Source organism: Nitrospira sp. CR1.1, assembly GCA_014055465.1.
Classification (GTDB): domain Bacteria; phylum Nitrospirota; class Nitrospiria; order Nitrospirales; family Nitrospiraceae; genus Nitrospira_A.
This window is the reverse complement of record WIAF01000001.1, coordinates 510995-623358: the sequence shown is the minus strand read 5'-3', so window position 1 is coordinate 623358 and position 112364 is coordinate 510995. Positions and strand designations below refer to the sequence as shown.

The 112364-nt window shown below is 58.9% G+C and carries 116 protein-coding genes, 1 tRNA gene and 2 pseudogenes (2 of these 119 running past the window's edge); 55 read left to right on the top strand and 64 right to left on the bottom strand.

Annotated features, from left to right (window positions below; all coding sequences use genetic code 11):
- The 6 genes in view from GDA65_03065 to GDA65_03040 are tightly spaced (at most 55 nt apart) and all read right to left on the bottom strand, a layout consistent with a single transcriptional unit that may run on beyond the window.
- A protein-coding gene (locus GDA65_03065) for a DNA polymerase IV (protein MBA5861679.1) crosses the window boundary here: on the bottom strand, positions 1 to 755 show its 5' portion. Its footprint begins 439 nt before the window's first position; 755 of the gene's 1194 nt are visible here — the first part of the coding sequence; its start codon is at positions 753 to 755; its stop codon lies off the left edge, out of view.
- A 14-nt stretch (positions 756 to 769) separates the two neighbouring features.
- Complete coding sequence (locus GDA65_03060; protein ID MBA5861678.1) at positions 770 to 1378, bottom strand: hypothetical protein; 609 nt, start codon at positions 1376 to 1378, stop codon at positions 770 to 772.
- A 47-nt stretch (positions 1379 to 1425) separates the two neighbouring features.
- Entirely contained in the window at positions 1426 to 2424 is a 999-nt protein-coding gene (locus GDA65_03055; GenBank protein ID MBA5861677.1) for a hypothetical protein, read from the bottom strand.
- Positions 2408 to 2986 (bottom strand): SIS domain-containing protein, encoded by a 579-nt coding sequence (locus GDA65_03050; GenBank protein MBA5861676.1) that lies wholly within the window; start codon positions 2984 to 2986, stop codon positions 2408 to 2410. Before GDA65_03050 ends, GDA65_03055 begins: the two co-directional genes overlap by 17 nt.
- A gap of 55 nt (positions 2987 to 3041) precedes the next feature.
- Positions 3042 to 3986 (bottom strand): paraslipin, encoded by a 945-nt coding sequence (locus GDA65_03045; GenBank protein MBA5861675.1) that lies wholly within the window; start codon positions 3984 to 3986, stop codon positions 3042 to 3044.
- Positions 3987 to 3998: 12 nt separating this feature from the next.
- Positions 3999 to 4433, bottom strand: a complete 435-nt coding sequence (locus GDA65_03040; GenBank protein MBA5861674.1) for an NfeD family protein — start codon at positions 4431 to 4433, stop codon at positions 3999 to 4001.
- 100 nt (positions 4434 to 4533) lie between these two features.
- On the opposite strand from GDA65_03040, the gene GDA65_03035 reads away from it, so the two are divergent.
- The 3 genes from GDA65_03035 (at position 4534) to GDA65_03025 (ending at position 6745) form a co-directional block, all read left to right on the top strand.
- Positions 4534 to 5835, top strand: a complete 1302-nt coding sequence (locus GDA65_03035) for a TIGR02710 family CRISPR-associated protein (protein MBA5861673.1) — start codon at positions 4534 to 4536, stop codon at positions 5833 to 5835.
- Between the two features lie 21 nt (positions 5836 to 5856).
- Entirely contained in the window at positions 5857 to 6258 is a 402-nt protein-coding gene (locus tag GDA65_03030) for a YbgC/FadM family acyl-CoA thioesterase (protein MBA5861672.1), read from the top strand.
- Positions 6259 to 6385: 127 nt separating this feature from the next.
- On the top strand, positions 6386 to 6745 hold the full coding sequence (locus tag GDA65_03025; GenBank protein ID MBA5861671.1) for a hypothetical protein: 360 nt from the start codon (positions 6386 to 6388) through the stop codon (positions 6743 to 6745).
- Between the two features lie 38 nt (positions 6746 to 6783).
- Here GDA65_03025 and GDA65_03020 read toward each other — a convergent pair whose 3' ends face one another.
- The 7 genes from GDA65_03020 to GDA65_02990 form a co-directional block, all read right to left on the bottom strand.
- Positions 6784 to 8073: a glycosyltransferase gene (locus tag GDA65_03020; GenBank protein MBA5861670.1), complete on the bottom strand. Its 1290-nt coding sequence runs from the start codon at positions 8071 to 8073 to the stop codon at positions 6784 to 6786.
- A 277-nt stretch (positions 8074 to 8350) separates the two neighbouring features.
- Positions 8351 to 9091, bottom strand: coding sequence for an acetylglucosamine-6-sulfatase (locus GDA65_03015; protein MBA5861669.1), 741 nt, complete (start codon positions 9089 to 9091; stop codon positions 8351 to 8353).
- A gap of 231 nt (positions 9092 to 9322) precedes the next feature.
- Positions 9323 to 9856: a hypothetical protein gene (locus tag GDA65_03010; protein MBA5861668.1), complete on the bottom strand. Its 534-nt coding sequence runs from the start codon at positions 9854 to 9856 to the stop codon at positions 9323 to 9325.
- A 218-nt stretch (positions 9857 to 10074) separates the two neighbouring features.
- Positions 10075 to 10725, bottom strand: a complete 651-nt coding sequence (locus GDA65_03005) for an META domain-containing protein (GenBank protein MBA5861667.1) — start codon at positions 10723 to 10725, stop codon at positions 10075 to 10077.
- Between the two features lie 277 nt (positions 10726 to 11002).
- Positions 11003 to 11416 (bottom strand): DUF1398 domain-containing protein, encoded by a 414-nt coding sequence (locus tag GDA65_03000; protein MBA5861666.1) that lies wholly within the window; start codon positions 11414 to 11416, stop codon positions 11003 to 11005.
- 56 nt (positions 11417 to 11472) lie between these two features.
- Complete coding sequence (locus GDA65_02995; protein MBA5861665.1) at positions 11473 to 12048, bottom strand: dihydrofolate reductase; 576 nt, start codon at positions 12046 to 12048, stop codon at positions 11473 to 11475.
- Between the two features lie 174 nt (positions 12049 to 12222).
- Positions 12223 to 12852 (bottom strand): hypothetical protein, encoded by a 630-nt coding sequence (locus tag GDA65_02990; protein MBA5861664.1) that lies wholly within the window; start codon positions 12850 to 12852, stop codon positions 12223 to 12225.
- A gap of 215 nt (positions 12853 to 13067) precedes the next feature.
- On the opposite strand from GDA65_02990, the gene GDA65_02985 reads away from it, so the two are divergent.
- Positions 13068 to 13301, top strand: coding sequence for a hypothetical protein (locus GDA65_02985; GenBank protein MBA5861663.1), 234 nt, complete (start codon positions 13068 to 13070; stop codon positions 13299 to 13301).
- A 306-nt stretch (positions 13302 to 13607) separates the two neighbouring features.
- On the opposite strand, the gene hemL is transcribed toward GDA65_02985, so the two are convergent.
- Positions 13608 to 14891 (bottom strand): glutamate-1-semialdehyde 2,1-aminomutase, encoded by a 1284-nt coding sequence (gene hemL / locus GDA65_02980; protein ID MBA5861662.1) that lies wholly within the window; start codon positions 14889 to 14891, stop codon positions 13608 to 13610.
- A gap of 686 nt (positions 14892 to 15577) precedes the next feature.
- Here hemL and GDA65_02975 point away from each other — a divergent pair.
- Complete coding sequence (locus GDA65_02975) at positions 15578 to 15820, top strand: hypothetical protein (protein MBA5861661.1); 243 nt, start codon at positions 15578 to 15580, stop codon at positions 15818 to 15820.
- Between the two features lie 10 nt (positions 15821 to 15830).
- Here the strand turns inward: GDA65_02975 and GDA65_02970 are convergent, their stop codons facing one another.
- From GDA65_02970 to GDA65_02955, 4 genes are all read right to left on the bottom strand, one after another.
- Positions 15831 to 16238 (bottom strand): DUF937 domain-containing protein, encoded by a 408-nt coding sequence (locus GDA65_02970; protein MBA5861660.1) that lies wholly within the window; start codon positions 16236 to 16238, stop codon positions 15831 to 15833.
- 36 nt (positions 16239 to 16274) lie between these two features.
- Positions 16275 to 16811, bottom strand: coding sequence for a hypothetical protein (locus GDA65_02965; GenBank protein ID MBA5861659.1), 537 nt, complete (start codon positions 16809 to 16811; stop codon positions 16275 to 16277).
- 6 nt (positions 16812 to 16817) lie between these two features.
- Positions 16818 to 17279, bottom strand: a complete 462-nt coding sequence (locus tag GDA65_02960; protein ID MBA5861658.1) for a hypothetical protein — start codon at positions 17277 to 17279, stop codon at positions 16818 to 16820.
- Between the two features lie 100 nt (positions 17280 to 17379).
- Positions 17380 to 19719 carry a hypothetical protein gene (locus GDA65_02955; GenBank protein ID MBA5861657.1) on the bottom strand — a complete coding sequence of 780 codons (2340 nt, stop codon included), beginning with the start codon at positions 19717 to 19719 and terminating at the stop codon, positions 17380 to 17382.
- 209 nt (positions 19720 to 19928) lie between these two features.
- On the opposite strand from GDA65_02955, the gene pyk reads away from it, so the two are divergent.
- From pyk to GDA65_02880, 15 genes are all read left to right on the top strand, one after another.
- Entirely contained in the window at positions 19929 to 21380 is a 1452-nt protein-coding gene (pyk, locus tag GDA65_02950) for a pyruvate kinase (GenBank protein ID MBA5861656.1), read from the top strand.
- A 273-nt stretch (positions 21381 to 21653) separates the two neighbouring features.
- On the top strand, positions 21654 to 22592 hold the full coding sequence (locus GDA65_02945) for an HAD-IA family hydrolase (protein MBA5861655.1): 939 nt from the start codon (positions 21654 to 21656) through the stop codon (positions 22590 to 22592).
- Positions 22589 to 24160 carry an insulinase family protein gene (locus tag GDA65_02940; GenBank protein MBA5861654.1) on the top strand — a complete coding sequence of 524 codons (1572 nt, stop codon included), beginning with the start codon at positions 22589 to 22591 and terminating at the stop codon, positions 24158 to 24160. The genes GDA65_02945 and GDA65_02940 overlap by 4 nt, the downstream gene beginning before the upstream one ends.
- Positions 24157 to 25644 carry an insulinase family protein gene (locus tag GDA65_02935; protein MBA5861653.1) on the top strand — a complete coding sequence of 496 codons (1488 nt, stop codon included), beginning with the start codon at positions 24157 to 24159 and terminating at the stop codon, positions 25642 to 25644. The genes GDA65_02940 and GDA65_02935 overlap by 4 nt, the downstream gene beginning before the upstream one ends.
- A 184-nt stretch (positions 25645 to 25828) precedes the next feature.
- On the top strand, positions 25829 to 26665 hold the full coding sequence (locus GDA65_02930; protein ID MBA5861652.1) for an MBL fold metallo-hydrolase: 837 nt from the start codon (positions 25829 to 25831) through the stop codon (positions 26663 to 26665).
- A 15-nt stretch (positions 26666 to 26680) separates the two neighbouring features.
- Positions 26681 to 27637: a site-2 protease family protein gene (locus GDA65_02925; GenBank protein MBA5861651.1), complete on the top strand. Its 957-nt coding sequence runs from the start codon at positions 26681 to 26683 to the stop codon at positions 27635 to 27637.
- Positions 27638 to 27718: 81 nt separating this feature from the next.
- Positions 27719 to 28363, top strand: a complete 645-nt coding sequence (locus GDA65_02920; protein ID MBA5861650.1) for a zinc ribbon domain-containing protein — start codon at positions 27719 to 27721, stop codon at positions 28361 to 28363.
- A gap of 62 nt (positions 28364 to 28425) precedes the next feature.
- Entirely contained in the window at positions 28426 to 28908 is a 483-nt protein-coding gene (locus GDA65_02915) for a DUF1566 domain-containing protein (GenBank protein MBA5861649.1), read from the top strand.
- Positions 28909 to 29160: 252 nt separating this feature from the next.
- Positions 29161 to 31188, top strand: a complete 2028-nt coding sequence (hyfB, locus tag GDA65_02910; protein ID MBA5861648.1) for a hydrogenase 4 subunit B — start codon at positions 29161 to 29163, stop codon at positions 31186 to 31188.
- Positions 31189 to 31252: 64 nt separating this feature from the next.
- Positions 31253 to 32209: a formate hydrogenlyase gene (locus GDA65_02905; protein ID MBA5861647.1), complete on the top strand. Its 957-nt coding sequence runs from the start codon at positions 31253 to 31255 to the stop codon at positions 32207 to 32209.
- A gap of 4 nt (positions 32210 to 32213) precedes the next feature.
- Positions 32214 to 32879, top strand: a complete 666-nt coding sequence (locus GDA65_02900) for a hydrogenase (GenBank protein ID MBA5861646.1) — start codon at positions 32214 to 32216, stop codon at positions 32877 to 32879.
- A gap of 37 nt (positions 32880 to 32916) precedes the next feature.
- The gene (locus GDA65_02895) at positions 32917 to 34449 is read left to right on the top strand and encodes a hydrogenase 4 subunit F (GenBank protein ID MBA5861645.1); all 1533 of its coding nucleotides are present in this window, start codon (positions 32917 to 32919) and stop codon (positions 34447 to 34449) included.
- Positions 34450 to 34453: 4 nt separating this feature from the next.
- Positions 34454 to 36046 (top strand): hydrogenase large subunit, encoded by a 1593-nt coding sequence (locus GDA65_02890; GenBank protein MBA5861644.1) that lies wholly within the window; start codon positions 34454 to 34456, stop codon positions 36044 to 36046.
- Positions 36047 to 36102: 56 nt separating this feature from the next.
- Positions 36103 to 36624, top strand: coding sequence for an NADH-quinone oxidoreductase subunit NuoB (nuoB, locus tag GDA65_02885; protein ID MBA5861643.1), 522 nt, complete (start codon positions 36103 to 36105; stop codon positions 36622 to 36624).
- A 211-nt stretch (positions 36625 to 36835) separates the two neighbouring features.
- Complete coding sequence (locus tag GDA65_02880; GenBank protein MBA5861642.1) at positions 36836 to 38350, top strand: outer membrane beta-barrel protein; 1515 nt, start codon at positions 36836 to 36838, stop codon at positions 38348 to 38350.
- Between the two features lie 77 nt (positions 38351 to 38427).
- On the opposite strand, the gene GDA65_02875 is transcribed toward GDA65_02880, so the two are convergent.
- The 3 genes from GDA65_02875 to GDA65_02865 are packed head-to-tail and all read right to left on the bottom strand — an operon-like array spanning position 38428 to position 40606.
- Positions 38428 to 39159 (bottom strand): hypothetical protein, encoded by a 732-nt coding sequence (locus GDA65_02875; GenBank protein MBA5861641.1) that lies wholly within the window; start codon positions 39157 to 39159, stop codon positions 38428 to 38430.
- A 13-nt stretch (positions 39160 to 39172) separates the two neighbouring features.
- Positions 39173 to 40123 (bottom strand): NAD-binding protein, encoded by a 951-nt coding sequence (locus tag GDA65_02870; GenBank protein MBA5861640.1) that lies wholly within the window; start codon positions 40121 to 40123, stop codon positions 39173 to 39175.
- A gap of 3 nt (positions 40124 to 40126) precedes the next feature.
- Entirely contained in the window at positions 40127 to 40606 is a 480-nt protein-coding gene (locus tag GDA65_02865; protein ID MBA5861639.1) for a hypothetical protein, read from the bottom strand.
- Positions 40607 to 40773: 167 nt separating this feature from the next.
- Here GDA65_02865 and GDA65_02860 point away from each other — a divergent pair, with 167 nt between their 5' ends.
- Positions 40774 to 42138, top strand: a complete 1365-nt coding sequence (locus GDA65_02860; protein MBA5861638.1) for a M20/M25/M40 family metallo-hydrolase — start codon at positions 40774 to 40776, stop codon at positions 42136 to 42138.
- Positions 42139 to 42361: 223 nt separating this feature from the next.
- On the opposite strand, the gene GDA65_02855 is transcribed toward GDA65_02860, so the two are convergent.
- The 8 genes from GDA65_02855 to der form a co-directional block, all read right to left on the bottom strand.
- Positions 42362 to 43408: an alcohol dehydrogenase catalytic domain-containing protein gene (locus GDA65_02855; protein ID MBA5861637.1), complete on the bottom strand. Its 1047-nt coding sequence runs from the start codon at positions 43406 to 43408 to the stop codon at positions 42362 to 42364.
- Between the two features lie 49 nt (positions 43409 to 43457).
- A complete protein-coding gene (locus tag GDA65_02850; protein ID MBA5861636.1) occupies positions 43458 to 43913 on the bottom strand; it encodes a PEGA domain-containing protein in 456 nt (151 codons plus the stop codon).
- 132 nt (positions 43914 to 44045) lie between these two features.
- Entirely contained in the window at positions 44046 to 45755 is a 1710-nt protein-coding gene (locus tag GDA65_02845) for a hypothetical protein (GenBank protein ID MBA5861635.1), read from the bottom strand.
- A gap of 88 nt (positions 45756 to 45843) precedes the next feature.
- Complete coding sequence (locus tag GDA65_02840) at positions 45844 to 46329, bottom strand: c-type cytochrome (protein ID MBA5861634.1); 486 nt, start codon at positions 46327 to 46329, stop codon at positions 45844 to 45846.
- Positions 46330 to 46335: 6 nt separating this feature from the next.
- Positions 46336 to 46635, bottom strand: a complete 300-nt coding sequence (locus GDA65_02835) for a hypothetical protein (GenBank protein MBA5861633.1) — start codon at positions 46633 to 46635, stop codon at positions 46336 to 46338.
- 29 nt (positions 46636 to 46664) lie between these two features.
- Positions 46665 to 47297 carry a sigma-70 family RNA polymerase sigma factor gene (locus tag GDA65_02830; protein ID MBA5861632.1) on the bottom strand — a complete coding sequence of 211 codons (633 nt, stop codon included), beginning with the start codon at positions 47295 to 47297 and terminating at the stop codon, positions 46665 to 46667.
- A gap of 79 nt (positions 47298 to 47376) precedes the next feature.
- On the bottom strand, positions 47377 to 48402 hold the full coding sequence (locus GDA65_02825) for a hypothetical protein (GenBank protein ID MBA5861631.1): 1026 nt from the start codon (positions 48400 to 48402) through the stop codon (positions 47377 to 47379).
- A gap of 263 nt (positions 48403 to 48665) precedes the next feature.
- Positions 48666 to 50060, bottom strand: a complete 1395-nt coding sequence (gene der, locus GDA65_02820; protein ID MBA5861630.1) for a ribosome biogenesis GTPase Der — start codon at positions 50058 to 50060, stop codon at positions 48666 to 48668.
- Between the two features lie 57 nt (positions 50061 to 50117).
- Here der and GDA65_02815 point away from each other — a divergent pair, with 57 nt between their 5' ends.
- Entirely contained in the window at positions 50118 to 50807 is a 690-nt protein-coding gene (locus GDA65_02815; protein ID MBA5861629.1) for an HAD hydrolase-like protein, read from the top strand.
- Positions 50808 to 50853: 46 nt separating this feature from the next.
- Here GDA65_02815 and GDA65_02810 read toward each other — a convergent pair whose 3' ends face one another.
- Together GDA65_02810 and GDA65_02805 are read right to left on the bottom strand one after the other, a co-directional pair.
- A complete protein-coding gene (locus GDA65_02810) occupies positions 50854 to 54792 on the bottom strand; it encodes a PAS domain S-box protein (GenBank protein ID MBA5861628.1) in 3939 nt (1312 codons plus the stop codon).
- An 87-nt stretch (positions 54793 to 54879) separates the two neighbouring features.
- On the bottom strand, positions 54880 to 55635 hold the full coding sequence (locus GDA65_02805) for a methyltransferase domain-containing protein (protein MBA5861627.1): 756 nt from the start codon (positions 55633 to 55635) through the stop codon (positions 54880 to 54882).
- Positions 55636 to 55745: 110 nt separating this feature from the next.
- On the opposite strand from GDA65_02805, the gene GDA65_02800 reads away from it, so the two are divergent.
- The 3 genes from GDA65_02800 to holA are packed head-to-tail and all read left to right on the top strand — an operon-like array spanning position 55746 to position 59944.
- Positions 55746 to 58181: a leucine--tRNA ligase gene (locus GDA65_02800; GenBank protein MBA5861626.1), complete on the top strand. Its 2436-nt coding sequence runs from the start codon at positions 55746 to 55748 to the stop codon at positions 58179 to 58181.
- A gap of 4 nt (positions 58182 to 58185) precedes the next feature.
- Entirely contained in the window at positions 58186 to 58821 is a 636-nt protein-coding gene (locus GDA65_02795) for a hypothetical protein (protein MBA5861625.1), read from the top strand.
- Positions 58796 to 59944 carry a DNA polymerase III subunit delta gene (gene holA / locus GDA65_02790; protein ID MBA5861624.1) on the top strand — a complete coding sequence of 383 codons (1149 nt, stop codon included), beginning with the start codon at positions 58796 to 58798 and terminating at the stop codon, positions 59942 to 59944. The genes GDA65_02795 and holA overlap by 26 nt, the downstream gene beginning before the upstream one ends.
- On the opposite strand, the gene rpsT is transcribed toward holA, so the two are convergent.
- Complete coding sequence (gene rpsT / locus GDA65_02785; protein ID MBA5861623.1) at positions 59928 to 60203, bottom strand: 30S ribosomal protein S20; 276 nt, start codon at positions 60201 to 60203, stop codon at positions 59928 to 59930. The two genes, holA and rpsT, sit on opposite strands and share 17 nt — an antisense overlap.
- A 112-nt stretch (positions 60204 to 60315) precedes the next feature.
- Here rpsT and pyrF point away from each other — a divergent pair, with 112 nt between their 5' ends.
- Together pyrF and GDA65_02775 are read left to right on the top strand one after the other, a co-directional pair.
- The gene (gene pyrF, locus GDA65_02780) at positions 60316 to 61035 is read left to right on the top strand and encodes an orotidine-5'-phosphate decarboxylase (GenBank protein ID MBA5861622.1); all 720 of its coding nucleotides are present in this window, start codon (positions 60316 to 60318) and stop codon (positions 61033 to 61035) included.
- Positions 61036 to 61160: 125 nt separating this feature from the next.
- Positions 61161 to 61237 (top strand) — tRNA-His (locus GDA65_02775).
- Positions 61238 to 61398: 161 nt separating this feature from the next.
- On the opposite strand, the pseudogene GDA65_02770 reads toward GDA65_02775, so the two are convergent.
- From GDA65_02770 to GDA65_02720, 11 genes and pseudogenes are all read right to left on the bottom strand, one after another.
- Positions 61399 to 62112 (bottom strand): annotated as a pseudogene (locus GDA65_02770) (tyrosine-type recombinase/integrase).
- 6 nt (positions 62113 to 62118) lie between these two features.
- A pseudogene (locus tag GDA65_02765) lies at positions 62119 to 62454 on the bottom strand (hypothetical protein).
- 102 nt (positions 62455 to 62556) lie between these two features.
- On the bottom strand, positions 62557 to 62892 hold the full coding sequence (locus GDA65_02760; GenBank protein ID MBA5861621.1) for a hypothetical protein: 336 nt from the start codon (positions 62890 to 62892) through the stop codon (positions 62557 to 62559).
- 3 nt (positions 62893 to 62895) lie between these two features.
- Positions 62896 to 64218, bottom strand: a complete 1323-nt coding sequence (gene dnaB, locus GDA65_02755; protein MBA5861620.1) for a replicative DNA helicase — start codon at positions 64216 to 64218, stop codon at positions 62896 to 62898.
- Positions 64212 to 65162, bottom strand: coding sequence for a hypothetical protein (locus GDA65_02750; GenBank protein ID MBA5861619.1), 951 nt, complete (start codon positions 65160 to 65162; stop codon positions 64212 to 64214). Before GDA65_02750 ends, dnaB begins: the two co-directional genes overlap by 7 nt.
- An 18-nt stretch (positions 65163 to 65180) precedes the next feature.
- Positions 65181 to 65525 (bottom strand): hypothetical protein, encoded by a 345-nt coding sequence (locus tag GDA65_02745; protein ID MBA5861618.1) that lies wholly within the window; start codon positions 65523 to 65525, stop codon positions 65181 to 65183.
- A gap of 71 nt (positions 65526 to 65596) precedes the next feature.
- A complete protein-coding gene (locus tag GDA65_02740; GenBank protein ID MBA5861617.1) occupies positions 65597 to 65800 on the bottom strand; it encodes a MerR family DNA-binding transcriptional regulator in 204 nt (67 codons plus the stop codon).
- 131 nt (positions 65801 to 65931) lie between these two features.
- On the bottom strand, positions 65932 to 66528 hold the full coding sequence (locus GDA65_02735; protein MBA5861616.1) for a hypothetical protein: 597 nt from the start codon (positions 66526 to 66528) through the stop codon (positions 65932 to 65934).
- Between the two features lie 261 nt (positions 66529 to 66789).
- Positions 66790 to 67503: a recombinase family protein gene (locus GDA65_02730; GenBank protein ID MBA5861615.1), complete on the bottom strand. Its 714-nt coding sequence runs from the start codon at positions 67501 to 67503 to the stop codon at positions 66790 to 66792.
- 880 nt (positions 67504 to 68383) lie between these two features.
- On the bottom strand, positions 68384 to 68719 hold the full coding sequence (locus GDA65_02725; protein ID MBA5861614.1) for a hypothetical protein: 336 nt from the start codon (positions 68717 to 68719) through the stop codon (positions 68384 to 68386).
- Positions 68720 to 68741: 22 nt separating this feature from the next.
- Positions 68742 to 69359 carry a hypothetical protein gene (locus GDA65_02720; GenBank protein ID MBA5861613.1) on the bottom strand — a complete coding sequence of 206 codons (618 nt, stop codon included), beginning with the start codon at positions 69357 to 69359 and terminating at the stop codon, positions 68742 to 68744.
- A 325-nt stretch (positions 69360 to 69684) separates the two neighbouring features.
- Here GDA65_02720 and GDA65_02715 point away from each other — a divergent pair, with 325 nt between their 5' ends.
- Together GDA65_02715 and GDA65_02710 are read left to right on the top strand one after the other, a co-directional pair.
- Positions 69685 to 69900 carry a hypothetical protein gene (locus GDA65_02715; protein ID MBA5861612.1) on the top strand — a complete coding sequence of 72 codons (216 nt, stop codon included), beginning with the start codon at positions 69685 to 69687 and terminating at the stop codon, positions 69898 to 69900.
- A gap of 43 nt (positions 69901 to 69943) precedes the next feature.
- Complete coding sequence (locus tag GDA65_02710) at positions 69944 to 70336, top strand: hypothetical protein (GenBank protein MBA5861611.1); 393 nt, start codon at positions 69944 to 69946, stop codon at positions 70334 to 70336.
- Between the two features lie 107 nt (positions 70337 to 70443).
- On the opposite strand, the gene GDA65_02705 is transcribed toward GDA65_02710, so the two are convergent.
- From GDA65_02705 to GDA65_02685, 5 genes are all read right to left on the bottom strand, one after another.
- Positions 70444 to 70938: a DUF91 domain-containing protein gene (locus tag GDA65_02705; GenBank protein MBA5861610.1), complete on the bottom strand. Its 495-nt coding sequence runs from the start codon at positions 70936 to 70938 to the stop codon at positions 70444 to 70446.
- A 1132-nt stretch (positions 70939 to 72070) separates the two neighbouring features.
- Positions 72071 to 72265 (bottom strand): hypothetical protein, encoded by a 195-nt coding sequence (locus GDA65_02700; protein ID MBA5861609.1) that lies wholly within the window; start codon positions 72263 to 72265, stop codon positions 72071 to 72073.
- Positions 72266 to 72504: 239 nt separating this feature from the next.
- The gene (locus GDA65_02695; GenBank protein MBA5861608.1) at positions 72505 to 72852 is read right to left on the bottom strand and encodes a hypothetical protein; all 348 of its coding nucleotides are present in this window, start codon (positions 72850 to 72852) and stop codon (positions 72505 to 72507) included.
- Complete coding sequence (locus GDA65_02690; GenBank protein ID MBA5861607.1) at positions 72849 to 73037, bottom strand: hypothetical protein; 189 nt, start codon at positions 73035 to 73037, stop codon at positions 72849 to 72851. Before GDA65_02690 ends, GDA65_02695 begins: the two co-directional genes overlap by 4 nt.
- Before the next feature lie 257 nt (positions 73038 to 73294).
- A complete protein-coding gene (locus GDA65_02685) occupies positions 73295 to 74938 on the bottom strand; it encodes a hypothetical protein (protein MBA5861606.1) in 1644 nt (547 codons plus the stop codon).
- A gap of 300 nt (positions 74939 to 75238) precedes the next feature.
- Here GDA65_02685 and GDA65_02680 point away from each other — a divergent pair, with 300 nt between their 5' ends.
- From GDA65_02680 to GDA65_02655, 6 genes are all read left to right on the top strand, one after another.
- Entirely contained in the window at positions 75239 to 75613 is a 375-nt protein-coding gene (locus GDA65_02680) for a hypothetical protein (protein ID MBA5861605.1), read from the top strand.
- A 155-nt stretch (positions 75614 to 75768) separates the two neighbouring features.
- Positions 75769 to 76113 carry a hypothetical protein gene (locus tag GDA65_02675; protein ID MBA5861604.1) on the top strand — a complete coding sequence of 115 codons (345 nt, stop codon included), beginning with the start codon at positions 75769 to 75771 and terminating at the stop codon, positions 76111 to 76113.
- Between the two features lie 187 nt (positions 76114 to 76300).
- Entirely contained in the window at positions 76301 to 76669 is a 369-nt protein-coding gene (locus GDA65_02670; protein ID MBA5861603.1) for a hypothetical protein, read from the top strand.
- A 284-nt stretch (positions 76670 to 76953) separates the two neighbouring features.
- Complete coding sequence (locus GDA65_02665; GenBank protein MBA5861602.1) at positions 76954 to 78255, top strand: glycosyltransferase; 1302 nt, start codon at positions 76954 to 76956, stop codon at positions 78253 to 78255.
- A gap of 57 nt (positions 78256 to 78312) precedes the next feature.
- Positions 78313 to 79020 carry a hypothetical protein gene (locus GDA65_02660; protein ID MBA5861601.1) on the top strand — a complete coding sequence of 236 codons (708 nt, stop codon included), beginning with the start codon at positions 78313 to 78315 and terminating at the stop codon, positions 79018 to 79020.
- A gap of 42 nt (positions 79021 to 79062) precedes the next feature.
- Positions 79063 to 79284 (top strand): hypothetical protein, encoded by a 222-nt coding sequence (locus tag GDA65_02655; GenBank protein MBA5861600.1) that lies wholly within the window; start codon positions 79063 to 79065, stop codon positions 79282 to 79284.
- Between the two features lie 54 nt (positions 79285 to 79338).
- On the opposite strand, the gene GDA65_02650 is transcribed toward GDA65_02655, so the two are convergent.
- Positions 79339 to 80163, bottom strand: a complete 825-nt coding sequence (locus GDA65_02650) for an HAD hydrolase family protein (protein MBA5861599.1) — start codon at positions 80161 to 80163, stop codon at positions 79339 to 79341.
- Positions 80164 to 84990: 4827 nt separating this feature from the next.
- The gene (locus GDA65_02645) at positions 84991 to 85173 is read right to left on the bottom strand and encodes a hypothetical protein (GenBank protein ID MBA5861598.1); all 183 of its coding nucleotides are present in this window, start codon (positions 85171 to 85173) and stop codon (positions 84991 to 84993) included.
- 373 nt (positions 85174 to 85546) lie between these two features.
- On the opposite strand from GDA65_02645, the gene GDA65_02640 reads away from it, so the two are divergent.
- From GDA65_02640 to GDA65_02625, 4 genes are read left to right on the top strand one after another with little or no spacing between them, the layout of a single operon-like run.
- The gene (locus GDA65_02640; GenBank protein ID MBA5861597.1) at positions 85547 to 86098 is read left to right on the top strand and encodes an RNA polymerase sigma factor; all 552 of its coding nucleotides are present in this window, start codon (positions 85547 to 85549) and stop codon (positions 86096 to 86098) included.
- Positions 86095 to 86451 carry a hypothetical protein gene (locus tag GDA65_02635; GenBank protein ID MBA5861596.1) on the top strand — a complete coding sequence of 119 codons (357 nt, stop codon included), beginning with the start codon at positions 86095 to 86097 and terminating at the stop codon, positions 86449 to 86451. The genes GDA65_02640 and GDA65_02635 overlap by 4 nt, the downstream gene beginning before the upstream one ends.
- Positions 86429 to 86746 carry a hypothetical protein gene (locus GDA65_02630; GenBank protein MBA5861595.1) on the top strand — a complete coding sequence of 106 codons (318 nt, stop codon included), beginning with the start codon at positions 86429 to 86431 and terminating at the stop codon, positions 86744 to 86746. Before GDA65_02635 ends, GDA65_02630 begins: the two co-directional genes overlap by 23 nt.
- Positions 86743 to 87264 carry a DUF3106 domain-containing protein gene (locus GDA65_02625; GenBank protein ID MBA5861594.1) on the top strand — a complete coding sequence of 174 codons (522 nt, stop codon included), beginning with the start codon at positions 86743 to 86745 and terminating at the stop codon, positions 87262 to 87264. The genes GDA65_02630 and GDA65_02625 overlap by 4 nt, the downstream gene beginning before the upstream one ends.
- A 44-nt stretch (positions 87265 to 87308) precedes the next feature.
- On the opposite strand, the gene GDA65_02620 is transcribed toward GDA65_02625, so the two are convergent.
- From GDA65_02620 to GDA65_02580, 9 genes are all read right to left on the bottom strand, one after another.
- The gene (locus GDA65_02620; GenBank protein MBA5861593.1) at positions 87309 to 87905 is read right to left on the bottom strand and encodes a hypothetical protein; all 597 of its coding nucleotides are present in this window, start codon (positions 87903 to 87905) and stop codon (positions 87309 to 87311) included.
- On the bottom strand, positions 87902 to 89542 hold the full coding sequence (locus tag GDA65_02615; protein MBA5861592.1) for an MCE family protein: 1641 nt from the start codon (positions 89540 to 89542) through the stop codon (positions 87902 to 87904). Before GDA65_02615 ends, GDA65_02620 begins: the two co-directional genes overlap by 4 nt.
- The gene (locus GDA65_02610) at positions 89535 to 90164 is read right to left on the bottom strand and encodes a paraquat-inducible membrane protein A (GenBank protein ID MBA5861591.1); all 630 of its coding nucleotides are present in this window, start codon (positions 90162 to 90164) and stop codon (positions 89535 to 89537) included. Before GDA65_02610 ends, GDA65_02615 begins: the two co-directional genes overlap by 8 nt.
- Before the next feature lie 5 nt (positions 90165 to 90169).
- On the bottom strand, positions 90170 to 90937 hold the full coding sequence (locus tag GDA65_02605; GenBank protein MBA5861590.1) for a paraquat-inducible protein A: 768 nt from the start codon (positions 90935 to 90937) through the stop codon (positions 90170 to 90172).
- Between the two features lie 638 nt (positions 90938 to 91575).
- Positions 91576 to 91809, bottom strand: coding sequence for a hypothetical protein (locus tag GDA65_02600; protein ID MBA5861589.1), 234 nt, complete (start codon positions 91807 to 91809; stop codon positions 91576 to 91578).
- Positions 91809 to 91997, bottom strand: coding sequence for a hypothetical protein (locus GDA65_02595; GenBank protein ID MBA5861588.1), 189 nt, complete (start codon positions 91995 to 91997; stop codon positions 91809 to 91811). The genes GDA65_02600 and GDA65_02595 overlap by 1 nt, the downstream gene beginning before the upstream one ends.
- Positions 91998 to 92352: 355 nt before the next feature.
- The gene (locus GDA65_02590; GenBank protein ID MBA5861587.1) at positions 92353 to 93627 is read right to left on the bottom strand and encodes a diguanylate cyclase; all 1275 of its coding nucleotides are present in this window, start codon (positions 93625 to 93627) and stop codon (positions 92353 to 92355) included.
- Positions 93351 to 94187, bottom strand: a complete 837-nt coding sequence (locus GDA65_02585; protein MBA5861586.1) for an HDOD domain-containing protein — start codon at positions 94185 to 94187, stop codon at positions 93351 to 93353. The genes GDA65_02590 and GDA65_02585 overlap by 277 nt, the downstream gene beginning before the upstream one ends.
- Positions 94184 to 94519 (bottom strand): hypothetical protein, encoded by a 336-nt coding sequence (locus tag GDA65_02580; protein ID MBA5861585.1) that lies wholly within the window; start codon positions 94517 to 94519, stop codon positions 94184 to 94186. The genes GDA65_02585 and GDA65_02580 overlap by 4 nt, the downstream gene beginning before the upstream one ends.
- Before the next feature lie 214 nt (positions 94520 to 94733).
- Between GDA65_02580 and GDA65_02575 the strand changes: the two genes are divergently transcribed.
- The 9 genes from GDA65_02575 to GDA65_02535 all read left to right on the top strand — a co-directional run bounded on the left by GDA65_02575 (position 94734) and on the right by GDA65_02535 (position 103327).
- Positions 94734 to 95417 carry a TIGR00266 family protein gene (locus GDA65_02575; GenBank protein MBA5861584.1) on the top strand — a complete coding sequence of 228 codons (684 nt, stop codon included), beginning with the start codon at positions 94734 to 94736 and terminating at the stop codon, positions 95415 to 95417.
- A gap of 137 nt (positions 95418 to 95554) precedes the next feature.
- Positions 95555 to 96688 carry a M48 family metalloprotease gene (locus tag GDA65_02570; GenBank protein ID MBA5861583.1) on the top strand — a complete coding sequence of 378 codons (1134 nt, stop codon included), beginning with the start codon at positions 95555 to 95557 and terminating at the stop codon, positions 96686 to 96688.
- Positions 96689 to 96701: 13 nt separating this feature from the next.
- On the top strand, positions 96702 to 97187 hold the full coding sequence (locus tag GDA65_02565) for a YfcE family phosphodiesterase (GenBank protein ID MBA5861582.1): 486 nt from the start codon (positions 96702 to 96704) through the stop codon (positions 97185 to 97187).
- A 118-nt stretch (positions 97188 to 97305) separates the two neighbouring features.
- A complete protein-coding gene (locus GDA65_02560) occupies positions 97306 to 97815 on the top strand; it encodes a DUF3015 domain-containing protein (GenBank protein MBA5861581.1) in 510 nt (169 codons plus the stop codon).
- Between the two features lie 61 nt (positions 97816 to 97876).
- Positions 97877 to 99778 (top strand): DUF4105 domain-containing protein, encoded by a 1902-nt coding sequence (locus GDA65_02555; GenBank protein ID MBA5861580.1) that lies wholly within the window; start codon positions 97877 to 97879, stop codon positions 99776 to 99778.
- Positions 99779 to 100381: 603 nt separating this feature from the next.
- A complete protein-coding gene (locus tag GDA65_02550) occupies positions 100382 to 100621 on the top strand; it encodes a hypothetical protein (GenBank protein ID MBA5861579.1) in 240 nt (79 codons plus the stop codon).
- A 96-nt stretch (positions 100622 to 100717) separates the two neighbouring features.
- The gene (locus GDA65_02545) at positions 100718 to 101350 is read left to right on the top strand and encodes an outer membrane beta-barrel protein (GenBank protein ID MBA5861578.1); all 633 of its coding nucleotides are present in this window, start codon (positions 100718 to 100720) and stop codon (positions 101348 to 101350) included.
- 6 nt (positions 101351 to 101356) lie between these two features.
- Positions 101357 to 102118 carry an alpha/beta fold hydrolase gene (locus GDA65_02540; GenBank protein MBA5861577.1) on the top strand — a complete coding sequence of 254 codons (762 nt, stop codon included), beginning with the start codon at positions 101357 to 101359 and terminating at the stop codon, positions 102116 to 102118.
- A 63-nt stretch (positions 102119 to 102181) separates the two neighbouring features.
- Positions 102182 to 103327 carry a hypothetical protein gene (locus tag GDA65_02535; protein MBA5861576.1) on the top strand — a complete coding sequence of 382 codons (1146 nt, stop codon included), beginning with the start codon at positions 102182 to 102184 and terminating at the stop codon, positions 103325 to 103327.
- A gap of 3 nt (positions 103328 to 103330) precedes the next feature.
- Here GDA65_02535 and GDA65_02530 read toward each other — a convergent pair whose 3' ends face one another.
- Positions 103331 to 104521 carry a glycine C-acetyltransferase gene (locus GDA65_02530; GenBank protein ID MBA5861575.1) on the bottom strand — a complete coding sequence of 397 codons (1191 nt, stop codon included), beginning with the start codon at positions 104519 to 104521 and terminating at the stop codon, positions 103331 to 103333.
- Between the two features lie 79 nt (positions 104522 to 104600).
- On the bottom strand, positions 104601 to 105635 hold the full coding sequence (locus GDA65_02525) for an L-threonine 3-dehydrogenase (GenBank protein ID MBA5861574.1): 1035 nt from the start codon (positions 105633 to 105635) through the stop codon (positions 104601 to 104603).
- A 139-nt stretch (positions 105636 to 105774) separates the two neighbouring features.
- On the opposite strand from GDA65_02525, the gene GDA65_02520 reads away from it, so the two are divergent.
- The 6 genes from GDA65_02520 to GDA65_02495 all read left to right on the top strand — a co-directional run bounded on the left by GDA65_02520 (position 105775) and on the right by GDA65_02495 (position 109840).
- Positions 105775 to 106800: a TonB family protein gene (locus GDA65_02520; protein ID MBA5861573.1), complete on the top strand. Its 1026-nt coding sequence runs from the start codon at positions 105775 to 105777 to the stop codon at positions 106798 to 106800.
- 2 nt (positions 106801 to 106802) lie between these two features.
- Complete coding sequence (locus tag GDA65_02515) at positions 106803 to 107414, top strand: polyisoprenoid-binding protein (protein ID MBA5861572.1); 612 nt, start codon at positions 106803 to 106805, stop codon at positions 107412 to 107414.
- 240 nt (positions 107415 to 107654) lie between these two features.
- Positions 107655 to 108356: a hypothetical protein gene (locus tag GDA65_02510; protein ID MBA5861571.1), complete on the top strand. Its 702-nt coding sequence runs from the start codon at positions 107655 to 107657 to the stop codon at positions 108354 to 108356.
- Between the two features lie 81 nt (positions 108357 to 108437).
- The gene (locus tag GDA65_02505) at positions 108438 to 109298 is read left to right on the top strand and encodes an SUMF1/EgtB/PvdO family nonheme iron enzyme (protein MBA5861570.1); all 861 of its coding nucleotides are present in this window, start codon (positions 108438 to 108440) and stop codon (positions 109296 to 109298) included.
- A 60-nt stretch (positions 109299 to 109358) separates the two neighbouring features.
- Positions 109359 to 109619, top strand: coding sequence for an addiction module toxin, HicA family (locus tag GDA65_02500; GenBank protein ID MBA5861569.1), 261 nt, complete (start codon positions 109359 to 109361; stop codon positions 109617 to 109619).
- Positions 109616 to 109840, top strand: coding sequence for a type II toxin-antitoxin system HicB family antitoxin (locus GDA65_02495; protein MBA5861568.1), 225 nt, complete (start codon positions 109616 to 109618; stop codon positions 109838 to 109840). Before GDA65_02500 ends, GDA65_02495 begins: the two co-directional genes overlap by 4 nt.
- 201 nt (positions 109841 to 110041) lie before the next feature.
- Here GDA65_02495 and GDA65_02490 read toward each other — a convergent pair whose 3' ends face one another.
- The 3 genes from GDA65_02490 to GDA65_02480 form a co-directional block, all read right to left on the bottom strand.
- Positions 110042 to 110410, bottom strand: coding sequence for a VOC family protein (locus GDA65_02490; protein ID MBA5861567.1), 369 nt, complete (start codon positions 110408 to 110410; stop codon positions 110042 to 110044).
- Between the two features lie 93 nt (positions 110411 to 110503).
- Positions 110504 to 111367: a uroporphyrinogen-III synthase gene (locus GDA65_02485; GenBank protein MBA5861566.1), complete on the bottom strand. Its 864-nt coding sequence runs from the start codon at positions 111365 to 111367 to the stop codon at positions 110504 to 110506.
- A 39-nt stretch (positions 111368 to 111406) separates the two neighbouring features.
- Positions 111407 to 112246: an SUMF1/EgtB/PvdO family nonheme iron enzyme gene (locus tag GDA65_02480; protein ID MBA5861565.1), complete on the bottom strand. Its 840-nt coding sequence runs from the start codon at positions 112244 to 112246 to the stop codon at positions 111407 to 111409.
- A gap of 116 nt (positions 112247 to 112362) precedes the next feature.
- Between GDA65_02480 and GDA65_02475 the strand changes: the two genes are divergently transcribed.
- Positions 112363 to 112364 carry a 2-nt sliver of a VOC family protein gene (locus GDA65_02475; GenBank protein MBA5861564.1) on the top strand. It continues 487 nt past the right edge of the window, so just 2 of its 489 coding nucleotides fall inside the window; the start codon is cut by the window's right edge — 2 of its three bases fall inside, at positions 112363 to 112364; its stop codon lies off the right edge, out of view.

Sequence of the window (112364 nt, the reverse complement as noted above, 5' to 3'; positions counted from 1 at the left end):
GTTTCGTGGCTCACACTCTTCGTCTCGCGGTCGGCCACCACGGGATCGGAATCAACGCCGCGGGCCAGCGATTGAAATGCGGCGAGGCGGGTGCCCAGTAAGCGCAGAAGCGCTGATTCGAAACGAGGAATGAGCAAATCGCCGATCGTGCGTACGCTCAGGCGTTCGATGGCTTCGGTCGATTTCGGTCCCATGCCCGGCAACGAGCGAACAGGCAGTGGTTTGAGAAAAGCCGCTTCTGACCCTGGTTCGATCACGGCCAACCCGTCAGGCTTGTGCACATCGGCGGCGATTTTGGCGACGGTTTTTCCGGAGGCCAGGGCAATCGTGCAGGTGAGGCCGGTCGCGTGGAGGATGTCGGCTTTTAAGGCCTGGCCTAATGCGCGGGGATCGGGATAACGGGTTTGTAGTCTCGTCGTGTCCGCATAAAATTCATCGATGCTCGTCCATTCGGTTTCAGGGAAGAACCGGTTCGTGACTTCTTGAAGTTGGTGATGGAGACGCGTGTAGAGCGGCCGATCAGGCGGTACGAGGACCAGCTGCGGGCAGAGGCGCAGGGCCTGAATGGTCGGCATGGCGGATCGCACGCCGAATCGCCGGACCGCATAACTGGCGGCGGCGATGATGCCGCGCGGGGCAGGCCCGCCGACCGCGACCGGTTTTCCCGCCAATGACGGATCGGCCAGCATGGCGGCTGAGGCAAACATGGCGTCGATGTCGCCGAAGAGAATTTGCCGAGGCCAACGGGCAGACATGACGACTCGCTTGATCAAAACGGAAGGATGAACTGCCGGCCCACGCACCTCATCGGGATCGGTTCCGGTTGTGGCTCATCGTGCACCACCGAGAACTCGCGGAGTGGTCCCCGGCAGGCTCCGCAGAGATGCCGTCGTGGTTGAATGGTCCGGCGCTGGCGCCGGTAGATGGAGCCGCATTGTTGGCAGCGCCAGGCATACTTCGCCAATGCTGCCACCTCTTTGCCCAACGAATGATAGATCGTGATGCCGAGGCCGTCCTGATTCATGCGGCGCATCATGCGACGAAAGTCCTGACCATGGTTCGGGCGACGCTTGAGGATATCGTACTGCCATTGATGGATCATTTCGTGCCCGAGGGTGGTCACCGTTTCGCGATCATGGCCAGGGTTCTCGGCTGGGAGGAGAACCGACGACAGCCTGATGCATCGTCGTCGCGTGTGGTCGACGGTGCTCTGGGAGTGCGAATGCCTCGGGCCGATCCGGCAGACAAACATGCCGGCAGAGGAAGTCAGTCGCCGGCTCCATTCGATGCGAATCGGCGGCAAGGCATCCTGAAAATACCGTCGATTGAGGTCAGCCCAGATGGTCAGCAACGGTTCGGCAGAGAGCGCCATGGACATCACAGGATGATTCGATGCCGTGAGAGGATAGAACTCACCGCTTTAGTTCAGCGGCCGGACAGTTCTTCAATGACCGCGGCGGCCAACAGCGGCACCATGATCTCGTGATGACCGGTGAGGGCGTAGCCTTTGCCGCCTTTTTGAGTCGGGCGGCGCACGACGTTGGTCATGGGACGATAGTGCGTGAGGAAATCCATATTAACTGTCGTGATATTCGTCAACGAGTGGCCGAGATTCCGTCCCAGCGAGACGGCTTTCAAAAACACTTCCGGCAAAATGACGGCGGATCCGAGGTTCAGGTAGACCCCGCCTTCCATGCCGGAGACCACAGCGGCCAAGCGGCGAAAATCGAGCAGTGATCCTGCGCCGATCGCTGCGCCGTCCGCGGAAGGGTGCATGTGGATGATATCAGTGCCGACGGCGACGTGGACGGTGACGGGAAGTCCCAATCTGGCTCCGGTGGCCAGCAAGCTGGTGGCGCGGTTCGGAAACTGTTGCTTGTGACGATTGATGTACAGGCCCAGCGATTCGCCCAGGCCTAGGCCTTCCTTCATGCCCAGCGTGATGGCTTCGTTGAGCATGCGGCCGGTTTCTTCCGCCATGCCGAATCGCCCGGAATCGATCTCCGCGTCCACTTCCTCTGACGTGTGGCCCATGAACGCCAATTCGAAGTCGTGGATGATCACGGCTCCATTCATGGCGAGGGCGGTCACGATGCCGCGCTCCATGAGGTCTACGAGCAGCGGGCCCAATCCCACCTTCACGACATGGGCGCCCATGCCCACAATGACCGGCCGGCCGCGACGATGCGCCTTCGCAATGGCCTGCGCCACCTCCCGCAGCGTTTTGACCGCCAGGATATCGGGGAGCGAGTCGAGAAAGCGCTTGAACGAGCGGCCGTTCGTCCAGACCCTGGCAAAGTTGGAAACCTGCACCTTGCTGTGCCGGCGCTGGAGCGGATAGGTCTTCAAGCGAGACGCATCGATCGGCTTGATGATCGCCCGGGGCGTCGATGGTGTCGCGGGACGCTTAGGCCGGGTTGGCAAGAACGTGATCCTCAATGAGTTCGCAGAGCACGTGGCCCAGCGTGATGTGACTTTCTTGAATGCGAGCCGTCAGTGTCGAAGGCACGACGAAGCCGTAGTCGGCCATACCGGCCAGCTTGCCGCCTGAGCCGCCTGTCCAGGCGACCGTCGTGAGGCCTGCGGCCTTGGCCGCTTCGACGCCCTTCAGTACATTGGGGGAGTTGCCGCTGGTGCTGATGGCAATCGCCACGTCTCCCGCCTGCCCGTGCGCGCGCACCTGGCGGGCAAAGAGTTCCTCGAAGCCGTAGTCGTTGGCGATGCAGGTAATGGCGGCGATGTCCGTGGCGAGAGCGATAGCCGGGAACGGGGCGCGTTCGCGCTTATAACGGCCGACGAATTCGGCGGCAATGTGCGCGGCATCCGTCGCGCTGCCGCCGTTGCCGAAGAGCAAGACTTTATGTCCGGTTTGAAAGGCGCGGCCGATGAGTCGGGCGACCTGCACGATTTTGTCGGCATGGTCCCGCGCAAAGCGCCGCTTGACCTCGGCGCTCTCGTCGAACGCCTTGATGGCGAAGTCTTTCATCGTGCGGAATTGTAGGGAAGCCCAAAGCCACTGTCAAACGACCCCCCAATGGCGGTTACTTTGCGGGCGAAGACCGTTTGGTGATCATATTCATCGCCAGTGTCAGCATCGAGCCGACATCCGACACGTTGGCCGGAAGCACGAGCGTATTGCTGGTTTTGGCCAGTTCCCCGAATTTGGTGATGTACTGTTCGGCGACTCGCAATTGCACGGCTTCGTATCCGCCGGGAACTTGCGTAGACTCGGCGACTTTGCGCAGGCCCTCGGCGGTCGCGCCGGCGATGGCCATGATGGCGGCCGCCGCACCTTCGGCTTCGTTGATCTGTTGCTGCTTCTTTGCTTCAGACGCTTTGATGACCTGTTGTTTCTCGCCTTCCGCCTGATTGATGGCGGCGTCGCGCTCGCCTTCGGAGGTCAGAATCACGGCACGTTTCTCCCGCTCGGCGCGCATCTGTTTTTCCATCGCGGCCAGGACATCTTTCGGCGGGGTGATGTTCTTGATCTCGTACCGTAAAACTTTCACGCCCCAGGGCTCCGTAGCCTTATCGAGTTCATTGACGACCTGGCTGTTGATGTTCGTGCGTTCTTCAAACGTGCGGTCGAGTTCGATTTTCCCGATCTCGCTGCGGAGCGCGGTCTGGGCGAGCTGGGTGATGGCAAAGCGGTAGTCGCTGATGCCGTAGGAGGCGCGTTGCGGGTCCAGCACCTTCGAATAGAGAATGCCGTCCACGCCGACCTGCACATTGTCGCGGGTGATACAGATCTGTTCGGGGATATCGATGGCCGTTTCTTTCAGTGAGTGTTTGTATTGGACGCTGTCGAGGAACGGCCAGAGGATATGAAACCCCGCGCCGAGTGTGCGTGAATACCGGCCGAGGCGTTCGACCACATAGGCGCTCTGTTGCGGCACCACGCGCGCCGTTTTGGAGATGACCAGTAACACGAGGCCCGCAAGGAATATGACGACCCAGAGTCCGCCTGGCATGCCGCTATCCTCCATAATGGGGTGACCTCATTCGGGTTTGATCCACAGGGTGATGCCGTCGACGTGATGGACGAGGCCGCGTTGGCCCTTGGTGAGTGGCTTGTTGCCCAGGTTATGCGCATTCCAGGTGCTCCCCCGGCATTCCGCTTTGCCCCGGCCGTCGGGAGGAATGTCTTCCAGTACGATGGCCGTTTCACCGCCCATCGTATCGACCGGCGAGATCCCGCCTCGGTCGGTGGCCATGAGTCGGCGGAGTGGGGGGCGTAATACCAGCAGAGAGCCGATCGAAAGACCTGAGAAGAAAAGCCAGGACATCCACGCGCTTTGGATGACGTCCAAACCGACCAGTGCGCCGACCAACAGCGCCCCAATGCCGAAAAACAACATATAGAATCCGCCGGGCGTGACCATTTCACCGCCGAGCAGAAGTATTCCCAGAAAGGCCCAGAGCCACCAGCTCATCGCATCTCCTCAGCCTGCACTGCGCGGAATTGCAGAGGAATGAATTCTGGTGAAAGTCTATGCGTCTTTGCGTAGAGCGTCAAGAACTGCCGGGAAACGCGTGTTCATTGAAGCGGCCGGACTGCAGTGGTATAGTCCGCCGACTATGCCTGCCGATACTCCCGTCAAAGCGCTCATCCTGGCCTTCACCGATGCGCCGCCGCTCGCGGCCTATGTCATCAACCGCTTGCAGCCGGAACTGCTCTGTTTTTTTGTGCCGGAGTCGGCGAAGACCCAGGTCGAAGAAGCCGTGCAGCCACTTGTGCAGCAAATGCCGAAGCGCTGGGATTGGGTTGTCACGCCAGATTCGGCCGACATCATGGCCTGCCATCAGGCGTTATCGCGGACTGTTCATGACCTTCTCCGCACCTGGGCGGTCCAGGTGGGTGAAGTGGTGGTCGATTTGACCGGGGCAACTCCCGCCATGGCCGCGGCGCTGGCGACGGTGAGCCAACCCTGGACTTCGAGAATGATCAGCCTGGTTGATGCGGCAGGGCTTGAGGAGAGCGAAGAGATCATCATTGACGGTCTCACCAAACGCTGGGTCCAGGGCAATCCCTGGGATGAATCGGCTGTCGTCGTTCGTCGTGAGGCCAGTGAGGCGTTTAATCATGGATCATTCAGAGCGGCCGCCACGTTATTCCATACGCTGGAAGCTCGAGTGAGCGGGGGCCAGAAGCCGCTCTATCGTGCATTGGGTGAGCTGGCGCTGGGCTACGGCCTCTGGGAGCAGTTTCACTATCGGCAGGCCTGGGACAAGCTGAAGACCTCCCTGAAGGCGCTCGACATGGCGTCGATCTGGGGCGGGCCGCCGGGGCTGAAAGCGCTCCTGCCCTTGATCAAGGCCAATAGCGGTTTTTTGGAGAAGGTGGTACTCGACCCCGCTGAGGTCAAAGAAGGTGTCGTGCTCGATCTGCTGGCGCATGCGCATCGCCGCGCCCATGTGGATCACGATCCGGAACGGGCCATGGTCGCCCTCGTGCGCGCGCTGGAAGCCTGCGCCCAGCGGCAGTTGTTCAAGCAGTACAAGATAAAAACCTGGGACGTGCGGCCTGAACAGCTCCCTGAAGCCTTACGGGAAACCTGCCGCACCTGTTATCTGGACGATGTTGACGGCAAGTATAAGCTGCCGTTGCAGAGCCAGTGGCGTACATTGGCCGGCCTTGGCGATCAGATGGGGCAGGCCTTTCTCCGCGACTGGCCCAAGATGAAACCCCTCCTTGATGCCGCCAATCATGCCGTGTTGGGTCACGGGTTCGAGGCGGTCAAAGGCGAGCGGGTGCAGCAGCTATCCGAGATGGTGATGAAACTCACCGGCGTGAGCGAGTCCTCGCTGCCAAAGTTTCCGACACTGAATCTCTAAGCCCGCTCGGCCGAGCACTGCATGGACATCCGCATCTACTATGAGGACACCGACTGCGGCGGGGTGGTCTATTACGCCAACTACCTCAAATATTTCGAGCGGGCGAGGACGCAGTATCTCGAAGAGCGGGGGCTGTCGGTCGCAGGCCTGCGCGATCAGGGGACGCAGTTCATGGTCGTGCATGCGGAGCTGGACTATCGGTCGCCTGCCCGGTATGGTGACACCTTGACGATCGATACGAACCTCGCGGCGGTGGGCCGGGCTTCTCTCACCTTTGCCCATATCCTGAGAGAACAGACGAGCGGGCGCGTGGTGGTTGAAGGCTCGGCCAAGCTGGTGACGGTGGACGACCAGTTGAAGGTGAAACGGCTCGACAAACTCACCCTCGCTGCGTTACAAGGACCTCCACACACGAGGAGCTAATGGATAAACTCGGCACATGGCTGGCGGTAACGGGCGTGGCGATCGGGTTCGTTGTCCTCGCCTGGCTGCTCTTCTCTGATAATCCTTCCGATAAGAAAAAGAAGAAACCCTAGCCTCTGGTTGTTCAGTGACGAGATATGTTCCCATCCTCTTCATCCTTCTGTGGCTACCTACTGCCAGTGCCTGCAAGACCGGTTCAGATCCTGGTGTAGCGGGAATCTATCAAACCTGGGACGATGTGATTTCACGCTGGATCGGCAAGCACAAGGAAGATCTGTATCTAGAGCTCGGTCCACCGAATCTGCATCCGAAGGAAGCAGAAGACGGAAATGTCGAAATGGTTTGGGACATGACAATCGACCGTATGCCAGGACAGGCCGATGAGTACAACACACTGCCGTTGTACGGAGGCGTGGATTGCCGGCTGATCTTTCTCGCAGACAAAGAAGGGATTGTGATCAGCGGCCGGCGAAACGGATGCGAATAATGCTGAACAAGCGTGAGACGGTGCAGAGTGTGGAGGCCTTAATTGTGAAGAGGAACTGCGGGAGAATCGGCCGACGCTGATTGCCGGAGCCTACGGAACAGCCGCGCCATACGTCCGGGCTCTGCCAGGGCGCTGGGATCGTGCAACAGCACGCTGGCCGCGACGACCCAGGCCCTTCTGGGAGAACCTGGCTTCAGTGCGATTGCGGCGGCCGACAACAGATCTCCCAGAAGTCGACGATTCTTTGTCAAAGACCCCGCTTTTTCGGCAGATGTCGTCTGTTCAATCTCCTGCCAGAATGTCTTAACGGCCAACTCCGGGCTATTTGAAGACGCCGCGAGTTCCCCGGCCACTCGCTCTAACCACTGCATGACCACAGGCTCGCTCATGAGCCATGGGGCCGCGTTCAGGGCCGTGAGCAGGTGCTGCCGCGTCGAGGCAACTCCACTGTTCCACCACCGTTGTCCTGCGATAGTGGCGCAGACAGCGGCCCGCGCTTTTTTCCGAATTCGATCTGCTTCCGCTGTCGCGGGTAGACGGTTCAAGGCACTTTCGATGATTCGTGGAAGCCGCTGCTCATTAGTGCCGTTGACAATATTGCTGTACCACTTGCCTTTCTGCGAGAAACGACCGCGCGCGACCGGCCCTCCGGTGAGAAACGTCCAAGGTGTCAACGCCGCCAGACGGAGCGCCATATCGTAATGCTCCATGGTGCGGTGTTGCTCATTGAACCATCCCGCGGCTTCAAACAACTCGCGCCGGACAAGCCAGGTGGGAGGATGGAGGAAATCGTCCGTGCGGATGAGGAACTGTTCAAAAACCTGACCCGAAGGGGCCCACTCAGGCCAGAGAAGGAGCGGAACGTCGCTTCCTGTTACGACGCTTTGTCCATACACCACCCCCACGTCTGGATTCGCTTCGAGGACTGGCACCTGCACCAGGAGTTTGTGGGTCAGGAACTCATCGTCATCGTCGAGTAATGCGACATACTTTCCCGTTGCTTGCTTGATCCCGACGTTTCGCGCACCGGCTGCTCCACGATTCTGGGATAGCCGGATATATTGCACGCTGGGGAATGCTGTAGCGATAGGGCGCAGATCCTCCGACGAACAATCGTCCACGATGATGATTTCCAGATCGAACAGGTCCCCGGTCTGCTCTTGCGCGAGCGCGGAAGCAATGGCCTTTTTGAGCAATGGAGCGCGGTTATAAGTCGGGATGACAATGCTGACGAGCGGACGGATAGGGGACGCATCACGTGAGGGGTAGGCAACAGCTTGTGTGATCGTCACGATGGGCTCCTGAGTGAGAGTCTGTCCCCACAACATGTGAAAACAGTCTCTCCAAGGAGTAAGACGTTTCAGCTTCCCAAAATGACACTCGATGGTCCGGGCGATTCCTTATGATTCGATGGGAGATCATCATTGATCAAACGTAGACTCACACCATGGAGGAGGGCATCGAATCACCGTCATGGTTTCGGCTACATCGATGAACTTTCCCGCGCCGGGTCCGTCTTAGTTCTTCTAATTACCCCTCCTTTCGCGTTGGCACATCGCAGCCGCTGCAGTATCCAGCCTATACAGAGTGCCGCGGTGCACGTCCTCATTCATTCATCAGGCGCTTGACTATATCCTCCATCCCCTCGGCCCATACGCGGTAGCCGCGTTCGTTGGGGTGCAGCGCGTCGGGCATAATCTCTCCGGGCAAGCGCCCGCTGTCATCGAGAAAGTGTCCGTTCAGGTCGAGAAAGAATACCTGACGCTGGTCGGCCAAAGCCGGGAGTCGCTCGTTGACGGCATTGTTCACACGACGAAGACGGTCATCGGGCGAGAGGCCTCGTGGAAACAGGGCCAGCAGCAGGATTTTTGTTTCCGGTAAACGGGTGCGCAATGTCCTGAGAATAGCTTGGATCCCGGCAGCGGTCTCTTCCGGGGGATCTTCGCGCCCGGTCGCGTTATTCGTTCCGATCATCACGACCACCAGCTTGGGAGTGATGCCGTCCAGTTCTCCATTCTGGAGCCGCCACAGCACATTGTCTGTCTGGTCGCCGTTGTAGCCAAGATTGGCGGCATGGCGATGTCGATAGAAGACGTTCCACACCGGGCGCCCATCCTTCTCCCACCCCTGCGTGATGGAATCACCGATGAACACCAGATCGACATGGCCCTGCCGCATGCGAGCCACGGCTTGTTCATGCCGTTCCATCCACCAGGCCTCTGGTTGAGGGGCGGGAATGGCGGCGCGGATCTGTTCGGCGGAAGCCGAGGTTGGTTCGAGGAATGCCTGCAGAGCATTGAGCAGCAATGCAAATAAAAAAGCGATGGAGACTATGTTGCGGTGCATGAAGATCCTCACGAAATACGGGGGCAATGTTTACCGCAGTAGACGGAGGAGATCAACCGTGCAGGGTCGAGCTGTTCGATTCCGGAGAGGGGATGGTGAAGAAGGCTTTCTTATGGACATAGCTCGCCAGAAAGGCGTCGGCAATGCCTTTGCGGATGGATGTGTAATTCATCTACTCACAGGTCTGCAGAAATTCTGCAGCTATCGGCGCGCCGCGTCCGAAACGCCGGATCATTGGGCGGCATTACCTGCCAGACGCCTGCCCGAGAATGTGAACAGCATTTTGAGGATGAATCCGGCCAGGCTTACGTAAAGGCCGCTGGTGAGCCACAGTTTGATGATGGTTGCACAGCCGGAAAGCTGGATCCACAAGCCCTGCACATATTGCTCGTTCGACGACACGTAGTGGCGGAGCTGCGCCAGTTGGATGAGGTGTTCCAGCCAGTCAGCGATCGTGATGACCATGAGCGGCGCCACAATCCAAGCCGGATGGAATGGCTGGCCGAGGGCCATCCAGATCCACCACAGGGTCGCTGTCAGCGCGCAGCCGTAAAGAAATGGAAAGAGCGAGTATTGTGTTGGGGCATCCCCCCCACAGCCAAACCAGCCCCGAGTGAGCGGCTTGGGAACGTCCTGCCTCTCGTCGGCGAGCTGATGTATGGCAGCGGCGCGACTACTCGCGTCTGACAATGCCTCGTCGCCCCGAAGCTGTACGGCAATCGGGAACCCAGGAGCGAGTACTGCGCTGAAAGTCTTGTCAGTCATAATAGACATTCCCGGTTCACCCTATTGTTGAGCAAGAGCGGTGCCTAAAGATCTGCAGGAAAAATAGGAAAGCAGAGGCCGATTTCGAAAGCGTGGACGAACGAGAGCGGTCTGAACTGTTGCCGGTGCTGTCAGTGTCGTATCAGAAGCGATACGTGGTCGTATCAAAAGGGATACGCCATCGAAGGGCTTGATGCGCGAGATCAGAGAGGGATCTGCTATTCCAAGGGGCGCCGGTAAAACTCCAATGGCTGAGCGATGGCACTTTCAAACGACAGGCTTTCCCCATCGAGTCGATACCGCGTCGAGGCCTCAAAGGCGCGAATGAACGCCGCCTCGAATTCCATGCGCCGGGGTACGCAAGCCATGCGGGTGCTGATGCCGTGCGATACCGAGACCTCGCCAGTCTTGGGGCCGAACGTTATGACGGCAGCATAGCGATTACATCCAGCCTGACCCGACACTTTCCCATCTCTGAAGGCGAGGATCACCGGTTCTCCATCGTCTCCGTAGGGAACGGCATGGTCGCCCCAGTGGGCGAGTTCCCAACGATTGCGTTCAGCCACTTGTTTCATGGCGTCCGGCGAAGGGGTCGAGACGCATGCCGTGAGCAGAGTGGAAAGCATAATGGCAAGTACTGCGAACCAGTGCATTCGAAGCCTCATGCGCGACAAGTCGTCTGTTGCGTGTATGTTGTACGTGCTGGGTGGCTGATCGTCAATCCTGGGCGGACAAGCAGATGGGACGGGCACAATGCTGATGGTTCTAACCATGATTTCCGCAGGCTTTATCTCCGCGTCTTCATTATGATCTGTCTCACACTTTTGACCGCCTGCACCCGTCTTCCACTGCTTCAGCTTCGGTCGCATAACAGCGCTCGGCTTTAGTTCGCTGGTACCAGCGCTGTCCGGGCATGTGGTAGATGCAGCGTTCGCCGCGACGGGTTGTGAAGTTGCCTTTGAGCGGATGCTCGGTGGGGCACTCGCCGGTCTCTGACGGCTCGACGCCGCTGCGATGGGAGACGGGAGGTCGTTTCTCGGTCGCCTTCGTGTCAGTAACTCCTGGGAGTAGTGCGATCAGAATTAGGCTGGCTAGCAGAGGTCTCATAAAGTCAATATGGCGCTCGTTAGAGCGGTGGCCTCTTGATCACTGCGACGCCTCATTGGGCCGAGAGCCGGGAAACCATTCGGTGTGTTGATCCCCTTGGCGGCCGAAATAGGTCACGCGCTTGCCCCGAAGGAACGCAAAGTAGCCCTGCACCCCCGCCTTGACGGCGCGCTCACAAAAGGCGCGAAATTTTTGACCATGCTGCTGACTGTCGAGAATCGCCGCTTTAAGTGCGGCTGTATCGAAATGCTCTGAAATCGACGGCAGGCCTTCGAAGACAAGGGGTGCGGTCACCACTGTCCCCGAGCCAGTGTAGAAGGAAAAGGAGCTGAGGGCATAGTCCACATGATAGTACTCGACACCGTTCGCGATCAGTTTACCGACGATCTCAGGAAAGGACATCGATCCATTCATGGTCGCCTTCGCCAATTCCGCAATATCCTTCGCGTTCATGTCTGTCTCCCCGTACAAGTCACGAGCGTGATGACTGCACTCCGCCGGAGGAACGACTAGGGCGGACCTGCCGGCTTCTCTTTCGGCACATCGTATCGCAATTCCGCGAAGCCGGGGCCGATTTTGTACACGGATATCAATCGAAGCGGCGGATTCGTGACGCGGCGTGGAAAGAGTGGTTTACCGGCCCCCAGGGTGACGGAACCGATTTGCACGATCACCTCGTCCAGCAAACTAGCGTCGTAAAACTGTCCGGCGAGATTTCCGCCTCCGACGATCCAGATGTTCTTCGATCCAGCTGCCTGCCGCATCTCAGTGTGAATAGTTCGAACATCTCCTCGAACCAGGCGAATGTCGGCAGTCGGAATCAAGGGAAGCGGGCGGGTGGAGAATACCCAGGTAGGTTGAGAATAGGGCCAGGGGGCGCCAGTCTGTTGGTCGGCAATCTTGTCAGTATGGCGAAGCATCCATTCGTACGTCGCCGACCCCATGGCCAAGGCTCCGACGTCCGCAATGAATGAGGGATAACTCGTCTCGTTCACGTCGCCCAGTGGAAAGAGCCAGTCGAGTGAGTCGTTTTCGGTGGCGATGAACCCGTCGAGGCTGGTGGCGGTGTAGTACTGGGTCTTCATCGGAAAGGATGTGTGGGGCGGATCGGTGCGTGCGCGACTGTCACGAAGCGTTGCGTCAAACCGTTTCGCTGCCGGAACCGTCACAGAATGCTGCCAGCCATATGACTATGAATCGGGGGGATATTTCTACAACGATCTTTCTGGCTGAAGAGGGAATGTAACCACGGCTCCTCGTTACCCCTTCCTCCCAAACCCTTCCGTGGTCATCACGTCCGCGACGTTTTGCCCATTCACGAAGACATCCGCCAGTGTGCGGCCGTAGACGTCGTGGCCGTGAGGAACGATGTTGATGGTGCCCGTCTGCATCAGTTGCTCCAGACGCAGGGCAGCTTCTCGCCCTCCCGGTTCGGACAATTCCGGCGCATTGTAGCCGCGAATGCGGATGCGATCGGTGCCATATCGAAGGGTGTCGCCATCGACCGTACGTACTTGCCAGCCTTCCACGGTCCGCTCGAATCCTCCCATCGACAAGGCATGCCGCGGAAGCGATCTCAATCCTCGACTAAACGAATGTGATTTCTTTGCGAACGGATTTTTGTGTGGGCGAAGGCCTCGTTCATGACGTCCGCGTCGAGAGCGTTGGGTCTGATGCTGAGGAAGCGACGAGCGTTGATCCTGTTTCAGGTCCCAACAGCCGGTGCAGTTGAACGGGCTTGGATCGTTCCTGATCGCAGGGGTGTAGGTATGCAGGGTAGACCGGCGTTCTTCCTCGACAGCGAGTGCCGTGGAGGTGGATGAGGCCATCAGCAACAGGAGGGCCAACCGGCTCAAAAAACGGGAGTCGGGCACGATGTGGTGCAGCATGCTGAGAGTCCTCCGTGGTTCTGGAGAGAAGCACAGCAGGCTCCATGCCACGAGTAACCGGCGGCGGTCTTGCGGTTGACAAGCCGAAAAACCGCATGCTCAAATGCCCGTCGTGTAGCGTATTTCGTGAAGTGTGGTTCACCGAAGGATTCTCCCGGCTGGCCATTCCCCCACGAGCTACGAGCGCCGAATGACGATTCACGGAGGTCTAACTCATGGATATGTTTGGAAAAGTTGGTCTGGTCGAGGTGCCGATCCTGATCGCGCCGGATCAGAAGGCGTGGATGGATCGCATGATCAAGGAAGGCAAGATTGCCATTCCACCCGGCGGAACCTTGGAAAAAGGTTCGTTGTATTCAATGTTTGTTCGTATGCTCCTACACAATGCGATGGAAGAGCAGAAGCGGCAGGAAGCGTTGGAGATGGACGACGAGGACGACGACGAATAGCTCAGGGTGCTGAAAACGGTCCCCAGCATCGTTCTCGCATCGTTCGGACCCTCAACGTATCGCCCATGGGACAAGACCTATTCTTATAGGTTCGGGGTGGGCGGGTAAGATGGCCGCCTCGGGGCCTCGTTCGCTGCGGCCTTGCTGGGAAACCGTTTTGAGCATCCTGAAGTCACGTGGTGAATTCGATAGGGATGAACCACGATCTGTATCTGAATGGATGCATTTCGTATCGGTTTCGATACGAAATGCATCCGGAGACGACTCTTGACGGAAGACGGGCGGTGCCCGAAGGTTCACGGCAGGTCAGAGGTTTTTGAACGCAGCTTGAGCGGCATTGAGGGTGCGTTCAATGTCCTTCGGCGTGTGGGCCAGGGACATGAAGGCAGCTTCAAACTGTGAGGGGGCGAGGTAAACCCCCGCATCCAGCATGTGGTGAAAGAACTTCGCATACACTTTCGTATCGGATTTCTTGGCTGTTGCCCAATCCACCACCGGTCCTTCAGTAAAGAACGCACACAGCATAGAGGCGACCCGGGTCTGGGTGAGCGGAATTCCGGCTTTGCTCGCGATCTTCCCCAGTCCGTCGGACAACGCGACCGACCGCTGTTCAAGTTGGTCATAGGTCCCCGGTTTTTTCAACCTCTTCAGTGTCTCGATGCCTGCCGTGACCGCCAAGGGATTTCCTGATAAGGTCCCTGCCTGATACACCGGCCCGGATGGGGCGATCATCTTCATGATGTCCTTCGTGCCGCCGTAAGCTCCTACGGGCAGCCCTCCGCCGATGATCTTGCCCAGAATCGTCAGGTCAGGCTTGATCCCGTAGAGTGTTTGGGCGCCGCCGTATTGGACCCTGAATCCCGAGATCACTTCGTCGAAAATCAGCAGCATGCCATGGGCATCGGTCAGCTTGCGCAGGCCTTCCAGGAATTCCGGCGAAGGAGGGATGACGCCCATGTTGCCGGCGATCGGCTCGACGATAACGCAAGCCAGCTGCCGGTGGTGTTTCTTGATCAGCTTCTCCACGGTGACCAGGTCGTTATACGGCGCGGTCAACGTATGTTTCGTGAAATCTTCCGGGACGCCAGGACAGTCTGGAATGCCCAATGTGGTCAAGCCCGAACCGGCTTTCGCCAACAGGTAGTCACTGTGGCCGTGGTAACAGCCTTCGAATTTCAGGATGCCGTCGCGTTTGGTATAGGCGCGGGCGACACGGAGGGCGCTCATCACCGCTTCGGTTCCTGAACTTACCAGTCTGACCTGCTCCATCGTGGGCAAGGCCTCGCGAATCATCGTGGCGAGTTGAATTTCCAATTCGGTCGGCGCGCCATAACTAGTGCCGTTTGCGGCGGCCTGTTGAATGGCTTTTGTCACGGTGGCCGGCGCATGGCCGAGAATCATAGGGCCCCACGAGAGCACATAGTCGAGATAGCTGTTCCCGTCGACATCATAGAGGCGCGCGCCTTTGGCGCGGGCGATGAAACGGGGTTGTCCGCCTACCGAGCGAAAGGCTCGCACCGGACTGTTGACGCCCCCGGGAATGATCCGCTGTGCCTCTGCGAAGAGTTGTTCAGAACGTTGTGTTTTCATGGGCTTCTTTCATCGAGGGGTGAATGGGGGCGCCAACCTATCATGAGAAATTCAAAACGGTCAATTGAAGGGGTGCTCTTTCATTGTCAGGTGGATGATTCGATACAACCTCGTATCTGAATCGATACACCAGCCTGAGTTCTGAATCGATTCAACCAGATTTTCTCTAAAAAATCATGACTTTTCGTCCTATGGACTTGGTGGCGCAAGTCTTGCTGAACACCGGGTGTCACTGCGTAGGAGACTATGATGAAAGTGATCTGCTCCTGGTGTGAAAGCGAAGGGCGACCGGCTGTGGTGCGAGAAAAAGCTCCTTTAGCCGATGGACGTGAAACCCACGGCATTTGTTCCAGTCACCTTCAGCAAATGGGAATTGGGCGGGAGCCACTGGTCCCTTGTTATGAAGAGGGATCGCGCCCACGTTCTGAGCCCATGGTGGTCCGTAGAAGACCCGAAGTCGCTCCTGCTTGTTGTAAGTGATCGACGCGGGACTTTGGTCATCGGGAGAGACAAAAAATGTCATTCGTCGCCAGAATACCACACGGTTGTTAGCCACAATGTTCGGATTCTTCCGGTTCAACTCCCCTAACCCTCTGAAAAATTGATAAACCGTTTGCGCTTGTCTCCTGGTGCGGCTTTTGCGCCCCCAGGGCTGTGAGTCGGACGGTAACGAAGGAGCGACCCCAGTGAGAGTGCTGTGCGCCTGGTGCGTGCGAGATGGGAAGCCGGCGTTTCTCCGTGAGAAGTTGCCGCTTGAAGACCTCAGTGAGACGCATGGGTTGTGCGCGGATCACTTCACGTCGCTGAGCGCGAGCGTCAAACAGGTGGTGACGCCGAAAGTCTGGCTGCTGTCACGCGCGAACGACTTGTCCTGGGGACTGACGCGGTGGCTCCAGCGACAGATGGGTCGGTTTCTTTCCCTCTGCTAGCGCCTCGGACCTACCCGAGTTTTCCTCTTAACAGATTTAATCCCTGTTCGATCAAATGTGAGTCCGGCATCTTGCCGTCCGGTGTCAGCTTATCGATCAGGCCTGGCAGCAGACTTGCCAATTGGCCCCCGGCTGCCTCCGTGCTGAGGCCTGCCTGCGACGCCAATTGCTTAAGCAGGTCGCCACCCAATCCCTGTTGGATCTGCTGCGGCGAGATCGGCAAATTCTTGCCCGTGCTGACCCAGGAATCGACGATGTCGCCCAGTCCGTTCTTTTGAAACGCCTGAACGAGTCCGCTGAGCCCGCCGACGGAACTGTTCTGTGCGAGGAGTCCGAGCAGGGCCTGCATCAGGGGGTTCTTATCGCCGCCCCCCATCATGCCGGCTGCCGCCTGTCCGAGTTGATCGAGAAGTCCCATCGTAACCTCCTGACGTAAATGGATTGAGTCGACTGTCTAGCGCGCGGGTTTTTTTGCGCCCTTGGCCGGACCGGATTTCGAGGGTTTGCGCTCCATGGCCAACGGCGGTGCGAACCAATTATGACGGGTACGTTTATGTCGTTCCTGGACCGCCAATACAGCGTGAAACGGCCGGCCGTCTCCCGTCGCATCGTCGGACTCTTTGAGGCTCCAGGCTTCACCGGCTTCGCTCAGGATTTCCACGAAGGTTTCAAAGTCATCTTCTTCGTCGGGTTTTGTCAGCACCTGGTCTGCATCTGTGACCAAGACGAGGTACCCTTTGGCCGGCAGCCAGTCGAGGTCGGCGAGACATTCTTCCAGGGCATCCCAGTTGTGGCCGAAATAGTCCGGAAACGAAAAGACCCGGCTGAATTCATCCAACAGCCCGGCCTTGGTTTTACATTTTTTCCCGGAGATGGTTTTCGTCACAAAGTGGGCGGGGACCGACAGAAGTTGATCCAGCGCCTCTCCCTCGGCATGCACCAGGAGATGGGCCCATGGTTTCTTGATCGATTGAAGCGCGGTAATCGACATGTATCCTCAATTCATCGGAACAAATGAACGATAGTGATCGGCGGTGTAATAGGCCTTGCCGTTGGCCTGATTGATGACGATCCGTTCGGTTCCGCGGTTTCTCCCCGGCGCCTTCGGGTGCACGTCATACTCACGATAGCGACCTCGCGGGAGCACCCGTTCACGATTGAGAAAGTTACGTCCCCCGACATACCCCGGCAAGGGTTCTCCATGCCGCGCTTCAATGGCTTGAAGGGTTTTCCGTGCAGCCGGAGGGATCGTGTCGGCGCCTTTGCGGTGGTTCGTCCCGGGAGCGGCGCGAACGGATCCGTCCTGTGCAGGCGGCGTGTGATGGGGCGTTGGAGTGAGGAGCGGAGCCGGTGTATCGAGAAGGGCCTGGCCCGGTTCAGCCGTGAAGGCGATGCCCGGGTGAAGGAGCAGGGTCGCGCAAAGCCAAAAGACAAGACGTGTGAAGCGTGAAACAGACATGGTGATTCACAACCCCTGGCAACAACAGGAAAGACCCTAACACGTCACATAGGAGCGGTCAACGTGGCCGACCTCCGGCCGGGCCGGCATGCCGTTGAGGTCACACACGTTCGTGTTGCAGCTCCGCGACGTGCATGCGGGTAAATAACTCCCAGTCAAATGGCTTGGGCGACACGGCATGCAGCGGAATCGTTTCGATCCGGTTCGAGTCATGATAGGCCACCATGCAGCCGACGATGGTGTCCGGTTGTTCGACGAGACGGCGAACCGTTTCGTAGGCGAGATGTTGCGCGATCATCTTATCTTCCGGGGTGGGGGGAGCGCCTCTGAGCGTATGGCCGAGAATCGTGGCCTTCGTGGCCGAGGCCAGCGAGTACTGGCCGGTCGATTCTCGACGGGGCGGCCATGTGGCAATGGTCTGCGCGACATAATCGACCAGCCCGTGAACACCGCCTTCCCGGTGATGCCGGTGAGGGGTCCGCTCCGCGACGACAAAGATATGGCTCTTATTCGGCACGCCTAATGTGCGTTGTAATGTCCCAAGGACAATGTCATCGATATAGGCATCAGGATCAGGATGCTCGTTGACCAGGATCCCTTCCGCCCTGGCTTGGTAGGCGCAGGCCAGGGCCAGGTGGCCGGAGCCGGCGCCCATGACTTCGACGAAAAAGATGCTGCCCATGGCGGCGCTGGTTGCTTTCAGTGATTCGATGGACTGATTGGCGAGAGCGATCGCTGAGTGAAATCCCAGCGACGTGGTGCCGGCGATGTTGTTATCGATGGTGCCAGGAATGCCGACCACTTGCACGCCGTAGGTTTCGTGGATCGCCCGCGCGCCACGCAGGCTGCCGTCTCCTCCTAGGACGACAAGCGCCGAGTCTTCGAGATAGGGAGCGAGGGAGCGCATCGCAGCCCGTTGCACCTGCTCGTCTTTGAAATCCTCGAACCGGCTGCTCCCGATGGGGCTGCTCGCATGGCTGCTCATCCCGCGCGTATCTTCCTCGCTGACGGCATCGATCCAATTGTTGGCCAGGCCGAGAAATCCATGCCGGACAAAAAAGACATCCAGGCCGAAACGGTTACCGGTGACGCGCAACTCCTTCAAGGCCGCCCCGCCGCCGCCAAAATCTCCGCCTGACACCAAGGCAATCAGTCGTTTAATGCGTCCGGGCTTGAGTGTCACGCGCTGACTGCGCTCCCGTTCAACCGTGACCCAGGCTTCGCGCGCGACCCGGTCGCTTTCGATCAAGCCCACGGCGGTGGAATAGCCGGAGAGTTTGCCATTCTCCAGCGTGAGGAGCACGACGTTGTCCTGCCCTTCCTTGTATTCGCCGAATTCAGAAAAGGCTTCGCGGAAGGGACGCGGATCGAGGTAAATCCTGAGGGCGCGTAGCGTGGAGCTGTGGGTGTAAAGACAGAGGACTTCGCCGGGATGGGAACGGCCCAGCCGGTGGAGGCCGTCGATGACATCGACATAGAGGTCGAAAAATGAATGCCCCCCGGGATAGCTGTAGAACGGATGCTTGATCAGCCGTTTGGCGGTCTTCGCATCCACCCCGAACGCCTGCGCCGCCGCATCCAGCTCCGCTTGTTTCTCCATGCCGGTGACCCAGCCGAAGTCCTGCGATTCCAACGTGGGTTCAATGTGGGGATGCACCGCATCCGCCCGGTCGGGGAGCAAGGCCTTGGTGATGCGCCGGCAGAGTTGCTCCGTGTTCGGGCTGTGACTGATGAGGTGAAGGAAGGTGCGCGGATCGAGATAATTGCGCAATTGCAGATACCCCAATTGCTGGCCGACAACCCCGACCATGCGAGCCAATGCGGCGCCCACGGCCTCCGCCCTGGGCACGCCCCGTTCGGTATCCAGCACATTCGCCAGTCGCCGGCCGACACGATGGGTCTTGCTCTCGACCTCGGAGACGCCGTGCCGCATGGTGAGAAACAGCGTGCGGTCGCCGAGGTCGCGGGGAAGCAGCCAGAAACGATCATCCCCCAAATCCAGCACGATCCGGCCTTCGGCCAGCTGCGGGGTCAATTGCGTCCGTGGCACGATGGCCACCGGACGGCGGTGCGCAGGTTTTTGAGTGGCGCCGATCGGGGCCCGGTACAAGGGTGCGAGTTCCCCGCGGGCCAGCAGGAGGTTCCACGCAGCGAAGAACACCAATGGATCGTTTCCGCACGCGGTACTGATCAGCTCCTGCCGCGCCGCGCGATAGGCCTCGGCGCTCGGCAGGCCGGATTGCGTCTGTCGAATACACGTCCTGATCCGTTCTGTCGCCGCCTGCGCGAGCGGCAGCCGGTCGGAAGATGACGGGGGCGGAGGGGGTAGCTGGTACCTGCCGCTCGATGAACGTTGCGCGAGGGCTGTTCCGTAGGCCAGCAAGCCTTCCATCGTGACAAAGTCCAACTGTTCCGTTGACTGCTTGTCCGATGCGCTCATGCATGGCCTCGCGGTGTAGGGTTCGTCAAAAAAATTTCAGGCGTTCGGCATCGCTGTTCCGGTGAACGTATAGAGATGTTCTTTTGCGGCATGCGGGAGGGTTTGTTAGAATAACCCGATGCCGACCGAACGCCGGATAGTTTGAGCCTCGCCGTTGACGTACAAGATGGTGTGCCGGGCCGATCTTGTCAAGACTGAAGAACAGCAGCATGCGAAAAGCGAAAATCGTTTGCACCATCGGGCCTGCGAGCGATGGCGCGGGCGTGCTCGGGCAGCTCATCCAGAGCGGCATGAATGCGGCGCGGTTAAACTTTTCTCACGGCACCCACGCGTCCCACGGACAGGCGATCAAGGTCATTCGCGAGGCGGCCGACCGTCAGGGTGTGGCGGTTGCGATCATCCAGGACCTGCAGGGGCCGCGCATTCGCGTTGGAGAGATTGACGGAATATTGGAACTGCGTGCCGGGCAACGAGTGCGGTTGCGGACGGTGACCTTGCGATCCGGCGGGCAGATCGGCGCAAGGGCCGTGCTGCCTGCCGATCCGGCGCACGAGATTCCGGTGACGTACCAGGCCCTGACCAGGGACATTCGGCCAGGGGCCAAAATACTCATCGATGACGGCCTCGTCGAATTGACGGCTGATCGCATCATCGATGGGGCAGTAGAGTGTACTGTGGTGGCTGGCGGGCGTGTGACGTCTCATAAGGGCATGAATCTGCCGGGGACAGTCGTCAGTGCGCCTACGTTGACCGACAAGGACCGGGAGGACTTGCGATTCGGTGTTGCGCAGGGGGTGGATTATATCGCGCTGTCATTTGTGCGCGGCGCGGAAGATATCCTTGCCGCCAAACAGCTGATCGCCGAGTGCGGCGGGGACGTGCCGGTTATTGCCAAAATTGAGCGGCAGGAAGCGGTGACGGGGTTGGATGCCATCCTGCAGCATGCGGACGGCGTGATGGTCGCGCGTGGGGATTTGGGCGTGGAATTGGGGCCGGAAGCTGTGCCGGTGTTACAGAAGCGCATTATCGCCGCTGCGAATCGCCATCGTCGGTTGGTGATCACGGCCACACAAATGTTGGAATCGATGACGCAGCATGTGCGCCCGACCAGGGCGGAAGCGTCGGATGTGGCCAATGCCGTGTTCGATGGCACCGATGCCGTGATGTTATCCGCGGAAACGGCCATCGGGCAGTATCCGGTCGAAGTCGTGCAGGTGATGGACCGCATTGTCCGGGCGGCGGAAGTCGAAACGGGGCCGGGATTCGTCCGCAGGGCGTCGCCGGACAATCGGCGTCTCACGTTTGAAGAGGCGATTTGTTTGTCCGCATCCTCGGCCGCGACCGCAACCGGCGCGACGGCTATTGTGGCCTTCAGCGAGCGCGGAACAACGGCCCGGCTGGTCTCGAAACACCGTCCGGCTGCGGTGATCATCGGTTTGACACCGTTTGAGCCGATCCGTCGGCAGATGGCCCTCTATTGGGGCGTGCTGTCGCACACCATGGCGCAGATCCCGACGACCGACGAGCGGGTCAACGAGGCCGAGCGACGGCTGAAGACGGAAGGTCTCGTCACGGCAGGGCAACGCCTTGTCATTCTCTCCGGGACAAGAATCGGGCAGCCGGGCGGGACGAATCTCATGAAACTGCACGAGGTATGTTAGCGGGATGCTATCTCTGCGCGCGGCGATCATCGGAGTGTTGACGGGAGTCGTCTGGCTGTCAGCCTGGGCCACGCCAGGACAGGCGCAAAGCAACGCCGTGTCGCATTCACCGGCCAAAGTGGTGGAGAAATATTTTGCGCTCGATAACAAGGGCGTGCGGCTCGATGCGAGTGCTTTCGAATCGGTGGCCGGATATGTCGACTGGAAGGAAGAGCCGGCCTGGGGCAAGGTCATCGTCATCAACGGCTTCACGGTGCCGGATGATTTTCGCCAATGGGAGATTGTGAACCGGCTGGAGGTGGTGGTGCCGGTAGAGTTTCGCGTGCTGGGCGTCATGTACCTGGATACCGCCGGGTTTATGCCGGAGCCCGGTACAGAGCAGGCGCGTGTCCGGCTCAAGGTGATGAACGGGCGGTGGAAAATTGTGGAGCCGATCCTGCCGCCCCACGTCGGTCAGAAACGCATGTTGAATGTGGTCCGGCAGGCCATGCTGGAAGAAAAAGACGGAACGCGGCAGGCGTCGCTGGCGGCCTTGCAGGCAGAATTGCGAAAGGCAAAAGAATGACGAAACAATCTGAGATCGATTTGCTCATCTTCGACCTGGACGGCACGCTCATTGAATCGAAGTGGGATATCGCCGACAGTGTCAATTTGACGTTGCGCGATCTGGGTGTGCCGGAGCGGCCGCAGGAGGAAATTTTCGGGTTCGTCGGCGACGGTGTGAAGAAACTGTTACGGCTGGCCGTCGGGGAAGATAACCAGGATCTGTTCGACGAAGCGTTGCGCGTCTTTCGCGCGCACTATCTGCAACATTGCCTAGATCGCACCTCGTTTTATCCGGGAATTGACCAGATCTTGACGCATTTTTCCGCCAAGCCCAAAGCCGTGGCAACGAACAAAGCGATCGAATATACCAATGTCATTTTAAAAGGGCTCGGCCAGCACCACTTCGCCTATGTGGTCGGTGGCGACAACGGGTTCGGCCTGAAGCCGGAGCCGGGCATGCTGCTGCATGTGATGGAACAACTCGGCGTGAAGAAGGATCGCACGGTGCTCATCGGCGACAGCACCAATGACATCAACGGCGGGCACAATGCGGGCATTCGGGTCTGTGCGGTGGGATATGGCATGGGCAATCGTCAGAAGATGGCGGCCTGCCAACCGGATTGGTTTATTGAACGACCGGAGGAATTGATGGAGCTCTTCATATGATCAGCATCGAACGGGCGCGCACAATCGGTATGGTGGTCTTCACCGGCATGCTTACGGCGGCGGCGTCCGCGTATGCGGAATCCCCGAGCCTGGCCGACCGGGTCATCGAACACAAACTGGCGAACGGGATGACGGTATTGATGGTCGAACGGCATCAAGCGCCGATCGTCAGCATCAACATGACGTTCGGGGTCGGCGGCGTCAATGAACAGGTGGGGCTGACCGGCCTGGCGCATTTGTACGAACACATGGCGTTTAAAGGCACGCGGACCATAGGCACGCGGGATCCCCAGCGGGAACAGGCGGTGCTGGACGAGTTGACCATGGTGGGGGATGAGCTTGACCGCCGCGAGCGCGACGAAGCCGCCCGCGCGCAAATGGACGGGAAGCCGCCTGTGGTGTCGCAGGAGGTACAACAGCTGCAACGGCGGTTCAAAGAATTGCAGGAGAAAGCGGGCGAGTACGTCGTGGGCAACGAGATGGCGCTGTTGTATCAACGTCACGGCGGGGTCGGCCTCAATGCCTCGACCGGCAAAGACATCACACGATATGTGATCAGCCTTCCGGCCAACCGGTTGCCGCTGTGGGCGGCGTTGGAATCCGACCGGATGGCGCATCCTGTGTTGCGTGAATTCTATAAGGAGCGGGGCGTGGTCATGGAGGAGCGGCGGCTCCGGACCGACGACAGCCCGACCGGCCTGCTGTACGAGACCTTTACCTCCACGGCTTTCCAAGCGCATCAGTACGGGGTGCCCACGATCGGCTGGGGCTCGGACATCATGGCCCTCACGCCGGCGGCCACGGAAGCCTTCTTCAAAACCTATTACGGCCCGAACAACGCGACGGTCGCCATTGTTGGCGATATTCAGCCGAAGGAGGTGATTGCGTTGATCGAGCAGACCTTCGGCAAGATTCCGGCTGCGCCGCCCATTCCGGCGTTGGTGACCGAAGAGCCGCCGCAACGCGGGGAGCGTCGGGTCGAAATCGAATTTGATGCCGAACCGGCGCTGGCGATCGGCTATCACAAACCTACCATCGGTCATCCTGACGATTTCGTCTTCGATGTGATCGACGAAGTGCTGACCGAAGGGGTCACCTCGCGCTTGTACAGCACGCTGGTGCGGGATAAGCGGCTTGCGGCTTCCGTAATGTCGGATACGAACTACCCGGGCGTTCGTGCGCCGAATCTGTTCGTGATTGCGGCGACCCCGCTGGCGCCCCATACGACGGCGGAAGTGGAATCGGCGATTTATGAAGAACTCGAACGATTGAAGACGGAACCGATCTCGGCGAAGGAGTTCGAGCGGGTCCTCAACGGACTTGATGCGGATCTGGTGCGGTCGTTGCGCTCCAATAGCGGCCTGGCCTCGCAGTTGGCGTTTTATCAGACCGTGGCCGGCACCTGGCGGTATGTGGTGAATGCGCGCGCCCGGATCGCAGCCGTGACGCCCGCCGATGTGCAGCGGGTGGCCTCGCAGTATTTGACGAAGCTGAATCGGACGGTCGGGGTCCTGGTGAAGAAGGCGCCCGATAAAAAAATGGCGGCAGTTGGTGAGGTGGCTCGATGAGGCGCGTCATTCGTGAAGTGGAGAGAGGAATTTTGATGAGGAAACCGATGGGACGAATGTCGTGTGTGGCCATGGTGCTCATGCTCCTGTTGCAAGTGACGGTGGGATGGGCGGCGGACCTGGCGACGGAGAATCCGCGCACGATGCGGTTCCCGACGGTGGAGTTCAATCCGCCGGATGCGGAGCGGCTGGTGCTGGACAACGGCATGGTGGTGTACCTGCTCGAAGACCACGAGTTGCCGCTGGTGACGATCAATGCAACCCTCAGGACCGGCAGTTGGCTGGATCCGGCGGAGAAGGTCGGTCTCGCGGGGATGACCGGCGCAGCGATGCGCACCGGTGGATCGGCCACCATGTCGCCGGACGAGGTTGATGAAGAGTTGGAACAGTTGGCGGCCACCATCTCCATCGGTTTCAGCAAAGAGTCCGGGTCCGCCTCTCTCGATGTCCTGAAGAAGGACCTGAAGCGGGGGCTGCAGATCTTTGCCGACCTGTTGCGGCGGCCGGCATTTGAGCAGAGCCGGGTCGAGCTGGCGAAGTTGCAGGCGCTCGAGGGAATCCGGCGCCGGCAGGACAGTCCCGGCTCCATCGTGGGACGGGAATTCGCGAAGCTGCTCTATGGCCCGACCCATCCCAGCGCGCGGGAAACCTCGGTGCGTTCGATCGACTCGATCACCCGCGAAGATCTGGCGGCTTTTCATCAACAGACCGTTCATCCCAACGGCATCATTCTCGGCGTGACCGGCGATTTCGAAAAGGCCGGCATGGTGGCGCTGTTGCGCGAAGCCTTCGGGGATTGGGACAAAGGGGCTGTGCCTGCTGTCACGATTCCGGCTGTGGCGGAGTCCGACTTCAAGACCGGCCTGGTGCGATTCGTGAACAAGGAGACCTCGCAAACCCATTTGCGCGTGGGTCACTTGACGATCCGGGAAACCCATCCCGATTACGTGGCGGTGGCGATCGCCAACGACATCCTGGGCGGCAGTTCATTCCGTAGCCGGCTGTTTAACGACGTGCGCACGAAGCGCGGGCTGGCCTATTCCGTCGGCAGCGGCCTGCGGGCCAGTGTGTATGATGAAGGCGTCTGGCTGATGCGCGCGGAGACCAAGCTCTCGTCCACGCAGGAGGTGGTGAATCGCTTCGTGGCCAATATGGAGCGCATGCGCAGTGAGCCGGTGACGGATGCCGAGCTGGAGGAAGCGAAAGAAGCCTACGTGAATTCGTTTGTCTTCTCATTCACCAGCGCGTCGAGTATCGTGGCGCGCCTCATGGATCTCGAATATGACGGTCTGCCAAAAGATTGGCTGCAGCAGATCCGGGACAAGGTGGTGAAGCTGACCAAGGACGATATCCTACGGGCGGCAAAGACGCATTTTAATCCCGAACGGTTGCGGATTCTCGCCGTCGGAGCCGGCAACGCCTTGTCGAACGTGTTGGCGAGTTTTGGCGAGGTGAAGGAGATTACGCTGGCGCCGGAGAGTTGAGGAAGGAAGCCGGTAGGTCGGGGCGTCTTTTTGCTCGCACAACGCGCGGCCTCGGAAGGCCCTCGTTGGACGTGTGCAGTGAGAGCCGCCTCAACCTGCTTGCCAGATGAGAAGGTGTGAGGTGTACGGTCAATGCACGTTCTAGTGCGCCTACATTCTCCCGTTGTTTTCGAGAGAGAGATGCATGCCGCTTGAAGACGAACTGGGCGATATCATCAAGAAGGCCCGGACCGGGCAGCAGCGATCGGTAGCTGATGTGGCCCGCGCCGGTGCTCTTCCCGAGGCGGCCGTGAGCGGATTGGAGCGTGGCCAGCCTCCGCGAAGTCGCGAGCAGGTGCAAGCGGTGGCCCGTGCATTGGGGCTGAGGGCAGAGCAGCTGGCGCAAGTGGCGGAGGGATGGGTTCCGGAGGCGCTCCCATCGTCCATCAGGCATGTGGAGACGATCCTTGGCTCAGTCGGCAGTTACGAGGTCAAAGGCTACATCGTGCATGATCGCGGGGAAGCGGTGATCGTCGATACCGCGTACAACGCCGATGCCATGTTGGAGATGCTGGCCGCACGGAAGTTGCGCTTACGGGCGATTTGCCTGACGCACGGCCATTCCGACCATGCTGATGGGATTGACGTCATTTTGAGAGCCAGTCCGGTGCCGGTCTATCTCGGGTCTGACGATCTCGATCTCCTCAGCTGGCGTCCCTCGCAGGAGGCGCTGCACGAGCCCCGGCAGGATGGAACGCTGCAGGTGGGCGGGCTGAGGCTGCGGTTCATGCCGACTCCCGGCCACACTCCCGGCGGGGTCTGTTATCGTCTCGAAGAAGCAGGTGAACCTATCTGTTTTGTGGGCGACACCCTGTTTGCCGGCTCAATTGGCCGTTCGAATCCGGCCGGACTGTATCAGGCACATCTCGACTCCGTCCGTCAGCGCGTGCTGGCCCTGTCTCCGGACACGCGGCTTTTTCCGGGGCATGGACCGGCCACGACGGTTCGCGAAGAGCTCCTGCATAATCCGTTCGCGATGTAACGCCAGAGGCCTGTGATGAACCGCGACGAGTCGGATCAGAACCGCTCTTCTGGTGAACGGCTCTCTTCGCTTGAGGACAGCGAAGAGGACGAATGGGTTGAAGATGAGCGTCCGGGCTTCTCCGCGCTATTACTCCCGGGACTGCTGTTTCTTCTCACCGTGTTTACCGTGTTATGGGCTGGAGCCTACCAAACGAACACCAATCCCCTGGTTGGGCCTTGGAACTTTCTTGTCGACGACCCCGGCTCGTTATGGAAGGGTATTCCCTTTGCTGCGACGTTACTGGGCATTCTCGTCACCCATGAACTGGGTCACTATGTGTTGTCGCGCCTGCATGGGGTGCCGACCTCGCTGCCGTTGTTCGTGCCGGGGCTGCCGCATTTTGTGGGGACGTTCGGGGCGATTATCCGGATGCGCGCGCCGCTGACCGATCGCCGGGCATTGTTCGATATCGGGGTTGCCGGTCCGATTGCCGGATTTGTCGTTGCGGTGATTGCCCTCGTGATCGGGCTCCGGCTGTCGACGGTCGTGCCGGTTCAAGGCAATTACGGCATGCACCTGGGCGAACCATTGTTACTTCAATTCGCCTCGTGGGTTGTGATCGGCCCGCTGCCGCCAACTGCGGATGTGATTCTGCATCCGGTCGGATTTGCCGCGTGGTTCGGCCTCTTCATTACGTCGCTCAATCTGTTGCCGATCGGTCAACTCGATGGCGGGCATGTCGCCTATGCTCTCCTGGGAGAGCGACAGCGTAGTGTGGCGGTCGCCCTTGTCCCGATCCTCATGGTGTTCGGTTGGCTGGGGTGGAAAGGGTGGTTCTTGTGGGTCGGGCTTGCCGGCTTGATGGGCTTGGCCCATCCGCCGGTGCGGAATCCCGGTCGCGAATTGGGCGCCGCCCGCGGGCTGATCGGATGGATCGCCCTGCTTATTTTCGCCGTGACCTTCTCCTGGGAACCGTTCATTCTGCGCTGATCGATGCACTGTCCAACATGTGGATGGAAACAGGAGGATGGGAAGGCAGGTTGTGCCTGCTGCGGCATCATCTTTGCCAAGATGAAACGATCCTCGCCTCCAGATCCCCTGCTGCGCCAGACGGTGCCCGCATCGACTTGGGTACGGTTCGTTGAACAGTGGCTACTCATCACGGAAGAATCGGTCAATCCGTTCTCCTTCGCCGGGCGCGTGCTGGTGTTCCTGTTGCTGGTCTGGTGGGGTTGGCGGTTGAGCACCACGCCGCTCGAGACCAATTACACCGGCGAATCGTTCCTGCACTTGGTCAACCTGCCGTTTCACGAGGCCGGGCACCTGATCTTCATGCCCTTCGGGCGATTCATGACCATCCTCGGCGGCAGTCTCGGGCAGATCCTCATGCCGCTGGTCTGTCTGGGCACATTTCTCATCAAGACGCGTGATCCCTTCGGCGGGTCGGTGGCGCTCTGGTGGACGGCGGAAAATTTCATGGATGTCGCGCCCTATATCAACGATGCCCGCAAGATGGATCTGATTCTGCTTGGCGGGTTTACCGGCAAAGAAGTGGATGCGCATGATTGGAACAATCTCCTGACCATGCTGGGGTGGTTGCAGTACGATCATGGTTTGGCGAAGGTGGCGTATGGCATCGGTACCGTCCTGATGCTGGGATCGTTGTGCTGGGGCGCGGCGCTTCTACGGCGGCAATCCCGTCGGCTGGATTGGTAACGTCTTCCGATTCACCATCCCCATCCTTGAAAAGCCTTGAAACATCGGGCACACTGCCGGCCATGCCTACCGTGTGGACGCTCTGCCGGATGTCTGCTTGTCTGTTCCTTCTTTGGGCCGGTTTCCCGCCGGGTCACCTCCATGCCGAAGAGGGCGCCACGCGGTTCATCCTGCAGTTCGACGGCGAAGCGGTGAAAGACCAGAAATCCGGCTTAGTCTGGGAGCGTGAGCCGGATTACGTCTTCGATGTGTGGGATCGCTCCGTCGCGCGTTGCGCCACGAAAACCGTGGGTGGCCGGCAAGGGTGGCGTGCGCCGAGCATCGACGAAATCGCGACATTGGTCGATCTTGAGCAACAGGATCCTTCGCTACCGGCAGGCCATCCCTTTCGCAATATCAAGTCCGGCATCTACTGGACCGCCACACCCCATCCGAAAGACGAGATTGTCGCCTGGCAGCAGAGTTTCTTTTCCGGTCAGGCTGTGACCGATCAGAAATCCGGCATGCGGCGATTGTGGTGTGTGCTGGGAGACGCGCGCAAATAACGCCCTGCCGGCGAGTCCTACGTCCTTCCACAAACTGAAGCAGTTCTCAGCACCTATTCCTACAGACGGAATGCCTGCGAGCAGTGGCACGGTGTTCGACTGTCGCCCGTAAGTTGCGCAGAGCGCAAGAAGGTGATACATGAGTGAATAAGACGACGGGTTTCTTTCGTACTTTGACAAATGCAAGAGTTGACGTATCTCTTGAGTGAGTGGTGAGCATCGCGATGCTGCGCGTGAGGAGAGGGTAGTGTCGTGATGACCACCCTCCTGACCGTTCTGTTCGTCTGTTATCTTCTGGGGGCGCTGCTGCCCCTCTGCACAACGCGCCTCCATCTTCACAATCGTCTTGCCCATGGTTGTGCCGCTGCAGCGGGTGCCGTTGGGATCGTCCTCGGTGTAGCGGGGCTTCTCTCAACGGCGCCGTTGACCCTCTCGCTTGCTTCCAACATTCCGTATCTGACCTTTGCAGTCCGTCTGGATCCGCTAGCGGCGTTCTTCGTGCTGACCATTTCACTGGTTGGGCTGGCCGCATCGATGTATGCGCATGGCTACGTCGGTGAGTATGCCGGCCGTGTGTCGATTGGAGTCATAGGTTCCCTCCTCAACGGTTTTTTGCTCTCCATGACCCTGGTGGTCCTGGCCGACAACGGGTTCTTCTTCCTGATCCTCTGGGAAGTCATGTCCCTGCTATCGTATGCGCTCGTTGTGACGGAGCACGAGAAGCCCGGCGTCCGCGAGGCCGGGTTGTTCTATCTCATCATGACGCACGTCGGCACCGCGTTCATCATCCTCACGTTTTTGATCTTTTCCCAGGAAACCGGCTCCTTCTCCTTCGAGGCGTTTCGCCACCCCGACCAGCAGCTTCCTGAGGGATTGCGATCGATCGCGTTTTTCACGGCCTTGATCGGCTTCGGTGCGAAGGCCGGCATCGTTCCGTTGCATGTGTGGCTGCCCTACGCGCATCCCGCCGCCCCCTCCCACATCTCGGCCCTGATGTCGGGGGTCATGATCAAGACCGCCATCTACGGGTTGATCCGGGTGTACTTCGATTTCATGGGTGGGGAATTCCCCTGGTGGTGGGGCTTCACGGTGTTGGTCGCCGGTACGGTGTCGGCGCTCCTGGGTGTCATGTATGCCTTGATGGAACATGACCTGAAGAGCCTGCTGGCGTTTCACAGTGTGGAAAACATCGGCATCATCCTGCTGGGGATCGGCGCAGGGATGATCTTTCATACCTATGGCTTGCATGAACTGGCTGCGCTCGGATTACTGGCGGGTTTGTACCATACCCTCAACCATGCGGCGTTCAAGGCGCTGTTGTTTCTGGGCGCGGGAGCGCTGCAGTTTGCGACCCATACGAGACAGATCGAGGAGTACGGCGGCTTGCTTCGACGCATGCCCTGGACAGGCGCTTGTTTCCTGATCGGCGCCGTCTCCATTGCCGCGCTTCCGCCCAGCAACGGTTTCGTCAGCGAATGGCTGGTCTTTCAGAGTTTGTTTCTCAGCTTCCAGCTGCCGACCCTGTTTCTCAAGTTGATGTTGCCGATTGCCGCTGCGATGTTGGCTTTGACGGGCGCGCTGGCGCTGGCTTGTTTTGCAAAGGCGTTCGGGATCTCGTTTCTGGCGCAGCCGCGCAGCGCCCGTGCCCGCCAGGCAAAGGAAGTTCCCCGGTCGATGCGGGTCGGGATGGGCTTTTTGGCGGGGCTCTGCATAGTGCTGGGGCTGGCGCCCATGCTGGTCGTCCCATTGTTGGATCGGGTCACGGCTCCGTTGACCGGTGCGGCCATCAGTTCACAAGTGCTGGCGCTCGACGGCTGGGTGGTGGCGCCGGTGACGGTGGAGTTTTCAAGCATCTCGACGCCGGTGCTTGCCATGCTCCTGGCCGGGGCAGGGGCGTTGGGGCTGCTGATTGCCAGGCTCTACGGGAGGGAGCTTCGCGCCCGCTATTACAAGACCTGGGGCTGCGGGCTGAATCTGACGCCTCGCATGGAATACACCGCGACCGGCTTCGCGCAACCAATCAAGCAGGTCTTCGAAACCATCTACCAGCCGACGGTGAAGTTGGAGCAAGAGTTTCTGGAACAGTCGAAGTACTTCATTAAGCATCAACGGTTCGAGTCGCACATCGAGCCGGTCTTCGAGAAATACCTCTATCGGCCGGTGGTGGCATTCCTGCTGGCGACAGCCGACCGGCTGCGCATCATTCAGGCCGGCAGTCTTCATCTGTATCTCACCTACATTTTTGTGACGCTGGTGCTGTTGTTGTTATGGGCGGGGTAGGGCGAGGCAGCGGGTTGTGCGCATGGGTTGTGTGCGTTCATTCGATCACTGAGTAACGGAAGCTATGCAGTTGATCATCCACATCGTGCTGGTCGTCGTTCAGCTCTCGCTGTTGTTGGCCCTCTCTCCGTTTGTCGTCGGTCTGATCCGAAAGGTCAAGGCACGCCTGCAGTGCCGCCGCGGGGCGAGTCTTTTTCAGCCCTACGCCGATCTGGCCAAGCTGTTCCGGAAGCAGCCCGTCATCTCTTCGACGACCTCTTGGATTTTTACTGCGGCGCCGTACATTGTCTTTGCCTCGACCGTAGCGGCGGGGCTGTTGATGCCGGTATTCGTCTCGCACACGCCGCTCAATTTCGCCGGGAACATCATTGCGCTCGTCTATCTACTGGCCTTGGGGACGTTCTTCCTGATCCTGGCGGGGCTCGATGCGGGATCGGCGTTCGGAGGGATGGGCAGCAGCCGCGAGGCGATTGTCGCGACGCTGGCCGAACCGGCGATGATGCTGTCCATCCTGTCCATTGCGCTGACGGCCGGCTCCACGAATTTGAGCACCATCGTGCATCAGTCCGCGTTGATGGAAGGGGTCGTCGTGGCCCCGCCTGCGCATTTGATGGCGCTGGCCGCTCTGTTCATCGTGACGCTGGCGGAAACCGGTCGTGTCCCGGTGGACAATCCTGCCACGCACCTGGAACTGACGATGATCCACGAGGCCATGTTGCTCGAGTATTCCGGCCGCTACCTGGCGTTGATGGAATGGGCGGCCGGCATCAAGTTGCTGGTGTTCCTGACCTTGATCGTGAATGTTTTCGCCCCCTGGGGCATTGCCACGAGTCTGGCGCCGTCGGCCATCGCCGTGGGTCTCCTGGTGTATCTCGTGAAAGTCGCGGCGCTGGCCATTGTCATCGGCGTGATCGAATCGATGTTCGCGAAGCTGCGATTGTTCCGGGTGCCGGAAATGCTGGGGGCGGCGTTTATTCTGGCCCTGTTGGCACTGGTGTTCTTCTATACGTTGAAAGGGTAAGGCGGTGTCGGCTTCCACCCAATTGGGCTCACAACTCGTCGACCTCTGCTCGGTCCTGCTGCTGCTCTGTTGTTTTGCGATCGTGGCGCAGCGTCGATTGTCGGCCTGTGTGGATCTGTTTGCGCTGCAGTCCGCGTTTCTGGCGGCGACCGCCGCGCTCGTCGCATTTCTGACCGGACATAAGCACATTTATTTCGCGGCGGCCCTGACGATCGTCATCAAAGTAATCGTGCTGCCTCGCATTCTCCGGAAGGTCATCGAGCGTCTGAATGTTTCCCGTGAGCTTGGGATGAATGTCAACATTCCGGCGGGCCTGCTGATCTGCGGCACGTTGGTGATCATCGCGTTCTTTATCACGCAGCCCATCATTCCGCTCGGCTACCTGCTGACGCGCGATTCTCTGGCCATTGCGCTGGCCATTATTTTGATCGGATTTTTCACTATGATCGCCCGCCAGAAGGCGATCACGCAGATGGTCGGCTTTCTGGTCATGGAGAACGGAGTCTTCCTGGGCGCTACGGCGGCCGCGTACGGCATGCCGCTGATCGTTGAATTGGGCGTGTTCTTCGATGTGCTGGTGGCCGGGTTGATTGTCGGCATTTACACGCATCGGTTGCAGGATACATTCGATAGCGTGGACACCAGCACGCTGACGGTGCTGAAGGAATGAGTCGCTCGATGACGCATGAGCTGCGAGTAGGTGCTGTATGTGGTCGGTGATCGTCCTGCTGACAGGGCCGGTACTTGCCGGTCTGCTCAGCCTGGTGATCCACCGCGCCCGGGTCCTGCACGTCGTGAACTTTTCCACAATGCTGGCGTTGGCCGGGGCCGAGACGGCACTGACGAGGCAGGTGCTGGCCGAAGGGTCAGTGACGACATTGGGCGGTTTTGTTTACGTGGATGCGCTCTCGGACTTTATTCTGGTGATCATCACGGCCATCGGCCTGTCCTGTTCCCTTTACATGTGGTCCTACATGGACGATCGAGTCGCCCGGGGCGTCATCGCGCCGAAGCGTCTCGGTCACTTCTTTTTCCTCTTCCATATGTTCCTGTTTGCGATGGTCGCCGCGACGGTGGCGAACAGTCTCGGCGTGCAGTGGGTGGCCCTGGAGGGGACCACTCTCGCGACGACTTTCTTGATCGCCTTTTTCCGCAGGCGGGAATCCCTCGAAGCCGGTTGGAAATATCTGATCCTCTGTTCGGTGGGCATCGCCCTCGCGCTCTTCGGCGTGGTGCTCACCTATTACTCCTCTGTGCGAGTCCTTGGCGATGCGAGCTCGGCGCTCAATATCACCGCGTTGATCGGCGTAGCGAACCAGTTGGACCCCAATGTGCTCAAGCTGGCGTTCATTTTTATCCTCGTCGGGTACGGCACGAAGGTGGGTCTGGTTCCCATGCATACCTGGTTGCCTGATGCCTACAGTGAAGCGCCGGCGCCGATTGCGGCGATGTTGGCCGGGGTGTTGGAGACGGTGGCGGTCTATACCGTGTTGCGCAGCAAGGCGCTGGTGGACCAGGCGCTCCCTCCGGAGTTCACCGGCAATCTGCTGCTGACTTTCGGGTTGCTCTCGTTCATCGTGGCCTCCCTGTTCATCCTGATTCAACACAACTACAAGCGGCTGTTTGCCTATTCGAGTATCGAACATATGGGGCTGGCCATGATCGGCTTCGGAGTCGGCGGGACGATCGGCACCTTCGGTGGCCTCTTTCATTTGCTCAATCACGCCGTGGCCAAAGCGTTGGCCTTTTTCGTCGCGGGCAATATCCATCGGCGATTCGATACTCTGGAAATCGACGGGGTGCGAGGGCTAGCGCGTGCGCAACCGATTACCGCTGTGGCGATTCTCGTGGCGGGGTGCGCGTTGGTCGGGCTACCGCCGTTCTCGCCGTTCGTCAGTGAGTTATTGGTCGTGTCGGCGGTGGCCGCGCAAGACTTTTCCTCCGATACGGTGCATGTCGGACGGTTTGTGACGATGACGATCTCGGATGAGATGCGCAGCCTCGGCATCGTCGTGCTGTTTCTGTTTTTTGCCGTGGTGTTGTTCGGCGGATTTATGTTTCGCGTCGGGGCCATGGTGTGGGGCACTCCCCCGGCCGGTATCGCTCAGGGAGAGTCGTGGACCGCCGGCCATGTGCCGCTGATGATCATGATCGTCGCGTTGTTGGGGCTTGGATTCGTTCTTCCCGAGCCGATTCAGACGTTGCTGACCAGGGCCGTCAACGTGATTGTGGTGAGGTGACCGTATGAGCGACGCGCGTCCGGCGGTCGAGCAGGTGCAAGCGGCGTTTACGCAGGCCATCACGGAGGTGTGCGCCGTTCACGGCATCCCGATGCTCAGGGTGAAGAAGCAGGATCTGCCGACGGTCGCCCATTTTCTGCATACGAACCCGAATTTGCGAGGATCGCTGTCGCTGCTCTGGGCGGCCGATCATCGCCCTCGCGACGCGCGCTACGAACTCTGCTATCTCTTCACGTTGGCGGACCGCAAAGACTGGCTCCTGCTCGCAACAGATCTGCATGGAGATGAGCGGGAGTTTCCGTCGATCACTCCTCACCTTCATGCGGCGAAATGGTATGAACGGGAGATCCGGGATCTGTTCGGACTGATTCCGGTTGGCCATCCTGATCTGCGTCGGCTCGTGCGTCATGAACATTGGCCGAAAGGATCTCACCCGTTGAAAAAAGATTTTCCCTGGGATCGGGTGTTAGGACGGGAGCAGGGAGAATATGCCTTCCGGAAAATTCATGGTGAGGGAGTCTTTGAAGTTCCCGTCGGGCCCATCCATGCGGGCATCATCGAGCCGGGCCATTTCAGATTTTCAGTGGCCGGCGAGCCCATCATGCAGATCGAAGTACGCCATTTCTGGAAACATCGCGGGGTGGAAAAACTGTTCGAGCAACACTGCTTGATGGAAGCCGTGCCGCTCGCGGAGCGCGTGTCTGGCGATACCTCGGTCGGCCATAGTCTCGCCTACTGCCAGGCGGTGGAGATGCTTCTGGGGATCACTGTGCCGCCGCGCGCCCGGTATCTCCGGAGCCTCTTTTTGGAGCTTGAGCGGGTACACAATCACATTGGCGATATCGGCGCCATCTGTAACGATACGGCCTATGCCCTGGCGCATGCCCACTGCGGCCGTATGAAAGAACAGCTCATGCAGCTCAACGATCGCCTGACCGGGTCGCGTTTTCTACGGGGGGTGAATTCGGTCGGAGGTGTATCGATCGATCTCTCCGGCGTGCAATTGTCGCAAGTCGAGGCGGAATTACAAGCCATTGAACAGGAATTTTCCGGGATTGAGAAAATACTCTTTGCGAATGCCTCTCTGACAGAGCGATTAGAGAACACGGGAGTGCTGGCGGAAAGTATCGCGTGGGATCATGCGGTCATGGGCGTCGTGGGCCGCGCCTCCGGCATCGACAGGGATCTTCGTCGAGACCGGCCATTCGCTGCGTATCACGAGTGTCCACCGGCGGTGGCCGTGTATCGGTACGGAGATGTCCGTGCTCGCATGCGGGTGCGGATGGATGAAGTGCATGAATCGATCCGCCTGATCCATGCGCTTCGCCGGCAATTGCCGATGGGGCCTCTCATCACGCGGCCGGCCGAGCATCCGACGCCCGGGCAGTGGGCGATATCGGCCGTCGAAGGCTGGCGCGGCGAAATTTTCTATGTCGTCATGGCAGGCGAAGAGGGACGGATTCATCGGTGCAAAGTCCGGGATCCGTCATTTGTGCACTGGCCGGCGATTCAGTGGGCGGCGGTGGGGAATATCGTGCCGGATTTTCCGTTGATTAATAAAAGTTTTAATTTGTCCTATGCAGGCAATGATCTGTAGCACAATATTCAAACGGATCACCGGAGTTGTGCCCGCACCATGTCCACGGAGAGGCCATGTTTCGGATCATTAAGAAGAGTCTCGCGACCGGTATTGTGACGGGACAGTATCCTGCAGCGAAGGCGCTCCAAGAGCCGGTGAGTCGTGAGACGATCGAGAAGGCCAAGCCGTTCAGGCGGTCCCTTACGATCCGAGAGGTGGACACCGGGTCGTGCAATGCCTGCGAGATGGAAATGAATGCGCTGGCCAATCCGGTCTATGACGTGGAGCGGTTCGGGGTCCATATTGCTGCGTCGCCGCGTCATGCCGATGCGCTGGTCGTGACGGGACCGGTGACCGTTAATATGGAGCGTGCGTTGAAAGATGTCTACAAGGCGACAGCCGATCCGAAGCTCGTTATCGCGCTGGGTGATTGCGCGATCAATTGCGGCCTGTTCAAGAACAGTTACGCGGTGACGGGTCCGGTAGACCGCCACATTCCGGTCGATGTCCGTATTGCCGGTTGCCCTCCCCGGCCGTCGGAGATTCTCGCGGTGTTGGAAACACTCCGGCAGGCGCCTGTCGATCCGGACAAATAATCAAGAGTGAGTTCGCTCCGTGTACTTTTCCGGTTCCATTCTTCCCGCAGTTCAGTGTACATCTCCTCCTGATTTTTCGATGACCTGCGCGCGTTCGTCGCGAAAGGGTGAGGGTGACGGTGCGGGAAGAGTGTGCGACGAGATGGAGCGGCAGCTATGTGTGGCAATGGTTTGAGTATGAGCAGTAAGAGGCGAGGCAAGGAGGCAGTCGGTGAGTGAGATGAGGCATAGAGTTGTGACGGGGGCTGGGGCCATATTGCTGTTGACGTCGGTGGTTTGTGTCACCGGTTGGGCGCAACCGTTACCGCAGGGCGGCGATGTGTCCACAACCGACTTTCGTGTTGATTCAACGTCGGCTCAGCCAGAGGAGCGTCCCTGGTTTCTGAAGCGGTTGTTTCGGGCCTACGCCGACGAATTCGCTCCAAGCCCGGATACGGGGGCCAGCGGACCGGAGCCTGCTCGCCGCGCGCTTCCGGCTCCCTGGGATTCGCCGCCCTATCCAAGCTCTGAGTATCAAGGTTCACCCCTGGTCGGCGTGCCGGTGGGAACGAAAGAATATCCGCTCATGAAAGCCCTGGGCGGGACCTGGCTCGGTGACGCGATGAAGGAGAACCGGATCAAGACCTATGGCTGGGTCAACGGGTCGTACAACTGGAGTAACGCCAATAACTCGAACCAACCCACGTCGTATTGGATCATTCCCAAGTCGGTCGTGCTTGAACAGGCCATTCTCAAAGTCGAGCGGGAGGTCGATACCGTTCAGACCGACCATGTCGATTGGGGGTTCCGCATCACGAGCCTGTACGGAAGCAATTATCGCTATATGACCTCCGGAGGCTGGTTCAGCCACCAACTCCTCAAGCAGAACCTGCGCTATGGCTACGATCCGACCGAGTTTTACGCGGATGTCTATATTCCCGGTATCGCGCAAGGGCTCATTCTCCGTCTAGGCCGTTGGGTGGCGACGCCGGACATCGAGACCCAGTTCGCGCCGGATAACTACATGGCGACCCATTCGCTGCAGTTTACGTTTGACACCTACACGCAGACCGGGGCTCTGGCGACCCTCATGCTCAATCAACAGTGGACGATTCAGGGCGCAGTCCATTCGGGGACTGACATGGCCCCCTGGTATAAGGGGGCGACGCCGACGGGCATGGTGGGGATCCGGTGGGTGTCGCTCGACAATAACGATGCTGCGTATGTGGTCTTGAACAACGTCAACTCGGCGAAGTTCCGCCACTTCGAGGAAAACGGACAGCCGGCCGGCCACGACAATTTCAACTACGTCGTGGGGACCTGGCAACACCGGTTTACCCAGGCTGTGCATTCGAAGCTTGCCGCCATCTACATGTGGCAACGGGATGCGGTGGTTGGCGGGACTCCGATCATCGGGCCGTTTCAATCGTTCGGGGGGAGCGGAAAAGGAATGCTGCTCCCTGGGCTTTCCCAAGCGTACGGCATTCTGAACTACACCATGGTTCAGGTGGCCAAGCGCGACTTTATCACGGTGCGCAATGAGTGGTGGCGTGATGATCGAGGCATGCGTGCGGGGATTGCCGGGCATTATTCGACCCATGCGATCGGGCTCACCCATCAGCTCAATGATGTCGTGATGATACGTCCCGAGGTGGGATTCTACCGCTGCTATACGAGGCCTGCGTTTGACCTGGGAACGGAGAAGAACCTCTATCTGGTCGGCGCCGATATGGTCTTTCGGTTCTAACCCCTGCGCGTCCTGCGAAGTGACGATGCTGTGATCATCCGGATTTCGTGAGACCAACAGGTGACGCCTGTCGTCGGCTACTTTTCCGCCCGCGCCTTCTCTCGAACCAGCCGCAGCATATCGGCGAGTTCTCTGCCGAACCGTGCCATCGCCACATCCTTGGCCTCGGCGATGGCGGCTTTGTTGTCGAGTGACGGCGCCGGGCCAATAAGGGTCGTCTCCCCTTCCGCCGTTTGAGTGCCGTACAGATAGCCCGTCCGGACATCCCACAATGTGCCTTCCATCATGAACAGCGCGTGGCTTTCCGTGCCGTGGGCAAAGTAGGCGCCGATCCCGGTGGCATACCACCAGGCATGGCCGTTGTTGTATCGTTCAAGGGCCGAGGCCCCGTCGATGATGAGAATCGCGTCGGCATTGTAGCGGGCGGCGGCCAGCCGGATGTCACGAAAGGTACTGCCTTGCACGGTTGAATTGGCGAGCAGGAAGGTCCGTTGAAGAATGCCTTCTTCCTGTACCGGCTCCAGCGCCCGTTGCACGCGGGCGCCGTCGGAGCTGACCCAGTCCACGCGTTGCAGGGCCGGCCGGCTGGGAAAGTCCTCATGTTTGAAATAAATGGCCAGCCGATAAGGCGTCGGCAAGGAGGCTCGAAGCGCCATGGTGGCAGCGATGTCTCGATCAGTCGCCACTTCCGGATGGTCATGAAAGGATTCCTGCAGGATGTGGCGGTTCAGACCGCGGGCTCCCGTGCAGGCGGTGCAGGCGATCGTACAGATGAGTGCCAGAACAAGAGGATGCGTACCCGTTCTCATGCGGCTCCTGTGATTAGAGTGAGGTCGAGGGTTTGGTCCGATCGATGTTGGAAAAGGCTTCGAGCGCCAGCATCAGCGCGTGCGTTCCGGATCGGCCGTGACCCAGCGCCTGCACCTTCTCATACAGGTGATGCGCGAGCGTCAGCCCGGGGAGGGTCAGCGGTCGCCGTCGCGCTTCTTCCAGTGCAATGCCCATATCTTTGATGAAATGGTCGACGAAAAATCCAGGATCGAAATTCCGAGCCAGGATGCGGGGCGCCAGGTGATCCAGCGTCCAGCAGGCGGCGGCGCCGCCGCGGATCGACTCCAGCATGCGCGGCAGTTCGAGTCCGGCCTGATACCCGTACAGCAGGCTTTCGCAGACACCGATCATCGTGCCGGCAATCACGATTTGATTGCACAGCTTGGTATGTTGACCGGAACCTGGCCCGCCCTGGTGAACGATCTTCCTGCCCAGACATTCGAGGAGCGGCATGATCGTTTGCACAGCGCTGGGGGCGCCGCCGATCATGATCGACAGCGTCGCGTCGCGCGCGCCGATATCCCCGCCGGACACCGGCGCATCGACCGCCAGGGCTCCGTGCGCGTGAGCAGCAACCGCGATCTCCTGTGCGAGTGATGGTTGGGTCGTGGTCATATCGACCAGCACCATGCCCGCGCTTGCGCCTGTCAGCACGCCATGGTCGCCGAAGTACACCTCGCGCACGTCCTGTGGAAACCCCACCATGGTGATGAGGATGTCGGTTTGCTCGGCTACCGCCTGTGGGGAATCGGCCCAGGTCGCTCCCTTGGCAAGAATGGCCGACGCTTTGCTGCGTGTCCGCGTGTACAGCGTAAGGCGATAGTGGGCTGACTGGAGGTGCCGGCACATGGAGGCCCCCATCACGCCGGTGCCGATCCAGCCGACGCGTGTGTGGGCGGGAGCGGCGATGCGGGGAGTCTGTTCAAGTGGACGATTGGTCATCGGTTATTCCGCCAACGGCGTGATCCGGTTCGCAATCCCCTGCACAATCCCTTCTTGATCCATCGCGATTTTGGCGCCCTTAAAGCTCAAGGCATACCCTCCATGGCTGGGAGCCTGGATCGTTGCCTCCACCGCCACGCGTGCGCCGTCTTCCACATCGGGATCCTTCACCAGCGGCACGCCGCACAGTCCGGGCACCGCGATGGACAGGGTCGCCGTGTCATCTTCCAGGTTGAAGAGATAACCGCCGTAACAGGTTGAGCCGGCCGGGATCTCATAGGGATCGAGCGGCTGGACCTGCCGCACGGTGCCTTTGAGCGTGATCTGTCGCAGATGAAACAGCGCGGGATCGGCGAGCACGTCCTGCACGGCCACGGCTTCTTGTGCCGAAACCGGGCTGACGCTGGAAAAAAGACACCACGTCAGGCAGGCACACAGGCCCGCGCTCAGATGCCGTGCATAGTGAAATATGGTGAGGCTCATCGGTGTCATTCTACATGCTTTGCCTCGATCGTGGTCAACATAGGCTTTCATGTTCCGAGTGGATATAATCGCCAAGACGTGGGTTGAGTCGTACGTAGTGAGTCGTGATCGAGAAAACAGTTTGCGGGAATTCGACAATCCGCACTGAAGATCGGGAAGGAGCAGCAATGAGCGACGTGCAACGGCAGATAGGGACGTACATCAAGGATATTCGCCCCCAGTATGAAGATATGCTCGGGCAGGCGGTAGAAATTCCGTCCATCAGTATGGATCCTCGGCATGCGCCGGATGTGCGGCGCATGGCCGAACTGGCAGCGCAATATCTGCGGGTGGCCGGAGCGGAAGCCCACATCGTCGAAACGCCCGGCTATCCGGTCGTGTCAGGCGGCTGGACGGTCGATCAAAAATTCCCCACTGTGACGGTCTACAATCACATGGATGTCCAGCCGGCGCAGGAACCTGAATGGAAACAGTCTCCATTTGCATTTCACAACGACAACGGCATCTACCGGGGGCGAGGGGCGACGGACGACAAAGGCCCGGCGTTGGCGGCCTTGTTCGGCGCCCGTTATGCGATCGAGCAGGGGGTGCCCATCAATGTGCGATTCTTGTGGGAACTGGAAGAGGAAAACGGCAGTCCCAGCTTTGCGGCGGCCATCAAGAATCACGCGGCGATCCCGCGTCCGGACTCGGTGGTGATTTCGGATACGATCTGGCTGTCCAAGAACCAGCCGGCGATGCCCTATGGCTTGCGCGGTTTGCTCGGCGCGCGGCTCGTCCTGCGTACCGGCTCCAAGGACGCCCACTCGGGGGTGACGGGCGGCGCGGCGCGTAATCCGTTGGCCGAGTTGATGGACATCGTCCATGCCTGTGTGGATGCCAAGACCGGTAAGGTGAAGATTCCGGGCTTCTATGACGATGTGGTCGAGCCGACCAAGGCAGAGATCAAGAGTTTCTTGCAGTCTGGATTTCAAGTGAGCAAGTTCAAGCAGGCTTACGGGTTCAAGACGTTGCGCACGCACGATCCGGCCGAGGTCATGCGGCGGATCTGGGCCGCGCCGACGTTTGAGGTGCATGGACTCACCGGCGGCTATCATGGGCCGGGGGTGAAGACGGTGGTGCCGGGCCATGGGGAACTGAAGGTCAGTATGCGACTTGTGCCGAATCAGACTCCAGAGAAGGCCTTCGCGCTGCTCAGGAAACATGTCGCCAAGTTGAATCCGGCAGTGAAGGTCGAGCGCGAGGGGATGTTGCATCCGTTCAGAGGCGTGTTTGACGGGCCGTACGTCGATGCGGTGAAACGCGCCGTGAAGGCCGGATTTGGCAAGGAGCCGGCGTTTATCCGCGAAGGCGGCTCGATCGGCGCGGTGGTCACGATGCAAAAGGCCTGGAAGGTTCCGATCCTCTTCATGGGCCTGAGCCTGCCCGAGCACGGCTACCATGCGCCGAACGAATATTTCGATTGGGGGCAGGCCTCCGGCGGTATAAAGGCCTTCGCCCATTATTTCTCGGAACTGGCCGCGAAGCGGTAGTGTCCGGCGCAAGGTGCGATGGAGAAGCAGCGCGGCGCCTTGGCATGGCATGTTGACAATATGTGGATTGCAGGGCAGCTTTGAGGTTGCCCTGCCTTGCTCCGAGTCCCATCATCCGATCCCGCTGGCTGGAGCCGCAGTCCCGATGCTCAGTCGGCTCACAGTCTGCGTAATGTTCACGCTTGAATGCGTGTGAGAAGTCGCGGAATCCGTGCGAGAAACGTTAGGCGAGCGAGCCCATGTCGATGACGAAGCGGTACCGCACGTCGCCGCGAACCACGCGATCGTACGCCTCATTCACTTTCTGAATCGGGATGACCTCCACGTCGGCGCCGCATTGGTGCTTCGCGCAGAAGTCCAACATCTCCTGCGTTTCCTGAATGCCGCCGATCAATGAGCCCACCAGCCTCCGCCGTTTGAGGATCAACGGAAAGGCTCCCAGTTGCGCCGGTTTGTCCGGCGCGCCGACGAGAATCATCGTGCCGTCGGTCTTGAGCAATTCCAGTTGCGCATCCAGGTCATGGGGCGCTGAGACGGTGTCCAGAATGAAGTCGAACTGCGTAGCCAGGGCGGTGAATGTCTTGGGGTCGGACGTCTTGAAGAAGTCACTGGCGCCCAATCGCTTCGCATCACGCCGTTTTTTGTCCGAATGGCTCAGCACGGTCACGCGCGCGCCCAGGGCTCGTCCGATTTTCACGGCCATGTGCCCCAGCCCTCCCAGGCCGACAACTGCCAAGCGATGTTTCTTGCCCACTCCCCAGTGGTGTAAGGGGGAGTAGGTTGTAATGCCGGCGCACAGAAGCGGTGCGGCCTCCTCGGGACGCAATTGCTTGGGGATGCGAAGGACATACCGCTGATCCACGACCACCTTGGTGGAGTAGCCGCCATAGGTGGTCGTGACGCCGTCCCGCTCCTTCCCGTTGTAGGTAAAGCTGAGATGGCCTTCGCAGTACTGTTCTTGGCCTTTTTTGCATTGCGGGCAAGTCCGGCAGGAATCGACAAAACACCCGACCCCGACCATTTGTCCGACCTTGAACCGTGTGACCGCGGCGCCCACCTGCTCGACGACTCCCACGATCTCATGTCCCGGCACCATGGGGAAGATCGAGCCGCCCCATTCATCCCGAGCCTGGTGCACGTCCGAATGACAAATCCCGCAGTAGCGAATGCCGATAAGCACGTCCTGCCTTCCCACGTTTCTTCGTGAAAACGTAAACGGGGCAAGTCGGGATTTCGCGGTGCGGGCGGCGTAACCTTTGACGTCAATCATAGTCCCTGTTCCTTACGTGCACCCCTCGCAGCTCATGCGAGCCCGGAGGTTATTGAGCCTGCGCAGGTTGAGAGTTGTCCGGTTCGAGCGTGATACCGATCATGCCGGGGTCTTGCTCCCAGGCGCCCGGCGCAATAAGACCCAGCAACGGTAGCAAGAATAACGCTCCTCCGATGACATCGACGATGCCGACGCTACTGAGTTTCCGGCCGGTCATTCGTGACTGGGGTTTATAGCCGGCCTTTTGCACCTCGACCGTGAGATCTCCCCGGCGCGGAACCTGTTGTTGAAGCGGCGTTGTGCCGGCAAGGGTGCCGTTGATCAAGACATTGGCTCCCGGCGGATCAGAATTCACAGTCAATGATTGCGAACTCCCGCCGAAGATGGAACAGGCGGTCAGATTGAGATAGGAGACCATGAGGAAGGCGATGCCGGTCATTCTCTGCGCGCTGCGATGCTGTGCTGCGTTCGGCATGGGATTCTCCCGCTCAGTGCTGGGCGTCATCGTTACCACAGCTTGTCCGCGTTGACAAGGCACGGAAGGATGGGCGCGGCCACGGGACGATGGCACGACCAGCGGACGGCGAAGGGCTCGGCGGGCCCTCGCCGCCCGATCGGTGGCCGTTTTCGCGATCAGCTAGGGAGCCGTCGCCAGGATGGGAGCGAATATCGGATCAGCGTCCAGCACCGCTTTCAGCAGGCCCGTGTGGAGGAAATAGCGCCACGCCTCATCCGTTTTGCCCGGCACTTCATCGAACCAGCGTTTGGCTTCGGTGAGGTGATGGAGCATCTTCGCCTTATCCCCATAGTTGGGCAGAAAGATCATGCTGTAGGCCATGGCATATTCTGCGAGGAACTTATCCAGGGGGAGCTCGGCCTGGGCCAGCGACGCTTCGGCATTGGCATAGGCTCGCGGGGTTTCCGTGTCATGCAGAATGCGGTTCCAGGATACCTTGTTGATGCGAGACCAGGCCAGTTGCAGCAGTGCTTCAGCCTTTGGTGTTCGCCGATGCTCAGGAATATCCTTGACCAGGGCTTCGAAGGTTTCGACCATCGGAATCTGATCGTTGTTCCAGCGATAGGCGATCCCGAGCCGAAACCGGTTGTCGAGTTGTTCCGGCCGGATCTCGGCGAGGGTTTGGAGCGCCGGGATGAGGCGATAGAGAAAATCTGCCGGCGCGGGTTGTGACAGGCCGCCCATTTCCATGCCGTTGGACAGGTCCAGGCGCATCCCTTGCGCATAAATGTTCCAATAAAACTCGTCCAGCACGATGCCGAGCGCCGGGTCTTTGACCGGCACCTGGTGGTTGTTCCTCGCCTCACGTAGAAGCACGCTGTAGAGATGGCGAGTCAACACCGTCAGGGCGTCGGGCTGTTTGGGATCGATGATCAAGATGCGGTTCAGCAACGCGACCCGATCGCGCAAGTCTGGAAAGATGGCCGCCCGTGCCGCCGCGGCGGTCAGGACGCCCGGTTGGTCGTCCGGTCCCCACCAGGCCAGGGATTTCGGCAACGCGCGGCTGGTTTCGGTGGTGAAGGGAATTTTATCGGCCATCATGCCGGGCGCTTCCGGTTGTGAGGGTACCGGCAAATTGAACACCGCCGTATCTCCCGGAAATCCATGTTGCTTCAGTCCGCTGAAGACGACCCACTGGAGGGTGACGGATTTCAAGGCTCGCCGCGGACGCTTGATGGTACTGGTCCATTTCACATTTCCAGCCGCATAGGTCACCGGCGACGTCAGTGGATCCTGATATTGCACAGAAAGTTGGACCAAGGTGGTCGGAGCGGCCAGAACTTTGCCTGTCCGCGCCAGCTTGAACGACCCGGACGGGATGGTGCGGCTGTTCAGAGCGGTGACATGAAGCCCGCTACCCGGTGGCGCAATGCCCACCGCATCCGCCACGAAGGCCGAGGCAGGCGCTCTTGGAAGGTCATCGCCGAAGAACATCAGCGGACCGGTGCTCGGCCAGATGACATCCATGGCAATGTCCGATCTGGTGAGCATCGGCGCATAGGCGTCGGTCAGGGTCTGCCAGCATGCATCGTAGGAAGGATCGTCCTTTGGCGCGAAGTGTTTCACCTTCCCCGGCGACGTGGTGAGGTGCCGGTATTGGCAGGCAAAGTCCAATTGCCCGGCGGTCACGCGATCGCCCTGCGAAAGTGCTTCAGCATACCGTATGGCGGTTTGTATAGCCGGTGTGGTTTTGGGGGTGCCGGTCTTGGCATGTCCCTTTCCGCCCGCGGCCGGCGCGGATTCGGCAATTCCAGCCCAGGGACCGAAGGCGAGCGCCAGGGCGAGGATGGCAATGGTCTGTCGTTGATGGAACAGGTTCCCGCGAATCATGCGAACGACCTCCGATGAGGATAAAAGAATGTCACTCTATCACGTGGCTCTTTTCAGACGAAAGAGGTCCGGCTTGGGAAGGAGGAATTTACGGGGGAGGGGGAGAAACGGCCGGTGAGCCGGAAAATTGAATCAACGAGCGAAGGTATCGGAGCACGGCTTGCTGGTCTTCATCCGGTAGCGCATCCTTCCAGCCTGGCATGGCGGTGCGGGGCTTGCCTTGTGCAATCGTACGGAGCAGCTCCTTGTCCGTCTTGGTGGAGGTGGCGGCGGAGATGAGGTTCCCCGGGCGCGGCGACAGAAACGGGGCCTTGGGGCCATCGCCCTTTCCGGTGGTGCCATGACAGTCCATGCAATGTTCACGGTAAATGATCTGGCCCCGCTGAAGTCCTTCAGAGGGCTGGGCGAGCAAGACGCCGGTGACGCCGTTGACCAGCAACAACATGAGCGGGAGACTGTTGGCGAATGCGCGAGGAAACCGCCGGAACGAGTGGATCTGTCTGCGGGCCGGGTGCGTCAGGAAATCGGCTGCCGACGGCTCATTCACAGCCGTCCTGGGCTTCGGACGAATCACGATCAGTTACGCCGTCGCGGCGGCCTTTAAAATCTGGCGTCGGAGCGCGGCACGGTCTTTTTCCGAGAGGGAAGGGGAAGGCCGATGCTGGCAGAGCCGAACCGTTTGGCGGAGTGAATCGAGGAAAATTTCGCAATTCGGACAATCGCCGAGGTGGGCGCGGATTTCCCGGCAGATCTCGCCGGACAGCTCATCGTCCAGATAGGCCGAGAGTTGTTGGAGCACTTTGACACAATTCCGTTTCCGATGACGCTGATGCGGGGTGGGCTTGCGGGTGCCTGGATATGTGCGTACGCGGTCTGCCATGGTAGCGCTTCTTCTTTGACTATACCAAACTATCGGTCCACAGTGGCAACGTCGTGGTGAAATTCTTCCGCGAGCCCTTTTCCGCTCAGTTCTTTTCTGACAAACAGGCGGGCTCGATGCAGCCTGGACTTGATTGCGCGCTCGGTCAACCCGAGAATGTTTCCCACTTCTTTGGCGCTCAAGCCTTCCATGTCGCGCAGAACCAGGACCATACGGTATTTGCGCGGCAATTTGGCGATGGCACGGTCTAGAATCTCCCGTAGTTCCTTGTTTTCGAGGGCTTCCTGCGGACTCAGCCCCTCCATCGGTATCTGCAGCGCAAACTCGCCTTCCGACGTCGGCACGAATTCGGTGAGAGACAACTCGCGCTCCGGCTCGCCTTTGCGTTTCCGCCGCATGCGCTGGCAGGCATGGGAGGCGATGGCATAGAGCCAAGTCGACACCCGCGCATCCCCGCGAAAACGGTCGTAGGCGCGATAGGCATTGAGAAAGGTTTCCTGCACCAGGTCCTTGGCCGCTTCGGCTTCGCCGCAGAGCCGGTAGGCAAAACGATACATGACGTCGACATGGTCTCGATACAGCTGATCGAATGGAGGCGATGTGGAGGGAGACAGGCCGTGTCCGTCAGGAGACGCCGGTGGACTTTTCTTCCGTGAGGCCATACGCGGCAGCGAGTCTACGGGTGGCGTTCAGACCCTGTCAAGCGAGCGGCTCGGTGCAAACGGTGTCGCCGGTGAGCGGCTAATTGACGCGCCGGACGTCGAGGAGTTCGCCTTGCCGGCCGAGCTCAACCGTGATCGGCAAGCCTTCTTTCACTGCCGAGAGGGCCGCCGGCCGTTGCGCGAGAGGAATGGACTGTGTGCCTTCCGGCCCCTGCATGATCAATGCGCTCTGTCCTTCAGGCGCATAGGTCAGCGGGCCGGAGAGAAACCGGCGTGACGGCGTGGACACATCGTCTTGATACAGGTCGATGGCCACGTGCCGATCCTGCACCCACACCGACATCTCCTGTCCGACCTTGGCGTTTCGGACGCCGGTTTTTCCGCTCACGGTGACGATGCCCAGGGGGGTTTTCAGAAACACGTAGTTTGACTTCAGTTTTGAGACCGTGCCGTTCAAGAGGAGATGCACCGATGATGGCGTACGGGGAATCTGATTCACTTGAAGATCGTATTGTACGTCATGCAGGCCGCGAACCGTGCCGGCTCCGTCGACTTCGATGGTCAAGGGTTGTTCGTCTGAGCGTCCGGCAATTTTTGCGGCCAGCCCGCCGAGCGCGAAGGATTGTTCCCCGTCCGGCGTCCAGAGCGCCAGGGTGTGTTTCTCTGGAGAGGTGAAGTTAGGCATGGCCGTCACATATCGATGCACCAGTTTGTCGGCGCCCCTCTCGCGGATATCAATGACTGTGGTGGTGCCATGGACCCAGAGCGTGATTTTCTGCGAGCTCTTGACGTCGCGCAGCGTCGTTTTAGAGCTGAGCGAGAGAGGGCCAATCGGCGTCTGCAGAAAGACGATGCCCGGTTTCGATCTCCAAATCGAACCGGACACTTGCACCGAAGGGGAAACCGGGGCGGTGGCGACGGTCCGGGTCGGCTCGGGTTCAACCGGAATCGCCTCCGGCACAACCGGGTCGGCCGGCTCAGCGAGCGGAGGCGGTTCGATGAGCGGGGCCGCAGTTTCCGCCCAGCTTGCGGCAGGCAGGCAGCTCAGGGAAAGCACGGCACTTAACGAGAGTGAAACAAATCGGAATCGTTGGTCGGAGTTCACGAGGGGTACCTTCGTTTGAATCGAATGATGCGGTTTGGAATGGTCTCACGCCGATTGAACGGGGGAGGAACCGGCCATTTGGATGAGCAGCGGTTCCTGCCGGATCGTACGTGGCGTACAACGTCTCCTGTGCGAATAACATGCTGGTCGGCATGAGTCAAGCTGAAAGGCCTTCGGGGTCTGTCTGTTGACGATCGAAGAGCCGGGATGAGCGTTGTGGGTGAGGCACGAGTGATCCGAGACGCGTGGCCGCCCTCCGCGTATTATTTTTTTCGAGTCATCAAACGAATGGGTGTGCCGGAAAAATGATATTCTTTCCGGATTTGATTCTCGAGAAAACGGAGATAGGCCGGGGTCATGTTGTCGGGGTGCCCCACAAATAGCGCAAAGGCCGGAGGGCGTGTCGCGACTTGCGTCACAAAGGCCGATTTACTCGCTTTGGCCGGTTTTCCCTTTCTGACCGGCAATGGATGTTTTTCCAGCAGCCCCTGGAAAAACTGGTTCAGTGCGCCGGTGGGCACACGTTTGCAAAACGAAAAGTAGACCTGGTCGATCAAGGCGAACAGGCCGCGCAAGAAATCCTGTTCCAGCGCTGAGATAAAGAGAACCGGCGCCCAGGCGAGGAAAGGAAAGCGGCGTTCAAGGTCTTGTTTGTAGGCCTCTCGAGCATCGACGTCGTCGGCCTTGAGGTCCCACTTGTTCACAATCAGGATGCAGGCCCGCCCCTGCTTGAGGACCAGGCCGGCGATCTTGGTATCTTGTTCCGTGACGCCTTCTTCAGCGTCGAGGAGAAGCACCGCAATATCTGAACGGCCGATCGCGCGGAGCGAGCGGGCCACACTGTAGCCCTCGATCCCGCGCTCCACACGTCCCCGGCGGCGGATGCCGGCCGTGTCGGTCAGGACATATTGCCGGTCCTTGAAGGTCGCAATCGAGTCCACCGGATCACGGGTGGTTCCAGGCACGTTGCTGACCACCACGCGCGCTTCACCGAGTACTGAGTTCACCAGGGTGGATTTCCCGACGTTTGGGCGCCCAACGATGGCAATGCGCGGGATTGCCGTGAGCGTCTCTTCTCCCGGCGTCTCGACCATATGGGGAAACAGGTCGTCGAGCAATTCGGCGACGCCGATGCCATGTTCGGCCGAGAGGGGATACAGCTGCTCCTGCCCTAGGCGATAGAAGTCGGCAACCAGAGGATCGGCCTTCGGCGTATCGACCTTGTTGATCACATAAAATACCGGTTTGTCAGAGCCGCGCAACGTCGCCACCACTTCTTCATCTGGCGGAGTGAGGCCTGCTCGAGCGTCGAGGACCAGGACCAGGATGTCCGCTTCCGCAATTGCAAGTTGGGATTGTTGCCGGATTAAGGACAACATGCCTTCATGGGCCGTGGGGTCGAGTCCGCCGGTGTCGACCAGGCGGAAATGGCGGTTGCGATAGCTGGTATCGGCGTAGTTGCGATCTCTCGTCACACCGGGCACATCGTCCACGATGGCGGCTCGCGTGCCGAGAATGCGATTGAAGAGGGTCGATTTACCCACATTGGGCCGCCCCACCAGGGCGATAATGGGCAGACGACCGCCTTCCAGTGTGAAGAGCGGGACTACGGGACCACGAGCAGGTTTTGTGCGCGACATAGCTCGCGACGGTAGCATAGAAATTTCGTTGAACACAATGACTCGTCTTGTCCCGCGGGTCTCCGTTATACTGCCGTGATGCTGCCTCACCGTTCAGGCCAGGCTCCTCCAGCCGTCGATTGGACCAAGATCGACGATGTCCTCCTCGATATGGACGGCACGCTGCTGGACCGTCATTTCGACAACTTTTTCTTCGAAGAAGAGCTGCCGAGACGGTATGCCGTCAAGCATGCGATGACGTTTCCTGAAGCGCAAGACCGGCTGATGAACATGTATCGCTCCGTGGAGGGCGAGCTCGCCTGGACGGATTTGCACTATTGGACGGAGCGGGTGCAGATCGATGTGGTGGCGATGCATCGCGAGCTCGACCACATGATCGGGTTTCTTCCTGACGCCGAAGCGTTTCTCCTCTCGTTGCGGCGGCTGGGAAAGCGCGTGACGATTCTCACGAATGCGCATCGGGCGGGAGTTGAGGTGAAAACCGCGAAGACCGGTCTGCACCGGCAGGTCGATCGGATCGTGGACGCCTTTGAGGTGGGATGGCTCAAGATGCGCTCGGAGTATTGGCCGACCTGTCGGGAACTGGTTGGATTTGAGCCGTCGCGGGCTCTCTACATCGACGACGATGAGCAATGTCTCGCGGCGGCTGAGCAATTCGGCATCGGCAGGATCTTTCATCGGTCGAAGTCGAGCTCTCAAGCCTCGCCGGTTCCTTCAGCAAGGTTTCACTCCATCGAAAACTTCCAGTCGATCCTGCCCCGGTAAGTCACCCGCGAGCATCCTACGCCCCTCTCTGTGAATCCTCGAGTGTCTACGTGAGGGTATCGAGCAGTTCACGAAGTTTCCGCGCGAGCTCCGTAGGGAGGAACGGCTTCTGAATGAAGCCGGTGCCCGGTTCAGCGAGGAACGTCGGCAGCACACTTCCCTCCGCATAGCCCGACATAAACAGCACCCGGAGATGGGGCGAATGCTGGCGCAGGCGTTCAGCTAGGGTCGGGCCGGTCATCTGCGGCATGACGACGTCGGTGAGCAGAATGTCAATGGGAGTCTTCGCGGCGGCAGCGAGTCGGAGCGCCTCTTGCCCGCTAGAGGCTTCAAGTAAGGTATAGCCGTAATCCGAGAGGGCATTCGTGAGCAGCATTCGGACGGCCTGTTGATCTTCGACCAAGAGGATGGTTTCGCAACCACAGTGGGGTTGCGTAGGAGTGGGTGGTCCGGCAGTCAGCGGCGGCGCCTGGGCCAACGGGAAATATATGTCGAAAGTGGCGCCTTCGCCGGGGAGGCTGTCGGCAAAGATGAAGCCCTGACTTTGTTTGACGATTCCATAGACTGTGGCCAACCCTAGGCCGGTGCCTCTGCCCTCCTCCTTCGTGGTGAAGAAGGGTTCGAAAATATGTGAGAGAGTGGTCTGATCCATCCCCTCTCCGGAGTCGTGAACTGAGAGATGTGCATACCTTCCCGGAAGCATCGAGGGATGGGGTACTGGCGTATCTGCCGCAAGGGTCAGGGTTCGCGTCGCCATGGTCAACATACCTCCTTGGGGCATGGCGTCCTTGGCATTCACCGCCAGATTCAACACGACCTGATCGATCTGTCCCCGGTCTGCGCGGATGATGCAGGGTTGGGTGGTGAGGTTCCTCACGAGAGTGATATCTTCGCCGATCAATCGTTCGATCATGGAGCTGATCGACGAAAGTGCTTCATTGAGGTCGAAGACCTGAAACGTCAGGACCTGCCGACGACTGAAGGCGAGGAGTTGCTTGGTCAGTGCCGCCGCCCGTTGACCGGCGGTCAGGATCTCAGTCAACAAGCGGCGCAACGGATCTTCAGCCCGCACCTGTTCCAAAACGAGCGTGGCACATCCATTAATGACTGTTAGCAGGTTGTTAAAATCGTGGGCCACGCCGCCGGCCAGTCGTCCGATCCCTTCCATCTTGTGTGCTTGCCGGAGTTGCTCCTCCAGCTGTTTGTGTTCGGTCACGTCGATGAAGAATCCGATGGACCCGGTCGTCTGACCGCCGCCTTGTAGCAGTGTACCCCACATGTGGACGTCGATGAGGCTGCCGTCTTTTCGTTTTCTATGCAGTTCCAGGCCGTGTGGCGCGCCCCCGCTCATGACCGAGTCCCACAATGCATCAGACTCCCGCTCTTGTCCTGGCGGCACATACGGGAGTTCCTGTCCGAGGACCTCGTCTCTGGTCCATCCGAAGAGCGAGGCGGCGGCGGCATTCCAGGTCGTGACGTGGCCCGCGTGATCCAATTCGATCATCGCTAAGGGAGACTCTTCGATAATGGTCTGCAGATGTGCAGTCATACGCCGCAATTCGCCGGTCCGCTCGCGCACGTGTTGCTCCAGCGCCTCTTGAGCCTGCCGGCGATCGGCGGCCTCCAGAGTCAGGGTGGCCATGGCGGCCAGCGAGGCGGCGAAGGCCTTTTCCTCGCTGGTCCACATCTTGGGTGGACCGACATGCTCGAGGCACAAGACTCCCACGACGCGTCCATGGCGGCGAATCGGTGCATCGAGCATGGATTCTATGCCTAGGGGGGCCAGGTATGACGCAGTCAGTTCGCTGGTGCGCGGATCAGTCCGGGCGGCATGGGCGGCTAGGGAATAGGGCTCAGTTTCGAGGGCGCGGAGGTAGGCTCGATATTCTTTGATGGATAGTATGGTTCCGTGGCTATGCCGTTTGGGGGTAACTTCGAACAAGTCTTGCAAGATCAGAGAGGATTGGGTCTGGTCAAAGAGCCATATGCTTGCTCGTTCGACCACGAAGGCGCCGGCTGCATGTTCGGTCATCACCGGAAACGCCTGGTGGGGGTGTCCGCTGTGAATGGCCGGATCTTCTGCCAGTTTATGCAGGACGGTCTGTTGTGTCGCCAGTTGCCCCAACCGGTGTTGTTCGATTTCCTGTCGCTGCTTCTGATCCGTGATGTCTTCCGAAATGCCGAGAAGGTACCGGGGCACACCAGTGTGATCAGAGAGTGGAAGCTTCCTGGTATGAAGCCACCGTAAGCCACGATCCTTGGTCTGAATCGGTTCGGCTGGAATGTCCAAAAGTGCTCCGCCGGTCAGCACCTCCCGATCCCTCGCGGTAAAGAATTCCGCCTGTTCACGAGGGAAGAGGTCGAAGTCATTTTTCCCCAGGAGCGCTTCCCGGGGTAAGCCGATGAGTTGTTCGCCGGCTTGATTGAACTGCACGAAGCGCAACTCGCGGGCATCCTTCAGGAAGACCATGTGGGGAATGTGCTCTACGATGGACTCCAGGAGTTGACGCGTGTGGGTCAAGGCGTCTTCCATGCCTTTCCGTTCGGTGACGTTCTCGCACACGATCAGGATGTCGAACTGCCCGGTGGGATTGCGGACAGCCCTAGAGGCTTCCCGCACCCACAGAGGGCTGCCCCCGTTGCGGATCGTTCGGAACTCTCCGCGGAGGACCTCTCCCGGTCGTTCCAGACAGTCTGCGAAATGTTGTTGCACGGCTTCGCGGTCGTCGACGTGCACGAGCAATGAGATGGGTTGGCCGATCAGCCATTCGGCGCTATAGCCCAACTCCGCAGCGGCGGTGGCATTCACCGTGAGCAAGGTTCCTTTTGCATCGACGGTCATGAGCATTTCGGGGCTGCTTTCGAACAGCGCGCGGTATCGATCCTGGCTGAAGCGTAAGGCCTCTTCGGTTTCCTTTCGGGCCGAGATATCGCGCATCACGGCTTGGAATCCGATGACATTCTGCTCGCGGAGCAGCAATTGCACGTTTTGGCCCACCCACAGGGTCTGGCGCGTTCTGGTCACCAGCGGGAATTCATAATAGGTGCTGGGAGTCTTGCGGAGAAACTGGCGGAGATAAAAATTCTCCGCGCGGCGGCGGAAATTCGGATGGACGAAATCCAACGCGGGATGGCCGAGCACGTCGGTCTCATGGTACCCGAGGAGCCGGACCACGGCAGGATTGATGAACGTAAACCGGCCGTTCCGGTCGGTTCGGTAAATGATGTCCTGCGCATACTCCATGATGAATCGGTAGTGCTCGGTATGCACGTTCAACAACAGCGCTGTCTGCTCGCCCTCTTCCAATTGCGAGGAGAGCTGATCCACCAATTGCGCGTTGTGATATTTCAGTTGGAGGGTTTCCAGAACGTTGTTGGACGTGCGGTATGCCGTATAGACCATAAGGAGGGAAAACAGCAGCGTGCACATGGCCATAGGCAGGGCTTGCTCATGGTTGAGCAAAAAGAAGCGGAGGATCAGCGGCGCGAGGGTTGGAACGGAAAAGGACAGAAACGCGTCGAATCGCGCCGCCAGCGTGGAGGAGGCGCCCGCACACACGCCTGCCAGCACGAACGCTAAGAACACTTGCTGTGAAGGTGACGATTCGGAGAACAGTATGAGGGCTGTGGCGCCCCAGCCGAGTCCGGCCAGCAACGTTCCCGTCAAAAAAGCTCGGTCCCACCAGCGAATCGTAGCCTGCGTGGGCGAGGTGCGGGTGAATGATCGCGCCAGCCCATATCGACCGATCGACAGCAGCAGATGATACGCCAGCCAGGCGAGGAGCCGGTCGTGTGGGAGTATGTTCCAGTTGACGAAGATCAGTGCAACGGCGCACCCGAGGCCGGCAATGAGCGCCGCGGGCATGGCCTGATAGAGCAGGGCGACTCGCTGCAACGCCAGGCTGGTCTCTCTGGCTGAATCGATCGGTCCGGAAGCGGAGGCCGAAGAAGGGTGGGGGCCCGGCAACAGTTGCGAGGACGCCATGGGGATCACTTCCGCCTGGAAGGACAAATGCGAAGAAACACTTGGGTAGGCGCAGTGTACAGAATTACCAAGAGGGATACAATTTTCCTATGGCAGATGGATGGTTTTCGGGTGGCCGTTGAGGTAGGCCATGCCGCGATACATCTCTCCACCGATTCGAGGAACACCGGGCAGGGTATAACGATCGAACTGTTCGAGTCGAAGCCCTGCTTGCACCACGAGTTGATCGATGCGCCGGTTGAGATTGCAGCCGCAGGCCACAATCTGTTGCAGCGGGTTAAGCCGGTCCTGCCAGCGGGCAATGGAGGGGTCGTCACTGCGGCCGTGTTCAAGGAACAGAAGGCGGCCGTCCGGCTTCAGGACCCGCCGGACTTCACGCAAGGCCGCAGACGGATCCGGAATCGTACACAAGGTGAAGGTGCTGACGGCGTAATCGAACAGGCCATCGTCAAAGGGTAGACCCTCTGCGCTCAGCCGGTGAAGGTGGACAGGAAAGGGGACGCTCGCCACTCGTCTGGCGACGCGGTCAGGCAAGAGCATCGCGGGCTCCACGGTATGCAGGGCCGTGACGGCCAGAGGGTAGTGTGGCAGATTCAGTCCGGTGCCAAAACCGATCTCCAGCACGACTCCATGGGCTGGCGCGAGCAGGAGTTGGCGTTCGGTTTGAAAGCGCTCTCCGCGGAGCACCCACTCCATGAGCCGTGGGAAAATAGAGGTGGCGTACATAGCCCAGTGCCCACTCCTTGCCGGGTGAACGGGCGCGGTTCCGGCGGTTCGCGTCGTCGTCCTGTCCGGCATTTGAACAGGAGTCGCTCGCCGGATCAAGCGAAACGGACGCGTCAACGCGGGACCTCTTTCTCCCGCTGCATCCTTGTTGCCGCGTACCGCGTATGCTACAGTCTCCCGTTCTTCAGTCGAGTGCCAATCAACGCGTCACCTGTGATGTCCATACGATGAGCAAATCCTACGATCACCAGGCCCTTGAATCGAAGTGGCAGGCCTATTGGGAAGCCCACCGTCCTTTCCGGGCTTCGGATGATTCCTCGAAGCCCAAGTTCTACTGCCTCGACATGTTTCCCTATCCGTCTGGGTCGGGTCTGCATGTCGGGCACTTGGAAGGGTATACCGCGACCGACATTGTGTCCCGCTATAAACGCATGCGCGGCTTCAACGTGCTGCATCCGATGGGGTGGGATGCCTTCGGATTACCGGCTGAACAATATGCCGTGAAAACGGGCGTCCATCCTGCCATCACCACGGCGCAAAATATTGCGACCTTCAAGCGCCAGATGAAACGCGTCGGCTTGTCCTACGACTGGGAACGCGAACTCAGCACGACCGATCAGGACTACTATCGTTGGACCCAGTGGATCTTTCTGAAGCTATTCGAGCGCGGTCTGGCCTATGTGGCGGAGGTCCCGGTCAATTGGTGTCCGGCGTTGTCGACGGTGTTGGCCAACGAAGAAATCGTCGATGGCAAGAGCGAGGTCGGCGGGTTTGACGTCATCCGCAAGCCGATGCGGCAATGGGTCTTGAAGATCACCGCCTATGCGGAGCGACTGCTCGATGACTTGACCCTGGTCGAATGGCCGACCAGCACGCTGGAAATGCAGAAGAACTGGATCGGCCGCTCGATCGGCGCGGAGGTTGATTTTTCGCTGGCCGATACCAGGGGGAATCTGCGCGTCTTCACGACCCGGCCTGATACGCTGTTCGGCGCGACGTATATGGTCGTGGCCCCTGAACATCCCCTTGTCGATGTGGTGACGACTCCGTCGCAGCGGGCGCAGGTGACGGACTATCGCGATGCGGCCGCTCGTAAAAGCGATCTGCAACGCCAGGAATTGGAGAAGGTCAAAACGGGCGTCTTTACAGGCGGCTACGCCATCAATCCCGTCAATCAGGAACGCTTGCCCATCTGGATTGCCGACTATGTGCTCATGAGTTATGGCACCGGTGCGATTATGGCGGTGCCGGCTCATGATGAGCGCGACTGGGCCTTTGCCACGCAGTATCACCTGCCGATTCGCGAGGTGATTCAGGGAGGGCAGATCGACAAGGCAGCATTCGTCGAGACAGATCGAGGTCGCGTGGTCAACTCGACCACAGCGGACGGGTCGTTCTCGATCGATGGGCTGTTGCCTGTAGACGCGATTCCTAAAATGACGGCCTGGCTCGAAGCCAAGGGCAAGGGCAAAAAAACCATCAATTACAAACTTCGGGATTGGCTCTTCGCCCGCCAGCGTTATTGGGGAGAACCGTTTCCCATTGTCTGGGTTGACGGCGAGCCACGGCCCTTGCCGGAAGAGCAGTTGCCGCTCCCCTTGCCCGAGACCAGCAACTTCAAACCCTCCGGTAGCGGAGAAAGCCCGCTGGCGAATCTCGAGGAATGGCTGACGACGACGGATCCCGCGACCGGCAAAGCGGCGCGTCGCGAGACGAACACGATGCCGCAGTGGGCCGGCTCCTGTTGGTACTACCTGCGGTTCATCGATCCGAAAAACACCCGGCAGCTTGTTGATCCGGCGAAAGAACACTACTGGATGCCGGTGGACCTCTACATCGGCGGCAGCGAACATGCGGTGCTCCATCTCCTCTATAGCCGCTTTTGGCATAAGGTCTTGTTTGACGCGGGCGTGGTCAGTACGCCGGAGCCGTTCAAAAAATTGGTGCATCAGGGCATCGTACTCGGCGAAGACAATCAGAAGATGTCGAAGTCGCGCGGCAACGTGGTGAATCCGGACGAGATGATCGACCAGTTCGGGGCCGATGCGGTGCGCCTGTATGAAATGTTTATGGGGCCGCTGGAATCGATGAAGCCCTGGAGCACGCGCGGGGTTGAAGGCATCACGCGCTTTCTCGACCGGGTCTGGCGGCTGATGATCGGCGAAGACGGCGCGTTGAGTGCGGCGGTGACGAACGCCGTACCGACGGCTGAGCAGCAGCGATTGCTCCACTACACCATCAAGAAAGTCACCGAGGATATCGAAGCCTTGCGATTCAATACCGCCATTTCGCAGATGATGGTGTTTACGAACGACATGACCAAGCTGGATCAGCGGCCTCGCGGGCTGTTGGAACCGTTCGTCCTGCTGCTGCTGCCCTTTGCGCCGCATCTCAGCGAAGAACTTTGGGAACGTCTCGGCCATCGACCGAGTGCCGGCCAACAATCCTGGCCCCGATTCGATCCGGCCTTGGTAGTCAGCGATCGATTGACGATCCCGGTTCAAGTCAACGGGAAGCTGCGTGGAAAGTTGGAGGTCGATGCCGGGGCTTCGCGCGAGCAGTTAGAGCCGCTCGCAAAAAAAGAAGTTGCCGAATGGCTGCAGGGGAAAGAACCGAAGAAGGTCATTTACGTCGAGAAGAAGTTGATCAACTTCGTGGTGTGATGCCGTGCGCCGATATCTTTTGCTGCTGGTCTTGTGCTTGTGGGCGATGAACAGCGCCGCCTGCGGCTATCAGTTCCGTGTGCAGGGCGCCGGCCCCACGGTGGGTGGTGCGCCGGAGCCGGCGGCGAAGCGATCGCAGGCGCCGCGCCTGGCCATTCTTCCCATCGCCAACAGCACCTACGAGCCGAATTTCGAGATCAAGCTCGCCAATTATTTGCGCCGGGAGTTTTCTTCGGGTGCGGGCGCGGAAATTGTCGGTCCCTCTGCCGGGGCAGACTTGTACCTGTCCGGCCAGATCATGCAAATTTCGCTGCCGACCTTGAGTTTCGATCAGACCACGACATTTGAAAGCCGGGTCGAGATGTTGGTGAGTGTGCGGATCGAGGATGCCAAAACCAAGCGGCCAGTCTGGTCTCAGGTCGCGAAGGGAACCTCGGAGTTTTTTCTGACGCAAGACCTCCAATTCAACCGTGTGCTGCAGAATCGAGCATTGGAACAGGCGGGTCGTTTCGTTGCGGAAGATCTGGCTTCCCGGTTCTTGCTGTTTCTTGATACCGGTGAACTGGACAAGATGTTGAAGCGTCCCGTCAAAGCCGAGGCACTCCCTGGCGGCAATGCACCGCCTGAGCCGGCTCGATAATGTCCCTGGAAGGTTTCTGAGGATGAGTACGTCGGTCATGAGCATGGAGCTGCCCCAGTCGCTCGCGCGTAGCGGAGTGATGCCGCTGTATGCGGTGGTGGGGGAGGAAGATTACCTGCGCGACCACTCCGTCGCCGCGCTTCGCGCCGCCGCCTTAGGCGCGGGATCTGAAAGCGGATTTAATTACGATATCTTTCACGGCGACGATTCTTCGATCGCCGATGTCTTAGCGTGCGCGGCAGAAATTCCGGTATTCGCCGAACGCCGCGTGGTGGTCTATAAGTCCTTGGAGAAGCTGCCGGCTCGCGAAGGTGAAAAGCTGCTCTCCTATCTCGCATCGCCGAATGACACCACGACTCTCATCGTGGTGGGGGCCAAGCTGGATGGCCGGCTCAAATGGACGCAGGCCTTAACGAAACGGGCGGTGACCGTCAATTGCGCTCCGCTGCGTGATGCGCAACTCTCCACATGGATTCGACAGGAAGCGGCCACGCTGGGTGTGCGCCTGCACGAAGAGGCGGTCCAGCTGCTCAGAGAGGTGGGGGGTGAATCACTCTATGCCGTGAAGCGAGAGCTGGAGAAGCTTGCCGCCTATGTGCCGTCAGACCGGACCGTCCAATCGTCGGATGTGGAAGCGCTCAGAGGAACCGAGCCTGGCGCATCGGTGTTCGATCTCTTGAACGCCATAGGCGCGCACGACCATGGGCAGGCGTTCAGGATTCTTGCAAGGAATGTCGAGAATGGAGAAGCCCCGCTCCGTATTCTCGGCGCGCTGGTCTGGCAGTACCGGCGTCTGTGGAAGATGACGGAGCTGCTCAAATCCGGCGGGCGAGAAGGTGAGGCTGCGAGGACGTTTCGGATGGATCCTTCGCGAGTGCGGGGCTTTTTTGCGCAATTCCCTGATGATCACATGATGCAGGCGTTTGACTGGTTCTTGGAGACGGACTCCAAGCTCAAGGGCGGGAGCGGAAGTAGCCCTGTTCGTGTAATGGAAGATCTCTTGTTTCGACTCTGCGGGAGGTCATCGAAACCAGCGCCATCAGTACAGCGGGTACCACCGGCCTCGCGCCCGTCGGGTTCGAGACCGGTGTCGAATGTCAGAACGATTATGCGGAAGCGGTGATGGCGTTTACCCGCACAGCGAGCCGGGACACTCGGCGCGAGGCCGTATTCGGCTTCAACACGCCTTTAGTGACTGCTTTGCTCAGGGCTGCAGTGGCAGCACGCAAGGTGGCTTTTGCTTCGTCTGGCTTCTTCGCCGCGATCGCATCCTGAACTTTGCGGAGGATGCTGCGAACCGAGCTGATGGTCGCGCGGTTGCGCAAGCGGCGCTTCTCGGATTGACGAGCACGTCGAATCGTGGATTTGTGGACAACAGGCATACGGATTCTCCTACGTTCAAAGCTTAAGCTTGTAGCATAGATGAAGAAGAGAGGTCAAGGATGCTGAAAGGAGTCAGCCGCTTCCGGACCCTCTGGGAGGCAAGGCAGAATCATGATGACGCAAATTGACGCACGGGATCGGTTGATTGTCGCACTGGATGTCCCTTCTGCCGGCGAAGCGGAGGCGTTGGTTGATTGTATGGGTGATCAGGTGCGATTCGTGAAAGTGGGCCTGGAACTGTACACGGTGGCCGGCCCGGACATCGTGCGGACGCTGGTCGCCCGCGGCAAGCGCGTGTTTCTTGATCTCAAGTTCCTCGATATTGAAGAGACCGTTCGGCGCGCTACGGCTCGGGTGGCCGCCATGGGTGCGGCGTTTTTGACGATCCATGCGAACCGAAAGGCCCTAATTGCAGCTGTGCAAGGCCGCGGGCAATCCGACCTCAAGTTGTTGGCGGTGACGGTCCTCACCAATTTTGATGGGGAAGATTTGCGGGACATGGGTTTTCAACGGACTGTCCGGGATTTGGTCACCGCCCGGGCGATGTTGGCGGCCGAAGCGGGGTGCGATGGAGTGGTCGCGTCCGGCGAGGAGCCTGAGGCCATCCGTGCAAAGGTGGGATCGAATTTGCTCATCGTCACTCCGGGCGTCAGGCCGTCGGGCAATTCTACGGATGATCACGCGCGGGTGACGACACCGACTCAGACCATTGCCGCCGGGGCAGATTACCTGGTGATAGGCCGTCCCATCCGTGACGCGCAGGATCCTCCCCTTGCTGCGGCCGCCATTCTGAAGGAAATGCAAGCGGCGTTCGATCGCCGGGGGGCGTGAAAGTTGGGAGTGGCCTGCTAAAATACGCGCGCAAGAAGGTGTTGTCCGCGCGGGTCGATGAGGAGGGCGGTTGCGACTGTTCTACAGGGTTTGTTAAGATGCGCGTTCTCTGCTGACAGTGTGTGGTGGGTGTAGCTCAGTTGGTTAGAGCGCCGGATTGTGGATCCGGAGGTCGCGGGTTCGAAACCCGTCACTCACCCCAACAGTTCTCTCCGTAACTCCTGGATACATCGAGTAATCTGAGAACCCAGTCACTGGCCCCGGTTGCGCTGGTTGCGCCGGGGTTGCGGATTGGGCCCCGCCAAACCATGCCGCGGCCGGAGTATCGAGCCGGTCCACCGCTTGTTTGTTGCCTCCCGGAATCAGGTGCCCGTACAGATCCACCGTTACCTGAATCGAGGAATGTCCCATCTGCTCTTTCACGTACACCGGGCTTTCGCCTTGCTGCAGCAAGAGTGAGGCGAACGTATGCCGGAGATCGTGGAATCGCACCTTCCTGAGCTTCGCCTTCGTGAGCAGGCCATAAAACACCCGATCGCGCAGGTTGTGGGGATGCAGGAGCCCGCCGACCTCACTGCAGAAGACCCAGGGCGGGGTTTCCGCCCAATGGCTCGCTGCGGCCTCAATTTGGCGCTCTGTGAGGAGATCTCGCAGCGTCTGGGCCAACTCCCTGGACATGTCGACGCGACGGCTCTCGCCGCTCTTTGGCGTAGTGAGCTTGAAGTGGGTGTAGTTGCGCCGGACCTCAATGAACCGGCCGTGCCAGTCGATGTCGTCCCATTGGAGTGCGAGCAGCTCGCCCATGCGGAGCCCAGTCCGGACGGCGCAGAGAAACAACGGGAAGTAGCGAGGCAGCTTGGCCTTGGCGGTTTCGATCAGCAGGGCTACTTCCTCACGCGTCAGGGGAGCGATCTTGTGACGCTTGGTGATCTTGGGGAGGAACTTCCCCGGCTTCAGTGCCGTGTTTGCCGTCACATGTCCATCTTCCACAGCATGGCTGAGAAGGCTGCTGAGGCATCGGACGATGTTCTGCATGGTTTTCGCAGATTGACCTTTCTGAAGGCCAGCTAGGGCCATGGCTTTGACCTTCTCACGGGAGATGTCCTGCAGGTCGAGGAGCTTCAACGTCGGTAAGATGTCTCGATCCAACAGCTTCTTGTAGTCGTCATAGGTCGTGTGTTTCCGTGTGTGCGCAATCCGCTCCAAGAAAATCTCCGCGTAGCGTTCGAGCGTCATGCCGGATTTCTGGCTTTGAAAGGCTGGTTGCCCAAGGGCAAGGCGTGCCTGGATCTGCTGGGCCGCCTGTTTGGCCGCCTTCTTGGCCGGCTCGCCGACGCCAATCCGCTTGGCCTTCCGCATGCCTTGGTGATCGATGAAGATCCACCAGGCCCCTTTCCATTGCCGAATCTTCACGCCCATGGGGTTGACCTCTCGTGCGAAGGTGCGGCCTCGCACCGTTGTGCTGGGATCCGTCTATCGTGAGTGCTCAGCTCCATTCGACCATGCTCCGGCGCCATCCTATCAAGACGGCTGTTTGCTGAACAAACCGTCCAGGACATCATCAACGAGTGTGCCCAACTCCGTCGAGGGTCGGACGGTTCGAAACTGATTGATCCAGACATCGAAATCCTCTCGCCGGATGAGAATCTTGCCCCCGATACGATGATGGGGCAGTGGCGCCAGAGGATCAGCCAGGCGGTCCCGTAACCAGCGCACCGAGCACGAACTGTAAACGGCCAAGGCTTTCAAGTCGAGGTATCCAGGAAGGTGCAGGGCTGACGAGGTGACCAGCGCCAAGCATCCTCGGTCCCCCAAAGACACACCTGGTTGTAAGGCACTCGCTTGATGCTGTCTCATCAGTCAGTCCGTCGGCAGATCCTCGAACTTGGCAAACCGGTCCACGAATCTCAGTCGGCGGTCGCCAATCGGGCCATTGCGGTGTTTGCGAACCAGTATTTCAGCAATCCCCTTTTCCTCTGTCTCTGGTCTGTAGGCTTCTTCCCGATACAGGAATAGCACCACATCGGCGTCTTGCTCGATCGCTCCGGAATCACGCAAGTCCGCTAAGACGGGGCGAGGGTCGGTGCGCCGTTCACAGTCTCGCGAGAGTTGGGACAGCGCGAGCACGGGAATATCTAGCTCCTTTGCCAGCAACTTCAGTTTGCGAGAGGCATCTGCAATCCCCTGCTGCCGTGAGTCTGCGCGAGGAATATGAAGTAGCTGGATATAGTCAACGATCAATAGATCTAACCCTTCTCGTGCTTTCAAGTGGCGGGCCTTCGCTGCAACCTGCTCGACGGTGAGAACCGATGAATCGTCGATCCAAAAGGGGAGAGTTTCGAGACGCTGAGCCGCTTCTGCAAAATGCCACCATCCTTGGTGGCTTAGCTTCCCCGTCCTGAGCGCATGCACATCAATCGGTGCGCCCATTCCATGTAATCGGATTCCGAGTTGCCGTCGGGACATTTCTAGAGACAGCACACCCACCCGATAGCCAGCCTTCGCTGCAGCAAGGGCAGAACCGAGGGCCAGGCTTGTCTTTCCCATTGATGGCCTCGCAGCCAGAATGATGAGATCGGACCGCTGCCATCCTCCGAAGAGCGTGTCCAGGGACGAGAAGCCAGTCGGTATTCCAATTGTCTCGTTGGTACACTTTGATAGATGGTCAACATGGGAGGTTACTTCTCGGGAAATTTCGGCGAGCGAGCACCAAGCGTTTTCATCGCGGCCGCATGAGAGGCGAAACAGTTGTCGTTCGGCCTCCTGGAGCAGATCCATTGTCGGAGCTTTATCATAAGCGCCTTGGGTGATGTCCGCGGCAAATCGGATGAGGTGCCGGCGAATCGCACAGTCTCGGACAATTCGAGCGTGGTGTTCGATATTGGCGGCTGATCCGACGATTGTGAGCAACTCGGCCAGAGCACTTCGCCCCCCGATCATCTCCAGTTGATGCTTGCACTCAATCCAGTCTCCAACAGTGACCAAATCGATTCCCTCGTTCTGGCCAGCAAGGTCTGCAAGAGCGTCGAAAATGATCCGATGTCGGCCGTTGTAGAAGTCGTCACGGGCTAAGAGCTCTTGAGCTAGTGGGAGGGTGGACGGGCTGAGTAGTACGGCTCCTAGAACAGCCTGTTCGGCTTCCAGGTCGTGCGGTTGAACGCGAGGCAGATCACGGGTCAACATGCTGTGACTCCGAGATTTTGAGCCTGGGAGAGATGCGTTTCGCATCGAGGCTCAGATGGTCGGCTATGTGGACTAGCCGGCTGGCCGCATGGTCGCAAGAACCGGTCCCCCTGAAGTCGTTTGGTGCAGGTCAGAGCAGACAGAGACTCACTTGCGGGCTCTTCTGGAGTGATCCAATCCCGCCACGGCTCGTCTTTCTTTCCGGTCTGCAGGAAGCGGTGGGGATCTTTTATTCCGACGCTCTTCTGGACCAGTTCACTGGCAGCATAGTTGCGGGTAGCGACAAGCACGAGCTCGCGGTCCTGAAGGCTGAGCGATCCGAACTTCCTCTGGGCTTCTGGTTTTCCAACTCGCTTCCCGTTCCTTGATGGGTAGGACTTCCAAAACTCCTCAAAGTCATGATCGACCGCCGAAGGCGTCTCTTTATTCTGTTCCTGTTCCTGTTCCGGTTCCTGCTCCTGGATCGGACATGGTTTCGACTTGGCATGTCCGATGCCATCCGACATGGCATGTCCCATGGCATCCCCGATGGCTTGCCTGAACGCATCCGACCGACCATTGAGATAGGTTTGGCATCTAGCAACGAGCATTGCCTTCTCCGGGCATTCCGGAATCAAGTTCATCGCCTGTGGCCAAGCCTTCGTGACTGAATTGGGCCCTTCGGGTTCGTTGTAGCGAAGGAATTTGGGCAGAGCGAGGTAGCAAGCCTGCTCATTCACCTCAAGCATTTCTTTTGATAAAGCAGGCCGGATCGCGACACGAAACCGTTTAAGCGGCCAGCCCAATTCTGCAGCGAGACCTGGAAAGGTCGTTCGCATTGCGCCGACCGCAGTCATGTGAGGATGAGTTAAGAGAAAGAGGAAGGCGAGTTTTCCATCGTCAGTGAAGGCCTGGAAGTTCTCGTCGTTCCAGATTTTTGTGTCGATCTTTCGATAGCGTCCCATGATTTCCTCGGAAGCGTACTAGGCGCAGCCGCTCAAATTTGTCGTCGTATATTGTGTGGATGCCTTGCGGCATTCCGTTAACAGATCTTGAAGGCGGTTCACTTCTGTCTCAAGGCGTGCGCAGCGGGATTCAAGCAAGGCGGCTTTGGATTTCCACCCAAGAAGTTCTTGCCGAGCAGAATCTAGCAGTTGATGATCATAGGTCACCGTGTGGCGAACTCGTCGGTAGGGCTGCGATAGGTTGATGACGGGATACGTCAGCCCCTGGGCAGCATAATGATTGCGAAATGAATCACTAACAGGAAAGTCAATCAGATCAGGATGCGATTGAGTTTTTGGGTTGGGGGTGGTATTTACTTTCAAAGGTGAGTCATCCTCTCCTCAGTTAGGCCGCGCTTCGAGGTCGCACTCGGGCGCGGCGTGTATTAGTTGTTTTACTTGTCCGTTCCTTCCCCCCGTAGACGGGTTTGTCGTTCCATTGCCAACCTCTCGACTTCGACTGCTCGGAAGATTCGACGACCACCCGGTGTCCGTATGGCGAATAGGTGGCCTCTACGCTCTAACGATCGAACGTTGTCTGGTGTGCAATTGAGAATCTTTGCTGCGTCGAAAGTAGCCAGAAGCCGTTCGTCGTCCATTGACTCTCCTCCCTCGTGAATCCATGTTCACGGATCGTGAACATGGGTAACGTAGCCGATAACCGACAAAAGTCGCGACCACACTTCGAGCCTCGAAGTGTGGTCATGGATTTGCTGGGAGGAAATAAGACCTATTTAGGATTGCCTCGGCGGCGAAGGAGTCGCTTAAGGAGGGATTCGCTGGTGGTCGGATGCAGATATTCCATTATCAGGGCACTCAGCTTGGTACTGGATGTCTCTTCACCGACCTTTTCTAGAATCTCGTTCAAATCTTGAGCTGTTGGGGCAGGCTGGTGATGCCAGCAGGGCATACCCTGAGCCTCAGAGATCATCGCCGGCAAATGCTCCTTGCACCACGCCTGTCGCTGGGATCGCCGGATGTAACCTCCTGTCGGGTAGCGGTGGGTATGTTGAAAAGCACGCAGTAGTTCATGTTGTCGACGAAGAGTCCTAGGGTGGCAATTTTTCTTGCCAGTAAATTGGCGGAAAGTTTCAAAATCATCCTGCAGCTCGTCAGCTGAGAATGGTGCCGGGTCCCAGAGCCAATTAATTGAGATCACGGCCTGTTCGAGAGGTGGCCGGTCATCGATGGCACACCTATATTCCAGAATATCCAAACGTCCATGCACTGATGCAAACCGGCGCAATGCCTCTGCCGTGGTCTTATCATGTACGGCGAGTTTGTCGATCGCCAAGTTGAAGAGAGCACGTCCTGTAGAAGGTTTCATGGGGAACTCTTCAGGGGGCCCCACTCCGATTTTGCCTACCAAGTCTAAAAGCGCGACTCTTCTTGTATACGTTTCGATCAAGCCCGGACGAGATGGGGAGTTTTTATCAGCTGTGGGAGCTTGCGATGAGCGAGAACGATGGTGAGACATATCCTCTTCCTAGGTGAGGTCCTGAATGAAACGGTGGAGGCACCAGCGCCAGGAACGCTGGCCGATCGGTTCATGAGGCCGATCGTTAGCCTCCGTTTTAGGCAAATCAAGTCATGCCGCTACATGTGTGACACTCGATTGCATGAGCTTCTCTCGACGCAGGATATTTCCAACCGCCTGCGGCGACCACGATACCCCTGTTTTCGTCAGGAATCCATGTGCGGTCATGGCGGAGGCAATTTTTCGTCGCCCATTTCCCGCAGCTCGTTGAGCTAGCATGAACCGAATGCCTTCTTGTTCTGACGAATTTGGGATGAGACTTTCTCCATCCGGTGCCAAGTCATATCCATAAGGGATGCGACCACTGATTCGTTTCCCCTGATTGCGGAGATGGCCAAGGGCACTCTTCGTCCGCTCGGCCACCAGGTCCGCCTCAAATTCACTCAACACGCTGAGCATGCGAAACACCATTTTTCCGGCTGCCGTCGTCGTGTCGATGCGTTCGCTGAGACTGACCAAGTCGGCGCCGCTCTTATCAAGCCGTTCACTGATGACCAGGGCATCCTTGGTCGATCGAGCGAGCCGGCTGAGACTGTACACGACGAAGGCGGCCTTGTGCTTGCAAGCCTGTGTCAGGCCTTGCTGAAGGCCCGGCCGATTGTCAGAACGACTGCCGGATAGGCCGGCGTCGACAAATAGGCCCATCAACTCACACCCATTCGCCTGACACCAGGCCTTGATTTTCGCTTGTTGAGCTTCAAGGCTGACACCGTCTCGTGCTTGCCCTTCTGTGGAAACGCGGCAGTAACCGATAGCCTTCATCATCGTCCTCCCTCCTAGGACTCTGACGCGTGCAATGACCGCTCAGTCATTGCACACCGGATGATTTATGCTGCTTGCATAGTGTTGGCCCCGCGGCTGCGCTTTCTCGCGGGTGTGCTACCCGTAGTCCCTAGCGCCTTCGCGTGTAGCACGATCTCTCTCTCGACAATCGGGTACTGCCCACCACGGTTTTGGAACGGGCGATTCGGTATCGCAAATTTATTCTGAACTTCTGCCACTTCCATAAACCCGTCGATCAACGCATTGACAGCTGCATCCAGGAACAAGAGGCATGCACGTTTGCTCGGGAATGGACCGTATCTCCGGACGCATAGGCCGGTAACTGAAATCCGTGTAAACCATTGGGTTTCTCCGGCGGGTGTCTTCACTTTCACAAACCACTCCGGTCGAGGGTGTTCTTCGAGCATGACAATTCGCCGATCGTCTTCGGTCAGAACTGACTGAGCTCGTTTCGTTCGACGATTGCCTACTTTGTGTGACATGGTGCTTCCTCCTTGTGTGTGTGGGTGCTCGTTGGCCGATCGATCCTTCGCCTTGCCTTTCATACCAAGCACAGTCGCGGTTTTCCTGCCGGTGGTAACTGGGGTTCCGATATCGCCCTGTCTGTACGCCCACGAAACGGAAGGGGGCTCTTAAATTTATCTGGCACCGGTGTTATCGTCGCCTTCGCTAAGAACGCATTCGGATGCCATTGCCGAAGCCAGCGAAGCTTCCTTTGTCCATCCTTTTCGCAGGTGCACGTTAGACCGCTGCGCTCGAACCACTTCTCTTTGGTCGGGTCGCCGCTCCGATAGTCCGGCGTGGCCTCGCAGACGATCCAATAGGTTTTCGTCTGTCCGATGCTATCAGGTTGATTCATGCGTCAGGCTCCTTTCTTTCCATGGCTCTGAGGAGCCCGGTCATGTTCATGATCGGCGCCATCCAAGGCAGACAGCACGCTCTCTCTTACCGCTTTGAGTTGTTTCTCCAACAAGCGTAGGCATGCGCAGAGATCGTCAATGTCCACCACTCCGGTCATCGCGTCATGCCTCCTCATCTCCCCAAGTTGAGACATGACGGATACGGTCCCAGTGATCTCCTCAAGATCGATGGAGAGATCAAAGAGATAGCTCTCACACGTTCCAACGATCTCATTCGACGCCGACACATCTTGGAGTTGCACAGCCGTCATTTTCTTTTTGTTCTTCTCAGTCTTCATATCGCTCCCTCTCCTTTTGCCTTTAGAAGGGTGGTGATTGAATGGGATTATTGCCCGACACGTTTTCCAGTTCGGCACGATCCTGCCGGTTTCGATTAAGTGGGGGCTGCAGTGCCGCAATCCAATGTGCTTCGACCCGCAGCAGTTCGGCTTCAGGAATTGGCATGAACAACACTCGTTCCCAACATTTCCCATCGCGGCTGTGTTGTAGGAGCCGCGCAGCCAAGGTGCGCGTTTGGCCGACATAGGCCACCGCTTCATTGGCGATCAGAAAATATATGCATGGAGGAACCTCAACAGCGGGACATTCGCAAAGTCGTTCGTGAATGGCGGCCAATGACAGGGGGACTTCTTTTCTGACAGGTGTCAGGACAATGGGGCGGAGATAGAGGGGGAGGGGTGCCCCTTCGCACACCGAGGCCATGTGGCGAGAGATATATTTCTTGAGGGTGGCGAGCATGAACAAAGGCTCCCCGCCATCAATCCGGATATGAGGGACAATCATCGCATCGGCCAGTTCGTTTAGTCTGCCGGCCGATATGCGCACTTGTGCCGCAACTTCTTGCGCTGATTTCAGACCGGTGAGAGAGGGCCCCTCCACTGCGCCGCGAATGTTCTGCAACGCTCCCCGTGTTCCCATGGTGTAACTCCTTATTCATGTGATTCTGTTCGAGTGTTTGATCGAACTCATCGAGAGAGCGACTCTTAACTAACCTCCTTTCTGTTTTGGGGACGTGGCGTGGACGTGACCTGGAAGTGTTGATTGAGAAGGTGCCGAATCAAACCACTGGCGGTGGTGCCATCGCGGCGCAATGCGTCGAGTTTGGCTTTCAGCGGTCTTGGAATTTGAACCATGATGCGCTCCATCTGCATAAGTACCTCCATGCTGTGATAGTGAATGATAGCATGCTAGCAAGAGACAGCAGTATTGTCAAGCTGGATTGACCGGACAAAGGTGCTTGCGTATGCTAGCCCCCGCTATGGCCAAAACCACACGATCCGGTGATGAGAGCGACGACACCTCCGTCCTGTTTATTCGAGGCGTTCCGCGTACGTTGCAGGCAAAAATGAAAGCAATGGCCGCGCTGAATCAGCAGAGTTTAGGTCAGTACGTGATGGATCTCTTCGAGAAACACCTGGAAGAATTAGAGAGGAAGGGGTTGTTGCCGAAAGGAAAATAATCGCCGGTGTTAAGTCTTCTTAGGACGAGGTTTCAAGCAGACTATGAGTGATGACCAAACGAACCAAAAGCATCCAATCGAACGCTTGCTCGGGAAGCCCTTGCTGCCCTCGACGGAGCAGCGTCCGTACAAGATAACCGAGGAAGTGTGGGTGGGTCTCGACGATCTCGAAGCGATCGCCAAGAATCGGAACGCCTCTCCCAAGACCTCAGAGAACAAGAAGCCTTTTGATGCCCGCGAACTGGATTATCTGACGAGGATCGAGGCTGCGATGCAGAATCCCGTCCAGGCTTCGACCGTCAGAATGTGGTTGGAGAAGGCGCAAGCGGACGGACTGGACGCCCGACGTATCTACGAGGCCGCCGTGAACGCCAGGCCTCCGCAGTGGGAGCCGGCTCCTTCATTTGCTCAGATGATGATCAGTTCTGCAGGGTAAAGAAGTCACAACGTAAGGAATGGGCATAGCTGGCTGGTTCAGCGATCGCGGTTTCGATTGCTGATGCGGAATGGAATATTACCCAAATAGGAGTGGAGGATTGGCTTCTAGCCTTGGAATGATGGGGGAAGCCAAATTTTGCTTCTTGGAATGGGTGATTCAGTCGGAGTTTTCGTTCGGGCTTCCCATTCGGCATAGGTACTAGCAGTCTTCAACCGGGGAGTGAACTCGAAGGTAATTGCATACGAAATAAACTGAATGTCACGGGACACGATAAGAGCGGCCTCGGCTGCCGGATCAATAGACGCTGCGATCAGGATACCGCGGATGAACGTCTCCGGATGCTCGCCTCGAAGGGCACCCATATAGCTTTGTAGTTGGCCGATGGCATCACGAGTGGCGGTGCCCAGTTTCAGTTCGATAGCGACCAGGCTTCCCCGGCTATCCTTTGCGAGGATATCAATCCTTCCGAACGGCACCGGGTATTCGGTGCCTATAAGTGTCAGCTCCTCTTCGAGGGCGAAAGATAGATTGTTCGCTAAGTAGTCCTGCACGTCGCGTTCAATCGGACCGCGATTGTCACACTGGTTAGGCTCGGGCATGGCTTCAGCGGAGGTTATCCTTGTTGGGTAGGTTGACCATCATGGGCAACCTCTGACCGAATCTTATTGCGGTTTTTTCGCTTTATCAACGTTCATCTGACATGCCCGCTAGATTGGATGCGCATGAGCTATCCGGCGCCGTTCGGCAGCTGTATGAGCTGTGGATTTTCGCGGCCGGAATGGCACTGCTCTTGTGTCGGCGAATGTTCGCCCCGGATTATTGTGCGGTCGGCTGCACGTCCGTCCAGGGAGGCAGTCGCGCTGCGATTCTCGGACCGTTCTCTGAGACGAGTTGTTTGATGTATTGCGAGGGGTGATGAAAGATTCAGGCATAGCTGACATTCTAGCCGAGTCATGGCGCTGGAGGGATATGGCATGATCGTGTTCGCTGTCTATGGTAGTACGCAAGCACAAGCAGAGGAAGTTGCTGTTCAGTTGCAGGCAGGCCTCAGAACGATCTCCGCATTCGTAACTCCTAGGCCAGCCACCACGGAGAATATGGAGCGGTTTAAGTTTTCTGCGTGTCCGGCTATCGTGAAGAATGGGGTGCTGCTTTGGCAAGGCAGTTACCCTACTGGCGAACAAATCCAACAATGGGGTGCAGACACCTCGAAACAGTGTGATCAGGTGGAAAGGGCCACCGGGCAATTTGGCTATGAGGAAACCAATCCGATTCCAGCCGATGGGAATTGGTACTGCCGCCGACTGCGTTGCTCGCGTGGGCATCCATTCTGGTACCACCGATTGGGGTCCTCAGGCTCAAGTCCGGATGGGCACATCACTGATCGAATGTCCTTGTTATGCTTCGGCGGGGAAGCAAAAGTGATGCTTTATTTTGACATGTACCACAAGGGCCACTCCTCACTAGTTCCTGAAGAATTGACATTCGACCAGGAACCATTGGGCCAAGGTACCACGGCTGGAATAATCGCAAACTTTCCCATCGATCTCCAAAATGGGAGAAGCGAGACATAGTGTCCTCACGAGGGTGCCACTCATTGACTCAGCTATCGCCTGATTTCACCAATTTGACAGTCGTGAGAAGCAGAGCAGGAGGGCACCTTTTGCATCTCTCCTGGTTTTGCGAAATGGATACGTCCGCCATTATCGAGGCATGGATACAATGCCTTGCTCAAACAAACTCCACGAGAATCCGCTGCTGAATGGGGCCTCCATCTTCGCCTTTGTGCTCGATCGCCTGCAACCGAGCATGCATGTACGGCGCGGCTTTCGCGGCGATTTCTGCCGCCCGCTCGAGTAGCGACAGTTGATCGACGATCTGAGAATCTACCACCACGAAATCCTTTGGCTTCATCTGTTGCGCCATTGCAAAGAGTTCCTCGTAGGCATATTGCAGCACTTCCAGAGGGGTCTTGCCTGAGGCGAGGACCCTTTGCCGAACCTCGGCCGTTACCTTATTGGGTATACCTTTCTTTCTTCCTGCTCTCGACCGCCTCCCTCCATGTTGCTTGATAGATGCTGATTGTTTTTCAACATGCCCAATTCCCATAAGACCCCCTTTTCATGAGTGTAGATTGAGATACATCAGTCGGAAACCATGCAGGGCTATTGCCCCCGCACCATGCGCAAATAGGCTTCCTCAACGGTCAAGGTCGTCTCGCTTTTGATCGGCCCGGCATCCTTCCCCGTCAGTTCGATGCTCTGCAGCCTCGAATGCAAGTAGGGGAGTGCGTCCTTTTCGATGGCTGCAGCGCGTTCCAAGAGAGACAAGCGCCTTTCGGTGTCCTTTTCCTTATTGGCCGCTGCCATGAACTCCCCAGCGATCCAACGCACCACTTCGAGTGGGGATTTGCCGCTTTCCAGGATTCTCCGTCGAACCTCCGCCGTGATCTTATTAGGAACGCCTTTCTTGCGACCGGCTCCGGGGCGCCGCCCGCCTTGCCTGGACTTCACCGGCGCGTTCTCCTCTCTGGCGTGGGGATACACTTCGCGATCACAATTTTGGCTGCCATGATCTGAGCCGGCGTCATCTTGAGCCGGCCTTCTTTGTGGGCCTGTAATCGCTCCAGAAGACGGGCTGCTTGGAGCCGGGGCTCAACGTGTTCGTCGTTCTTCACCTTGTGTATTCGCGTGGCCATTACTTCTCCTCGGCAACGATCTTTCTGACGAGTGCCACATATTCTTTAGCTAACTCGTCCCCATTCGGTACGCCCGGGAAGGTTGGTGGCTGTTTCCAAGAATCCCACACTTCGAGGCGCTCCCTGAGGTACTGGAGATTGAACCGTCGTCGTGCTTGTGCTACGTCGCTCATCAGCTCCTCTCTGGGTCGAAATTTGCCTGCCACGAAACGTCAAGAGCGTGACAGAGGTACCGTTGCTTCACGATCAGATCTCAGCTACGCGAGCATTGCTCCTCCTATCAAGCCCGATGACCGGCTATCGCTAACCTTTTTGACTGGTTTTGAGTTTCCCAGAAAGACTCTCGCGAAAGCCTCAGCTCGGATTGCTCCGAAGGCATCATCTAAAATCGCGTGGACTGAGGAGCGTAACGTCTCGCCGCTAATTTTCCCTTCGGCATAATTTTCATACACATCTCGCAGATCGTATTGTTTTCTTGCCGTCAGGGTCGCGACTTCATCAGAGGCCATTAAGTCGTCGGGTTCCGTGGTGGGATCAATTTCTTTATCGACTAAGCCGGCGTAGAGGTCTGTCCCACCTTGACCCCTTGCCGATTCCGTCCTTTGCTGTTGCGGAAACATCGACGCTTGCGCGCGTGACTGAGGAACGGGACGTTCCACTGCTTTGGGACGTTCAATGACGTTCGGCCTCTCCATGGCTGACTGGTCGGTATCCCTGGACAGTGCCCGCGGCAATTCTCGCGGCACGTTGGCGATCACGGGAGCCGGTGCCGGTGCTGGCTTCGGGGGTGTCGGCACGGATTCCCCTGGCTGCTGCATCCCTGTCGGCCGCTGTCGTTCCATGGGCGCCATCATAGGCGATGGCGGAGTCATCGGAGGCGGCGGAGTAGCGGGATCTGGATGTTCTCTCATCGCTTCCATCGCATCTCGGCGAGTGGCTTCCCTGCGCTGCTCCGCTTCGGATTTTGCCCTGGAGAGAGTTTCCTCGCCCCGATTGATCGCCGGTGGAGGAGGTTGAGGAGTGCGCCAAGATTTTGGGAGAAATTCTTCAAAGGGATCCTTGATCTGCACGCCAGATCCGGCATCTCTGGCCGTATATCCCAGGTGCATCGCCGCTCGATCGAAGTGCAATTGGGCAAGTTTGAGCAGGGAAGATCGGTTCTTATCATCGAGCGTAGGATCATTGGCCATCTTCAAATATTCTTGGCCTTGCGCCTTCTCGAGAAGCGCCAGTTCCCTGGCCGTCTCGGACAAGTCGTTCTTAGCTTTCGCTCGTTGTATGTCCGTTTGGGCCGTGGCATTGGCCTCGATGGCCCGATGATGGGCTATGAGCGCCTCGTAATACTTGTTCTGGGAAGCTACGACATCCTTGCCATGCTGCTCGGTAATGTTTTGCCCCCGTCTCTGTACTTCCAACGATTCTTTGCCATGTTCCGCCGTGAGATCCTGTCCTCGCTTGGTGGTCTCGATCGTGGCCTTCCCATGCTCGGCGGTAATGTCCTGGCCTCGCTGGGTCGTTTCGTTCGCCTGGTCGTGGATCTGCGCGTTCGACTCCCGATTGCGTGCGTTCTCCGTACTGGTGAAATCGCGTTCCGCGGCTTTCTCCCCAGATTGATACCGATGCTCCAGATCGGTTTTCAGGATGTCCGATCCACGTTGCTCTTGGATCAGTCCGCGCTGAAAATCTTGATTCGACGCTTGCATTTTCTCGGCGTGCGCATATCCTCGCTGCTCTCTCGCGGCGGCCGCTTGTTCCATGAGCATCTGTCTGCGCTCTTCCATGGCCTGCCGCTCTCGCTGTAGCAGGGAGTAGCCAACGAGTTGCATACCATTCTGGGCAGCGTCCCCCAACCCTTTTCCGAGTCCTGATGCCATTGCCGCCGAGATTAATCCGTTCGCCATGAGCTACACTCCTTCCATTTGTTGTGAATCGAGCACTCAAAAGCGCTGTGTGCACATGAGGGTATGCCCCTCTGGAGCAGGTAGGTCATGACGTTGCCTCCTCCTTATCGGAACCATCTTCATTCCCCTCCGATGCCTGGTTGCGTCTGGTTGCGGATTTGCGTACAATTTGCTCAGTTTTGCCGCAATTTGCAGATGTAAGTTGTTGATTTGATTGATTGGGCTGGGTGTTCGGCGTATTTCGAAACCCGTCACTCACCCCAACCTGCGACAACGTGCAGGATTCCGGTCGGGGGTGCCATGTCTGCTGGCAATAAACAGCTCGTACCGTCCCTTCCGCATCGTCCTCCTGCTGCTGCCCCTGTCCGATTTCACGTGCGGTCCTTTCGTCGTTTTCCCGTCCAATGTTCGGTCTATTATTCCTGCGATGCCTTCCAGGGGAGCGGTGTCGCCTGGAATCTCTCTCTCAACGGTTGGCGTGTCGATGGGACGCATCCTGTTGACCTCGGAATGATTGTCACACTGTGTATCTTTCTTCCCGGTCAGCATCCGACCGTATTTGTCGACCGCGCGATTGTTCGCTGGTCACGGGGCCAGGAATTCGGCATTGAAGTGAATACAATCAAAGCCGATGAACAGGCCCGCCTCGAACAGTTCGTGACGGCGCTGGTTTAATCCTATCTCCGGTTCATAGTTTCAGTCAGTGTGTGGCAATGGATCTGTTCGCCCTGTCGGGAATGAAAATCTGCTTGGTCATTTGCGTCGAGTTCAGTAGACTGATCCCTGGTCGAGGCTGATGCCGCGTGGTGCCCATCCCCTCGCTCTAACCCATGGCCAAGTCACACACGTCCCGTTCACATTCTCGCGTGCCTGTCAGTTGCTTCCTCTATTATCTGGGGGAGGGACTGGTCGGTACCGGCAAAGTATGCGACCTCTCCGTCAAGGGTTGGCGGATCGATGGCGATAAGCCCGTCACGGTCGGCATGAAACTGACGTTGCGCGTGTTTTTGCCCGATCAGCCTAAGGCGATCGACGTGGAAGATGTGACTGTGAAGTGGGTGAAGGGTCGCCTATTCGGGTTAGAAACCGTCAAGCTGAGTGCCGCCGCTGAAGCTCGCATTCACAAATTTGTTCAAAGCGTCCTGAAATCAGCAGATTCCTCGCGCGTTGCATAATCAATCAGTTGTTTCCCTGTTGTCTGGTCTGGCTGTCGAGCCTGGGCTTCAGATCTCGCAAATCCTTCACCGAAATTCCCATCGTCGATTTCCACTGCGCCTGGAGTGTTCCGCGAATCCCCCGCTTTCGGGGACTATCCCGTAATCTGTTGTTTTTCATATTCTGCCGGGGCGTTTGCTTGGAGGAATGATGGAACAACAGAACCGTCCGCGTTTTATCGTCGAATGTACCGGATCACGTTCCGAGAACGGGTTGCTGGTCTGGAACGGCCGAATGCTCGATCTCTCGATTCCAGGATGGTCACGGACCGGACTGAAAGGGCTGCAAGCCGGGGATCTGCTTCAATTGCATCTGCATATTCCGGGCGAGCCCAAACCTCTGTCGGTGAGATTGGCGACGATACGCTGGGCGAGTGAGTCGCGGCTGGGAGTGGATCCCATACTCATGGATGCCGACGATCAGCTGCGATTGAGCGATTTCGTCAGTGCTCATGTGCCGCCGCCATCATTCAGTACGGATCGGAAGGAACAGATCGTCATTTCTGATGCCGGGTAAGCATTCCGCGATCCTTGCCGAACGACATTCCCCCCGCGTTCCTGTTCAGTAGAAACTCCGCTGAAGTTGAGTGGTCCCGATCACATCCGGCAGGATGCTTCTCCGTCGATCACACCGGAGAGAGATGACCGGGCGCCATGGTGTCGAAGCCGAATTGCTTGACATCCTTATGTAAAATGGTGTCTCTTAGCATAGACACCTTGTCACACAGACCGGCCTTTCGCCAGTTCACCTCGCTCATGTCATCACAGCGCTGCTAGGGCGGAGGCGTTCGAGATTGACGTATGACCCCTGGCCCTCAACTTCCTGATACGACCCATACCACCCCGCTGACATCCGACACCGAGGCGCAGGTTGATCAATTCGCCCATACGGATATTTTGGTCGGCATCCCCAGCTTTAACAATGTGGGAACGATCGGCCACGTCGTCAAGGCGGTGAGCGCCGGATTGGCCAAGTATTTCCCGGACGCCCGCGCCGTCCTCGTGAATTCGGATGGCGGCTCGACGGACGGCACGCAGCAGGTGGTGTCACAAACGGTCGTCGATCTCAAAACACTCTTTATCGGCGACCAGCAGAGCTCGCTCCATAAGATCATTACGCCCTATCACGGGATCCCCGGAAAAGGCAGCGCATTTCGCACGATTTTCGAGATTGCGCGTCGTTTGAAAGCCAAAGCCTGCGCCGTCGTGGATTCGGATTTGCGGAGCATCACTCCGGAATGGATTGAGCTTCTGGTGAGTCCGGTATTGGAACAGGGATATGACTACGTCGCGCCCTACTATCTACGCCACAAGTATGACGGGACCATCACGAACAGCATCGTGTATCCGCTGACGCGCACCCTCTACGGTCATCGAATCAGGCAACCGATCGGCGGGGATTTCGGATTTTCCGGCCAATTGGCGCAGCACTATCTAGACAAGCACGTGTGGGAATCGGAAGTCGCAAAATTCGGAATCGACATCTGGATGACGACGGAAGCGATCGCCAGCGGGGCGCGCGTCTGTCAGAGTTTCCTGGGGGCCAAAATCCACAACCCCAAAGACCCGGCGGCAGATCTCTCGGCTATGCTGGTGCAGGTGCTCGGCGCGGTCTTCGCGCTCATGGAAGATCATTATGCGGTATGGGGTAAAACGGACGGATCGAACGCCGTCCCGTTGTTCGGGTTCCAGTACGAAGTCGGTGTGGAGCCGGTCAACGTGAATGTCGATCGTATGATCAACACCTTTCGGCAAGGACTGAGCGATCTAGGCACGATCTGGGATCAGATCCTCGCTCCGGGGACCAGGCAGAGTCTGCGGCCGCTGGGAACCTGTTCATTGCAGGATTTTCGGATTGCCGACAGTCTGTGGGCACGGGTCGTGTACGACGCGGCTGTCGCCTATCGGAACCGTGTCTTGCCGCTCGATCACGTATTGAAAGCGTTCACACCCTTATATCTCGGACGCACCGCCTCCTTCGTGCTGGATACGCAAGGGCTCACATCGAGCGAGGCTGAGGGCCGCATTGAAGCGCTCTGCCAGGCGTTTGAAAAAGATAAATCCTATTTGGTGGCGCGCTGGAACGAGTCTCATGCCAGCTGATAGTCATGATTCGATCCATCTGATGGCAGGCTGCAGTCGAGGCCGGAGGAGGGAAACATGAAGGAATTTTTTGAGAAGGGGCTCCTCGATCCACTGGAGCTGATGGCGCGGCAGGTGCTCGCGGTTTTGCCGAGCCTCCTCGCCATGTCCATCATTTTCTTTGCGGGCCTGGTGGTGGCCTGGACGGCGAGTCAGGCGCTGGAGCGGCTTTTACGAGTTGTTGGACTGGACCGACTGTTTGATCGACTGGGCGTCACCGGCGCCTTGTTGCGCGGCGGGGTGAAAACCGATCCGTCTCGATTGGTGGGGCAAGCGGCCTATTGGTTGGTGATGATTTTTGCGACCGTCGCCGCATTGGGCGCGCTGAATCTTCAACCGATCAACGATTTCGCCAAGTCGTTCTTAGCCTATGTTCCTCACCTGGTCACGGCAGGCCTGATTTTGGTTGCCGGTTGGTTGCTCTCCAACTTTGTCTCCCAGGCCGTGCTGATTGCTGCGGTCAATGCGGGATTACCTCCCGCACGATTGGTGGCGACCTGCTCGCGATGGGGGATTCAATTGTTGGCGGTGGCTATGGCGCTGGAGCAGCTCGGTATTGCACAAAACATCGTGGTCGTTGGTTTCGGGATTACACTGGGAGGGATCGTCATGGCCGGGGCGATCGCATTCGGGTTGGGCGCGAAAGATTTGGCCAAAGACTATCTTGAGCGCGGGTTGTCGGTCCGGACACGAGAGGGCGCACCTGATGATCTGCGGCATCTCTAACCGCGGAGCAAGTCTTCGCTGGCCACTGACAAGGGATGGGGTATGACGAATAAGATTTCGGATATCGACGGCGAAGCCAAGGCGCGCCGCTGGCTGGGCGGGGAAGCGGCTGTGCCGCGGTATCCATACCGCCGCCCGAGCCGGTTCGTGTTCAATCGTTCACTGCTTGGGCTCGTGGCCTGTGCCATCGGCGCGGGATTTGCCGGAGGACTTGCGATAGGCCTGTTAAGCTGCCGAAGCACGAGGCCTCCGGACGGGCGCTGATCCCCTCGTCTCAATGTTCACTCACCAGCAGTGGAAGTATATTCCGTGCGATCGTCACAGGGTCGGCAGGAGATCAATGAGGCTCCGGTTCCATCCGACCGGTCCCACTCCATCGGCACGGATCAGATGGGGAAGCTGCACCTCCGGGTCATAGGAACCGTTCGGTTTTCGGACAAGGATGGGATAGTCCACGACGTCCAGCATGGGAAGATCGTTTAGGCTGTCTCCAAGGCCGACTGTCACGAGGGTTTGTCCCTCGGTTTGTGCCAACCGTTCATACCATTCGATCAGTCGCCGGCTCGCGATCCCCTTATCATTCGCTCCCATCAAATGGTAGAACCGGCCCCCGCGCGTACAGCGCAGGCCGCGCATGGTTACCGCTGCGAGCAGGTCCTGCCACACGATGCCCTCTCCATCAATCACGAACGGCTCATCGTACTCCCGTTGCATGGCCAACCGGGTATCCGCAACTGACAGTCTCGTGAGCTGAATCACCTCTTCAAGAGGTAGATCTCCAAATCCCCGCAATCCAGAACCAAGTTCTTGGCGGATGTCCTTCAGCGCCGTTCGAAGTTGAGCATAGGGAGTTCCAAGCTGGACGACCTGATAGTCGCCGCGGGGTATTGCTTGCTCAAGCGGAAAGGGAAATGTGCCGTTGGGGATATAGACGGCCCCGCCATTTTCGACAATAAATGAGTGGTGATTGCCCAGACTGCGGCGAAGTGGTTCCATTTCCGCACGGGTCTTGCTGGAGACGAGGATAAGCGTTGCGCCGCGTTGCTGTATGGCGGCCAGGGCCTCGGTGGCATCCTTGTGCGAGTAGGTGGTGGCGTCCAGCAGACTGCCGTCAAGATCAGAAAAAATGAGGATGCGTCGCATGTCGGTCAGGGTCTCCCTGCTGCAGTATACGGAACTCCCCCGGGTGGGTGAAATAGGGTTCCTGGGGTCAAATGACCCCGCGTCTGTGTCAAAACCGGCACAGGGAATTCTCCAATCAAGATCGCGCTGAAGAATGCCGAAAAGGAAAGACACATGGCCATGTCAGCCTCCGAACAGACCGTCAGCTGCAGGACGACCAACAAAGCTCAGGGATGCTTGTAAAGTTATAGGGTTACACCGTGCGATCCGACAAAAAACCTCCCCTGAAGTCCGATAAAAAAGTTCCTCCGAAGGTCCAGAAAAAGGGCAGCCTCGGCTACAACAAGAAGTCGGCCCTTCTCGAGGACGCGATCACACAAATGAACGCCGGCAAGTATGTCCGCGCGTCCTCCGCCCTCAAAGACCTGCTCGCGCTGGATCCGCTCAATGCAGAAGCCAGGCGTCTATTCGCCACCCTGCATCTGCGCCTTGGAAGCCTCATGAGCGCCAGGACGGCCTTCGAATCGCTGGCCCGGGAAGCCATGGAGCGGCAGGACTATTGGTTGGCGGAGTCGCTGTTACGGGAATATCTGACGGCAGGGCCACGATATGTCCCTTTCCTGGAAATGCTGGGACGCGTCTACGAGGAAAAAGGCGACGTCATGGCGGCGGTGGCGGAGTACGGCAAGGCGGTTGAAGTCCTGCTGGAAGATCCAGACACGGACAAACCCAACCATCCTAGCGACCTCTTCGCACGGATTCGTTCGATTGCTCCCGGGAGCCCGGTCTCGTTCCGTCTTGCCGCCATGTTTGATACGGTCACCGGGCAAGTCCTGCAGACGACACCGCAGCCTGCAGTTCCCGCTGCCGAGAGCGAATCTGCCCAGGCTGCAGAGGCGGCGGCTCCGCCTTGGGAGCACGTGGAGGCGTCTCCTTGCGACGTGCCTGGCGCACAAGACTCGCCTGTGTCGCCGGAAGAGTCACCGACGGACGGCATGGAGTCGGTCGTTCCCCCTGCCTCGCCGATCGAGGCGCTGGGAGTGATTGAGCCAGAGAAGTCTGTGCTCGATCACAATTCTGCCTCCGACACACCTGACTCGCATAGGAGTTTGGAACCGCCGGCTCCTGTTGAGCCTTCCTTGTCCATGGTGGACTCCACGGAAGAGACGAGTCAGCCTGCGGCTGAAAGCGAACCGCCCGGCATTGATCTGCTGCCGGCGGTGACGGGCGAGACCGAAGTGCTCACGCCCACGGCCTCTCCGGAGTCCTCGCCCGAAACTGTGTCCCTGGTCGAGGCCGGCGCTGGTCCGATTGCCCAAGCACCTTCGACCCCGGCGCCGATGCCGTGGGACCAGGTTGAAGACGTGGCCGTCGTGATTCCTCCCGCAACGGTGAGCCAGGAATCCCCGGTACCCCACGATGTGCCCCAAGCCGTTCCTGAGCCGGAATCGGTATCAATTCCCGACGTTGAAGCTGTGCCTCCTGCCATTGAAGTGCTGGCAGAGACCGGCAGTCATCCGATTGCTCACGCGCCTGCAAGTCCTGCCCCTATGCCCTGGGATCAGGTTGCAGAGGAGGCCATGGCGATACCTTCGCCTCCTGAGAGTCAGGTGTCGATGGTGCAGGAGTCCACAGCGGCGCCGTCTCCTGAGACCGGTTTGCCGCAGGCTCCTGCCAGTGCATCCGCGCCTCAGACCATCGAAGTGCTGTCGCAAACCGGCAGTCACCCGATCGTCGAAGCACCGGTGACTCCGGCCTCCATGCCCTGGGATCAGGTCGAAGAGAATCCCATTCCTATTCCTCCGCCGATCGAGCCGTCGACATCGAGCGTGGTGGAGCTTGTTCCGGAATCATCCGAGAAGGAGGAGGAGTCGTCACCAACGATTGAGGCGGTGGCTCCCGTCATAGAGGATGTCATGCGCCATGCAGAGGCGCCACCAGCACCACCTTCCGCTTCGAGCTCCTCAGAAATCACCTCGTCCGGGCTCTCCTGGGAAGAAATTCTCGCCGCGGTTGCAGCCATGCAGTCCTCGCCCGCGCAGACACTTCCAAGTGCGGAGCCGGACCCGGCTCCGGCAACCTCCGCCGCCGCGGATTCTGTCGAGATGACAGCGACGTTCTACGAAGCGCCGGCGCAGGAATCCTCCCTCGATTCGGGCAGCGCTTCACCGACGTTGTCCGGACCCATGCCCTGGGAACAGATCGAGGTGGAAAACGTCACCATTCCCAGTCAAGAGCCGGAACCGGAATTCGGTTCAGTCTCGTTAGCGGTTGGAGAAGCCGGAGAATCCGGCGGAGTGCCACAGGATTCGACGCTCATGGTACCCGCGGTGCCGGAGACGTCTGAGCCTGCAGCACAGGCGGAGTCACTGACGGTCGGCGGCGAACCAGTGCCGGAGGTTGCCGATGAATCGGCGCGCGGGTTCCGGCTTCTCTCACCGGACTCGCAGAACCAGCCGCACAATAATCCCCTCCCTGTTGCTACCGAGGCGCGTGAGGCGACTCTTGCCGAGAGTCCAACCACCTTGCCCGAACTTGAGCCATCCGCGGGGCGTGTGAAGGAGGAATCCACAGCAGTTCCCTTGCGTCTGCTGGAAAATGAAACGATCTCCCCGACAGCCGCAGGTGAGCCAGCTCGCGTCCAGGCGGACCCTGTCACGGAATTCACCATCGACGTCACGCGCGACGAATCGGTCGCGGCAGAGCCCACGGAGCCGTTGCTTCAGGTGGAGGAATCGCTTCCGCTGATGCGTGCGCAAGAGCTGACTGCCCCTGCGGACTTTGAACCGGTGGAGGAGACGGTCGCCGTTCCGACCTCAATGTCTCCCGTTGAGGATCACACGGGAGCACTGGCCGAACCGATTGTCCCGGAGCCACAAGCCGAACCGCCGGCGGATCTTCCGGCAATAGAGAGCCCGCCGGTTGCGTCGCTGGAGCCGATCGCGAATCTGGAAGAGCATGAGGTTGTCGATTCTCGGGCGCATGCCGCCGAAGTTCCATCTGTGGAGGTCATGGATGTTCAGACAGAGTCAGTTCAAGAACTCCCGCCTGTAACAGCGGCTGAGACATCGATTGATGTTCCGGCGGATGATTCGCCGCAGGTCGTCGAGTCACCCCATGCCCTTGAGTCTGTACAGCCAGAGGAGCCTGAACAGCCCATAGCAATAGCTGCCGAGCCGGCCGTTGTTGTCGATACAGAGGTAGTTGCACCGGCTCTTCCCGCTCCATCTGACACCACTCCGAGTGACGGGTTGCATATTCTCTGGGACAATGCGTCGTCGGCACCGACTCCGAAACCTTCCACCGGAAACATGCTGACGCGCTGGCTCAAAAAATCTGCAGAGCCCGTGACCCCTGAAGTCAGTGCCGCTCCACCAGAGACTCCCGCTCCTGTGGAGCCGCTGGCTTCTGTCGCCCCACAGCCGGTTGAGGAAACAGTTCCTGCCGCAGTGGTGGCGGAGCAGACGTCTGAACCGATCGAGCAGCCTCCCGCGGCGCTTGCAGATGAGCCGCCCCAGCGTCCCAAACCGATCCAGCCTGCCGCCCGAGGGGTATGGAGCCGGGTCGGTGAGGCGGCAGCTTCTCTGGTCGGCGCGGGAGTGTCGACGACGCGCTCACTCGTTGTCCTGGTTCTGGCAGTGGTCGGCCTCGTCCTGCTTCTGGTCGGAGGCACTGTGGCTGCAGTGACCCTGACGTGGCTGGTGCTGGAGGAGCAACCCAGCGCCGCCTATCGCAATATGACGTCGGTGCCTCAACAGACGCTGCAAGACTCCAGCAGAAACGGATATCTCCTCCTGCTCGGTCTCGGTGCCGCCGAGAGCCAGGATCCCATGCAGGCGGGAATGGATCGACGAGTGGAGGGCGCCGACCGGGCGTTCACGCATACCTGCCTGACCGGAGAAGGCTATTTGCCGGAGGGGAATCACAGTGCATCGGCGGAAGCGACGGGTCAGTGGATGAAGACGGCTGATCCGGCTATGCAGATGCAGCTGGATGCAAACGGCGTCAAGAAATGGGTGTCCCAAGCGGAGGTCAGCCTGGGTCGCTACCGGCAATGGCTGAATAAGCCGTTCGAAGATGTCGGGTATGGGCAACCGATCAGCCCGAATTGCGGGCTGATACTGGAGACCCATCGGCTGTATCTGGCAGACGGATTTGCGCAGGATGTTGAGACGGGGGTCGGCCGGCTGGAAACCGATCTGACGGCCTGGCGGACGGTATTGGGACAGGCGAAGTCGTTGCCCGTGAAGATGCTGGCCAGTGCCGCGATGAATGACGACGTGGTCCTCATGAGCGGGCTCCTGCAGCGGCCGGACCTCGATGAGCGATATATCAGCCGGATCGCCAAATTGGCGCGGCCGTTGGAACAGCCCGAACAGTCTCTCCGCTGGCCGATGCAGAGCCAGTTTGTGCTGGCCACCAAAATGGTGGATGAAGCGGTCAGTCAGGATCGGGCCGACACGCGTCCGATCTATGGCGCCATTGCCGCCGCGTTGCCATTGCCGAAACAGCGCCGGTTTAATGCCTACGCAGAATATTATGACGCTGCGGGAAAAGCAGCAGCGGACGGACGGTATGCCGACCTGCCGAAGCAATCACAATTTGTGCGAATCGCTCCGTATAGCATCAGCGATATGGTGGTGAATCCCATAGAGAGTCTCGTCGGGGTGGATCCGCTACCCGCATGGGAAACGTACGGTGGTCGAGTCCTGGAGACCGATGCCCGCTTGCGGCTGGTCTCGCTGCAGGCCTGGTTACGCCGTACTCCGCCGGAGCAGGACCTGCTGACCAGGTTAGCCAAGGCCGGCCAAGGGCTCTACGATCCCTTTAGCGGCCTGCCCATGCTGGTCAATATGAAAAAGGGCGTCCTCTATAGTGTCGGACCGGACCTGAAGGACGATGACGCGCACGAGCGCCTGGATCTCGTCGCCCGGATCCCATCCGTTTCCTGGGTGGGCGGCAAGAAGCCGGCCGATGGGGGAAAAGCCAAGTAGGTTCCTCCGCACAGTCCTTTCCGCGCCTTCTCTCCAATACCACCAGCGGTTTCTTCCATAACGTTCCGGTTCCTATGAAGGCATGCTGTCAACCGGGAGTCTCCTCCTGCGTTGTGACCGAAGAGAAGCTCGCTCTGAAAAACGGCGGGCGGGGACGACCAGCGATTCTTTTGCCTAGGGACCACGCGCATGCGCGTCGCGACCGGAGATTTTCTCTTGACCTGTCTTGATTTCACGGGAATTGGGGTCGAGAATCGGGCCGACCTCAGCCAAAATCAGGCCCATGCCGCTGCCGCGCATAGGTCTTCAATGGTCGGTCACGGGACGCATAGAGGATGAACACGGGGATGAGCGGCTGCCATTCCCCTATCGCCGTTCATGAGCAGCCAGGCATCTGCCTGGGTGAGAGGGTGGGATCACTGGATCGAACCCAGGCATTGGACCGGTTTCTGGCGGGGATTGAGCGACGCGCATTCCGCATGGCGCACATTGCCACGGGGAATGAGGATGAGGCGCTTGATCTTGTCCAGGATGCCATGCTGAAACTGGCACAGAAGTATGCCCAGCGGCCCGAGGAGGAATGGGGCGCGCTGTTTCATTGCATTCTCCAGAGCCGCATTCGTGATTGGTACCGGCGGGAGCGGGTGCGGAACCGTCTGCGGGAATTTTTCCATGGTGCGCAGGATGACGAAGAGGCGGAAGATCCGCTGGAGCAGATTCCCGATTCAACCGCCCCGGCGCCGGATGGCGAGGTGCAGCGCAAGCGGGCCTGTGCAGAACTGGAAGTGGCCCTGCGCGCGTTGCCGCTTCGGCAGCAGCAGGCCTTTCTCCTGCGTATTTGGGAAGAGTTGGATGTGGCGCAAACGGCCCAAGCCATGGGGTGTTCCGAGGGCAGCGTGAAAACCCACTTGTTCCGGGCTCTGCAGGTGTTGCGCCAGCGATTGGGAGCACATTGGCCATGAACGAACGATCGGACGAACAGCCAGATCCGCTGGCCTCGTCGGCGAAGCGTCTTCTCGATCAGAGTGTGCAGGCGCTCGATCGAAAGACCGTGCTGGCCGTGCAACGCGCGCGGGTGCATGCCGTAAGCCGGTCCTCTGCGCGGCGGCCCTGGTTTCAATGGGTCGGCGGTGTGGCCCTGGCTTCAATGGCCGTTCTGGCGGTGACGATGTGGCTGTGGCAGGCGAATGGCGCCAACCATTCGCCTCTGCTGTTGGAAGATCTTGAACTGATGCAATCGCCGGAAAATTTCGAATTGTCCGAAGACCTCGAATTTTACGATTGGCTGGCCGATGGTACCGCCACCACCGGGTAGACCGGGACTGATGCTCCTGTTCTGCCTGGCCGTCGGGATTGCGGAAGCGGCGCCGGCACCGACAGAAGAACCGGATGCCGAATTGCTCGATTTCCTGGGGAGTTGGCAGGCCGAGGAGGGCCGGTGGATCGATCCGTTTACCATAACAGACAATCCTGTTGCGCCGCCTCCGGCGAAACCAAAGCCTGATCGCAACGGAATGCCCGCAGAGGCTCGTAAGCCTGCGAAGGAGACCCCGTCAACGTCTGCCAAAGACCACCCGCGCGACTCACTGAGGATGCCAACCGGCCCATGAACCTGCCGTTGATAGGAATACTGGTGTTGGTCATCGGGGTGATGCCCGCGTGGGCGCAAGGCGACCAGGCAGGGGTGCCATGGAGCCAACTCAGCCCGGGCGAACAGCAACTGTTGCAACGGTTCAGCGACAACTGGGATCAGTTGCCGCCGCGCAAACAGCAACGATTGCGGAATGGGGCGCAGCAGTGGGGCACCATGACGCCCGAAGAGCGTCAGGAGGCGAAGCAGCGGTTCAAGCAATGGCGGTCGCTTCCACCGGAGCAACGACAGCAATTACGCGAGCGGTATCAACAGTTCCGCCAATTACCGCCTGAGCAGCGCGAATCGGTACGCAATGCCCGGCGATGGTTCAAGTCACTCCCGCCCGGGCAGCGGAAGGAGTTGCGGGAAAAATTTCAGAGCATGTCGCCCGAAGAACGTCGCGCGTACAAGAAGGAGCTTCGCCGCCGACATGGCGGAAACGACAGCGTGACTGCGACACCGGGCGATCCATCAGGCCAGCCACGACCCGATTGACCCACATCCCCCGGCAAGGGAATCGACGGAGCCCGATCGGATCGTCATTGGCGCCACGACCGGATCGCATCCGCGATATCGCGACTGACCCGGACCAGGCCTCGGCTATGGGCCGCGGCAAGCGCCTCATAACTCGGATCGGCGACCGGTTCCTCCACGCTCGATCGTCCGGTCTTGAATGTAGCCTCGCTTCTGGAGCTCTGACGAATGGTCCAGAGGACGTCGATCGAGGCCCTGCTGCCGAGCGTGGATTCGAATCGCTGAACATCCACCGCCACGCGATACTCCGCGTGGTCGCCGGCGCTCTGCGGATGGACGGCGACCTGCTTCGTTCCCAACAGCCGGGACAGATTCTCGGCAAGGACCCTCGGGATGTCGCTCTGCAACGGCTCCGCCCACTGGTGCTCCTCCACCAACGTCACCCGATTGGGGCTGGTCCGTAACACGAGTTGCGGACGTTCGATGACTTCGGGCAAGGTAACGGGCCCGACCGAAATGGGTCGGTCGTTCTTGACGGGGGCGAGGGGATTGGGTGAGGCTTCCGCGCTCAACGTGTAGAAATGGATCGGCGGCGAACTGCCGCATCCGGCAAGCCAAATGACCGCTGCGAGAAACGAGATTCGGCTGAGGTGACCGGTCACTTTTCGTTCCCTTTCCTTCCGCGAAGCAGCGACTCCGGATGCCGTTCCAGATAATCCGTCAACGTCCGGAGCGACTGCGCGGTCCGGTTCAGCTCCCGGAGCGTCTCACGCAGATCCTGCTGGATCGGCGCATCGGATCCGATGCTGCGCTCGGCCGCCTTGAGGGTCTTACGCACGTCCTCCATGGTCGTTCTCGCCGTAGGCACGATATCCATATCGAGCCGCTTGACGAGTTGGTTCGCGCTGTCCAGGGTGCGGTTCAGGGCCTGCAGGCTCTGTCGGATGTCGTTGCCGATTTGGTCCAACGGCACCTTTTCAAGTCTTCTGGCCAATCGCGAGAGTGTGTCCTGGACTTCCGTCATCGAACCTACGACGGTCGGCAGGACGGGAGGCGTTCTCGTCCAATCGATCTGTTGCTTCGGCGCATCGGGGAAAAAATCCACGGCCACATAAAGTTGCCCTGTCAGGAGGTTGCCGATTCGGAGTTGACCGCGTAATCCATGTTCGGTCAGCCTATTCCACCGCGTGCGGTGGGTGGCCGGGTCTGCGACGACGGGCGAACCGTCGGCGGCCATTGCCGCCAGACGTTCGGGATAAATCGTCAGCCCGACCGGAAAGCGATATTCGCTCTGCCTCTCCTCGAATTCCACGTGCATGGATTGGACTTCACCGACGACGATTCCGCGGAATTCGACCGGCGCGCCGATCGACAGGCCGCGGAGCGAATCTTTGAAATACATGACGGCGGGAATAGCCAGTGCGTCCGGAAGTTTCATCGCCTGGGAGCGACTGGTGGCCAAGGCGAATGTGTGGTTCTCCTCGACCGGCGGTACCGGCGAGGAACCAGGAGGGGCCTCGAAGGTAATCCCGCCGATGAGAATGGAGGCGAGCGACTGCGTGTCCACTTTGAGTCCCGTCGCATCCAGGGCGACATCGATGCCGCTCGAATTCCAAAACCGCGTGCTGGCCGTCACAAATTGATCATAGGGGGCATTGATGAAGATCTTCAGCATGACGGCTTTTCCGTCCTGATTGAGTTCATGCGCCACCACACTGCCGACCTCGACCTGGCGGTAATACACCGGAGAGCCGATCCCCAGTGATCCCAGGTCGTCGCTCACCAGGACGAACTGGCGGCCAGGGACATCCGTAGTGAACACCGGCGGCGTATCGAGGCCGGTGAATTGGCGCCGCCGGTTGTCGGATTTGCCGATATCCAGCCCGATGAAGGAGCCGGAGAACAACGTCCCGAGTCCAGAAACATGGCCGCCGGACACCCGTGGGCGAACGATCCAAAAGCGGCTGTCTTCGACCAGATAGGGTCCTGCCTCCTTGACGATCTCTGCGGTCGCCACGACGCGTTGGTGATCGTCGCTGAGTGTGACCTGCTTCACTTCGCCGACATCGACGTTCTTGTATTTGATTTTCGTTTTGCCGGCCTCAAGGCCTTCCGCCGTCTTGAAGGTGATCGTGATCGTGGGGCCGTGCTCCAGAATCCCCTTGACGACGAGCCACCCGCCGATCAGCGCGGCTACGATCGGAACCACCCAGATGAATTGGAAGGACCAGCCGCGCCGGCCTTCGGCGACGGCAGAGGGGAGATCCGCAAGGTTCAGTTCGTCGATGGGCCTATTCATGGCGCGTCCATTGCGGATCCCAGATCAAGCGGGGATCAAATGCCATGGCTGCCAACATGGTCACGACCACGAGGGCCCCAAAGGCCACGGCGCCGGCGCCGGCGCGGATGGTGGCCAACGTTTGAAGATGAACCAGCGCGACCAACATCGCCACGACGAAGATGTCCAGCATGGACCACCGGCCGACCGATTCCAGGATCCGGTACATGTTCATTCGTTGCAGCGGATCCCACGTTGAGCGGCGTTGCACGGACACCACTAGAAAGGTCAACGTCACGAGCTTGGCGCTGGGAACCAGGATGCTGGCGATAAAGACGATGACGGCCAGGTGCCAAGATCCGGAGGCCCAGAGGTAGACGACTCCGCTCAAGATCGTGTCCGACTGTGCGCCGAACAGGGAATTGGTATGCATGATCGGCAGCAGGTTCGCCGGGATGAACAGAATGTAGCTGGCGATCAGCAACGCCCAGGTTCGCGTGATGCTGTCCGGTTTCCGAAAGCGGAGATGCGAGCCGCAGCGGGAACATCGGCCTTCGTGGGCCCCCGGCGCCGACTTGGTCAGCGAGTTGCATAAATGGCAGGAGAGGAGTCCGAGCCGGCCCGCCGTCCTCGTGAATGCCATCCTGGTCAACCGCTCACGTTCAGCCATAGATCCTCCGGATCGAATGACATGGATGCGACGATCAATAAAGGGATCAGGCTCCCGAACGCCCAAAGCGCGATTCCCGCCTCCACGCGGGCGAGGTGCTCGAGCTTGGCCAGGGCCACGAGGATTCCGAGTAAGAACACCTCCGTCATGCTCCAGGGCCGGACGATCTGCAAGAAACGGAGAATGGGAACGGTGCCTTCCGTCGCGCGATTGAATTTCAAGGGGAGCAGGAGAGAGATGAGCAGGGAAATCTCAACAGCCGGAGTGAACATCGCCGTGAAGCCGACGAGGAGCGCCACATCCTCCCGCCCCTCGACCCATAACGTATGGACGGCATCGTAGAGACTGGCGGTCTGCCGGTTTCCTTGTACCTCCAGCCCGACGATCGGGTAGGCATTCGCGATCAGGAACAGCACCAATGCCGCAATGGCACAGGCCAGTGCCCGATCCGGACCGGGGGGATAGTCTCTGTAAAGGATCGCACGGCAGCGCCGGCAGCGGGCGCGTCCCCGTGGTGGCAGGACGATTTTTCGTTGCAGTAAATCGCATTCGTGACAGGCGATGACCGGAAGGGTAACCATATGATCCTGCTCCCCGCCGCAACCTACCGACGCGCCATCCGGCTCAGTAGACCAAGGGACTCTGCTGAGCAAATTCCGCTTTGAGGACGGCCCGAAGGTTATTCTCGATCCGGATGTAGCGGGCGGTCTCGGTCGCTGGCAGCACCTTCCCGATCTTGCCCGCATAGGTCCGTTTGAGCTTCAACTCCGCCTCTTCGAGCGATAACGCCTCGTTCAACAATGTCTTGGCCTTGTCGTTGGAAATCGTGCCCTTGCCCGCATTGAACTCATCGGCGTAGTCCTTGATCGTCCTATCGAGCCCTTGATTGAGCTGCTCCAACTCCTTTTGGCAGTCTTCTTGATAGTCTTTGTAGAGCGGCCAGAATTTCTTGGCTTCCGCATTGCTCAAGTCTATGCTGGTTGCGACCAGCAGTTTCTTGTCGGCCTTCACCTTCTGAAGAAGAATTTCTCTGTTCGCGTCGGTGCCGCCTTCGTCCGCCGCTCCGAGAGCGGTGCCAGGGTCTGTGCCTTGCGTTATGGCAGGGGCGGCCATTAGAACCAGTCCGATCATTAAAGTCATCAATACCCTTATCGAGCATCTCCTTGGTCAAAGGTGTGCTCGAAGCCTTCGGAACAGCTTCCGGACGCGGGGCCGGCCCTGTTCGAACTTCACCGCTCCTGTTTCTTGGGCGGAGAGTCTTGGAATGTCTTCGTGATCGCGTTGTTCCCGATCTCGATATTGTTACCGACCGTATCTTCCGGCGCACCGCCGGTCGTCGCGCGCCACATCAGCTCTTGCTTGGCCGGTTCCACCAAATCCAGAATCAAGGCGCCGTTCCGATATTCGTCGTGACCCCGCGCCCGTATCCCGCCCCCCGCCCATATCCGTCTCGCCAAACATGGGCGCCGACGGCCGTTCCGCCGCCCTTGATGCGCTGCGCTTCCTTCACGCTAACCCAATAGTAGACCGACTGGTCCGGGTGCTGATGTGCCTCGACTTGCTGCAGCCCCTTGCTCGTGAGTTCACGCACCACGGCTGCCTCCACCCGTTTGTGCATCAACGAAGTGTCGTAGAGCCCGCCTTCTCGGCTGCAACCAGTCCGGCGAAGGCGAAGGTCTTGAATCTGTCGAAATCCGCGGTGGGATCATGGTCGGTGTTCACATCGAACGTCGTGCAGGCAGGGAAACAGAGCGCGACGACAAGCAACAGCCAGTTCAAGTGTCGGTAGTCGATCAGGCGCCCCATCGACGACGGGAACGTACCATTTCTGCCATAGGGGTTTCCACACAAACCTACGCCTATGCCAGCCGAACAGTCGATCGGCGACAGGTGCACGGTTCCCCCGGTCCTCTGTGCAGGTCGGCGGTGATCCCTGCCGAACTGCAGCTCCTACCTGGGACGAGAACGCACTCGAAGCCGATGGGGCATGTATCACCCGTGGGTCTTGATCCGCCCGTGAGGACCTTTCAGCGGAATCTCGATGGGTGCGGAACTGGTGTTGAGGTGCCCGATGCCTTCGGGAGGGAACAGGCCCGAGGTTCGGTATGCCGGTGCGGAGGAAGCTTCACCAATGAGCGAGTTTCAGGTGGACCGTCATGCTTCAGCGAGGGGCAAGGGACTCCCCTGCCGCCAGGTCGGTGCGGGTGGTCGGACCGGTCCCGTCCGTCCGGCGTTGATCCTTCACGAAGACGCTGCCCTGCAGGCCCTTGGCGATCTTCTTCAGCTCCGAGGCGATCTTGCTGACATCGCCGGGGTGAGAGATCGTGCGCCCTTCGTTGGTGACGACGGCGATGGAAAGGCTCATGAGAGGAAACCGTTCGTGGTTGCCGCGCCGGTCGATGGAGTCGATACACCCCTTGCCTCGATCGTCGGGATCGTAGAAATCCGGGATCACCAGGTCAAACCGTTTGATCAATGTCTGACAAATGGCTTCGATGGTGGCCGGCGCGCTCATAAACACAAAATCGTCTCCGCCCACATGACCGACGAAGCCGTCGGCGCCGGCCAGTTCACTGACGACGGTGGTGAGAATCCGGCAGGTCACCACGAGGACTTCGTCGCCGCGCGCATATCCATAACGGTCGTTGAACGATTTGAAGTTGTCGAGATCCAGATAGGCAAGGGCGAAGGGGGCGCCGCTTTCAATACGCGCCGTGGTTTCGTGGAGAATCGTGCTGTTGCCCGGCAATCGTGTGAGGGGATTGGCATCCAGCGACCGTTCAAGACGACTCAGGCACAGGCGCACCCGTTGTGGCACTTCCTCGGGTCGATAGGGCACGGCAATATAGTCGTCAACACCGAGCGCCGCCCAATCCACATCGTTGACCCGGCTATCCCGAATCAGGATGATCAGCGGCAGTCGACCGAGGAAGGGATCCGCGCGCAACTCCCGCGCCAGGGTCTCCGCCGACCGACCGTTCGTGCCTTCTGCCGCCAGGACCAAGCAAGGGGGATCATGCACCAATTCATGTAGTGCCAGTCGTCCGGTATCCCCTGCGACCACACTGAATCCCGAACGGTTGAGTCCCGCCGTGAGCCGCTCGATTTCGACAGGGTCATGGTGTAGCAGGAGGATACGCCGGTTGGAAGAGGACCAGCTCATAGATAGTCGTCGATGGTTTGAAATTCTTCCGTGGCTTGGGCCAGGCATTGCGCAAGGCTTTGGGCGTCGAGGCCCACGAGATCCCAGGCCTGACGGGAGAGTGGCGGAACCAAGACGTCGCCGGGATTGCCGCAGGCGAGGCCCTTCACCAATACATCGGCCACATGCACGATGGCGGTTTGGATCTGTGCATCGTGGGCGGCCGATGGAGCGTGATGATGGAGAATCGGCTCGCGCAGACTCGTAGGAAGATGCCAGGCCGTGGCCAACCATCCGCCGACGTCGGCATGGGTGACATTGAATAAGTTCTGTTCCGTCTCCATGAGAGATTGGGAGGTGCCTGTCGTCGCGGCTGTGATCTGCCCGCCGATATCCGGCCATTTCACGTAGAGCACCACTTTGCCAATATCGTGGAGCAGTCCGCCGACAAACACCTCTTCGGGATTCTTTATTCCGGCTTTGGCGCCAAGAATATGCGCCGTGATGGCCACCCCCAGCGAGTGGCGCCAGAGGTCGTTCATGCCGGCGTTTTTCATCATATCGAACGCGGTGGCGCAAAGCGTGAGGCCTTTGACGACGCTCAGCCCAAGCACCACGACTGCATGGGCCACTGAGGCAATACGCGAAGGAAACCCGTAGAACGGCGAATTGGCCAAGCGCAATACTTTGGCGGACAGCACTTGGTCTTTCTCGATCAGGGAGCCGATTTCCTCCGCCGAGACATTGGGGCGGCCGATCATCGACGCCAGTTTCTGGACGACGTGGGGCAGGGTCGGCAGCTCACCGACCTGTTCGATTCGCCGCTGAAGATCTGGTTTGGCTGAAGGGCTCATGTGGCCGGCGATGCCTCCGGAGGATGGGCAACTCCGTGCGTCGTCCGAAGTTGAAGGCGAATGGCTTCACGAAGTTGGTATTGGAGTGGATCGTCGATCACCCGCCGGAAGCGGTGTTCCAGTTCGGCCTCCAATTCGGCGAGGGTTTTTCCGCTGGCGTCACCGGCGTCGCCCTCAACATAGAGAGAGGTCAGCCCCAGGCGCTGGAGTCGGGAGAGGGTTGCCTCGTCTAATTCCGCGCCGAGAGGAAGCACCACGAGGCCCGTGCTGTTGGTGACGGGCTTGGCGAGGATCATTCCCGGTGTGAGCTCTTCGATCACGACGCGTTTCATGCGATGGGCCTCCGCTGGAGCGAACCGTGCCGAGGGCCTAATACGGTAGGTTCTTATCGGTCGATTCCAGTAAACTCTAAAGGGGCGAAAACCTTTGAGAGTTGAGCGAGTCGAGATGTGTTCGGCGACTTTGAGCCGTTGGCTTGACAGGACCCTGGACATTCCACAGAATCCCCCACAGCAATAGATTGAGCGTTCATGAAGGGAGCGATGGATGAAGTGTGAAATTCTGTATCCGGGAGCCTTTCCCATGGTGCGCGTGTATCTGGATGCAAGTGAGACGGTGAAGGCCGAATCGGGCGCTATGGTGGCTGCCTCGCCGACCATCGATATCGAGAGCAAGATGGAAGGCGGGTTTCTGGGGGCGCTTTCGCGGAAGATGCTGAGCGGCGAGAAGTTTTTCTTCCAGACGCTGCGGGCCAGCCGGGGAGCAGGGGAAGTCTTGCTGGCGCCGACGGTGCCCGGCGAAATCGTTCTGCTCGAGTTGGACGGCGTGAATGAGTACATGGTGCAGAAAGACGGGTTTCTAGCCGGCGCGGAAGGCGTCAAGATTGAGAGCAAGATGCAAAGCCTGACACGTGGGCTGTTAGGTGGCGAAGGGTTTTTTATCCTGAAGATCGGCGGCACTGGACAGTTGGTCCTCAATAGTTTCGGCGCCATCCATAAGATCGAGTTGAAACCGAACGAAGAATACATTGTGGACAACAGCCACCTGGTGGCCTGGACGTCCACCACGACCTACAACATCGAAAAGGCCTCCTCCGGCTGGATTGCCAGCCTGACGTCGGGCGAGGGCTTGGTGTGCCGCTTCCGTGGTCCCGGCATCGTCTACATCCAAAGCCGGAATCCCGGCAGTTTTGGAAGTTGGATACGACAGTTCATTCCAGTTTCCGAGTAACAGCTGTCCAAAATGCTCGTGCACTTCGTTCTCGGCTCACGACAAATCCTCAACGTACCGCTGAGGGTACGCCTCCGGTTTGCGTTCGCCTGCGGCCTCGTTCACAATCCTTTTGATCAGCCGCAAGATCGAGTCCGATGAACGCGACTCCCAACGCACTCTGTTTCGGTGATGGTTTGCCGTCGGCGGGCGCGCCTTGTGTGGTGGCGGTGTCGGCGGATGGCCTGCACATCAGCTCAACGGGCGAGTCTGCGCTCGTCGAGCAAGTTGTCTCGTTTGCGGAGATGATGGTCGAGGCCGGTGGATTGGACCACGATCAGCTGGTGGTGTCGTGGGGCAGTGGCTCGTCCCGCAGGACCGTTTACCTGAAAGATCCGTCTGTGATCGTCGCGTTCCGCCGCGCGGCTCCGCATCAGCTGACGGCGCATCTTGAGCGGGCTGCCCAGCAGGTTCGTCGCGCGCGACACAGCCATCGTTTGCTGTGGGGCACAGTGTTGGGGGCGCTGGTTGGGGTGGGCCTGTTGTTGTGGTTCGGGTCTGATCTCATTGTGGAATGGGCGGTCGCCAGAATCCCCGTCGAATGGGAGCGGCAGCTCGGCGAAACGGTCTACCAGGACTTCCTGTCCAAGGAGACGGTGCTAAAGGACGGTCCGGCGGTCAGCGCGGTGCAGGAAATGACGCAGCGGTTGACGGACAACATTCCCGATAACCCGTACAAGTTTCAGATCTCCGTGGTGCAGAGTCCCGTGGTGAATGCCTTCGCGTTGCCGGGAGGATATGTGGTGGTCTTCACCGGTTTGTTGACCAAGGCGGAAAGCGGCGAAGAAGTGGCTGGAGTGTTGAGCCATGAATTGAACCATGTGTTGCAGCGGCACGGCCTGGAGCGCATGGTCAAAATGCTGGGGCTGGCGGCTGTGGTCGGCATTGTGTTGGGGGATCAACAGGGGGTGCTCGGTTTGGCCAAGCAGGTGGGGATGGAGCTCGTGACGTTGAAGTTCGGGCGCGCGCAGGAGACCGAGGCCGACGTCACCGGCATTCGACTCTTATCTGACGCCCGAATTGCGCCGGATGGTATGATCCGGTTTTTTGAACGGCTGTCGGATAAAGACAAGGCCCGCGTCGAAGTGTTTTCTACCCATCCCATGAGTGCGGGCCGTGCAGAACGATTGAAGGCGGAGCTGGCGGCATTGCCCAAGCGAACCCCTGAACCGTTCACCTTCCAATGGAAGACCGTTCAAGAGTCACTGGGAATGTCGGAGGCGAGGAAGTAACGCGAGGCATGGAATGCGCATCGGGGTCATCTCGGATACCCACGGGCTGTTCGATCGCTCGATCACTCGCCACTTTGCGGGTGTCGAGCATATTCTGCACGCCGGGGATATCGGCCCGGGCGATGTCCTCGCTCAACTTGCGCGGATCGCGCCGGTGACCGCCGTGTCCGGCAATGTGGACGGATTCGAGGCGAGCGGTATTCCGATTGAGCAGCTTGTCGAACTGGCAGGGTATCGGATCGCGATCTATCATCGTCTCTACGAGGGTGGCCGGCCGACGCGAGAGGGGATGGACCTACTGGCACGCATCCGTCCAGCGCTGTGTGTGTATGGGCATACCCACCAGCCGAAGGCCGAATGGCGAGACGGAGTTCTGTTGTTCAATCCGGGATCGGCAGGACCGAAACGCTTTCGCCTCCCGCGCGCGGTGGGAATGTTGCTGTTTCAAAATGGATCAATTGAAGCGCGGCACATCATGTTGGCCGATCGAGCGGAGTGACAAGAGCTGACGATGCGCGGATTTTTTGCTCTACATGCTGCCGGAGGTTGGCTATAATGAGCGACGATTTATGGAGAGTCGATCGGGCGGGGTCATTCACTTGTTGAGAGGAGGACTTATGCTGAGACAATTCATCGTTGCGTTGGGTGTGGCGGCGGTTGCATCACAAGCCGGGCTGGCGATGGCAGCCAATCCTGATACAGGACCCGGTTGTGGTCTGGGGAAATTGGCCTGGGCGGACTATAAGAACCAGAAGAACATCGCCCCGCAGGTGATGATGGCCACGACGAACGGCACGTTTGGCAGCGGGACATTCGGGATCAGTTCCGGAACGTCCGGCTGTACGAATGATGGTCAGGTCATGGCGGATCAGAAGACCACGATGTTTGCCTTGTTGAACTTCGAAAACCTGACGCAGGAAATGGCGCAAGGAAAAGGCGAGCACTTGGCGTCCCTCGCGACGCTGATGGGCGTGCCCAGCGAGCAGCATCAGGCCTTCTTCGCCTTAACCCAGGAGCGCTACACGGCACTGGTGCAGGATGGGGAAACCTCGTCCGTGGCCTTGGTGAAGACGCTGAATGATGCGGTCTCCAAGAGTCCGGTTCTCGCCCAAGCCGTCAGCCGCTGATCGATTCATCGCAGGGCTTCGGTCATTGGCCGAGGCCCTGCGATGCCTTCTATCTCCAATCGTGCAGAGTCTGTTGATTCTCCTGGCCGGTCTTTTCCTGGCGACCTCTCTTCAGGCGCAGGAGGCGCCCGCGCCGTACCTGTCCCAACTTCGTCAACGGGCTCATCAGGCTCAGCTGGCAAACGAGCGCGAATGGCATCTCCTCCTTCACTATCGAGCGAATGTATTCGGCGGGTTTACGAGTGAGCAGGACGAGCCTGGTTTCTTTCTGTCTCCTGACGGCAAGACCGATCCTCAGGCTGAACTCGATGCCACCCTGGCTCAATTTTTCTCGCCCGATCTGGTGGGTCGCTCCAAGCAGCCGGCTCAATGCGCCTTTGTGGCGCGGTATGCATGGCTCCGTGAGCGTCTCGGTTTTGATCCGGGCCAACTCCAGGCCCAGCGCTGCGAACGGTTCGAACGATGGATCGAAGAGTTTCACGCTCGATCCATCACGCTCGTGTTTCCCTCGGCCTTCATGAATAACCCGGCATCCATGTTCGGCCATACGTTATTGCGGATCGATCAGGAAGGGCAGACGCCGCACACTCGCATCTTGGCGTATACCATTAATTTCGCGGCGGATGTTCCCAAGGACGAAGGATTGGCTTATCCGGTGCGCGGCATTTTCGGGGGATACCGCGGGTATTTTTCCACGATCCCCTACTACCTCAAAGTGCAGGAGTATCGAGATATCGAAAATCGCGATATCTGGGAGTACCGGCTCAACTTCGGCGAGCCGCAGATCCGGCGATTGCTCATGCATGCCTGGGAACTCGGGAATGCGTCGTTTGACTATTTCTTCTTCAAAGAAAATTGTTCCTATCACCTGTTGTCGCTGTTGGAGTATGCGGACCCTTCGCTCCATCTGACCGACCACTTTCGCTTTTGGACCATTCCTGCCGACACGGTTCGCCTGCTCGCGGATCAACCGGGGCTGGTGACGGACACCGCCTTTCGCCCCTCACGTGTGACCCTCATCCGCCGGAAACGGGAACATCTCACCGCCTCTGAACACGGGCTGGTCAAGCGGTTAGTGCGCGATGCGGCGGTCGCGCAGTCTCATGACGTGCAGAGCTTACCCTTGCCGCGACAGGCATTTGTCCTGGATGTGGCGTCGGATTACGTACGGTACATAGGTGAGCGCGATGAGGCGCAGGCGACAGCGGCCCGCGATCATAATCGGCAACTCCTGACTGCGCGCAGCCTCTTACGGATTCCCTCCGAAGATCTCTCGATTCTGCCGTTTGCGACACAACCAGAATCGGGGCACAAGACTTCCCGCGCGAGTCTTGGGGGAGGCTGGCGCAATAACGATTCCTTTGAAGAATTCAGCGTGCGGACTGCGTACCACGACTTGCTCGATCCCGAGCCCGGCTACACGCCCGATGCTCAGATCGAGATCGGCGCGATGAGCATACGCCACTACAACCGGGCTGATCAGACCCGGATCGAGCGGGCGACCCTGCTGAACGTGGTGTCTCTGTCCCCTATCGATAGTTTGTTTCGTGCGCCGTCCTGGAAATTGAATGTCGGCATGCAGACCATCAGGCATGGCGAGTGCCAGCTGTGCAGCAATTGGGGCCTGAATGGGGGGATCGGGGCGTCGGCCGAAACGCATCTGCTGCGCCGTGAAGTGTTTTTTGCGTTTGCGGAAGTTGAGGGGAATTACAGCCGGGCTTATGAGGAACGGCACCGTGTGGGCGGTGGTGCCTCGGCGGGTTTTTATGCCGACCTCGCCGACCGCTGGCGGCTGTTGGCCTCAGCCACCTATCTTCGGTATGCGTTGGGCGAACAGTCCGACGACGTGCGCTGGTCGGTGGGGCAACGATACGCGCTCGCGCAGAATTGGGCGCTCCGCCTGGACTATCACCACCGTGATCACGACAATGATGTCCTGTTCACCGTACAGGCGTTTTTCTAGGACGCTTGTACGGTTGCGTGTACTCACGGAACGGGAGGAGATTGTGTCAGATTGGTGAGTGCCGGAGAGGGGGAGCTACTGCCCCACTCAACCGGCTTCAGCGTTACAGCGATTTTGTCAGGATCGATCGTGTACCCGCCGCCGCTCATCACATCTACAAGAATGCCTACAAGGCTGCGCGCCCCTGAATAAACAGCTCTACCTGTTCAGTGAATAACAATATATTGGAGTAGCATAAGATTTGAGGAGCGAAAAATCTTCCGGGGGATCCGCCCCACAACCCACTGATTGTTCAGACGCGCACCGTTGTGCCTGGTTTCGTGACTCCATTTTGAGGCGAATCGGGACAGCCGTTTCTCAATGGAGTCATATGGCCCTAGGGTTTGTACGGTCTGGCGTAGTGGTACGTGTGCGCCAGGCTTTGCGATTGACAAGCCTGGACAGGTTACCTATACTCCCGCCACGTAGAGCCCCAACTTGGTGGGCGCCATCACTTAACCTCGAGAGGGAGGACTTATGAAGAAGGTGACCGTCTTGTTTTCTTTGAGCCTGATCAGCGCAGCGTATCTCAGCCTTACCGGTTGTCAGATTGTGGCGTCTCCGATGGCGGGTGGAATCTACAACGAAACGAAATACGGCGATGTGGCCACGACCCACAACAGTGCGACGAAGGAAGGCAAGGCCTGCGGTACGTCCATCCTCGGTTGGGTGGCGACCGGTGATGCCAGCGTCTCGGCGGCGAAAGCGGCCGGCGGAATCACCACGGTGGCGTCGGTGGATCACTCGGCGAAGAACATCCTCGGCATCCTTGGCGAATGGTGCACGATCGTTAAGGGCAGCTGATCACGTTTGTTGTCCCTCTGAGGAAAGGGTCTTCGGGAGAGTATCCCGAAGACCCTTTTTCTTTCTTCTTCTCCGCCATGGTACGCTACTACGCGTATGCGGGTTCCCCTCTTCTTCATGATTCTCTGCGGTGCGTTCTGGTTCCCCCTGTCGGCAGGTAGCGCCGAATTTGGTGAAATAGATCTGGCCGGGTATCTGTTGGGGGGCTGGCCTCGCGACCAGCATGTGTTCAATCAGGGCGGCACGGCGCCTGCGTCCATTCAACCGGGGATCGGCGCGGGCGTGAAAATCGGCCTGTTTCCTCACGCGACCCGCCGGATGCTCGGCATCGAGATCGACTCCTACGGCCACGGCGGCGCGCTCTCGTTCCCCAACACGGTGAATGGGCAAAACAACGGCACCGGGCGCTCCAATCTCCTGGTGCTGAATACGATGCTGAACCTCATCCTTCGCTATCCTGGGGAGAGCCTCACTCCCTATATCGGTATCGGCGGCGGCTGGTCCCACGGCACCCTGCTCAATCCCAATATCACGGGGCGGGCCGATAAGGATTTTGATTCGGCGCGCGCATTGGGATACCAATATCTGGCCGGAGCGCAGGTCCTGGTGAGCCAGAAAGTCTTTGTCTTCGGTGAGTATCGGTATTTTTCCGCCAATTATCATTGGGACGGCCTGGCCGTGGATTTTCGCGCCCATTACGGGCTCGTCGGAGTCGGATTGCGGTTCTAAACTGCCATGAGCCTGCTCGATCAATTTTTTGTCTATCATCCGCATCCGTGGGAAGAGCGTGACTGGGCTGCCACAGGAGGGGTGCCGTTGGAGGATGTCTGGTTTCAGGCTGTCGATGGCACCACACTGTTCGGCTGGTACGTGGAGAACTCAGCCACGCCCGCCGTGTTGCTCTGGTGTCACGGCAATGCCGGCAATATGACTCATCGGCTGGAGAATCTTCGTGCCCTGTATCGCCTGGGATTGTCGGTGTTCCTGTTCGACTATCGAGGATATGGAAAAAGCCAGGGGCGCCCGTCGGAAGACGGCCTCTATCGTGATGCACTCGGGGCCTATGACTACCTCACAAAAGTGCGTCGCATCGGATCGGAGCGACTGGTGATCTTCGGCCGGTCCTTGGGCAGCGCCGTAGCCGGAGAGCTGGCAACACAACGCTTGGCCATGGGACTTGTGCTGGAATCCTGCTTTCCTTCGATCGAAGCGGTCGCCCGCCATCACTACAGGGGATTGCCGATGCATTGGTTGCTGGGCGCCGCATTCCGGTTGGAAGACCGGCTGCCGCATCTCGCCTTGCCGAAGTTGTTTGTGCATGGCGACCGCGACGACATCATCCCGCTCGAACTGGGTCAACAGGCGTTTGCCGCCGCGAAAGCTCCCAAGGATTTTTATCTCGTGCGCGGGGCCGATCACAACGATGTGCCGTCGGTCGGGGGGCGGGCCTATTGGGCCAAGCTGTCCACCTTCATTGCCGCTGCGACCGGTCGCTGACCTGTGGAGGACAGCTCCGCACGTTCTGTTTTTTTTCTCGGCAGATTCGGCTCTCTTGGTAAGATGCGAGTGGGCAATCGCGTTGAAGCCCGGGAGATCGCATCAGAGGGTGTCCTCATCTGGCAGCTGTCTATATATTCTGCTAGAGTGCGACCGTTTGTCTCCCTGAACACGCGCGGTGACAGAGTCGAATCGAAAATGATGGGCCCTCGGCGAGGAGGCATGGTGCATCGGACAGGAGTGCGCGCGAAACGGTTCGTGGAACTGGTGTCTGCAGTCTCGTTCCTATTCGTGGTGGGATGTGCCGGTGGTCCCTCTCACACCACGCTCCAAACCGGTGGTGAAGTGGAATCCGTTCCACGAGGGGAGTCGCGAGCCGACGGAGTGAAACCGATTCAAGCCGCCGCCGCTCCAGCGGTCTCGTCCAACATGGTCGTCCTGACGGCTAACAAGACCGCTCTGCCCGCGGCTGAGCAGGAATCGGCCGACCAACTTGAAGAGGATCCGTTTTACGACCCCTTTGCCAAGAGCGACGAGCCTGCCGGGGGGGAAGAGTATGACCCTTGGGAACCGGTGAATACCCAGATCTTTGAATTTAACCGGCAAGTCGACCGGTGGGTACTCAAGCCGGCTGCGCGGGGATACAATGCGGTGGTACCGAACCCGGTACAGATCGGTATCAGCAACCTGTTCTACAATATCCGTTTTCCTTCCCGACTGATCAACAATCTTGCCCAAGGGAAATTGTCCGGTGCCGGCACCGAGGTCGGCCGATTTCTGCTGAACAGTACCTTCGGAATCGGGGGACTGGTCGATGTGGCGAAATATATGGATATCACGACGCCCGAAGAGGATACCGGGCAGACGTTGGGTTTCTACGGCGTGAAGCCGGGACCGTACGTGGTGTTGCCGTTCTTACCCCCGTTCACATTGCGTGATCTCGTTGGGTATGTCGGGGACATCGCCATGAACCCGATCAATTGGTTTGTCTTCCCCATTATCGAAATCAACGGGGTGCCTTCGCTGGTCGCGCATCACAATCGGACGACCTCGTCGATTGCCCAGATCGGTGGCCGGGTCGAAGAAATCCTGAATGACCGCGCATTGAACCTGGAAACGTTTCAAGGGGTGGAGGAAGCGACGCTGGATTTGTACACAGCTGTGAAAAACGCCTACATCCAGAAACGGCGGAACGCCATCAGGGAATAGTGATTACGTGATGACGTTGAGTTCGTGCCCCACCGTGGCGAAGGCAGCCACGGCCCGTTTGAGTTGCGCGCGGGTGTGAGCGGCAGACAGTTGCAGGCGAATACGCGCCTGTCCTTTCGGCACGACCGGATAACTGAACCCCACCACATAGATCCCTTCCTGCAGCAGGCGGTCGGCCATGCGCGTGGCGATCGTCGCCTCGCCCAGCATGACTGGAATAATGGGATGCTGACCAGGCACGAGGGTAAAGCCGAGGGCGGTGAGCTGACCCCGAAGCCACGCCGCCTGTTCCATCAGGCCCGCGCGTAAATGGTCGCCTTGCTCGACCAAGGCAAGGGCTTTCAGCGCGGCGGCGGCGATGACCGGGGGCAGGCTATTGGAAAACAGGTAGGGTCGCGAACGTTGCCGTAGCAGCTCGATGAGTTCTTGTCGGCCGGTGGTAAATCCCCCGGTTGCGCCGCCCAGCGCCTTGCCCAGGGTGCTGGTGACGAGGTCGATCCGCTCCGCCACGCCGAAATGATCGGGAGTGCCGCGCCCGCCTTTTCCCAAGACCCCGGTAGCATGGCTATCGTCCACGACCACTGCGGCGCCGTAGCGGTCGGCCAGATCCGCGATGCGATCCAGTTTCGCCAGATCGCCGTCCATCGAAAACACTCCGTCCGTGACGATCATCCGGACGCGGCTTGCCGCTGATTCAGTCAATCGCGCTTCGAGTTCCGTCATGTCGGCATGGGCATACCGCAGACGGGCGGCCTTGCACAGCCGAATGCCGTCGATCAGGCTGGCATGGTTCAGTGCGTCGCTGATGATGGTATCCCGTTCATCGAGCAACGTCTCAAACAAACCGCCGTTGGCATCGAAGCAGGAGCTGTAGAGAATCGTGTCCGCGGCGCCGAAAAAGGCGCTGAGGGCCTGCTCGAGCCGCTTGTGCAGGTCTTGCGTGCCGCAAATAAATCGCACCGAGGCCATGCCGTATCCATATTCTTTGAGCCCCTCCTCCGCCGCCTGGCGCACATCTGGATGATTCGCCAACCCGAGATAGTTGTTCGCGCAGAGATTGATGACCTCACCCTGTGCGACACGAATCTCGCTACTCTGTGGACTCAGAATGTGGCGCTCGTGTTTGTAGAGGCCGGCGGCGCGGATCTCTGCCAACTGTTGTTCGGCGGCTTGCTTGAGGGATCTGTACGCCATGATGCGTGTGATGCGAAAGGTGACACGTTCGACGTCAAATGTGAAGCCGAGATCGCCTTCTGCAGGAAGTCACTACCCGTTACGGAAACAGGACTACTTTGCCGCATTGGCCGGACTTGATCAATTCAAATCCTTGGGCAAAGTCCTTGAGCGGGAACGTGTGGGTCAGGACCGGGCGGATATTGAGGCCGGCTTTAAAGAGACCGGCCAGGCGATACCAGGTGCTGAACAGGCGACGGCCGGTGATGCCGTGGACACGAATGCCTTTGAAAATGACCTCATTGGCGAGGTCGCAGGTGACGGGACCGGTGGGAATGCCGAAGAGCGTAACGCGGCCGCCGTTTTTTACGGAACGAAAGGCATGATGCAACGCGGCGGGGTGTCCGGACATCTCCAGCGAGGCATCGACGCCTTCACCGCGGGTGATCTCCAGAATGCCCGCGGCAATGGCGTCCGGTCCGTCGGTTTTTGCATTCAGCACGTGGTCGACTCCAACCAGTTTGGCCAATCCCAGACGGTAGTCACTCACATCCGTGGCGATGATGGTGGCGGCGCCAGCCGTGCGAGCGACGGCGGCGGCAAAGAGGCCGGTCGGGCCGCACCCGGTAATTAAGACGGTGTGTCCGGTGAGATCCTCGACCAGTGCCGCATCGACGGCATTGCCCAGAGGTTCCTGCAGGGAGGCCAGCTCCGGGGGAATATCGGGCGATGTTTTCCAGAGCACCGTCTCCGGCAGCACAATGTAGTCGGCAAAGGATCCGTCCAGATCAACGCCGAGGATACGATAGTTTTTACACACGTGGGCTTGGCCGGTACGGCATTGAAAGCAGGCGCCGCAGGTCAGGTGTGATTCGGCTGCGACGTAGTCTCCTGCCTTCACCAGGCTGACGTCTGCTCCGACTGCCACTACCTCGCCGCACATTTCATGACCGATGATTCGCGGGGGATGGATACGACTGTGGGCCCAGGCGTCCCAATTGTAGATATGAGCATCAGTCCCGCAGAGCGACGTCGCTTTGACGCGGATGACGGCGTCGTTGGGGCCAGGGGTGGGATCGGGACGTTCAGTATAGGTCAGACCGGGCTGGGCGGCAGTTTTTACAAGCGCACGCATGGGCTCATTATAACAAGACCGTCAGAAATGCCCAGCCGAAGCAGAAACTTGCCCGGATGTGCCGCCCCGGATCAGCTCCTCTCCGATGGCGCCCAAAAAACGGGTTGAACTGGGTAAGGCGCGTGGGTAGGATGCGAGCATGCAGCACCAGTTACACTCTACGTGCGCAGGTCTCATGCTTGGACTGGGAGTGATGCTTTGCGTGAACGCGCCCTTCCCGGCCCTGGCCGGTCCGACCACCAATCAGGCCCCGGCCGCGCCGAAGCGTTGGGCTCAATTTGACCTGGTCAGTACCGAGCCGGACGGTTCGGTGCAGGTAGGCAAGGATGTGGTGCTGAGCATCACGTTGGGCGGCGTGCCGGCCGGAACGGAATCCGTCATGGCCATAATCGAGTCCAACGGTTTTCAAAGTCAGACGGTGTCCTTGAGTGAAGAACCGACGGCCTCGGTGTACCAGGGCACGGTCATTCTCGAGCCAAATTCCACGTTGAAGAGCCGTACCACGGTGCATCCGAAGGCGATGCGGGTTCGAGTGACGTTCGCGCGCGCGAAGACCACCGGGCTGGAAGAATTTTTGAGACGTGATGTCTACGTCACGTTTGGTGAACCGCCCCCCGGCAACACCGAAACCGAAGTCCCGCCTGGTCCAGTGGCCGAAAGTCCGGAGGCTGATGCGGCAGCCGTGCAAAAGGTGACGGAGCAAGTGATGGCCGTGAATGCGACGATCGCCGAGGAGGATCTTCTGCCCCTTCCTCCGCCCGGAGAATCCAAAGCCTATTGGAAACAAGTCAGTGACTTGATCAGCCGGAATTGGAGTCGGCAAATCCGCTCCATCCGTCGCGCCCCGAGCAGCGAAACGGTTCGTGTGCAGTTCAAGATGTATGCGAGCGGCATTGCCCAGGTCATTCAATTGGAGAAGAGTTCGGGTGCACGGGATGTGAACGATGCCGGGCTTCAAACGATCATCCATGCCCAGCCGTTTCCACCAATTCCGCCCGATATCGGCAACGATGTCGTTGATGTGCATGTGCGTATGCGAACGGGGGCGAAAGTCGCCACGCGCGATGTCGAGATGACGGTTGAGAAAAAGCCGTCGAAATCTGCTCCGCCCGAGGCCCCAACACCCAAAGAAGGAGCCGCGGCAGGCGGTTCAACAAAGGAGTAATTATGACGAAGCGGACCGGTCGTGCGGTAGCCATGTGGTGTCTCGGGGCGGGGATGGCGCTGAGCGCCACCTTCGCGCAGGCAGAAACAGCGCGGTATGACGTGGATCTCGACCACTCAATCGTGGAGTTCAAGGTTGCCCACATGGTGGTGTCGAAGACAACCGGTCATTTTAAGGACTACACCGGATTCATCGAAATGGATCCCGATGCCGGGACGGTCAAGACGCTTGAGGCGACGATCAAGACCGCGTCGGTGACGACCAACCACGAAAAGCGCGACGCGCATTTGCGGAATCCCGACTTTTTCGATGCCGAGAAGTATCCGACCATCACGTACACCATGAAAAGTTACAAGAAGGCCGGCGACGGCTATGTGGCGGTAGGGGATATCACCCTGCATGGCGTCACCAAAGAGATCACGCTCACGGGCAATTTCAACGGCGTGGCGAAGGACCCTTGGGGGAACACGCGCGCGGGGTTTACGGCGGAAGGTAAACTGAATAGAAAAGATTTCGGCATGGTGTGGAACAAGGCCCTCGATAGCGGCGGCCTGGTCGTCGGAGACGAGGTATTTATCAGACTGGATATCGAATGTATTAAGGCGAAATCGTAGGTCGAACACCCTCTCTCAGAGGCCACGCGCCTGTCCGGTTCCATGCCGGGCAGGCTGAGCCAGCAACGGCGTTTGTGGCGGGATGGTTCTCACGGCCAGAAACACCCCGTCCCCATCTCTTGACGCCGGTTTTCGCAGACACAGCCGCTGGTCGAAGTGTCGCGAGGATGTCCCGGACATCTTGTTCGCTGTCCGATCGCGGTGCGCCGGTTTCATCGCGGATGGAGGCCGTGGGCGGGCGTGATGGAAGAACGGGTGATTGAACGGGGGATTTCAGAGAACATGGCGACGGGCATCGAGCGGGCTGGAAAATTCAGGCAGGTCATGGGTAGGATACGCCGCATGTGGTCGTGGAAACTGGCAGGGGCGGCGCTGGCGTTGACCTGGACGGTCGGCATCATGGATGCCGGGGCGTTGGAATTTACGGCTGATCAGGTGACGAAGATCAACGGCCGGACGCAGAAAGCCAACATCTTCTATCGCGACAATATGTGGCGGATTGAGCACCACACGATGGGGCCCGTCAACATCAGCATCGTGCGCAAAGATAAGCAGGTCGTCTGGCTGTTGCTGTCGCGCATGAAGCACTTTAAGACGGTGCCCTACAAGGCCGATCAGGATCTCAAAGTATCCGAGCACCTGGAGGGCGAGATTGCGCGTGAAGAAATCGGCACGGAAACGCGCGAGGGACACCCGACGACGCTGTATGAAGTGACGGTCAAGGAAGGCGAGCGAACGGAGGTGTACTATCAGTGGCTCGCCACCGATATCCGTTTCCCGATGAAACTTGCCAAAAAAGACGGGAGCTGGATCGTCGAGTATCAGCATGTCAAATTCCGCCCGCTCATCGATTATCTGTTTCAGTTACCGCTCAATTTCGAGCCATTGGAAGAATTTGATCACCAGCCGGCTGCTGCGGAGCCGAATCACCAGCCGATGTAACCGATGATCAGACGATAAAGGAGAACGATCGTGCGGAAGCGAGAACTAGCCAGTTGGGCTCTGTGTGCGGCCGTGTTGGCCATGAGCGGGACTCTCTATGCGCTTGATGTCGCCGATGTCGTCAGGGAATGGACGCCGGACGGGAAAAAACTGGCAGCCGAACGGGTGAAATTGCCGGCGCACGATGAGGTGATCCGCATTCCCGCCGGCGAATTTCTCATGGGAAGCGACCGGAAGGTCGACAAAAATTCCTACCTGGCCGAGTTCCCGCAACGCAAAGTCTATCTGGATGCCTACGACATCGATAAATATGAAGTGACAACCGTGCAGTTTCTCAAATATGTGCTGGCCCATAATCTCGGCCCGTTGATCGATTGGCAGTATGACGGCGGAAATTTCCAGGAGACCATGGTCAGCCATCCGGTGATGCACGTCTCCTGGTTCGACGCCGAGGCCTATTGCAAGTGGGTTGGGAAACGATTGCCCACTGAAGCGGAATGGGAAAAGGCCGCCCGCGGTGAGGATGGCCGCATCTATCCCTGGGGCAATCAAATGGCGGGGCTTTCGCGGGCGAACTTCGGCCGGACCGGACTCTCCGGGCCGGTGCGGGATCGTCCGGAGCGGCTCTTGCTCTATCCGCCGATTATCTCAGTAGATAAGTATGACAACGCCACCAGCCCCTACGGCGTGTTTCAGATGGCCGGCAACGTGGCCGAGTGGGTCAATGATTGGTACGATCCGAAATACTATGCCGGCGCGCCAGATAAAAATCCCAAAGGGCCTCAAACCGGCAGTCAGCGAAGCTTTCGCGGCGGCGGGTGGATCGACAGCACGCCCAGCGTGCGCGTCGCGCAGCGTAATGGGACGGACCCCAATACGAAAATGAACTGGATGGGCTTCCGTTGCGCGCGGGATGTGAACGAAGCGGCCGGCGGGTCCTAGGCTGAATCCAAATAGCGGTTGGCAGCAAGAGTGAATCCAGTGCAGCGTTGACCAGAATCAGTGAATAAACGGAAGCTACTTGCTAAGGCCCTGAGTGGCTCAAAGAATCTGCGATTCAGCGAAGTCGTCTCGCTTGCGGCAGCGTTCGGGTTCCGTGCATCGAGAGTCAAAGGAAGTCACCATATTTTTGTCCATCCGCATGTGCGGGAACTCGTGAATTTGCAAGAGGTTGGGGGCAAGGTAAAGCCGTATCAGGTGAAGCAGTTGATGGAGCTTGTAGAGAGGTATAACCTTGAGCTGAAAGAAGATAAAGAACCATGAAGAAGGATTACCATATCAATATTTTCTACAGCGAAGCCGACGGTGGGTACATTGCGGACATCCCTGATCTCGAAGCTTGTTCAGCCTATGGAAAAACCCCAGCGGCAGCGTTGAAACAAGTCCAGCTTGCCAAGCGCCTCTGGTTACAAGCGGCTAAGAGCGAGCGCAAACCGATTCCCAAGCCCCGCTACCGTCCCGCCATTTACCAGACCGCTTCCTGACCGGTTGCTGAGCAAAGGAGTTGTTTCGCCGCTTTGTGAGCACTGAAAAGCGGGGAATAATATGTCGACGTTGTTCGGGATGGTTCGTTCCTTGCCCCGGTCTAATCGGCAACAATTCGTAATAATAATTTTAGCTTCAACTCTTGGCTTGCTGGTGGTGGGGTGCGATAGGGCTGCGTTTTACTCTTGTTCAAGTCACTCCTACCAGGGTTGCGTCACCTGATGCAGAGTGAGGGCGCTGCCTTCGGAGTCCAGGATTACAGCGAGGCGACAGACGGGTGTGGACTGCGGTTCGAGTTTCACACGCACTCCCTTCGCGCGCAATTGCTCGACCATCTCGTCGACATTCTCTACTTCGAAGGCGATGCTACCGCCTGCATCGGCGCTGGGCGTGCCTACTTCCGTCAAGGTAGTGAGGGCGAACGTCCCACCGTTGAGATCGTATTCCACCCACTCGACCTCGCGCGCCTCGCGGCGGGTCAAACGGAGACCCAACGTTTCCTCATAAAACCGACGCGCCCTTGCCATATTCGTAACTGGATAGAGGGTAAAGGCGATGTGCTTGACCATGATCGCTCCGCTGTGGTTGTTTGAATCTAAGTAGGATAGGCTCGAAATGTGTCTGCTTCGTGTAATTGAACGGTAATGGCAACTCAAGCTGCTCTAAATATTGCCCCAGTGTTCCCGCCCAGATCGATCTTTCGATAAGATAATGCGGGCCTGCTCGCTCGTTTCTTTCACGAGAATGCCCATCTTCCCATGCGAGGGTTCGAAATCCACCGGCAAGCCGTGGCTGCGGATGCGTTCGCTGGCGGTGGGACCGATGGAGGAGACGATCAGCTTTTTGCAGGCCTGTTTGAACGCCGCTGTATGTCCCTCCTGTTCTGCCAGCTGCATCACGTGATCGATCTGGGCGGCATTCGTGATCAGCATCACCTGCACCTGTCCCGCCAGAATCTGACCGATGACCTGTTTCAACGGAGTCGTGTCCACCGGCAGTGCCCAGCGGTAGACAGGAACAGGCGTGACCTGAGCGCCACGGTGCCTCAAGGCTTCCAAGAGATCATGGTTCGATACCCCGTATTCCTGCACCGCCACGCGTAATCCGTTCACCGGTCGATGGGCGTCCAATGTGGAGACCACATCGACCCAGGTATTGGGCTCAGGGACCGTGAAGGTTGGTTGGAACCCCAGCGCCTTGAGCGCGGCGACCGGTTTGGGTCCACGTGCAATCAGAACGGTGGATTTCAACGCTGCGGCCAAATCGCTTTTGGCGTGGCGACTCGCGAGAACCTCAAATAGAGCAGTCGTGCCGGCGCCGGTCATCAGCACCAGCACGTCGAGCCCGTCCCTCAGTAGCTGTTCGCCGAATTGTAACGCCGCGGTATTGTCTTCAAGGGGGATTTCGCGCAACGCCGGCGCCACGAGCGGGTTGCCGCCATGTCGCTCAATGAGGCGGGTCATCTCGGCCGCCATACGCGACTCAAATGCGGCGACCGTCAACCCGCTAAACCCGGCCGTGGCCATAACCCTCCATGCCTCGCCCACCGGCTTCCGCCGACTCTCCTACTGGGCGTTTGCGGCGCAGCGAAAGCCGGTTGATTCGTTTCGGATCGTCGGGTCGCTATCGACCCGGGTGAAGATACGAACGGTCGGAGTTTCGTTCTGCCATCCGGCGCCTCGAATCACTTTTTTCGTGCCGCTCTCCGGCCCAGGGGGATTCTTGGCGGGACTCTTTTCATAGTACCTTGCATCGTACCAGTCGTTGACCCATTCCCAGACGTTCCCCGCCATGTCGTACACGCCATAGGGACTCTTGCCCTTTTCATAACTGCCCACCGGCATCAACGTCTTTTCACCGACCCACTTCTGGTTGAAATTGAGATGTCCGTCAGTCGGTTCTACGTTGCCCCATGGAAAGCGCCAATCATTGTTGCCTTTGGCGGCCTTCTCCCATTCGGCTTCGCGCGGAAGCCGCCGGCCTGCCCACGTGCAGTAGGCCTCGGCATCGGACCAGTCGACATTGATCACCGGACGATCGGCCAGCGATGCAGGAATCCCGACGCCTTCCCAGAGATTCCGGGTGGGATTCTTGGGATTCTGCGGCACGCGATGATTCGTGGCCTTGACGAATTCCAGGTACCGCGCGTTTGTGACCTCATACTTGTCGATATAAAAAGGATCGATGTCGATGACGTGGCGAGGGTATTCATCGCGTCCGCCGTCACGATCGCCGGCCGGCACTCCCATAGGGTAGGACCCTGCCGGGATCAACACCAACGGTGCCCCGTCTTTTCCGGTGATTTCTTTCGGGTGGGCTGTTTGTTCCGCTGCGAGTGCGTGAGACCCCGTGCCGTTCAGCCCGATAAGCGCTATCACGAATGCCAGGACGGATCGTGCCAACATAGCTCCAAGCTCCTTTGGTTCGAGAGAGTCGATGGCCGATGGTACCACAGCCGGGGAGTTTTCAAACACGGCTGATGGAGGAAAGACGCCGGTGGTGGGAGGGCGGATGCGGAAGAAT

What these genes read in the sequence shown, in the direction of transcription:
- GDA65_02485 (MBA5861566.1), bottom strand. Translation starts at nt 111,367, where the DNA reads ATGGCCACGGCCGGGTTTAGCGGGTTGACGGTCGCCGCATTTGAGTCG.
- GDA65_02715 (MBA5861612.1), top strand. Translation starts at nt 69,685, where the DNA reads ATGCTAGCCCCCGCTATGGCCAAAACCACACGATCCGGTGATGAGAGC.
- GDA65_02605 (MBA5861590.1), bottom strand. Translation starts at nt 90,937, where the DNA reads ATGCGGGCAAGATCGGGAAGGTGCTGCCAGCGACCGAGACCGCCCGCT.
- GDA65_02905 (MBA5861647.1), top strand. Translation starts at nt 31,253, where the DNA reads ATGCAGTTGATCATCCACATCGTGCTGGTCGTCGTTCAGCTCTCGCTG.
- GDA65_02945 (MBA5861655.1), top strand. Translation starts at nt 21,654, where the DNA reads ATGGGAGATTGTGAACCGGCTGGAGGTGGTGGTGCCGGTAGAGTTTCG.
- GDA65_03060 (MBA5861678.1), bottom strand. Translation starts at nt 1,378, where the DNA reads ATGTCCATGGCGCTCTCTGCCGAACCGTTGCTGACCATCTGGGCTGAC.
- GDA65_02970 (MBA5861660.1), bottom strand. Translation starts at nt 16,238, where the DNA reads ATGGGACTTCTCGATCAACTCGGACAGGCGGCAGCCGGCATGATGGGG.
- GDA65_02590 (MBA5861587.1), bottom strand. Translation starts at nt 93,627, where the DNA reads ATGGTTGGCCACGGCCTGGCATCTTCCTACGAGTCTGCGCGAGCCGAT.
- GDA65_02855 (MBA5861637.1), bottom strand. Translation starts at nt 43,408, where the DNA reads ATGATTGACGTCAAAGGTTACGCCGCCCGCACCGCGAAATCCCGACTT.
- der (MBA5861630.1), bottom strand. Translation starts at nt 50,060, where the DNA reads ATGCTACCGTCGCGAGCTATGTCGCGCACAAAACCTGCTCGTGGTCCC.
- GDA65_02600 (MBA5861589.1), bottom strand. Translation starts at nt 91,809, where the DNA reads ATGCACAAACGGGTGGAGGCAGCCGTGGTGCGTGAACTCACGAGCAAG.
- GDA65_02655 (MBA5861600.1), top strand. Translation starts at nt 79,063, where the DNA reads ATGACGAATAAGATTTCGGATATCGACGGCGAAGCCAAGGCGCGCCGC.
- rpsT (MBA5861623.1), bottom strand. Translation starts at nt 60,203, where the DNA reads ATGCCTGTTGTCCACAAATCCACGATTCGACGTGCTCGTCAATCCGAG.
- GDA65_02615 (MBA5861592.1), bottom strand. Translation starts at nt 89,542, where the DNA reads ATGAATAGGCCCATCGACGAACTGAACCTTGCGGATCTCCCCTCTGCC.
- GDA65_02520 (MBA5861573.1), top strand. Translation starts at nt 105,775, where the DNA reads ATGCAGCACCAGTTACACTCTACGTGCGCAGGTCTCATGCTTGGACTG.
- GDA65_02550 (MBA5861579.1), top strand. Translation starts at nt 100,382, where the DNA reads ATGGCGGGTGGAATCTACAACGAAACGAAATACGGCGATGTGGCCACG.
- GDA65_02990 (MBA5861664.1), bottom strand. Translation starts at nt 12,852, where the DNA reads ATGCTGCACCACATCGTGCCCGACTCCCGTTTTTTGAGCCGGTTGGCC.
- GDA65_02480 (MBA5861565.1), bottom strand. Translation starts at nt 112,246, where the DNA reads ATGTTGGCACGATCCGTCCTGGCATTCGTGATAGCGCTTATCGGGCTG.
- holA (MBA5861624.1), top strand. Translation starts at nt 58,796, where the DNA reads ATGCACCGCCTGAGCCGGCTCGATAATGTCCCTGGAAGGTTTCTGAGG.
- GDA65_02925 (MBA5861651.1), top strand. Translation starts at nt 26,681, where the DNA reads ATGAACCGCGACGAGTCGGATCAGAACCGCTCTTCTGGTGAACGGCTC.
- GDA65_02935 (MBA5861653.1), top strand. Translation starts at nt 24,157, where the DNA reads ATGAGGCGCGTCATTCGTGAAGTGGAGAGAGGAATTTTGATGAGGAAA.
- GDA65_02965 (MBA5861659.1), bottom strand. Translation starts at nt 16,811, where the DNA reads ATGTCGATTACCGCGCTTCAATCGATCAAGAAACCATGGGCCCATCTC.
- GDA65_02740 (MBA5861617.1), bottom strand. Translation starts at nt 65,800, where the DNA reads ATGGACGACGAACGGCTTCTGGCTACTTTCGACGCAGCAAAGATTCTC.
- GDA65_02660 (MBA5861601.1), top strand. Translation starts at nt 78,313, where the DNA reads ATGAAGGAATTTTTTGAGAAGGGGCTCCTCGATCCACTGGAGCTGATG.
- GDA65_02675 (MBA5861604.1), top strand. Translation starts at nt 75,769, where the DNA reads ATGGCCAAGTCACACACGTCCCGTTCACATTCTCGCGTGCCTGTCAGT.
- GDA65_02575 (MBA5861584.1), top strand. Translation starts at nt 94,734, where the DNA reads ATGAAGTGTGAAATTCTGTATCCGGGAGCCTTTCCCATGGTGCGCGTG.
- GDA65_02890 (MBA5861644.1), top strand. Translation starts at nt 34,454, where the DNA reads ATGAGCGACGCGCGTCCGGCGGTCGAGCAGGTGCAAGCGGCGTTTACG.
- GDA65_02665 (MBA5861602.1), top strand. Translation starts at nt 76,954, where the DNA reads ATGACCCCTGGCCCTCAACTTCCTGATACGACCCATACCACCCCGCTG.
- GDA65_02625 (MBA5861594.1), top strand. Translation starts at nt 86,743, where the DNA reads ATGAACCTGCCGTTGATAGGAATACTGGTGTTGGTCATCGGGGTGATG.
- GDA65_02515 (MBA5861572.1), top strand. Translation starts at nt 106,803, where the DNA reads ATGACGAAGCGGACCGGTCGTGCGGTAGCCATGTGGTGTCTCGGGGCG.
- GDA65_02730 (MBA5861615.1), bottom strand. Translation starts at nt 67,503, where the DNA reads ATGATGAAGGCTATCGGTTACTGCCGCGTTTCCACAGAAGGGCAAGCA.
- GDA65_02850 (MBA5861636.1), bottom strand. Translation starts at nt 43,913, where the DNA reads ATGACGCCCAGCACTGAGCGGGAGAATCCCATGCCGAACGCAGCACAG.
- GDA65_02700 (MBA5861609.1), bottom strand. Translation starts at nt 72,265, where the DNA reads ATGGCGCAACAGATGAAGCCAAAGGATTTCGTGGTGGTAGATTCTCAG.
- GDA65_02610 (MBA5861591.1), bottom strand. Translation starts at nt 90,164, where the DNA reads ATGGCATTCACGAGGACGGCGGGCCGGCTCGGACTCCTCTCCTGCCAT.
- GDA65_02580 (MBA5861585.1), bottom strand. Translation starts at nt 94,519, where the DNA reads ATGAAACGCGTCGTGATCGAAGAGCTCACACCGGGAATGATCCTCGCC.
- GDA65_02995 (MBA5861665.1), bottom strand. Translation starts at nt 12,048, where the DNA reads ATGAAGACCCAGTACTACACCGCCACCAGCCTCGACGGGTTCATCGCC.
- GDA65_02955 (MBA5861657.1), bottom strand. Translation starts at nt 19,719, where the DNA reads ATGAGCGCATCGGACAAGCAGTCAACGGAACAGTTGGACTTTGTCACG.
- GDA65_02725 (MBA5861614.1), bottom strand. Translation starts at nt 68,719, where the DNA reads ATGAAGACTGAGAAGAACAAAAAGAAAATGACGGCTGTGCAACTCCAA.
- GDA65_02865 (MBA5861639.1), bottom strand. Translation starts at nt 40,606, where the DNA reads ATGAGCCTCACCATATTTCACTATGCACGGCATCTGAGCGCGGGCCTG.
- GDA65_02940 (MBA5861654.1), top strand. Translation starts at nt 22,589, where the DNA reads ATGATCAGCATCGAACGGGCGCGCACAATCGGTATGGTGGTCTTCACC.
- GDA65_03020 (MBA5861670.1), bottom strand. Translation starts at nt 8,073, where the DNA reads ATGTTGTGGGGACAGACTCTCACTCAGGAGCCCATCGTGACGATCACA.
- GDA65_02570 (MBA5861583.1), top strand. Translation starts at nt 95,555, where the DNA reads ATGAACGCGACTCCCAACGCACTCTGTTTCGGTGATGGTTTGCCGTCG.
- GDA65_03015 (MBA5861669.1), bottom strand. Translation starts at nt 9,091, where the DNA reads ATGCACCGCAACATAGTCTCCATCGCTTTTTTATTTGCATTGCTGCTC.
- GDA65_02800 (MBA5861626.1), top strand. Translation starts at nt 55,746, where the DNA reads ATGAGCAAATCCTACGATCACCAGGCCCTTGAATCGAAGTGGCAGGCC.
- GDA65_02690 (MBA5861607.1), bottom strand. Translation starts at nt 73,037, where the DNA reads ATGGCCACGCGAATACACAAGGTGAAGAACGACGAACACGTTGAGCCC.
- GDA65_02830 (MBA5861632.1), bottom strand. Translation starts at nt 47,297, where the DNA reads ATGGCCTCACGGAAGAAAAGTCCACCGGCGTCTCCTGACGGACACGGC.
- GDA65_02895 (MBA5861645.1), top strand. Translation starts at nt 32,917, where the DNA reads ATGTGGTCGGTGATCGTCCTGCTGACAGGGCCGGTACTTGCCGGTCTG.
- GDA65_02835 (MBA5861633.1), bottom strand. Translation starts at nt 46,635, where the DNA reads ATGGCAGACCGCGTACGCACATATCCAGGCACCCGCAAGCCCACCCCG.
- GDA65_02685 (MBA5861606.1), bottom strand. Translation starts at nt 74,938, where the DNA reads ATGGCGAACGGATTAATCTCGGCGGCAATGGCATCAGGACTCGGAAAA.
- GDA65_02680 (MBA5861605.1), top strand. Translation starts at nt 75,239, where the DNA reads ATGTCTGCTGGCAATAAACAGCTCGTACCGTCCCTTCCGCATCGTCCT.
- GDA65_02870 (MBA5861640.1), bottom strand. Translation starts at nt 40,123, where the DNA reads ATGACCAATCGTCCACTTGAACAGACTCCCCGCATCGCCGCTCCCGCC.
- GDA65_02545 (MBA5861578.1), top strand. Translation starts at nt 100,718, where the DNA reads ATGCGGGTTCCCCTCTTCTTCATGATTCTCTGCGGTGCGTTCTGGTTC.
- GDA65_02505 (MBA5861570.1), top strand. Translation starts at nt 108,438, where the DNA reads ATGAGCGGGACTCTCTATGCGCTTGATGTCGCCGATGTCGTCAGGGAA.
- GDA65_02810 (MBA5861628.1), bottom strand. Translation starts at nt 54,792, where the DNA reads ATGGCGTCCTCGCAACTGTTGCCGGGCCCCCACCCTTCTTCGGCCTCC.
- GDA65_02595 (MBA5861588.1), bottom strand. Translation starts at nt 91,997, where the DNA reads ATGGGGCGCCTGATCGACTACCGACACTTGAACTGGCTGTTGCTTGTC.
- GDA65_02585 (MBA5861586.1), bottom strand. Translation starts at nt 94,187, where the DNA reads ATGAGCCCTTCAGCCAAACCAGATCTTCAGCGGCGAATCGAACAGGTC.
- GDA65_02760 (MBA5861621.1), bottom strand. Translation starts at nt 62,892, where the DNA reads ATGAGACAGCATCAAGCGAGTGCCTTACAACCAGGTGTGTCTTTGGGG.
- GDA65_03050 (MBA5861676.1), bottom strand. Translation starts at nt 2,986, where the DNA reads ATGAAAGACTTCGCCATCAAGGCGTTCGACGAGAGCGCCGAGGTCAAG.
- GDA65_02495 (MBA5861568.1), top strand. Translation starts at nt 109,616, where the DNA reads ATGAAGAAGGATTACCATATCAATATTTTCTACAGCGAAGCCGACGGT.
- GDA65_02535 (MBA5861576.1), top strand. Translation starts at nt 102,182, where the DNA reads ATGCGAGTGGGCAATCGCGTTGAAGCCCGGGAGATCGCATCAGAGGGT.
- GDA65_02960 (MBA5861658.1), bottom strand. Translation starts at nt 17,279, where the DNA reads ATGTCTGTTTCACGCTTCACACGTCTTGTCTTTTGGCTTTGCGCGACC.
- GDA65_02920 (MBA5861650.1), top strand. Translation starts at nt 27,719, where the DNA reads ATGAAACGATCCTCGCCTCCAGATCCCCTGCTGCGCCAGACGGTGCCC.
- GDA65_02565 (MBA5861582.1), top strand. Translation starts at nt 96,702, where the DNA reads ATGCGCATCGGGGTCATCTCGGATACCCACGGGCTGTTCGATCGCTCG.
- GDA65_02635 (MBA5861596.1), top strand. Translation starts at nt 86,095, where the DNA reads ATGAACGAACGATCGGACGAACAGCCAGATCCGCTGGCCTCGTCGGCG.
- GDA65_03030 (MBA5861672.1), top strand. Translation starts at nt 5,857, where the DNA reads ATGGACATCCGCATCTACTATGAGGACACCGACTGCGGCGGGGTGGTC.
- GDA65_02985 (MBA5861663.1), top strand. Translation starts at nt 13,068, where the DNA reads ATGGATATGTTTGGAAAAGTTGGTCTGGTCGAGGTGCCGATCCTGATC.
- GDA65_02845 (MBA5861635.1), bottom strand. Translation starts at nt 45,755, where the DNA reads ATGATTCGCGGGAACCTGTTCCATCAACGACAGACCATTGCCATCCTC.
- nuoB (MBA5861643.1), top strand. Translation starts at nt 36,103, where the DNA reads ATGTTTCGGATCATTAAGAAGAGTCTCGCGACCGGTATTGTGACGGGA.
- GDA65_02875 (MBA5861641.1), bottom strand. Translation starts at nt 39,159, where the DNA reads ATGAGAACGGGTACGCATCCTCTTGTTCTGGCACTCATCTGTACGATC.
- GDA65_03000 (MBA5861666.1), bottom strand. Translation starts at nt 11,416, where the DNA reads ATGAACGCGAAGGATATTGCGGAATTGGCGAAGGCGACCATGAATGGA.
- GDA65_03010 (MBA5861668.1), bottom strand. Translation starts at nt 9,856, where the DNA reads ATGACTGACAAGACTTTCAGCGCAGTACTCGCTCCTGGGTTCCCGATT.
- GDA65_02735 (MBA5861616.1), bottom strand. Translation starts at nt 66,528, where the DNA reads ATGAAACCTTCTACAGGACGTGCTCTCTTCAACTTGGCGATCGACAAA.
- pyrF (MBA5861622.1), top strand. Translation starts at nt 60,316, where the DNA reads ATGATGACGCAAATTGACGCACGGGATCGGTTGATTGTCGCACTGGAT.
- hemL (MBA5861662.1), bottom strand. Translation starts at nt 14,891, where the DNA reads ATGAAAACACAACGTTCTGAACAACTCTTCGCAGAGGCACAGCGGATC.
- GDA65_03040 (MBA5861674.1), bottom strand. Translation starts at nt 4,433, where the DNA reads ATGAGCTGGTGGCTCTGGGCCTTTCTGGGAATACTTCTGCTCGGCGGT.
- GDA65_02915 (MBA5861649.1), top strand. Translation starts at nt 28,426, where the DNA reads ATGCCTACCGTGTGGACGCTCTGCCGGATGTCTGCTTGTCTGTTCCTT.
- GDA65_02860 (MBA5861638.1), top strand. Translation starts at nt 40,774, where the DNA reads ATGAGCGACGTGCAACGGCAGATAGGGACGTACATCAAGGATATTCGC.
- GDA65_02750 (MBA5861619.1), bottom strand. Translation starts at nt 65,162, where the DNA reads ATGGGACGCTATCGAAAGATCGACACAAAAATCTGGAACGACGAGAAC.
- GDA65_03045 (MBA5861675.1), bottom strand. Translation starts at nt 3,986, where the DNA reads ATGGAGGATAGCGGCATGCCAGGCGGACTCTGGGTCGTCATATTCCTT.
- GDA65_02720 (MBA5861613.1), bottom strand. Translation starts at nt 69,359, where the DNA reads ATGGGAACACGGGGAGCGTTGCAGAACATTCGCGGCGCAGTGGAGGGG.
- GDA65_02670 (MBA5861603.1), top strand. Translation starts at nt 76,301, where the DNA reads ATGATGGAACAACAGAACCGTCCGCGTTTTATCGTCGAATGTACCGGA.
- pyk (MBA5861656.1), top strand. Translation starts at nt 19,929, where the DNA reads ATGCGAAAAGCGAAAATCGTTTGCACCATCGGGCCTGCGAGCGATGGC.
- GDA65_02710 (MBA5861611.1), top strand. Translation starts at nt 69,944, where the DNA reads ATGAGTGATGACCAAACGAACCAAAAGCATCCAATCGAACGCTTGCTC.
- GDA65_02540 (MBA5861577.1), top strand. Translation starts at nt 101,357, where the DNA reads ATGAGCCTGCTCGATCAATTTTTTGTCTATCATCCGCATCCGTGGGAA.
- dnaB (MBA5861620.1), bottom strand. Translation starts at nt 64,218, where the DNA reads ATGTTGACCCGTGATCTGCCTCGCGTTCAACCGCACGACCTGGAAGCC.
- GDA65_02630 (MBA5861595.1), top strand. Translation starts at nt 86,429, where the DNA reads ATGGTACCGCCACCACCGGGTAGACCGGGACTGATGCTCCTGTTCTGC.
- GDA65_02930 (MBA5861652.1), top strand. Translation starts at nt 25,829, where the DNA reads ATGCCGCTTGAAGACGAACTGGGCGATATCATCAAGAAGGCCCGGACC.
- GDA65_02490 (MBA5861567.1), bottom strand. Translation starts at nt 110,410, where the DNA reads ATGGTCAAGCACATCGCCTTTACCCTCTATCCAGTTACGAATATGGCA.
- GDA65_02560 (MBA5861581.1), top strand. Translation starts at nt 97,306, where the DNA reads ATGCTGAGACAATTCATCGTTGCGTTGGGTGTGGCGGCGGTTGCATCA.
- GDA65_02525 (MBA5861574.1), bottom strand. Translation starts at nt 105,635, where the DNA reads ATGCGTGCGCTTGTAAAAACTGCCGCCCAGCCCGGTCTGACCTATACT.
- GDA65_02705 (MBA5861610.1), bottom strand. Translation starts at nt 70,938, where the DNA reads ATGCCCGAGCCTAACCAGTGTGACAATCGCGGTCCGATTGAACGCGAC.
- GDA65_03005 (MBA5861667.1), bottom strand. Translation starts at nt 10,725, where the DNA reads ATGCGACCGAAGCTGAAGCAGTGGAAGACGGGTGCAGGCGGTCAAAAG.
- GDA65_02530 (MBA5861575.1), bottom strand. Translation starts at nt 104,521, where the DNA reads ATGGCGTACAGATCCCTCAAGCAAGCCGCCGAACAACAGTTGGCAGAG.
- GDA65_02650 (MBA5861599.1), bottom strand. Translation starts at nt 80,163, where the DNA reads ATGCGACGCATCCTCATTTTTTCTGATCTTGACGGCAGTCTGCTGGAC.